Source organism: Marmoricola sp. URHB0036, assembly GCF_000426045.1.
Classification (GTDB): domain Bacteria; phylum Actinomycetota; class Actinomycetes; order Propionibacteriales; family Nocardioidaceae; genus Marmoricola.
The window spans coordinates 111,966-224,390 of the sequence record NZ_AUEP01000009.1 but is presented as its reverse complement, the minus strand read 5'-3'; the positions used below and the strand labels follow the sequence as shown (position 1 = coordinate 224,390).

Annotated in this window: 111 protein-coding genes, 7 tRNA genes and 1 pseudogene (2 of these 119 running past the window's edge); 63 read left to right on the top strand and 56 right to left on the bottom strand. The window is 69.0% G+C overall.

Annotated elements, in window-relative coordinates:
• Positions 1-79: the 5' portion of a hypothetical protein gene (locus tag H976_RS30905; RefSeq protein ID WP_255337311.1), read on the bottom strand. The gene continues 56 nt to the left of window position 1, outside the view; the window shows 79 of its 135 coding nt (coding positions 1-79); its start codon is at positions 77-79; the stop codon falls past the left edge of the window.
• A gap of 170 nt (positions 80-249) precedes the next feature.
• Here H976_RS30905 and H976_RS0111975 point away from each other — a divergent pair, with 170 nt between their 5' ends.
• Entirely contained in the window at positions 250-1,173 is a 924-nt protein-coding gene (locus H976_RS0111975) for a helix-turn-helix domain-containing protein (RefSeq protein ID WP_081682846.1), read from the top strand.
• 58 nt (positions 1,174-1,231) lie between these two features.
• Here the strand turns inward: H976_RS0111975 and H976_RS0111970 are convergent, their stop codons facing one another.
• Positions 1,232-1,468 (bottom strand): helix-turn-helix domain-containing protein, encoded by a 237-nt coding sequence (locus tag H976_RS0111970; protein WP_027861738.1) that lies wholly within the window; start codon positions 1,466-1,468, stop codon positions 1,232-1,234.
• A gap of 412 nt (positions 1,469-1,880) precedes the next feature.
• Here H976_RS0111970 and H976_RS0111965 point away from each other — a divergent pair, with 412 nt between their 5' ends.
• From H976_RS0111965 to H976_RS0111950, 4 genes are read left to right on the top strand one after another with little or no spacing between them, the layout of a single operon-like run.
• The gene (locus tag H976_RS0111965; RefSeq protein WP_027861737.1) at positions 1,881-3,449 is read left to right on the top strand and encodes a type I restriction-modification system subunit M; all 1,569 of its coding nucleotides are present in this window, start codon (positions 1,881-1,883) and stop codon (positions 3,447-3,449) included.
• A complete protein-coding gene (locus H976_RS28790) occupies positions 3,446-4,693 on the top strand; it encodes a restriction endonuclease subunit S (protein ID WP_051276726.1) in 1,248 nt (415 codons plus the stop codon). The genes H976_RS0111965 and H976_RS28790 overlap by 4 nt, the downstream gene beginning before the upstream one ends.
• The gene (locus tag H976_RS0111955) at positions 4,690-7,788 is read left to right on the top strand and encodes a type I restriction endonuclease subunit R (RefSeq protein WP_027861736.1); all 3,099 of its coding nucleotides are present in this window, start codon (positions 4,690-4,692) and stop codon (positions 7,786-7,788) included. The genes H976_RS28790 and H976_RS0111955 overlap by 4 nt, the downstream gene beginning before the upstream one ends.
• The gene (locus H976_RS0111950; RefSeq protein ID WP_081682845.1) at positions 7,789-9,690 is read left to right on the top strand and encodes an ATP-dependent helicase; all 1,902 of its coding nucleotides are present in this window, start codon (positions 7,789-7,791) and stop codon (positions 9,688-9,690) included.
• 167 nt (positions 9,691-9,857) lie between these two features.
• On the opposite strand, the gene dcd is transcribed toward H976_RS0111950, so the two are convergent.
• Together dcd and H976_RS29970 are read right to left on the bottom strand one after the other, a co-directional pair.
• Positions 9,858-10,907, bottom strand: coding sequence for a dCTP deaminase (gene dcd, locus H976_RS28785; RefSeq protein ID WP_196804045.1), 1,050 nt, complete (start codon positions 10,905-10,907; stop codon positions 9,858-9,860).
• Positions 10,867-11,151, bottom strand: a complete 285-nt coding sequence (locus tag H976_RS29970) for a hypothetical protein (protein WP_155918188.1) — start codon at positions 11,149-11,151, stop codon at positions 10,867-10,869. The genes dcd and H976_RS29970 overlap by 41 nt, the downstream gene beginning before the upstream one ends.
• 824 nt (positions 11,152-11,975) lie before the next feature.
• On the opposite strand from H976_RS29970, the gene H976_RS30660 reads away from it, so the two are divergent.
• From H976_RS30660 to H976_RS0111920, 4 genes are all read left to right on the top strand, one after another.
• On the top strand, positions 11,976-12,101 hold the full coding sequence (locus H976_RS30660; RefSeq protein ID WP_231388879.1) for a DLW-39 family protein: 126 nt from the start codon (positions 11,976-11,978) through the stop codon (positions 12,099-12,101).
• A 9-nt stretch (positions 12,102-12,110) separates the two neighbouring features.
• Positions 12,111-12,183, top strand: a tRNA-Ala gene (locus tag H976_RS0111925).
• Positions 12,184-12,205: 22 nt separating this feature from the next.
• Positions 12,206-12,287, top strand: a tRNA-OTHER gene (locus H976_RS29965).
• Positions 12,288-12,361: 74 nt separating this feature from the next.
• Positions 12,362-12,853 carry a metallophosphoesterase gene (locus H976_RS0111920; protein WP_027861733.1) on the top strand — a complete coding sequence of 164 codons (492 nt, stop codon included), beginning with the start codon at positions 12,362-12,364 and terminating at the stop codon, positions 12,851-12,853.
• Here H976_RS0111920 and H976_RS25940 read toward each other — a convergent pair.
• Positions 12,827-13,531, bottom strand: a complete 705-nt coding sequence (locus H976_RS25940) for a hypothetical protein (RefSeq protein WP_196804044.1) — start codon at positions 13,529-13,531, stop codon at positions 12,827-12,829. The two genes, H976_RS0111920 and H976_RS25940, sit on opposite strands and share 27 nt — an antisense overlap.
• A 53-nt stretch (positions 13,532-13,584) precedes the next feature.
• On the opposite strand from H976_RS25940, the gene H976_RS0111910 reads away from it, so the two are divergent.
• Genes H976_RS0111910 through H976_RS0111890 form a run of 5 tightly spaced genes read left to right on the top strand, consistent with a single transcriptional unit; the run spans position 13,585 to position 17,052 of the window.
• Positions 13,585-14,061, top strand: coding sequence for a GNAT family N-acetyltransferase (locus tag H976_RS0111910; protein ID WP_027861732.1), 477 nt, complete (start codon positions 13,585-13,587; stop codon positions 14,059-14,061).
• 9 nt (positions 14,062-14,070) lie between these two features.
• On the top strand, positions 14,071-14,802 hold the full coding sequence (locus H976_RS0111905; RefSeq protein WP_027861731.1) for an SURF1 family protein: 732 nt from the start codon (positions 14,071-14,073) through the stop codon (positions 14,800-14,802).
• A 9-nt stretch (positions 14,803-14,811) separates the two neighbouring features.
• Positions 14,812-15,159, top strand: a complete 348-nt coding sequence (locus H976_RS0111900) for a DUF3817 domain-containing protein (RefSeq protein WP_027861730.1) — start codon at positions 14,812-14,814, stop codon at positions 15,157-15,159.
• A 19-nt stretch (positions 15,160-15,178) separates the two neighbouring features.
• Positions 15,179-16,003, top strand: a complete 825-nt coding sequence (locus H976_RS0111895) for a patatin-like phospholipase family protein (RefSeq protein ID WP_027861729.1) — start codon at positions 15,179-15,181, stop codon at positions 16,001-16,003.
• Positions 16,003-17,052: a 1-acyl-sn-glycerol-3-phosphate acyltransferase gene (locus H976_RS0111890; RefSeq protein ID WP_036225978.1), complete on the top strand. Its 1,050-nt coding sequence runs from the start codon at positions 16,003-16,005 to the stop codon at positions 17,050-17,052. Before H976_RS0111895 ends, H976_RS0111890 begins: the two co-directional genes overlap by 1 nt.
• Positions 17,053-17,071: 19 nt before the next feature.
• Here the strand turns inward: H976_RS0111890 and H976_RS28775 are convergent, their stop codons facing one another.
• Positions 17,072-17,800, bottom strand: a complete 729-nt coding sequence (locus H976_RS28775; protein WP_027861727.1) for a hypothetical protein — start codon at positions 17,798-17,800, stop codon at positions 17,072-17,074.
• 187 nt (positions 17,801-17,987) lie between these two features.
• Between H976_RS28775 and H976_RS0111880 the strand changes: the two genes are divergently transcribed.
• Positions 17,988-18,503, top strand: coding sequence for a peptidylprolyl isomerase (locus tag H976_RS0111880; protein ID WP_051276723.1), 516 nt, complete (start codon positions 17,988-17,990; stop codon positions 18,501-18,503).
• Complete coding sequence (locus tag H976_RS0111875) at positions 18,500-19,393, top strand: rhomboid family intramembrane serine protease (protein ID WP_027861725.1); 894 nt, start codon at positions 18,500-18,502, stop codon at positions 19,391-19,393. Before H976_RS0111880 ends, H976_RS0111875 begins: the two co-directional genes overlap by 4 nt.
• A 68-nt stretch (positions 19,394-19,461) precedes the next feature.
• Here the strand turns inward: H976_RS0111875 and H976_RS0111870 are convergent, their stop codons facing one another.
• Positions 19,462-19,929, bottom strand: a complete 468-nt coding sequence (locus H976_RS0111870; protein ID WP_231388877.1) for a cell division protein CrgA — start codon at positions 19,927-19,929, stop codon at positions 19,462-19,464.
• 80 nt (positions 19,930-20,009) lie between these two features.
• Here H976_RS0111870 and H976_RS25930 point away from each other — a divergent pair, with 80 nt between their 5' ends.
• The gene (locus H976_RS25930; protein WP_051276722.1) at positions 20,010-20,825 is read left to right on the top strand and encodes a DUF881 domain-containing protein; all 816 of its coding nucleotides are present in this window, start codon (positions 20,010-20,012) and stop codon (positions 20,823-20,825) included.
• A 13-nt stretch (positions 20,826-20,838) separates the two neighbouring features.
• Here the strand turns inward: H976_RS25930 and pknB are convergent, their stop codons facing one another.
• Genes pknB through H976_RS0111830 form a run of 7 tightly spaced genes read right to left on the bottom strand, consistent with a single transcriptional unit; the run spans position 20,839 to position 29,611 of the window.
• Positions 20,839-22,539, bottom strand: a complete 1,701-nt coding sequence (gene pknB / locus H976_RS25925) for a Stk1 family PASTA domain-containing Ser/Thr kinase (RefSeq protein ID WP_036225975.1) — start codon at positions 22,537-22,539, stop codon at positions 20,839-20,841.
• A 7-nt stretch (positions 22,540-22,546) separates the two neighbouring features.
• Positions 22,547-24,094: a protein kinase gene (locus H976_RS25920; RefSeq protein WP_051276721.1), complete on the bottom strand. Its 1,548-nt coding sequence runs from the start codon at positions 24,092-24,094 to the stop codon at positions 22,547-22,549.
• Complete coding sequence (locus H976_RS0111850; protein ID WP_027861723.1) at positions 24,091-25,581, bottom strand: penicillin-binding protein 2; 1,491 nt, start codon at positions 25,579-25,581, stop codon at positions 24,091-24,093. The genes H976_RS25920 and H976_RS0111850 overlap by 4 nt, the downstream gene beginning before the upstream one ends.
• Positions 25,578-26,993 (bottom strand): FtsW/RodA/SpoVE family cell cycle protein, encoded by a 1,416-nt coding sequence (locus tag H976_RS0111845; RefSeq protein ID WP_081682857.1) that lies wholly within the window; start codon positions 26,991-26,993, stop codon positions 25,578-25,580. The genes H976_RS0111850 and H976_RS0111845 overlap by 4 nt, the downstream gene beginning before the upstream one ends.
• Complete coding sequence (locus H976_RS25915) at positions 26,990-28,402, bottom strand: PP2C family serine/threonine-protein phosphatase (protein ID WP_036225973.1); 1,413 nt, start codon at positions 28,400-28,402, stop codon at positions 26,990-26,992. The genes H976_RS0111845 and H976_RS25915 overlap by 4 nt, the downstream gene beginning before the upstream one ends.
• A complete protein-coding gene (locus H976_RS0111835; protein ID WP_027861721.1) occupies positions 28,399-28,884 on the bottom strand; it encodes an FHA domain-containing protein in 486 nt (161 codons plus the stop codon). Before H976_RS0111835 ends, H976_RS25915 begins: the two co-directional genes overlap by 4 nt.
• Positions 28,885-28,891: 7 nt before the next feature.
• Complete coding sequence (locus H976_RS0111830) at positions 28,892-29,611, bottom strand: DUF3662 and FHA domain-containing protein (protein WP_027861720.1); 720 nt, start codon at positions 29,609-29,611, stop codon at positions 28,892-28,894.
• A 143-nt stretch (positions 29,612-29,754) separates the two neighbouring features.
• Here H976_RS0111830 and H976_RS0111825 point away from each other — a divergent pair.
• Positions 29,755-29,838, top strand: a tRNA-Leu gene (locus tag H976_RS0111825).
• 218 nt (positions 29,839-30,056) lie between these two features.
• Complete coding sequence (locus tag H976_RS0111820; protein WP_027861719.1) at positions 30,057-30,944, top strand: endonuclease/exonuclease/phosphatase family protein; 888 nt, start codon at positions 30,057-30,059, stop codon at positions 30,942-30,944.
• A 15-nt stretch (positions 30,945-30,959) separates the two neighbouring features.
• Here H976_RS0111820 and H976_RS0111815 read toward each other — a convergent pair whose 3' ends face one another.
• Complete coding sequence (locus H976_RS0111815) at positions 30,960-31,892, bottom strand: LpqB family beta-propeller domain-containing protein (protein WP_027861718.1); 933 nt, start codon at positions 31,890-31,892, stop codon at positions 30,960-30,962.
• A 143-nt stretch (positions 31,893-32,035) separates the two neighbouring features.
• Positions 32,036-32,401 (bottom strand): hypothetical protein, encoded by a 366-nt coding sequence (locus H976_RS0111810; RefSeq protein ID WP_027861717.1) that lies wholly within the window; start codon positions 32,399-32,401, stop codon positions 32,036-32,038.
• 294 nt (positions 32,402-32,695) lie between these two features.
• On the opposite strand from H976_RS0111810, the gene H976_RS25910 reads away from it, so the two are divergent.
• Positions 32,696-34,771: an acyltransferase family protein gene (locus tag H976_RS25910; RefSeq protein ID WP_051276719.1), complete on the top strand. Its 2,076-nt coding sequence runs from the start codon at positions 32,696-32,698 to the stop codon at positions 34,769-34,771.
• Here H976_RS25910 and H976_RS0111800 read toward each other — a convergent pair.
• On the bottom strand, positions 34,761-35,684 hold the full coding sequence (locus H976_RS0111800; RefSeq protein WP_081682842.1) for an oxidoreductase: 924 nt from the start codon (positions 35,682-35,684) through the stop codon (positions 34,761-34,763). The two genes, H976_RS25910 and H976_RS0111800, sit on opposite strands and share 11 nt — an antisense overlap.
• 51 nt (positions 35,685-35,735) lie before the next feature.
• Entirely contained in the window at positions 35,736-36,917 is a 1,182-nt protein-coding gene (locus H976_RS0111795; RefSeq protein ID WP_027861715.1) for an acyl-CoA dehydrogenase family protein, read from the bottom strand.
• A gap of 34 nt (positions 36,918-36,951) precedes the next feature.
• Here H976_RS0111795 and mgrA point away from each other — a divergent pair, with 34 nt between their 5' ends.
• Entirely contained in the window at positions 36,952-37,986 is a 1,035-nt protein-coding gene (gene mgrA, locus H976_RS0111790) for an L-glyceraldehyde 3-phosphate reductase (protein ID WP_027861714.1), read from the top strand.
• Positions 37,987-38,149: 163 nt separating this feature from the next.
• Here the strand turns inward: mgrA and ppgK are convergent, their stop codons facing one another.
• Entirely contained in the window at positions 38,150-38,902 is a 753-nt protein-coding gene (gene ppgK / locus H976_RS0111785) for a polyphosphate--glucose phosphotransferase (RefSeq protein ID WP_027861713.1), read from the bottom strand.
• Between the two features lie 142 nt (positions 38,903-39,044).
• Between ppgK and H976_RS25905 the strand changes: the two genes are divergently transcribed.
• The 11 genes from H976_RS25905 (at position 39,045) to H976_RS0111730 (ending at position 50,559) form a co-directional block, all read left to right on the top strand.
• Entirely contained in the window at positions 39,045-41,822 is a 2,778-nt protein-coding gene (locus H976_RS25905; protein WP_196804043.1) for an ExeM/NucH family extracellular endonuclease, read from the top strand.
• 93 nt (positions 41,823-41,915) lie between these two features.
• A complete protein-coding gene (locus tag H976_RS0111775; RefSeq protein ID WP_027861712.1) occupies positions 41,916-42,704 on the top strand; it encodes a hypothetical protein in 789 nt (262 codons plus the stop codon).
• Positions 42,705-42,794: 90 nt separating this feature from the next.
• Positions 42,795-44,258 carry a fatty acid desaturase gene (locus H976_RS31005; RefSeq protein ID WP_027861711.1) on the top strand — a complete coding sequence of 488 codons (1,464 nt, stop codon included), beginning with the start codon at positions 42,795-42,797 and terminating at the stop codon, positions 44,256-44,258.
• On the top strand, positions 44,255-44,446 hold the full coding sequence (locus H976_RS0111765) for a ferredoxin (protein ID WP_027861710.1): 192 nt from the start codon (positions 44,255-44,257) through the stop codon (positions 44,444-44,446). The genes H976_RS31005 and H976_RS0111765 overlap by 4 nt, the downstream gene beginning before the upstream one ends.
• 47 nt (positions 44,447-44,493) lie before the next feature.
• Positions 44,494-45,102, top strand: coding sequence for a TetR/AcrR family transcriptional regulator (locus tag H976_RS0111760; RefSeq protein ID WP_036225968.1), 609 nt, complete (start codon positions 44,494-44,496; stop codon positions 45,100-45,102).
• Between the two features lie 22 nt (positions 45,103-45,124).
• Complete coding sequence (locus H976_RS0111755; protein WP_027861708.1) at positions 45,125-45,763, top strand: PadR family transcriptional regulator; 639 nt, start codon at positions 45,125-45,127, stop codon at positions 45,761-45,763.
• Between the two features lie 134 nt (positions 45,764-45,897).
• Complete coding sequence (locus H976_RS0111750) at positions 45,898-46,923, top strand: daunorubicin resistance protein DrrA family ABC transporter ATP-binding protein (protein ID WP_027861707.1); 1,026 nt, start codon at positions 45,898-45,900, stop codon at positions 46,921-46,923.
• On the top strand, positions 46,920-47,681 hold the full coding sequence (locus tag H976_RS0111745; RefSeq protein ID WP_027861706.1) for an ABC transporter permease: 762 nt from the start codon (positions 46,920-46,922) through the stop codon (positions 47,679-47,681). Before H976_RS0111750 ends, H976_RS0111745 begins: the two co-directional genes overlap by 4 nt.
• Positions 47,682-47,772: 91 nt before the next feature.
• A complete protein-coding gene (locus tag H976_RS25900; RefSeq protein ID WP_051276717.1) occupies positions 47,773-49,017 on the top strand; it encodes a M15 family metallopeptidase in 1,245 nt (414 codons plus the stop codon).
• Positions 49,018-49,045: 28 nt separating this feature from the next.
• A complete protein-coding gene (locus H976_RS0111735) occupies positions 49,046-50,023 on the top strand; it encodes an NADPH:quinone oxidoreductase family protein (RefSeq protein WP_027861705.1) in 978 nt (325 codons plus the stop codon).
• A gap of 8 nt (positions 50,024-50,031) precedes the next feature.
• Positions 50,032-50,559, top strand: a complete 528-nt coding sequence (locus H976_RS0111730) for a GNAT family N-acetyltransferase (protein WP_027861704.1) — start codon at positions 50,032-50,034, stop codon at positions 50,557-50,559.
• A 97-nt stretch (positions 50,560-50,656) separates the two neighbouring features.
• Here the strand turns inward: H976_RS0111730 and H976_RS0111725 are convergent, their stop codons facing one another.
• The 5 genes from H976_RS0111725 to H976_RS0111705 all read right to left on the bottom strand — a co-directional run bounded on the left by H976_RS0111725 (position 50,657) and on the right by H976_RS0111705 (position 55,203).
• Positions 50,657-52,282 (bottom strand): heme peroxidase family protein, encoded by a 1,626-nt coding sequence (locus tag H976_RS0111725; protein WP_196804042.1) that lies wholly within the window; start codon positions 52,280-52,282, stop codon positions 50,657-50,659.
• Between the two features lie 156 nt (positions 52,283-52,438).
• Entirely contained in the window at positions 52,439-52,852 is a 414-nt protein-coding gene (locus H976_RS25895; RefSeq protein WP_036225965.1) for a nuclear transport factor 2 family protein, read from the bottom strand.
• Between the two features lie 42 nt (positions 52,853-52,894).
• Positions 52,895-54,502: an amidohydrolase gene (locus H976_RS0111715; protein ID WP_027861702.1), complete on the bottom strand. Its 1,608-nt coding sequence runs from the start codon at positions 54,500-54,502 to the stop codon at positions 52,895-52,897.
• A 17-nt stretch (positions 54,503-54,519) separates the two neighbouring features.
• Positions 54,520-54,717 carry a hypothetical protein gene (locus tag H976_RS0111710; protein ID WP_027861701.1) on the bottom strand — a complete coding sequence of 66 codons (198 nt, stop codon included), beginning with the start codon at positions 54,715-54,717 and terminating at the stop codon, positions 54,520-54,522.
• Between the two features lie 102 nt (positions 54,718-54,819).
• Entirely contained in the window at positions 54,820-55,203 is a 384-nt protein-coding gene (locus tag H976_RS0111705; protein WP_051276742.1) for a phage holin family protein, read from the bottom strand.
• A 129-nt stretch (positions 55,204-55,332) separates the two neighbouring features.
• Between H976_RS0111705 and H976_RS0111700 the strand changes: the two genes are divergently transcribed.
• Both H976_RS0111700 and H976_RS0111695 read left to right on the top strand, forming a co-directional pair.
• The gene (locus H976_RS0111700) at positions 55,333-55,563 is read left to right on the top strand and encodes a hypothetical protein (protein WP_027861699.1); all 231 of its coding nucleotides are present in this window, start codon (positions 55,333-55,335) and stop codon (positions 55,561-55,563) included.
• A 79-nt stretch (positions 55,564-55,642) separates the two neighbouring features.
• Positions 55,643-58,246: a LuxR C-terminal-related transcriptional regulator gene (locus H976_RS0111695; protein ID WP_155918186.1), complete on the top strand. Its 2,604-nt coding sequence runs from the start codon at positions 55,643-55,645 to the stop codon at positions 58,244-58,246.
• Between the two features lie 3 nt (positions 58,247-58,249).
• Here the strand turns inward: H976_RS0111695 and aqpZ are convergent, their stop codons facing one another.
• Positions 58,250-58,969, bottom strand: coding sequence for an aquaporin Z (aqpZ, locus tag H976_RS25890; RefSeq protein ID WP_051276716.1), 720 nt, complete (start codon positions 58,967-58,969; stop codon positions 58,250-58,252).
• Between the two features lie 168 nt (positions 58,970-59,137).
• Between aqpZ and H976_RS25885 the strand changes: the two genes are divergently transcribed.
• The 9 genes from H976_RS25885 (at position 59,138) to H976_RS0111645 (ending at position 67,341) form a co-directional block, all read left to right on the top strand.
• Complete coding sequence (locus H976_RS25885) at positions 59,138-60,025, top strand: pyruvate, water dikinase regulatory protein (protein ID WP_051276715.1); 888 nt, start codon at positions 59,138-59,140, stop codon at positions 60,023-60,025.
• Positions 60,022-62,391, top strand: coding sequence for a phosphoenolpyruvate synthase (gene ppsA / locus H976_RS0111680; RefSeq protein ID WP_027861697.1), 2,370 nt, complete (start codon positions 60,022-60,024; stop codon positions 62,389-62,391). The genes H976_RS25885 and ppsA overlap by 4 nt, the downstream gene beginning before the upstream one ends.
• Positions 62,388-64,121 (top strand): alpha-glucosidase, encoded by a 1,734-nt coding sequence (locus H976_RS0111675; RefSeq protein ID WP_027861696.1) that lies wholly within the window; start codon positions 62,388-62,390, stop codon positions 64,119-64,121. Before ppsA ends, H976_RS0111675 begins: the two co-directional genes overlap by 4 nt.
• Positions 64,122-64,204: 83 nt before the next feature.
• Complete coding sequence (locus tag H976_RS0111670) at positions 64,205-64,834, top strand: dihydrofolate reductase family protein (protein ID WP_027861695.1); 630 nt, start codon at positions 64,205-64,207, stop codon at positions 64,832-64,834.
• Complete coding sequence (locus tag H976_RS0111665) at positions 64,831-65,259, top strand: VOC family protein (RefSeq protein WP_027861694.1); 429 nt, start codon at positions 64,831-64,833, stop codon at positions 65,257-65,259. Before H976_RS0111670 ends, H976_RS0111665 begins: the two co-directional genes overlap by 4 nt.
• Positions 65,256-65,675: an ester cyclase gene (locus H976_RS25880; RefSeq protein WP_036225961.1), complete on the top strand. Its 420-nt coding sequence runs from the start codon at positions 65,256-65,258 to the stop codon at positions 65,673-65,675. The genes H976_RS0111665 and H976_RS25880 overlap by 4 nt, the downstream gene beginning before the upstream one ends.
• Positions 65,672-66,436: a hypothetical protein gene (locus H976_RS28770; protein ID WP_051276714.1), complete on the top strand. Its 765-nt coding sequence runs from the start codon at positions 65,672-65,674 to the stop codon at positions 66,434-66,436. The genes H976_RS25880 and H976_RS28770 overlap by 4 nt, the downstream gene beginning before the upstream one ends.
• Before the next feature lie 57 nt (positions 66,437-66,493).
• A complete protein-coding gene (locus H976_RS0111650; RefSeq protein ID WP_036225959.1) occupies positions 66,494-67,054 on the top strand; it encodes a hypothetical protein in 561 nt (186 codons plus the stop codon).
• Positions 67,054-67,341, top strand: a complete 288-nt coding sequence (locus H976_RS0111645; protein ID WP_027861692.1) for a transcriptional regulator — start codon at positions 67,054-67,056, stop codon at positions 67,339-67,341. Before H976_RS0111650 ends, H976_RS0111645 begins: the two co-directional genes overlap by 1 nt.
• Positions 67,342-67,353: 12 nt before the next feature.
• Here the strand turns inward: H976_RS0111645 and H976_RS0111640 are convergent, their stop codons facing one another.
• Positions 67,354-68,286 (bottom strand): NAD(P)-dependent oxidoreductase, encoded by a 933-nt coding sequence (locus tag H976_RS0111640; RefSeq protein WP_027861691.1) that lies wholly within the window; start codon positions 68,284-68,286, stop codon positions 67,354-67,356.
• 347 nt (positions 68,287-68,633) lie between these two features.
• On the opposite strand from H976_RS0111640, the gene H976_RS25870 reads away from it, so the two are divergent.
• Positions 68,634-69,167 (top strand): globin domain-containing protein, encoded by a 534-nt coding sequence (locus tag H976_RS25870; protein WP_081682855.1) that lies wholly within the window; start codon positions 68,634-68,636, stop codon positions 69,165-69,167.
• Between the two features lie 298 nt (positions 69,168-69,465).
• Here the strand turns inward: H976_RS25870 and H976_RS0111625 are convergent, their stop codons facing one another.
• The 3 genes from H976_RS0111625 to H976_RS0111615 form a co-directional block, all read right to left on the bottom strand.
• Entirely contained in the window at positions 69,466-70,860 is a 1,395-nt protein-coding gene (locus tag H976_RS0111625; protein ID WP_027861690.1) for a response regulator, read from the bottom strand.
• Between the two features lie 249 nt (positions 70,861-71,109).
• Positions 71,110-72,237, bottom strand: coding sequence for an FAD-dependent oxidoreductase (locus tag H976_RS0111620; protein WP_027861689.1), 1,128 nt, complete (start codon positions 72,235-72,237; stop codon positions 71,110-71,112).
• Positions 72,234-73,112, bottom strand: coding sequence for a DUF1295 domain-containing protein (locus H976_RS0111615; RefSeq protein ID WP_027861688.1), 879 nt, complete (start codon positions 73,110-73,112; stop codon positions 72,234-72,236). The genes H976_RS0111620 and H976_RS0111615 overlap by 4 nt, the downstream gene beginning before the upstream one ends.
• Before the next feature lie 118 nt (positions 73,113-73,230).
• Between H976_RS0111615 and H976_RS0111610 the strand changes: the two genes are divergently transcribed.
• Positions 73,231-74,094 (top strand): SGNH/GDSL hydrolase family protein, encoded by an 864-nt coding sequence (locus H976_RS0111610; RefSeq protein ID WP_081682839.1) that lies wholly within the window; start codon positions 73,231-73,233, stop codon positions 74,092-74,094.
• Positions 74,095-74,105: 11 nt separating this feature from the next.
• Here the strand turns inward: H976_RS0111610 and paaZ are convergent, their stop codons facing one another.
• Positions 74,106-76,157 (bottom strand): phenylacetic acid degradation bifunctional protein PaaZ, encoded by a 2,052-nt coding sequence (gene paaZ, locus H976_RS0111605; RefSeq protein WP_036225956.1) that lies wholly within the window; start codon positions 76,155-76,157, stop codon positions 74,106-74,108.
• A gap of 56 nt (positions 76,158-76,213) precedes the next feature.
• On the opposite strand from paaZ, the gene paaA reads away from it, so the two are divergent.
• From paaA to paaI, 6 genes are all read left to right on the top strand, one after another.
• Positions 76,214-77,146, top strand: a complete 933-nt coding sequence (gene paaA, locus H976_RS0111600; protein ID WP_027861685.1) for a 1,2-phenylacetyl-CoA epoxidase subunit PaaA — start codon at positions 76,214-76,216, stop codon at positions 77,144-77,146.
• Complete coding sequence (paaB, locus tag H976_RS0111595; RefSeq protein WP_027861684.1) at positions 77,143-77,448, top strand: 1,2-phenylacetyl-CoA epoxidase subunit PaaB; 306 nt, start codon at positions 77,143-77,145, stop codon at positions 77,446-77,448. The genes paaA and paaB overlap by 4 nt, the downstream gene beginning before the upstream one ends.
• Before the next feature lie 85 nt (positions 77,449-77,533).
• Positions 77,534-78,463 (top strand): 1,2-phenylacetyl-CoA epoxidase subunit PaaC, encoded by a 930-nt coding sequence (gene paaC / locus H976_RS0111590; RefSeq protein ID WP_036225954.1) that lies wholly within the window; start codon positions 77,534-77,536, stop codon positions 78,461-78,463.
• Positions 78,460-78,939: a 1,2-phenylacetyl-CoA epoxidase subunit PaaD gene (paaD, locus tag H976_RS0111585; protein ID WP_027861682.1), complete on the top strand. Its 480-nt coding sequence runs from the start codon at positions 78,460-78,462 to the stop codon at positions 78,937-78,939. Before paaC ends, paaD begins: the two co-directional genes overlap by 4 nt.
• Complete coding sequence (gene paaE / locus H976_RS0111580; RefSeq protein ID WP_036225951.1) at positions 78,939-80,006, top strand: 1,2-phenylacetyl-CoA epoxidase subunit PaaE; 1,068 nt, start codon at positions 78,939-78,941, stop codon at positions 80,004-80,006. The genes paaD and paaE overlap by 1 nt, the downstream gene beginning before the upstream one ends.
• On the top strand, positions 80,003-80,431 hold the full coding sequence (gene paaI / locus H976_RS0111575) for a hydroxyphenylacetyl-CoA thioesterase PaaI (protein WP_027861680.1): 429 nt from the start codon (positions 80,003-80,005) through the stop codon (positions 80,429-80,431). The genes paaE and paaI overlap by 4 nt, the downstream gene beginning before the upstream one ends.
• Before the next feature lie 60 nt (positions 80,432-80,491).
• Here the strand turns inward: paaI and H976_RS0111570 are convergent, their stop codons facing one another.
• Together H976_RS0111570 and H976_RS0111565 are read right to left on the bottom strand one after the other, a co-directional pair.
• Positions 80,492-81,103, bottom strand: coding sequence for a TetR/AcrR family transcriptional regulator (locus tag H976_RS0111570; protein ID WP_027861679.1), 612 nt, complete (start codon positions 81,101-81,103; stop codon positions 80,492-80,494).
• Entirely contained in the window at positions 81,096-82,217 is a 1,122-nt protein-coding gene (locus H976_RS0111565) for a phosphatase PAP2 family protein (RefSeq protein ID WP_027861678.1), read from the bottom strand. Before H976_RS0111565 ends, H976_RS0111570 begins: the two co-directional genes overlap by 8 nt.
• Positions 82,218-82,414: 197 nt before the next feature.
• On the opposite strand from H976_RS0111565, the gene H976_RS30350 reads away from it, so the two are divergent.
• Positions 82,415-83,668 (top strand): lytic transglycosylase domain-containing protein, encoded by a 1,254-nt coding sequence (locus tag H976_RS30350; RefSeq protein WP_081682837.1) that lies wholly within the window; start codon positions 82,415-82,417, stop codon positions 83,666-83,668.
• A gap of 85 nt (positions 83,669-83,753) precedes the next feature.
• A pseudogene (locus H976_RS30645) lies at positions 83,754-84,488 on the top strand (SMP-30/gluconolactonase/LRE family protein); the annotation flags it as partial.
• Positions 84,489-84,512: 24 nt separating this feature from the next.
• On the opposite strand, the gene H976_RS25855 reads toward H976_RS30645, so the two are convergent.
• Positions 84,513-85,565 (bottom strand): EamA family transporter, encoded by a 1,053-nt coding sequence (locus tag H976_RS25855; protein ID WP_231388876.1) that lies wholly within the window; start codon positions 85,563-85,565, stop codon positions 84,513-84,515.
• Between the two features lie 13 nt (positions 85,566-85,578).
• Between H976_RS25855 and H976_RS0111545 the strand changes: the two genes are divergently transcribed.
• Positions 85,579-86,478 (top strand): LysR family transcriptional regulator, encoded by a 900-nt coding sequence (locus tag H976_RS0111545; RefSeq protein ID WP_027861676.1) that lies wholly within the window; start codon positions 85,579-85,581, stop codon positions 86,476-86,478.
• Here H976_RS0111545 and H976_RS0111540 read toward each other — a convergent pair.
• The 11 genes from H976_RS0111540 to H976_RS0111490 form a co-directional block, all read right to left on the bottom strand.
• A complete protein-coding gene (locus tag H976_RS0111540; protein ID WP_027861675.1) occupies positions 86,475-88,205 on the bottom strand; it encodes an MOSC and FAD-binding oxidoreductase domain-containing protein in 1,731 nt (576 codons plus the stop codon). The genes H976_RS0111545 and H976_RS0111540 overlap by 4 nt on opposite strands.
• Before the next feature lie 17 nt (positions 88,206-88,222).
• Entirely contained in the window at positions 88,223-88,963 is a 741-nt protein-coding gene (locus tag H976_RS0111535) for an SDR family oxidoreductase (protein ID WP_027861674.1), read from the bottom strand.
• Between the two features lie 12 nt (positions 88,964-88,975).
• Positions 88,976-89,809 (bottom strand): nuclear transport factor 2 family protein, encoded by an 834-nt coding sequence (locus H976_RS0111530; RefSeq protein ID WP_027861673.1) that lies wholly within the window; start codon positions 89,807-89,809, stop codon positions 88,976-88,978.
• 12 nt (positions 89,810-89,821) lie between these two features.
• Positions 89,822-90,403 carry a VOC family protein gene (locus H976_RS0111525; RefSeq protein ID WP_027861672.1) on the bottom strand — a complete coding sequence of 194 codons (582 nt, stop codon included), beginning with the start codon at positions 90,401-90,403 and terminating at the stop codon, positions 89,822-89,824.
• A gap of 110 nt (positions 90,404-90,513) precedes the next feature.
• A complete protein-coding gene (locus tag H976_RS28760; RefSeq protein WP_051276711.1) occupies positions 90,514-91,155 on the bottom strand; it encodes a hypothetical protein in 642 nt (213 codons plus the stop codon).
• 56 nt (positions 91,156-91,211) lie between these two features.
• Positions 91,212-91,284, bottom strand: a tRNA-Arg gene (locus H976_RS0111515).
• A 103-nt stretch (positions 91,285-91,387) separates the two neighbouring features.
• A complete protein-coding gene (locus H976_RS0111510; RefSeq protein WP_027861671.1) occupies positions 91,388-91,849 on the bottom strand; it encodes an SRPBCC domain-containing protein in 462 nt (153 codons plus the stop codon).
• A 9-nt stretch (positions 91,850-91,858) separates the two neighbouring features.
• Entirely contained in the window at positions 91,859-92,500 is a 642-nt protein-coding gene (locus tag H976_RS0111505; protein ID WP_027861670.1) for a dihydrofolate reductase family protein, read from the bottom strand.
• A 1-nt stretch (position 92,501) separates the two neighbouring features.
• Positions 92,502-92,840, bottom strand: coding sequence for a helix-turn-helix transcriptional regulator (locus H976_RS0111500; RefSeq protein WP_027861669.1), 339 nt, complete (start codon positions 92,838-92,840; stop codon positions 92,502-92,504).
• A gap of 77 nt (positions 92,841-92,917) precedes the next feature.
• Positions 92,918-93,907 carry an aldo/keto reductase gene (locus tag H976_RS0111495; protein WP_027861668.1) on the bottom strand — a complete coding sequence of 330 codons (990 nt, stop codon included), beginning with the start codon at positions 93,905-93,907 and terminating at the stop codon, positions 92,918-92,920.
• Positions 93,908-94,161: 254 nt separating this feature from the next.
• Positions 94,162-94,234: transfer RNA gene (locus H976_RS0111490), tRNA-Arg, on the bottom strand.
• Positions 94,235-94,632: 398 nt separating this feature from the next.
• Here H976_RS0111490 and H976_RS0111485 point away from each other — a divergent pair.
• Together H976_RS0111485 and H976_RS25845 are read left to right on the top strand one after the other, a co-directional pair.
• Positions 94,633-96,483: a phosphoenolpyruvate carboxykinase (GTP) gene (locus H976_RS0111485; protein ID WP_027861667.1), complete on the top strand. Its 1,851-nt coding sequence runs from the start codon at positions 94,633-94,635 to the stop codon at positions 96,481-96,483.
• 87 nt (positions 96,484-96,570) lie between these two features.
• On the top strand, positions 96,571-97,557 hold the full coding sequence (locus H976_RS25845; protein ID WP_051276710.1) for a hypothetical protein: 987 nt from the start codon (positions 96,571-96,573) through the stop codon (positions 97,555-97,557).
• Positions 97,558-97,583: 26 nt separating this feature from the next.
• Here the strand turns inward: H976_RS25845 and H976_RS29955 are convergent, their stop codons facing one another.
• The 3 genes from H976_RS29955 to H976_RS25840 all read right to left on the bottom strand — a co-directional run bounded on the left by H976_RS29955 (position 97,584) and on the right by H976_RS25840 (position 98,550).
• On the bottom strand, positions 97,584-97,739 hold the full coding sequence (locus tag H976_RS29955; RefSeq protein WP_155918184.1) for a hypothetical protein: 156 nt from the start codon (positions 97,737-97,739) through the stop codon (positions 97,584-97,586).
• Between the two features lie 162 nt (positions 97,740-97,901).
• A tRNA-Ser gene (locus H976_RS0111475) sits at positions 97,902-97,991 on the bottom strand.
• Between the two features lie 67 nt (positions 97,992-98,058).
• Positions 98,059-98,550 carry a hypothetical protein gene (locus H976_RS25840; protein ID WP_196804041.1) on the bottom strand — a complete coding sequence of 164 codons (492 nt, stop codon included), beginning with the start codon at positions 98,548-98,550 and terminating at the stop codon, positions 98,059-98,061.
• A gap of 119 nt (positions 98,551-98,669) precedes the next feature.
• Here H976_RS25840 and H976_RS0111465 point away from each other — a divergent pair, with 119 nt between their 5' ends.
• The gene (locus H976_RS0111465; protein ID WP_027861666.1) at positions 98,670-99,029 is read left to right on the top strand and encodes a hypothetical protein; all 360 of its coding nucleotides are present in this window, start codon (positions 98,670-98,672) and stop codon (positions 99,027-99,029) included.
• A 21-nt stretch (positions 99,030-99,050) separates the two neighbouring features.
• Here H976_RS0111465 and H976_RS0111460 read toward each other — a convergent pair.
• The 3 genes from H976_RS0111460 to H976_RS0111450 all read right to left on the bottom strand — a co-directional run bounded on the left by H976_RS0111460 (position 99,051) and on the right by H976_RS0111450 (position 101,126).
• A tRNA-Ser gene (locus H976_RS0111460) sits at positions 99,051-99,139 on the bottom strand.
• Positions 99,140-99,202: 63 nt separating this feature from the next.
• A complete protein-coding gene (locus H976_RS25835) occupies positions 99,203-100,315 on the bottom strand; it encodes a hypothetical protein (protein ID WP_155918180.1) in 1,113 nt (370 codons plus the stop codon).
• Positions 100,316-100,334: 19 nt separating this feature from the next.
• Positions 100,335-101,126, bottom strand: coding sequence for a carbon-nitrogen hydrolase family protein (locus H976_RS0111450; protein WP_027861665.1), 792 nt, complete (start codon positions 101,124-101,126; stop codon positions 100,335-100,337).
• A 76-nt stretch (positions 101,127-101,202) separates the two neighbouring features.
• On the opposite strand from H976_RS0111450, the gene H976_RS29950 reads away from it, so the two are divergent.
• The 4 genes from H976_RS29950 (at position 101,203) to H976_RS0111430 (ending at position 103,761) form a co-directional block, all read left to right on the top strand.
• On the top strand, positions 101,203-101,787 hold the full coding sequence (locus tag H976_RS29950) for a molybdenum cofactor guanylyltransferase (protein WP_027861664.1): 585 nt from the start codon (positions 101,203-101,205) through the stop codon (positions 101,785-101,787).
• Positions 101,788-101,855: 68 nt separating this feature from the next.
• Positions 101,856-102,158: a DUF6457 domain-containing protein gene (locus H976_RS29945; protein ID WP_155918176.1), complete on the top strand. Its 303-nt coding sequence runs from the start codon at positions 101,856-101,858 to the stop codon at positions 102,156-102,158.
• A gap of 36 nt (positions 102,159-102,194) precedes the next feature.
• Entirely contained in the window at positions 102,195-103,169 is a 975-nt protein-coding gene (locus H976_RS0111435) for an NAD(P)H-quinone oxidoreductase (RefSeq protein WP_027861663.1), read from the top strand.
• A gap of 10 nt (positions 103,170-103,179) precedes the next feature.
• A complete protein-coding gene (locus tag H976_RS0111430; RefSeq protein ID WP_081682836.1) occupies positions 103,180-103,761 on the top strand; it encodes a bacterial proteasome activator family protein in 582 nt (193 codons plus the stop codon).
• A 66-nt stretch (positions 103,762-103,827) separates the two neighbouring features.
• On the opposite strand, the gene H976_RS0111425 is transcribed toward H976_RS0111430, so the two are convergent.
• The 4 genes from H976_RS0111425 to H976_RS0111410 are packed head-to-tail and all read right to left on the bottom strand — an operon-like array spanning position 103,828 to position 107,464.
• Positions 103,828-104,331, bottom strand: coding sequence for a GNAT family N-acetyltransferase (locus tag H976_RS0111425; protein WP_027861661.1), 504 nt, complete (start codon positions 104,329-104,331; stop codon positions 103,828-103,830).
• Positions 104,328-105,170: an HAD family hydrolase gene (locus tag H976_RS0111420; RefSeq protein ID WP_231388875.1), complete on the bottom strand. Its 843-nt coding sequence runs from the start codon at positions 105,168-105,170 to the stop codon at positions 104,328-104,330. Before H976_RS0111420 ends, H976_RS0111425 begins: the two co-directional genes overlap by 4 nt.
• Positions 105,163-106,443, bottom strand: coding sequence for a serine--tRNA ligase (serS, locus tag H976_RS0111415; RefSeq protein WP_027861659.1), 1,281 nt, complete (start codon positions 106,441-106,443; stop codon positions 105,163-105,165). The genes H976_RS0111420 and serS overlap by 8 nt, the downstream gene beginning before the upstream one ends.
• Positions 106,444-106,486: 43 nt before the next feature.
• Positions 106,487-107,464: a hypothetical protein gene (locus tag H976_RS0111410; protein ID WP_155918174.1), complete on the bottom strand. Its 978-nt coding sequence runs from the start codon at positions 107,462-107,464 to the stop codon at positions 106,487-106,489.
• A 35-nt stretch (positions 107,465-107,499) separates the two neighbouring features.
• Between H976_RS0111410 and H976_RS0111405 the strand changes: the two genes are divergently transcribed.
• Both H976_RS0111405 and H976_RS0111400 read left to right on the top strand, forming a co-directional pair.
• Positions 107,500-109,785 carry an FdhF/YdeP family oxidoreductase gene (locus H976_RS0111405; RefSeq protein ID WP_231388873.1) on the top strand — a complete coding sequence of 762 codons (2,286 nt, stop codon included), beginning with the start codon at positions 107,500-107,502 and terminating at the stop codon, positions 109,783-109,785.
• Positions 109,782-111,365, top strand: coding sequence for a diacylglycerol kinase family protein (locus H976_RS0111400; protein WP_036225944.1), 1,584 nt, complete (start codon positions 109,782-109,784; stop codon positions 111,363-111,365). The genes H976_RS0111405 and H976_RS0111400 overlap by 4 nt, the downstream gene beginning before the upstream one ends.
• Before the next feature lie 113 nt (positions 111,366-111,478).
• Here H976_RS0111400 and H976_RS0111395 read toward each other — a convergent pair whose 3' ends face one another.
• Together H976_RS0111395 and H976_RS0111390 are read right to left on the bottom strand one after the other, a co-directional pair.
• Positions 111,479-111,967, bottom strand: coding sequence for a nitroreductase family deazaflavin-dependent oxidoreductase (locus H976_RS0111395; protein WP_027861655.1), 489 nt, complete (start codon positions 111,965-111,967; stop codon positions 111,479-111,481).
• A 72-nt stretch (positions 111,968-112,039) separates the two neighbouring features.
• Positions 112,040-112,425, bottom strand: partial view of a DUF4446 family protein gene (locus H976_RS0111390; protein WP_027861654.1) — the 3' portion only. The gene runs 16 nt beyond the window's last position; 386 of the gene's 402 nt are visible here — the last part of the coding sequence; the start codon falls outside the window, past its right edge; the stop codon is at positions 112,040-112,042.

Genomic DNA, 112,425 nt, shown 5'->3' with positions numbered 1-112,425 from the left:
TGATGTCGGCCTCGGTGGAAGGACGGGAGTCGGCGCTCCAGACCAGCCGGGGCCGTTGCTCGCTGGGCGGACGGATCACGGTGCCTCCTCACTGCGCGGCCGGGTGGGCACTAAGGTCACCACGACCGCCTTGGCGGAGGCCTAATGGCGATTTCTGAGTCACCAAAGCGGGGTGTTGTGCCTGACTTTGCCGAGCTTGGTGGTGACTGGTTGACCGCGCCTCGGTAACCACTCACACTCGACCTACGCATGGCGGTGACACGGGGTGGTGACCTAGTGAGCGGAGTCCAGCCTCCACCGCGACCTCGGGAGTCGGCAGTCGATCACGAACTACGTGGTCGGCTGCTTCGTATGTACCGGATGAAGGCGGGACTCTCTCTGCGGGAACTCGCGCGCCGTGCAGGCTGTACGCACACCATCCTCAGTCGGGTGGAGCGAGGATCGCAGCACTTGTCGCCTCGACTGCTTGACGCCTACCAGGACATCTTGGGCGTCACGATCCAGGGATCAGACGTCTACCCGAGCCAGCAGGTTGTCAAGCTACAACTAGCGCCCGCGTTTCATCACGACACGTTGCGTCAGATCCGTTTCACGTGGTCCGGGAAGACGGAGCGCAACTCCTTCCGCCCGGACCTGATTGTTGATGACGAGATCCTCTCGAAGTGGCCCGAGCCGACGCAGTTCCAGGATGCTTTCGGCTTGGTCCGCCCGGATGACGGGGACGCGGACGCGACGCGGGCCGCCCGGCTGCTGAACTTTCCCGACTCGACCACCGGGATGTACGCCCCCTTCGAGGAGATGTGGGAAGCGCGGCCGCCCATCGGCTTGTCGGCGTTCCAGTTCGCCATTCCTGCCAACACGCGGGTAGCGGAGTTTGAGATCCTCGTCAAACTGCACGGTTACAGCAGAACCATCATCTATATAAACGGCGACAGGGTCCTCCCCTTCGCTGAAGCCAGGCTGACCCGGCTGAATCTCGGCGGATTGACGTGCCAGCGTCGGTATCGCATTTCGTGGGGACGAATGAGGGAGGAGGACTTCAATCGTCCCAAGGCGCTCTTCGGAGTTTCGCGGGAACGCGAACGGTGGGCTGCCAAGAGCGGTTGGATAGAAGTTGAGGAAGGCGTGTGGGAAAGCGCAAGCGGCGAGCGCCGGCGACTTGAAGACCTATAGGCTCCCCGCGGGCCACGCGTAGAGGCGTTTGACTCCTCGTGAGACAGGTTGCGGACGGTCAGTCCTCGGCGTCAGTCCCGTCATCGGTGAACGGATGCCCGACGATCCAGCGTTCGGTTTCGTCGTACGTCCGGGCGATGTAATCCTCGAGGTCCTGCCGGGACACGCGCCAGACTCCCCGGCCGCCGATCTTCATCGCCCGCAAGTCGCCCCGCCGGATGAGTGCGTAGACCTGAGCCTTGCTGGTGGCGAGCTCCTCGGCCACCTGTTCGCGCGTGAGGAAGCGATCAGTCACGATACCGAGCGTATGCGCGTGAGCCGTCCTGCGTAACGCTCGCCTCGTAGACCTGTGGACGAGCCTGGCGGGAAGGTGTTGCAACACATTATGGTTTGGTGGCCAGCAATGATTATCCGGCCTTTAATCAGCCACCCGACGTACGGCTGAGTATCACGAACACAAAGCCGCCGGAATAGGGGCTATGCATGCGAGACTTGCGGTGGCCTATCCCCTTTAGTACGGAAATGAAATATACTCTTACTATGTTTCTTCTTTACCATCCAGCATGCGACGTGCCATCGACCTCGACGAGTTCGCGAGGCAGGACGGTCGTGAGCGCTACCCTGCACACGCCAAGCGGGCCGGGCAAGCTTGCAGGACCTGGCGCGGGCATCAAGCGCACAGTTCATGGAGACGAGGACCCTGGTCTATGACCCCAACCACGAAGGAGGGGCAGCGCGCCGAGCTGCACAAGACCATCTGGCGCATCGCCAACCAGTTGCGCGGGAGCGTTGATGGCTGGGACTTCAAGAGCTACGTGCTCGGCATGCTCTTTTATCGCTTCATCTCGGAGAACCTCACTGCCTATCTCAACAAGATGGAGCAGGACGCTGGCGACACGGACTTCGACTATACGAAACTCGCAGATAAGGATGCGGAATTCGGTCGGAAGGACACGGTCGACGAAAAGGGCTTCTACATCCTTCCCAGCGAGTTATTCACGAATGTGCGAAAGCACGCTGCTGGCGATGAAAACCTCAACGAGACGCTTGCCGCCGTGTTTAAGAACATCGAGGGTTCGGCCCTCGGCACTGACAGCGAGGACGATCTCAAGGGTCTGTTTGACGACCTCGATGTCAACAGTCAGAAGCTTGGGAGCACAGTAGCGAAGCGCAACGAGAGGCTCGTGAAGCTGCTCAATGCCATTGCGGACCTGAACCTCGGGGACTTTGCGGATAACACCATCGACGCGTTCGGCGACGCCTACGAGTACCTGATGACCATGTACGCCTCCAGTGCCGGCAAGTCCGGTGGCGAGTTCTTCACGCCGCAGGAGGTCTCGGAGCTTCTCGCCCGGCTCACCGTGGTGGGGAAGACATCCGTCAACAAGGTATACGACCCCGCTTGCGGCTCCGGGTCGCTCCTACTGAAATTCGCCATGGTGCTTGGCAAAGAGAACGTGCGGGGTGGTTTCTTCGGTCAGGAGGTCAATCTGACCACCTACAACCTGGCGCGCATCAATATGTTTCTTCACGACATCAATTACGAAAAATTTGATATCGCCCACGGCGACACGCTAATCGATCCGGCGCATTGGGACGACGAGCCGTTTGAGGCGATCGTGTCTAATCCGCCGTACTCGATCAATTGGGAGGGTGACGCCAACCCGCTGTTGATCAACGATCCCAGATACGCGCCAGCCGGGGTCCTCGCGCCGAAGTCCAAAGCCGACCTTGCCTTCACCATGCACATGTTGAGTTGGTTGGCAGTGAACGGCGTTGCGGCGATCGTCGAATTTCCTGGCGTGCTTTACCGCGCCGGCGCGGAGCAGAAGATCCGCAAGTACTTGATCGACAACAATTACATTGACGCTGTGATTCAGTTGCCGCCGGACCTCTTCTTCGGCACGACTATCGGGACGTGCATCGTCATCCTGAAGAAGTCGAAGCAGACTAATGACGTGGTATTCATCGACGCATCCGCCGAGTTCGTCCGCGGAGGCAATAAGAACAAACTCACCACGGCTAACCAGCAGCGAATCCTCGACACGTACATCGCCCGCGAGAGTATCGACCACTTCTCACAGGTTGTGCCCAATGGCGAGATCGCCGCGCGAGACTATCTTGCCTCTGTAATGTCGTACGTAGCAGTTGCTGATACGCGCGAAACTGTCGACATCACAGACCTGAATTCCGACATTGCGCGCATCGTTGCCAGGCAGGCGGAGCTCCGCGCAGTGATCGACGAAATGGTTGCGGATCTGGAGTCGGCACCGTGAGTCTCGTCGATGACCTCGTGAGCAACTTGGCTTCAGATAGCGTCCAATACAAGGATGTCGGCGAGATCGCATCGTATGTGCGCGGCGTCACCTACAGCAAAGTTGACGAGGAGGCCGGTGGGGACATCCGGGTATTGCGCGCCAATAACATCACCTTGTCGTCGAATACCCTCAACTTCGGTGACGTGAAAGAGGTGTCTGGTTCAGTGCGAGTTCGGCCTGACCAGCGACTTCAAGCCGATGACATCCTGATCAGCGTCGCAAGCGGAAGTAAGTCACACGTCGGGAAGGTCGCCTACGTGGAGAAGGATGTCGATTACTACTTCGGTGGATTCATGGCAGTACTTAGAGTCAAGAGCGGTGTCGATTCGCGTTTCCTCTTCCACGCCCTTTTGAGCACGAGGTTCTCCAGGTACTTGGAGGGCGCACTCAGTTCGACGACTATCAACAATCTAAATGCGAAGACCATGGGTGCTTTTCGGGTGCCAGTGCCACGGCTTGAGGTGCAGCGCTCGATTGTGAAGATCCTGGACCAGTTCACCGAACTGGAGGCGGAGTTGGCGGCAGAGCTTCAATTGCGGAAGAGGCAGCGTGTTGCTCTCACTCGCTCCCTTCCTTACGCGGGACAGATACGAAAGCTCAGTCCGGATGGCGTTAAGCGTGTTCGCATCGGTGACGTGGCAACGAAGTCCAGTGAGGCATTGCGTGTTCAGCCGGATGAATCGTATGTGAACTTAGGTGTGAGGTGGTACGGCGAGGGCGCCTTCGCGCGCGGATCAAAGGCGGGAAGCGCCATCAAGGGGTCCACCCTCTACCGGGTGAAGGCTGGACAGTTTATCTACAATCGGATGTTCGTTGTCGAAGGTTCTTTCGGCATCATCACACCGGATCTCGCGGGAGGTGTGGTGTCGAGCGAGTTCCCCGTCTACGACCTCGACGAAACACGTGTACTGCCGGGATGGCTCCTGCTCTACCTTCTGGACGAATACACCCTGAAGCGTGTGGCCGCCGAGGTGACCGGTGTGGAGCGCGGAACGATGAAGAGTCGTCGCCGATGGAAGGAGGAGCAGTTCGAGGCCTTCGAGATTGAATTGCCGTCTGTGGCAGCACAGCAGGAGATCCTCCGGGTGCTCGGTGCCGGTGTTGCCCTCGAGTCGGCTCTGCAAGACGAGCTCGTTGCTCGACGCAAGCAGTGCGGGCACTATCGAGACCGCTTGCTGATGTTCGACGAGGTGCCGGCATGAGTGAGTCGCAGACGACACGCTATGAGCCCATAGCCGTCTCCTCTGAGAGCACGGTTGTTGCTGAGTTCTCCCCGGATGCTTCTTCCGAAACCGCCTATCAGACAGAGGCAGACCTGGAACGACAGTTCATCAAGCTCTTGCAGTCACAAGCATGCGATTACTTGCCGATCACAAGCGAGGCGCAACTTGTTAGCAATCTCCGCAACCGAATCGAAGCCCTGAACGGCATCACCTTCACAGACACGGAGTGGAAACAGTTCTTCTCCGAGAAGATTGCAGGTGCCACCGAGGGCATCGTCGAGAAGACCGTCCGCATCCAAGAGGATCATGTGCAGGTCCTTCAGCGCGACGACGGCTCGATCAAGAACGTCATGCTGATCGACAAGAAGAACATCCACAACAACAGCCTTCAGGTGATCAATCAGTACGAGATCGGCCAGGGCGACGGTGGAGCAGCGCGGTCTAACCGCTACGACGTGACCGTCCTAGTCAACGGGCTGCCCCTAGTGCACGTCGAACTGAAGCGGCGTGGCGTTGATATCCGCGAGGCGTTCAATCAGATCGACCGCTACCAGCGCGACAGCTTCTGGGCCGGCTCGGGCTTGTTCGAGTACGTGCAGCTCTTCGTGATCAGCAACGGCACGCTGACGAAGTACTACTCCAACACCACGCGCCGTCAGCACCTCAGCGAGAACGTGGCCGCGAAGAAGGGCCGCAAGACTTCTAACTCATTCGAGTTCACCTCATGGTGGGCCGACGCCACCAACAAGCCAATCCAGGACCTGACCGGTTTCACCAAGACCTTCTTTGCAAAGCATGCGCTGCTGAACATCCTGACCCGGTACTGCGTGCTTACAGCTGACCGGATGCTCCTGGTCATGCGTCCGTACCAAATCGTGGCGACTGAGCGCATCCTGCAGAAGATCGAGATCTCCACCAACTACAAGCAGCTCGGTACGGTCGCGGCTGGTGGCTATGTCTGGCATACGACCGGCTCCGGTAAGACGCTGACTAGTTTCAAGTCGGCGCAGCTGGTCTCCAATCTCCCGGCCGTCGACAAGGTGCTGTTCGTCGTCGACCGCAAGGACCTCGACTACCAGACCATGCGCGAGTACGACCGCTTCGAGAAAGGGGCAGCAAACTCCAACACCTCCACGGCGGTGCTCAAGAAGCAGTTGGAGGACTCGAGCGCCAGGATCATCATCACCACGATCCAGAAGCTCTCGACGTTCATTGCCGCCAACAAGGGGCACGAGATCTACGACGGCCACGTCGTGCTTATCTTCGACGAGTGCCACCGGTCCCAATTTGGTGACATGCACACCGCGATCGCCAAGGCATTCAAGCGCTACAACCTCATCGGCTTCACGGGCACGCCAATCTTCTCGGTCAACGCCGGCGGTGGCGGAAATCCAAACTTGCGGACAACCGCGCAGGCTTTCGGCTGCTTCTTACATGGCGATCCGAGGAAGTGCCCGCCCGACCAGCACCAGATGGCGATCCATGCCTACACGATTGTCGACGCCATCAGTGACAAGAACGTCCTTCCGTTCCGAATCGACTACGTCAACACGATCAAGTTGCCGGAGGGACTCACCGACAAGCAGGTCTCGGCCATCGACACCGAGAGGGCACTGCTCGCACCGGAGCGGCTGGGCCAGGTCACGGCTTACACACGAGAGCACTTCGACCAGAAGACCAGGCGCGCTCAGCACTATTCGTTGGCAGGTAAGCGAGTCCACGGTTTCAACGCCCTGTTCGCGACGGCATCGATCGACGCCGCGAAGCGCTACTACGCAGAGTTCAAGGAGCAACAGAAGGACTCGACGCCGGACCAGCGGCTGAAGGTCGGCATCATCTACTCGTACGCCGCCAATGAAGATGTAGGTGACGACTACCTCGACGACGAGGGGTTCGAGACCAGCTCACTCGACCAGTCCTCGCGCGATTTCCTCGACGAGGCGATCGCGGACTACAACGCGATGTTCGGCACCAGCTTCGACACCTCCGCGGACAAGTTTCAGAACTACTACAAGGATCTGTCACTGCGGTTGAAGAGCCGCGAAATCGACTTGGTCATCGTCGTCAACATGTTCCTGACCGGGTTTGACGCGACGACGCTGAACACTTTGTTCGTCGACAAGCGCCTGGTCAACCACGGCTTGATCCAGGCCTACTCACGCACCAACCGCATCCTGAACTCGGTCAAGACCTACGGCAACATCGTGTCCTTCCGCGACTTGGAGGACGAGACCAACGACGCCATCGCCTTGTTCGGCAACAAGGAGGCGCGGGGGATCGTACTGCTCAAGCCGTACAACGACTATTTCGCCGAGTACGCATCGCGCGTAGGTGAGTTGCTCGACAGGTTCCCCCTCGGTGCGCCGATCCTCGGCGAGTCGGCTCAGAAGGAGTTCATCGCGCTCTTTGGCACAATCCTCCGGCTGCAGAACATCTTGACCTCGTTCGACGAGTTCGCCGGCAACGAAGTCCTCACCGAGCGAGAGAGTCAGGACTACCGGAGCGTCTACCTCAATCTGTACGCCGATTTCCGCACGGGGACTGAGAGCGACAAGGAGTCGATCAACGACGATGTCTTGTTCGAGATCGAGCTCATCAAGCAAGTCGAGATCAACGTCGACTACATCCTGATGCTCGTCCAGGAGTGGCGCGCGGCCCGGGGTAATGGCGAGGACAAGGAGATAGAGGCGGTCGTGAACATCGAACGAGCCGTTGACTCCAGCCTGACGCTGAGGAACAAGAAGGACCTCATCATGGACTTCGTCGACCGTGTCTCGGCCACCGGCGAGATCGACGACGAGTGGAAGGCGTTCATCAGCGCCAAGCGCGCGGCCGAGTTGGACGCACTCATCGACGACGAGGGCCTTAAGCCGGAGGAGACCAAGGCATTCGTTGAGCACGCCTTCCGAGACGGTGCTATCCCGACCACCGGCACGGCTGTTACCAAGATCCTTCCGCCCGCATCTCGGTTCGCACCAGACGGTGGCCACGGCGTAAAGAAGCAACGCGTCCTTGAACGTCTGGGATCGTTCTTCGAGCGTTTCTTCGACCTGGGCGCAGACGAGGCTAAGTAGATGCCTGACTCGATGGAGTACTCACCTGAACAGCAGGCATTCCTCGCTCATAGCCCAACTGACAGTGCGCGAGTCTTGGCTGGTCCCGGGACCGGGAAGAGTTTCACGAGCGTGGCCTATCTCGAGCGAGCCATCGCTGCGAATCCCGACCTCCGTGTGGGCTATGTGACGTTCACGCGGGCAGCCACCGCGGAGTTTGCCAAGAAGCTTGAGGACGCTGAGCTGAGCGCATTGGGTGATCGCCGACCCAGCACGGTACATGGCTTTGCATTGGGAGTTCTCATGCGTCAACGGTCTGCAAGGCTGCCTTACCCGCTCCGTATACCTGATCAATGGGAAATTCGGGAGCTGATCGAGCCTGACCTCAAGGCCCGGCTACTGGCGCGCGGGTCGAACGTCAACATCCGTACGATCCGGGAACTGTTGCAGGAACTCGCGGCCGGATTCCAGACGCTGAGTACAACGCGCTCAAAACTGGCTCAGGAGCAGCCTGACCTGGTCTCGGCATTCCAGGGAGTCTGGCGCGTTCACCGGCAACTGTATGGCTACACGCTGTTGAGTGAACTGCCAATGCAGGCCGGAGGGGTGCTCCAAGACATGGACGAGGCGGGAGTAGACCTCGACTTGCTGATCGTTGACGAGTACCAGGATCTGAACGCTGCCGACCAACGCCTCCTCGAAGAAGTCGCGCACAGGAGCGTCGCGATCATCGCTATCGGCGATGACGACCAGTCGATCTACAGCTGGCGCAACGCGGCGCCCGATGGCATCAGGACTTTCCTGTCCACCTTCAACGCATCTGCTGACTACCCTCTGACGCTCTCGCAGCGCTGTGGGGGGCGGGCCCTCGAGGTCGCGGCTTCCCTGATCGAGCAGGATTCTGGCCGTGCGCCGAAACCCCGGCTGACTCCGTCCGACCGCGCCAACCCCACAGAATTCGGCTATCTCCGATACCGCAGCAACACGGCGGAGGCTAGGGGCGTAGCAGACATCATCGCGCGGAGGCTCGCCAGCGGCGTTGCCCCCGAAGAGATCGCCGTTCTCGTTCGGTCGAGTGCAAACACTTGGAAGCGCGAACTGGCCGATCACCTGGCTGAACGGGAGATTCCAGTCCAGGACACCACCGACGTGGACGCCACCTTTGCGGAAACCGGGTTTCGCCGCATCCTGGCCATCGCCCATCTCATGGTCAATCGGGACGATTCCTTGGCCTGGCGCAGTCTGCTTCATCTAACGGCGGGGATCGGCCCGGCGTTCATCCGATTGGTAGAGGCCGACACTGGATCCCCAATCTTTGCCGGCCGATTGCGAAACCTCATCCGCGATGATGCGCAGAACAGTTCAGCCGCCCGAAAGGCTCGTGAGGTTGTGCTAGAGCTCGAAGCCTGGCTCGACGAGCACTCGTTGGAGGCTGTGGAGCTTGGTGACGATGGCTGGGGACGGTGGCTGACCGACTACGTTCAGGCTGGCGAACTCACCCAGGCGGCCATGGACCTGCTGATCAGCGCGGATGACCTCTTGCAGGGGGTGAGTCTGGAGCGCTTTCTGGCCGAGCTGCAGCCGACGGCGAGAGACCAGGCTGTCACCGCGACCGGCGGCGTGAGGATCATGAGCATGTCCCAATCGAAGGGTTTGACGGTCAATACTGCGATCGTCATGGGGGTAGAGGCACAGAACATCCCGCGGCCCGGTTGCGATATCGATGAGGAGCGCCGCCTCCTCTATGTCGCCTTTACGCGGGCAACTCACCTGACAGTCGCGACGTTTGCCAGTCGCCGAACTGGTGGGACCGCCCGGGTTGGTGAGCCTCGGGTGGCTCAACAGCGGGAACGCAGCCCCTTCTTGAGTGACCTCGACCTCACACCCTCGGATGGAACGGCCTATATACCCCCTGAGACCTGACGGCCAATACGATCCTGACTCGAAATGGCTCCGCGAAGTTGCTTCGGGCTTCGGGCCAGGCGCGTTAGCGCTGGCGACCAGAGTCGAAACGGCTCTTCCCTTAAAGTAGCTAGCCTTGGTGATCAAGAGATCGAGCCACTAGAGGGTTTCTTTCGTGCGGCCAAGCGTCACGTCTGCCTGGATCGACGCTGCTTAGCTAGATTGAGGTCACTCAGCACTGCCTTGGTCAGGTAGAAGGGGATCCGTCGAGTCGCTCCCCAGACAAGCGCGATGAGGCTCGCACCCATCAGGACACTAGCCACAATCCAGAGCCATAGCGCAACGTGTGCAACGAAGAACAGACTGCTGAAGAATGGAATTGTGACGGTCCATGCCCCGCGTGCCACAACGAACGTGGTGGCCATGGTGGCCTTGCGGCGCCCTTCATGACTCGCGAAGTCGCGGAGAAGTTCGTCCGCGTTTCCGAAACTGCGGTTGCCTTGCGTCGCCAAGAAGTTCTCGAGGCGCACCAGCACCCCCTCGTCGGGGGTGTCGATCAGGAGCTCTTCGAGCTCCTCAAAGGCGCGCGCGTCAAGATGCACCGAAGCAAATCGCTCACGGATGTCCTTCATAACGCTGTCGCGCCACCAAAGTGAAGGACCGCCCTGATCGTTCAGGTACTTGCGATCGCCGAGTGCTGCGTAGTCCGATTCCACGCGCTCCGTCAGAGGCACGACCAGTAGCTGGCACAACGGAGTCCCCACCGGAATGCGCAAAGTGACGGGGCTGTGGTTGAACAAGGTCAAAGGCATGTGACCCTTCCACCCGGGGTTTATGAATCCGCCCGCGGTGTGTACCGACAGGCCGAGGCGGGCGTAGCTGCTCCTACCCTCGATGGCGCCGGCACAGTCAGGTGGCATCACGAAGCGCTCGGCAACGCGGCAAAGGACCATCTGTCCTGGGCGGATGGTGATCTTGTCTTGCCAACCGACGCGGTGATGCTGCCACCCGCGGTTCGGTGACAGCTCCATCACGCGAGAGCGCTCGAGATCGACTACTCGGCGGCGTCCAAAGGGGGCCTGGCGGGCTCGATGTGGAGTCCAGTAAGTCCCCGACAACCGCAGGTCGATTGAGCATGGGCCGATCTGCGACGTCTCGTCAAAGGGGTGGTCGCTGCTTTCCGAGGTGAACTGAAACTCAGAAAGGCGAGATCGAAGTTGAGCGTCCGTCAGGTACACCCGAGTGATTATGCGCGGAAATCAGCTTGACTTGCTCCAAAGCGAAACAACGGACGTGCCCGTGTTCTACGTCGAAGGCGTCGAGCAGCCATTGGGGTTCGGGGAACCAGTCGGTGCGGCCGAACCAGATGCGGTCCGGAACAACATGGCGAGTTAACTCTCGCCCCTGGCTGTCGAGGTACAGCAGTTCAACAACTTGGTCCTCCGGCACCTGCCTTGTATACCGCAGCGCCTGCTGAGCCACTAGAGTCACCTCCTGAGTATCTACAGACTAGGACCTAGAAACTAGTTTCTGATGGACCCTCGTTGGCGTGGCGACAAAAAGCAGACGGCGAAGGAGCTCTTCGGTCGTCCTCTGCGCCTTGCCTTGGCCGCTTGGATCCTGCAGCGCGCGGGGGAGCCCTTCTATCTTCAGGAGGCCCAGGACGCGATGCGCAAATTGGGGGAGGCGGCCAGTGGAGTCGCCGACGAACTCCGCCGGTTCGAGTCCCACGGTATGTTGAACTCCCTGGAAAGCGGGCGCCGTAGGTACTACAACGAAGTCTCTAGTCCCTACTGGCCGGTCTTTAGGTCGGCGGCCGAGGCACTCGAGTTGACGTCCTCCGAGCGTGCATAAGTCCTCGTCCGCTACCGCGGCATGATTCGTTCTGTCCGAAGGGTCAAGACACTGGCCGCCATCCAGTGATCGCGCATCCGGACCGGGGCATCACGGGGTCGATCGCCGGGGCGGCACACCTGCCCGGCAGTGTGACGAAGATCCGGCTGACTAGTGATGATGCGGTGGGCGGATCTCAACGCCGCTGGCACGCAGCAATCGGATGACCGTGTTCCGACCAATGCCGTACCGAGCAGCCAGGACTCGGGCGCTGGCGCCGGCTTCGTAGACGGCGATCAGCTCCTCAACTGCGGGCTGCCCGAGTCGGTCAGCGGCTGACCAGCGGGCTGGCAGCACGGTTGATGGCGGTGATCTGTACGATTCTGACTCGAAGACGCTCAGGGCTTGAGCCAAACCCGTTTTCAAGGTGTGACCACTTAGGCCCACTCTCGAGACGCTGGAGGAACACCGAGATGAAGAAGATCCTGCTCGTCACCATCGCTGTCGCCGGCGCAGTCTTCGCGAAGAAGAAGATGGACCAGGGCAAGCAGGAGCAGGCCCTGTGGCAGCAGGCCACCGACAACGTCGAGAAGGCCTGAGCTTCCTTCGGGGCCTTGGCGCAATTGGTAGCGCACCTGCTTTGCAAGCAGGGGGTTAGGGGTTCGAGTCCCCTAGGCTCCACTGATTTCTTCCGCGCCGTGGTGGGGCGCAATTGGTAGCGGCTGTGCCTGCTTCTGGGCTTGGCAAGCAGGGGGTTAGGGGTTCGAGTCCCCTAGGCCCCGCCACCTCCCGACTGTGTGGTTGATCGCGCCCACCAGGTGCACGGGATCGACCACACACGACGCGACACACTGGCTGCATGCGCATCGCCGTGCTCGCCGACACCCACTCGCCGCGCTTCTGGAAGCGGTGTCCACCGGCGGTGGCCGGTGCGCTCGAGGGCGTCGACCTGATCCTGCACGCCGGTGACGTGTGCCTGCGCGAGACCCTCGAGGAGCTCGAGCAGTTCGCGCCGGTGCGGGCCGTCCGGGGGAACAACGACGGGCCGGACGTCGCGGCGTGGGGAGCGCCCGAGACGCTGCTGCTCGACCTGGACGGGTTGCGGGTGGGGATGGTGCACGACAGCGGGGCGCGCACCGGGCGAGGTCCGCGGCTGAAGCGGCTGTTCCCGGAGGCCGACCTCGTGGTCTTCGGGCACTCGCACATCCCCTGGGACGAGACGTACGCCGGCCAGCGGGCCTTCAATCCCGGTTCGCCGACCGACAAGCGCCGTCAGCCGCAGGGCACGATGGGCGAGCTGGTGGTCGAGGACGGCATCCTGCGCTCAGCGCGGATCTTCCCGGTGACCTGACCGGCCGGTGCTCACCGTCACCTGGGGATGCTGGGTCTCCCGGGCGGTGCGGTACGCCGGCTCGCGGAGCCGCTTGACCCAGGCGGGGAAGGCCAACCCCGGAAGCGGGTGCAGCACCGGGTCGAACCGGATCGGCTGGTCGAGCGGAGGCCCGGCCGACTCGCGCAGCTCGGCGAACTCGCGCCAGGGGCCGAGAGGAGTGGCGACGTACAGCCTCGTCACGTCCTCACCCGGGCGAGCGCCGAGGAGCAGCGCGCCCTCAGGAGTCGTGTAAGGCAGCAGCGTGGTCATCGCCCGGTGGGCGGAGATCCCCGGAACGAGCACCAAGCGCAGCGGGCCGACCCACCCGGTCGTCGCGAACAGTACGTCGCCGAAGCCGTCCGCCCGCTCGACACGGACGGCGAGGCCGTGGATGTCCGGCACCGGTGACGGTAGCCCGACTGCTCGCGACCAGCGCAGCACCACGTCGTCCTCGCCTTGCTCATCCAGCCAGGCCACACCGGTCGGCAGGTCGAGGCCGTGCCGTCGCAGGGTGCCGCGGACGACGATGCCACGAGGGTGCAGGGGTTTTGCGTCGACGCGGAGCGCGGAGACGCCGCGGATGAGCGAGGCCAGGGCGCCTCCTCCGGCGCGGGCCAGGGACAGCAGGACGGGGTCTCGGGGATCAGGGGAGGGCATGGCTGGCCCGTACCCGGAGCAGCGCCGCTCATGAACGCCGCGATACTGGCGCCATGACAGCCGGAGCCGATCTCGAGTGGTCCGAGGTCGAGGGCGATGAGCTCGACGCCGCCACGTTGTACGACGTCCTCGCGCTGCGCTCGGCGGTGTTCGTGGTCGAGCAGGAGTGTGTCTACCAGGACATCGACGGGCTCGACCTCGCCACCGGGACGGTGCACCTCGTCGGGAGATTCGGGAGAGCAGGCGCCATCGCGGCGTACGCCCGGGTGCTCGCGCCCGACGACCAGCACCTGGCCCCCCGGATCGGGCGGGTGATCGTGGCGCCGGAGGCGCGCGGGCAGCAGCTGGCCCGCCCGTTGATGCACCGGGCGCTGGCCACCTGCGCGTACCGCTGGCCGGGGGAGCCGGTCGACCTCGGGGCGCAGGCACACCTGGCCGGGTTCTACGGCAGCCTCGGCTTCGCTGCCATCAGCGAGCCGTACGACGAGGACGGGATCCCGCACGTCTGGATGCGACGACCCCGACCGTAGGCTTTCGGGGTGCCCCTCCTGCTGCGTCCCCGCTACTGGGGCGCGCACCTGCTGATGCTGGTGGCGCTGGCGGCGGCGATCGGTCTCGGGATCTGGCAGCTGCACGCGTGGCAGGCCGGTCGGGACGCCGACGCCCGCGACCTCTCCACGGCCGCAGCCCTGCCGTTGAGCAAGGTGATGAGCGGGGACGACCCGTTCCCGGGTCAGTACCTCGGCCAGCCGGTGACCTTCGAGGGGACCTGGCTGCCCAAGGGCACGCTGTACGTCGCCGATCGGGACCTGCACGGGAAGCGCGGCTACTGGGTGATGACCCCCGTCCTGGTCGGGGACAGCGCCATGCCCGTCGTACGCGGCTGGTCACCCCGGCCCGAGGCCCCGCAGTCGAGCGGGTCGGTCGCCGTGCGCGGCTACCTGCAGGCCTCCGAGGGCACCGGAGCCACCGACGACGACCCGGAGGACGACGTGATCCCGGAGATGCGGATCGCCAGTGTGGTCGAGCACGTCGACGCCGACCTGTACTCGGGGTACGTCGTGGCCAAGGACGCCGGAAGCGGCACGACCGGGCTGGCGAAGGTCTCGCCCGAGTCGGTTCCGGAGGTCTCCACCACCTCGCACCTGCGCAACCTGCTCTATGCGTTCCAGTGGTGGATCTTCGGCGGTTTCGCGATCTACATCTGGCAGCGCTGGTGCCGCGACCAGCTGGAGGCGGCCGCCGAGCCCGCGCAGCCGGTCGCCGGATAAGTTGAGCGGGTGCGCAACCTCTTCACCACCTACCGTGTGCTGGCGATGATCGTCGGCGTGCTGCTCACGGTCCTCGTCTTCGTGGCGGTGCCGCTGAAGTACCTCCCCGCCGACGGCACCTCGCTGCAGACGACCGGCGACAACCTCACCTCGCTCGTCGGAGTCGCGCACGGCTGGATCTACATGGTCTACCTCGTGGTGTCCTTCACCCTCGCGCGGCGGCTGAGGTGGTCGTGGTCGTTCACCGGCCTGGTGCTGCTGGCCGGGCTGATCCCGATCCTGATCTTCTGGGTCGAGCACCGCGCCACCCAGAAGGTGCGGGCCGAACACCCCGAGCTCGCGGCCGCAGGCGTCTGACCGAGAGACTGGCCGGGTCATGAGCGAGCGCACCGCCTTCGTGCTCGGCGGAGGCGGCTTGCTCGGGGCGGTCGAGGTCGGCATGCTCCGCGCCCTGTTCGAGTACGACGTGCGCCCCGACCTGATCGTCGGCACCTCGGTCGGCGCCCTGAACGGCCTGGTGGTCGCCACCGACCCGACTCCGGGCGTGGTCGACCGCCTGCTCGACCTGTGGGAGTCGGTCTCGGCCAGCAACGACGTCTACGGCGACACCCCGTGGCGCCAGGTCACCCGCGCCGTCCGCACCGGCACGCACCTCCACTCCGCCGAGCCGCTGCGCGAACGACTCGACGACGAGTTCGGCGACCTCACCTTCGAGCAGCTCGCGGTGCAGTTCCAGTGCTGTGCGGCCAGTATCGAGCGATCGGCGGAGACCTGGTTCAGCGAAGGACCGGTGGTGCCGGCCGTCGTCGCCAGCGCCGCTGTCCCCGGCCTGCTGCCTCCGGCCAAGGTCGGCAAGGAGCACTACCTCGACGGCGGCATCGTGAACTCGATCCCCCTGGGGCGCGCGGTCGAGCTCGGCGCCACGCGCATCTTCGTGCTCCAGGTCGGGCGGGTCGACCGACCGCTGAAGGCGCCACGCAAGCCCTGGGAGGTGGCCCGGGTCTCCTTCGAGATCGCGCGTCGGCATCGCTTCGTGCGCGAGATGGCCGAGCTGCCCGAGGGCGTCACGGCACACGTGCTGCCGGCGGGCGGCACGGCCAAGGACGACTCGCCCTGGGTCTACCGGGACACCTCACGGGTCGAAGGGCGCATCGAGGCGGCGTACGACGGCAGCAGGGCCTACCTCGCGGAGCATCTCTGATGCGTCACGTGATCACGGTCGTCCTGCAACGGGCCGTGGTCGCGCCCCTGTTCATCGTGGTGACCGTGCTGCTGTGGACGACGCTCCCGCTGTGGCTGGTGGGCGGCTACATCGTCTCGCCCTTCGTCCCCGGCTGGCTGCGACCGGTGCGCCTGCTGTGGCTGGGCGTCGTGCACCTCACCCTCGAGAGCATCATCCTGGTCGAGCTGTTCGGCCTCTGGATCGCCTCCGGCTTCGGCGTCTTCATCCGCAACCCGTTCTTCGAGCGGATCCACTACGACCTGGTGCAGGGCTACCTCGTGGTGTTCTTCAGTGAGGCGCGGCGGGTGCTGCGCCTGAAGATCGAGACCGTCGGGCCCTCTCCGGACGCCTATCCCGGCGAGCCGCTGCTGGTGTTCTGTCGACACGCCGGACCCGGTGACTCCTTCACCCTGATGTACGCACTGATGCACTGGTACGACCGCGAGCCGCGGGTGGTGCTCAAGGAGATGCTGGCCTGGGACCCGGCACTCGGGGTGCTGCTCACCCGGCTGCCGAGCCGGTTCATCTCCGCCCACCCCGCGAAGGGCCGCGACCTCGAGGCCGAGGTGGGCGACCTGGCGCGCAACCTCGACGAGAACGACGCGTTCGTGATCTTCCCCGAGGGCGGCAACTTCACCCCGGAGCGGCGCGAGCGGGCCATCAACCGGTTGAACCGGCTCGGGCTGCACGGCATGGCCGACCGGGCCGCCGAGATGATCAACGTCCTCGCACCTCGGCCCGGTGGGGTGCTGGCGGCGCTCGAGGCGGCCCCGGAGGCCGACGTACTCCTCGTCGCGCACACCGGGCTCGACCACGTCGTCACCATCGCCGACGTCTGGCACTCGCTGCCGATGGACAAGCTGCTGCTGATGGGCTGGTGGCGGATCCCACGCGAGGACATCCCCACCGACCGGGAGGGCCGCATCGAGTGGCTCTACGAGTGGTGGGCCCGTGTCGACCACTGGGTCGACGAGCACCGCCCGGTCGACCTGCCCCGGACACGGAAGAAGTCGCCCCACCAGCGGTGAGGCGACTTCTCCGAGACGATCAGGACTTGTCGGGGTCCTGGACGTCGGTGACGTCCTCGGCCGGGGCGTCCGGCGTGGTGACGGGGTGCGGCTCCTCCGTCGCGTCCGCGAGCGCCTCGCCGGGGTTGGCCCCGGTGGCGTCACCGGCGCTGGTGGAGGCGCTGTCGACCGCGGTGTCGGCGGCGTGGCTGCCGGCCATCGGTGCGGACGGGCTCGGCGGGGCCGGGGGTGCGGCCGGCGCCGGCTTGGGGGCGTACGACGTCTGCCAGTTGGCCGACTCGTCCCCACTGCGCAGCTTCTTGAACACGAAGGCGCCGGCACCGGCGAGCGCGGCGAAGAAGAACCACTTCTTCTTCCCACCCTTCTTGGCCGGCGGCTCACCCTTGATGGCGTCGGCGGCCAGCGAGCTGCGACGCTTGGCCTCCTCGACCACCGGGGCAGCCTGGTCCTTGGCGTCGCTGACGGCCTGCTGCACCGCCGGCACGACCTCGTTGACGAACCGATCGCGGGCGGTCTCGACGTACGGCGCCGCCTGGTCGCGGGCCTCGGCGATCTTGGGCGCGATCTGGTCCTTGGCGTCCGCGATCCTGGGGGCGATCTGGTCCTTGGCGTCCGCGAGGCGCGGGCCGAGCTCGTCCTTGGCCCTCTCGACGTGGGGGGCGATGGCCTCGGAGATGTCGTTGACCAGGTCTTGTGCCTGCTCCACGAGCGTGTCCTTGCGGCTCTTCTTCAACATGGGTCCGGTCATCCCTCTTTCATCGTCACTGGCTGCTGTGGCCTCCCCGTCATCCTGCCCGTCCCGGGTCGGTAAATAAACCCGTGTCAGCCTGTGGGCGGTGGGTAGCGGCCTGCCGGGGGCACACGGGAGCCGCTGTGGGGCTGCGTGCGAGGATCGGAGCCGACGATCGTTCATCGCACGCTCCCGAAAGGCAGTCATGTCCGACCTCAAGGCCACGCTGAAGACCAACCGTGGCGACATCGTGATCAACCTGTTCCCCGACCACGCGCCCAAGACGGTGGAGAACTTCACCGGTCTCGCGGAGGGGACCAAGGAGTACAAGGACGACGCCGGCCGGTCCGGTGAGCGTTACTACGACGGGCTCGGCTTCCACCGCGTCATCGACAACTTCATGATCCAGGGCGGCTGCCCGCTGGGCACCGGCACCGGTGGGCCCGGCTACACCTTCAAGGACGAGTTCCACCCCGAGCTGCAGTTCGACAAGCCCTACCTGCTGGCGATGGCGAATGCCGGCCCGGGCACCAACGGCTCGCAGTTCTTCCTCACCACCGCGGCCACCCCGTGGCTGAACAACAAGCACACCATCTTCGGCGAGGTGGCCGACCAGGCCAGCCGCGACGTCGTCGACGCGATCGGCACGACCGCCACGGGTCCCGGCGACCGCCCGGTGGAGCCCGTGATCATCGAGACGGTGGAGATCGAGCGAGGGTGACCACCCCCGGGGCCGGGAGCGTCCCGGACGCACCACCTGTCTGCTACCGCCACACCGATCGCGAGACGTGGATCAGGTGCCAGCGGTGCTCCCGGCCGATCTGCCCCGACTGCATGCGCTCGGCCGCGGTCGGTTTCCAGTGCCCCACCTGCGTCAAGGAGGGGGCGCGATCGACCCGGCAGACGCGCACGCCGTACGGCGGACAGCGGGTCAGCGACCCTCGCCTGACCACCTTCGTGCTGATCGGGCTGAACGTCCTGGTCTGGCTGGGCATCCAGGCGACCGGGGGTTCCGACAGCCGCCTGCTCGACAAGCTGGCGCTGCTGCCCGACTCGGCCCTGACCCGCTACTCCGACGGCACCGTCGCGCTCGTCCGCGGAGTCTCCGACGGCGCCTGGTGGCAGCCGATGACCTCGGCGTTCACCCATGTCGAGCTCCTGCACATCGGGCTGAACATGCTCACGCTCTACTTCCTCGGCCCGGTGCTCGAGAACGTCCTCGGCCGCTCGCGGTTCCTCGCCCTCTACCTGGTCTCGGCGCTGGCCGGTTCGGCCGCGGTGATGCTGTTCGCCAACCCGCACGCCCAGACGCTGGGCGCCTCGGGTGCGATCTTCGGGCTGATGGGCGGGCTGGCCGTGGTGGCGGTCAAGGCGCGCGGTCAGGTCCAGACCCTGCTCGCCCTGATCGCGATCAACCTGGTCTTCACCTTCACCGCCAGTGGCATCTCCTGGCAGGCCCACATCGGCGGCCTGGTCGGCGGGGCCGTCATCGGGACGGCGATGGTCTACGCGCCGCGGAGCAACCGTCCGCTGGTGCAGTGGGGGGTCACCGGAGCGGTGCTGGTGGCCTCGGTGCTGCTCATCGCGGCGAAGGCCACCGCCCTCGCCTGACCCGGGAAAGTTGTCCACAGCTGGGGACAACCCTGTGGAGAACTACACGCGTGTAACTCGGAACGGGACTACTCCCACTTGGTGGCGAAGGTGAAGCCGACGGCCATGAAGCCGATGCCGACCAACAGGTTGTACTGGCCGAGGTCGTTCATCACCGGCACCGAGCTGTCCGAGCCGATGAAGTAGAACAGCACGATCCAGAGCAGGCCGAGCCCGAAGCAGCCGAGCATCCCGATCACCACGCCGCGGCCGCGGCCCATCGGGGTCAGCTTGTGCGCGGAGACGGCGAGTCCGAGGAAGATCAGCACGAACCCGATCAGGTAGTTCCACTTCTCGAGGTCGGCCATGAACGGCAGCGGGTTGCTCGGCTTCTTGGCGCCGGGCAGGGCGAGGGCGGCATCGCGCGCCACCGTGTAGTAGACGGCCATCCAGGCGATGCCCAGCACGACGAGCACCACGGCGACCACGCAGCGCGGGATCGACGTCTCGTACCCGCTGGTGACCACGGTCGGCTTGCGGGCAGACGGCTTGGACACGGTTGCTTCTCCTCGGATCGGGCTCTGGGCTCGTCGGCTAGCGTAGTCAAGCGATGTCCACCCCACCGAAGGCGCCCCGTGTGAGCGACTCCCCGAGCGACTCCCCGAGCGACCCGTCGGGCACGACCCCCCGTCGCCGGCGCCTCCAGCGGCGGCACACCTGGCGGATCGCCGCGGTCATGGTGTTCGTGGTGGCCGGTGGACTCTTCGTCACCAGCGGGCTCGACGCCGGTGGGCTCGACCTCCGGGCCTCCAGCGTGACCGACCTCGACACCGTCGTACGCCAGCAGCGGGAGCGGACCGACACCCAGCAGCAGCAGGTCGCCGCCCTGACCAAGCAGGTGGACCGCCTCGGCAAGAACGTCGACGACGCCCAGGTCAGCAACCTCCAGCAGCAGGTCGACGAGCTGCGCGGTCCGGCCGGGTTCGAGTCGGTGCACGGTCCGGCGATCACGGTGGTGCTCAGCGACGCGCCGAAGGAGGAGATCGACCGCGCCGTGGAGAAGGGCGAGGTCACCCCGGACGAGCTGGTGGTGCACCAGCAGGACATCCAGGCGGTGGTCAACGCGCTGTGGAGCGGCGGCGCCGAGGCGATGACGCTGCAGAAGCAGCGGGTGGTCAGCACGACCGGCATCAAGTGCGTCGGCAACACCGTCGTGCTCCACGGCGTCCCCTACGCCCCGCCGTACGAGATCACCGCCATCGGCGACCTCGACGCGCTGCAGACCGCGCTCGACTCCAGCGACTACATCGCGGGTTACAAGACCTACGTCGACACCCACCACCTCGGCTACCGGGTGACCACCGACGACGACGTCACCATGCCGGGGTACGTCGGCAGCAGCGACCTGCGCTACGCCACCGCCGAGCCGCCGAGCAGCGTCGACCGCGACTGACCCCGGCGAGCGGCTACGGCAACGTCGAGGGTGAGGTCGAGGGCGACGGCGGTGCCGAGGGGGCGACGTACGCCGAGACCACGATCGTCACGGTGCTGCCCTTGTCGAGGGTCTGGCCCTTCGACGGGCTCTGCTGCAGCACGGTGCCCTTCTTGGCCTCGGTCGTGGAGTCGGTCACCCGGCTCACCTTGAACCCGGCGTCCTCGATCAGCTGGGTGGCCTCGGCCTCGGTCTTGCCGATGACGTCGGGCACCTCCTCGGGCCCGTCGGACCAGAACAGCGTGACCTTCGAGCCGTCGGAGACCTCGGTGCCACCGGGCGGTTGCATCTCGACGACCTGGTCCTTCGGGTCGTCGGCGTCGCGCTCGGTGAGCACCACCCGCAACCCGAGGCTGCGCAACTGGTCGGCGGCGTCGTCCTTGTTCTGGCCCACCACGTCGGGCAGGGGTACGGCGGGTTTGCCGGTGGAGACGACGAAGTCGATCTTGCTGTCGGGATCGACCTGGTCACCTGCCTCCGGGGTCTGGGAGATGACGCGACCCTCGGCCACCTCCTTGCTGGCGGCCGAGGTCACCTCGCCCACGCTCAGGCCGCTGTCCTGGACGGTGCGCTCGGCCTGGGCCCGGGTGAGGCCGGTGATGGTGGGCACCTGCTGCTTCTCGGGGGCCGCATGGAACAGCTTCGGCCCGAGGACCAAGGCCGCCACGATCAGGGCGACCAGCAGGATGAGCAGCAGGATGAGCGGGCCGCGTCGCTTCTTCTCCGGCTCGTCGTCAGGCTCCTGGACCTGGGTGTACTGCGTGGCCGTGTCCGGCGGGATGAAGCCGGTGGCCGGGACCGGCACGACGGCCGGAGCCTGCACCGGCTTGCCGGCGAGGTAGCGGTCGATGTCGGCCTTCATCGCGGCGGCGCTGGGGTAGCGGTCGCTGACGTTCTTGGCGAGGGACTTCATCACGATGGCGTCGAGCTCGGGGGTGAGGTCCTCGTCGAGGCTGGAGGGAGGCGGTGCCTGCTCGCGCACGTGCTGGTAGGCCACCGACACCGGGCTGTCGCCGACGAACGGCGGCCGGCCGGTGAGCAGCTCGTAGAGCAGGCAGCCGGTGGAGTAGACGTCGGAGCGGGAGTCGACGTTCTCGCCGCGGGCCTGTTCCGGGGAGAGGTACTGCGCGGTGCCGACGACCGCCGCGGTCTGGGTCATGGTGCTCGAGGCGTCGGAGACCGCGCGGGCGATGCCGAAGTCCATCACCTTGACGTCGCCCGACGGGGTCAACATCACGTTGCCGGGCTTGATGTCGCGGTGGATGATGCCGGCCCGGTGGCTGTAGTCGAGGGCGGCGAGCACGCCGGAGGTGATCTCGAGCGCGCGCTCCGGCAGGATCTTGCGACCTTCGCGGAGGATGTCGCGCAGGGTTCGCCCGGCGACGTACTCCATCACGATGTAGGGCTGCGCGACGTTGCTGCCGTCGGTCGACATCTCCTCGCCGGTGTCGTAGACGGAGACGATGGCGGGGTGGTTGAGCGAGGCGGCCGACTGCGCCTCCCGGCGGAACCGGGCCTGGAAGGTGGCGTCGCTGGCGAGGTCGGTACGCAGCCGCTTGATCGCGACCGTGCGTCCGAGCCGCACGTCGGTGCCCTTGCGGACCTCGGCCATGCCGCCGCGCCCGAGGAGTTCGCCCACCTCGTAGCGTCCACCGATCCGTTGCGGTTCCGTCATCGCAGGTTCAGTCTCCCTTCGTGCCCGGGCTGGGCTGGGCATTGCTCGAGTCGCGTCCACCTGGTGCCGCACCCTGGGTCTGGCCGCCGCCGTCCCCGGTGCCGCCGCCGTTCCCGCCGCCGTTCCCGCCGCCGGTCCCGGGGTTGCTGCTCTGGTCAGGCGTCTCGGGGGTCGCGGGCGTGCTCGGCTCGGGCTTGGGCGACTTGGTCTTGTCGGGGCCCTTGGTCTTGTCCGGGCCCTTGGTCTTGTCCGGGCCTTTGGTCTTGTCCGGCTTGCCGGGCGCCTGGCCCCAGACGTCGAGGGTGATGGTGCTGCCGGCCGCCACCTTGCCGGTGGGGCGCAGGTCGGCGACCGTGTCGGCGTCGTGGTCCCCGGAGTTGTCGACCTCGTGGGTCTTGGTCTTCAGGCCCTTGGCGGCCAGCGCGTCCTCGACCTGCGCGACTGGGTCGCCGATGTAGTCGGAGGCCCGGACCTGCACCGTGTCGTTGCCGGTCGAGCCGTCGTCGGAGGACGTGGTGGTCCACGGGTGCCAGATCAGGAGGGCGGCCAGGACGAGCAGCACGACCGCCGCGGCGGCGTACAACGGCCAGCGGTTGTGCTCCTCGGTGGTGGTCACGCGGGCCGGCGGCTCGGGGACCGCTGCCGTCTCGCGGGTGTCGGGCGCGGCTGCGGCGGCGGGTACGGCGGCCGGGATGACCTGCGTGGGAGCAGGAGGGGGCACCGGTGCGGCACCCGGGTCGCCGGCCTCGCGCAGGGCGGCGGCGAAGGCGGCTCCGTCGGCGTAGCGGTCGGCCGGGTCCTTCGCCAGCGCCCGTCGTACGACGGCGGCCAGGGCTGGTGGGACGTGGTCGGGGAGCGGCGGGACCTCGTCACGGATGTGGGCCAGCGCGGTCGCGATCGGGCTGTCGGCCACGAAGGGACGGGTGCCGTTGAGGCACTCGAAGAGCACCACGCCCAGCGCGTAGACGTCGCTGGCCGCCGTCGCCGTCTCGCCGCGCGCCTGCTCGGGGGAGAGGTAGTGCGGAGTGCCGACGATCTGCCCGGTCTGGGTGTACGGCACCGAGTCGGTGGCGCGGGCGATGCCGAAGTCGGTGATCTTGACCCGGCCGTCGGGCGTGACCAGCAGGTTGGCCGGCTTCACGTCGCGGTGCACGACACCGGCCTGGTGGGCGACGGCCAGGCTCTCGGCCACCTGGAGGGCGAGCAGCCGCGCCTGTTCGGGGTCGATCGGGCGGTCACCGGCGATCAGCTCCGACAGCGGTCGGCCGTCGACCAGCTCCATCACGAGGTACGGCGCCTCGCCCTCGACGGCGCCGTAGTCGAACACCGACGCGATGCCCGGGTGGTGCAGGCCGGCGGCATGGCGTGCCTCGGCAGCAAAGCGGGCGCGGAAGGTCGGGTCGTCGGCGTACTCCTGCTTGAGCACCTTGACCGCGACCTCGCGACCGAGCAGGGTGTCGCGGGCACGCCACACCTCGCCCATGCCACCGGTCGCGATGCGTTCGGTGCGCTCGTAGCGGTCGGCCCCGCCCATCGCCTGGGTGTCGTCGCTCACTTGCCGATCACCGCCTCCATCACGGCCTTCGCGATCGGGGCCGCGAGTCCGCTGCCGGAGATCTGGTCGCGCGCGACACCGGCGTCCTGGACGAGCACGGCGACCGCGACAGCCGGGGTGTCGGCGGGGGCGAACGACACGAACCAGGCGTACGGAGGACGGTCGGGCGCGCTCTGCGCCGTGCCGGTCTTGCCGGCGACGTCCACGCCCGGGATCTGTGCCGTCTTGCCGGTGCCGTTCTCGACGACGTTGACCATCATCTCGCGGAGGTCGCGTGACGCGGCCGAGCTCATCGCCGGCTGGTCGGGCATCGGGTCGGGATCGGTACGGCGGATGGTCTCCAGCTTGGGCGACTTGATCTCGTCGACCAGGTAGGGCTTCATCACCACGCCGTCGTTGGCGATGCCGGCCGCGACCATGGCCATCTGGAGCGGGGTGGCGGCGACGTCGAACTGGCCGATCGCGGACAACGCGGTCTGTGGGGCGTCGGGGTCCTCCGGGAAGCGGCTGATCGCCTGCCGGGTGAGGGAGTCGTCGAGGTCGGTGAAGGTGCGGGTGCCCCAGCCGAACTTCTCGGCCTGGTCGCGCAGCGCGTCGTCGCCGAGCTTGAGGCCCACCGACCCGAAGGACACGTTGCAGGAGACGGCGAGCGCCTGCGTCAGCGTGATCTCGTCGCCGCCGCAGCCGCCACGGTTCTCGTTGACGAGGTCCTTGGTGGTCTGCGGCAGGTCGAGGGTGGCGGTGCCCGGAACCTTGGTGTCGGGGGTGTACTTGCCGGACATCAGGGCGGCTGCCGAGGTGACCAGCTTGAACGTCGAGCCCGGGGGGAGGGTCTCCTCGATGGCGGTGTTGTCCAGGGGGCTCGGCTTGGCGTTCTCGAGCCGCTGCTTGGCCTTGCCGGCGGCCGTGAAGTCGTGGCTGGCGATCCGGTTGGGGTTGTAGGTCGGGCTGGAGACCATCGCCAGGATCTTGCCGGTGCGCGGTTCGATGGCCACGACGGCACCGCGGACGTTGTTGCCGAGGGCCCGCAGGCCGTCGTACGCCGCCTTCTGCGCGTCGGGGTCCACGGTCAGGGTGACGCTGCCGCCCTTGGGGGCCTGGTTGTCGACGAGGTCGATGACCCGGTTGACGAACAGTGACGAGTCGCTGCCCGAGAGGATCGAGTTCTGCGTCGACTCGACGGCACCGAGCCCCCAGTCGCGGGAGAAGTAGCCGGTCAGATGGGCGTACTCCGGACCCTGCGGGTAGACGCGCTGGAACTTGTAGTCGTCGTCGGACTTGTTGCTCTCCGCGACCGCCTTGCCGTGCACCAGGATCGCGCCCCGCTCGCGGGAGAACTCGGCGTCGCGGACGCGCTTGTTGTCGGGGTGCTCGGTCAATGAGGTGAGGCTGTCGGCCTGCCAGTACTGCACGTAGGTCGCGTTGATCAGCAGGGCGACGAACAGCAGCATGCAGGCCACTGCGACGTTGCGGATGGGCTTGTTCATCTGATCTTCACCACCTGGGTGGCGTCGGCGTCGTAGTCCTCGTCGGGCTCGACCAGCTCGGGCGGTGGGCGGCGCGCGTGGTCGGAGATGCGGATCAGCAACGCGATGATCACCCAGTTGGCGACCAGGCTGGACCCGCCCTGGGAGAGGAACGGCGTGGTCAGGCCGGTCAGCGGGATCAGCCGGGTGACGCCGCCGATCACCACGAAGACCTGGAGCGCGAGCACGGTGGCCAGACCGGTGGCCATCAGCTTGCCGAAGTTGTCACGGCAGATCAGGGCGGTGCGCAGTCCGCGCTCCACCAGGATCCCGTAGAGCAGGATGATCGCCATCACGCCGGTGAGCCCGAGCTCCTCGCCCAGCGAGGGCAGGATGAAGTCGGACCAGGCGAGCGGGGTCACCTGCGGTTGGCCCTGACCGAGCCCGCGACCGACCAGGCCGCCCCAGCCCATGCCGTAGAGCCCCTGCACGAGCTGGAAGGAGTTCACGTCAGGGCTGAACGGGTGCAGCCAGGCCTCGACGCGAGCATGCACGTGGCCCAGCGCGACGAAGCCGGCGTAGGCGCCCGCCGCGAACATGACACCGCCGACGACCAGCCAGCCGGGGCGCTCGGTCGCGACGTAGAGCATCACCAGGAACAGGCCGAAGAACAGCAGCGAGGAGCCGAGGTCGCGCTGGAAGACCAGGATCCCCAGCGAGACCAGCCACATGGCGAGGATCGGCCCGAGGTCGCGGCCGCGGGGGAGGTCGACGAACAGGAACCGACGGCCGGCCAGCGCGAGGGCGTCGCGGTGCAGCACGAGGTAGCCCGCGAACGCGATCACGAGGAGCACCTTGGCGACCTCGCCGGGCTGGAAGCTCATCGGCCCGAGGTTGATCCAGATGCGCGAGCCGTTGATGGTCCGACCGATGCCGGGCAGGAGCGGCAGGAGCAGCAGCACGATGGCCGCGAGCCCGAAGGTGTAGGTGAAGGACTGCAGCCGACGGTGGTCGCGGACGATGATCAACACCGCGACGAACAGGATGGCGCCCAGCGTCATCCAGACCAGCTGGGCGTCCGCGAAGCCGTTGGAGCTGGGTCGGCTGGCCTGGCGCGCGAGGTCTATGCGGTGGATCATCGCCAGCCCGATGCCGTTGAGGGCCGAGACGATCGGCAGCAGGATCGGGTCGGCGTACGCCGCGAAGATGCGGATCACCACGTGACAGGCGATCACCAGGCCGGCCAGCCAGGCGCCGTAGGTGAACAGGTTGACCGGGAGCGTTCCGTCGACGCCGAGACCCACGGCGGCGTACGCCCCGATGCCGACGACCAGGCTGAGGATGAGCAGCACCAGCTCGGCACCGCGTCGACGACGGTGCACGAAGCCCATCAGGCCCTGGGGTGCGGGCGGGCCGGCCTGTCCGGTGCTCATGGCGTCTCGGCGCACAGGCCGGAGCCGGAGGAGGGCGACGGGCTCGTGCTCGGTCGGGGAGTGGAGCTGGCGGCGGGGGTGCGGCTCTGCCTCGGCCTGGCCGTCTTGCTCGGCAGGTTCTTCTTCCTCAGGCTCGGGCTGGCGCTCGGACTGGGCGTCGGCTCCGGGCACGGGACCAGGCGCTGCAACCGGCTGACGATGCCACGGGCGTCCTCGAGGCTGCTGGCACTGATGCCGTCGCGCACCTGGCGGGCGTTGTAGTCCGGGAGGTCGTCGAGCTTGAGGTCGCTGGCTTCCTCGACGTGGTGGGTGTTGATGCCCGGGACGGTGGCCTCGACGCCCTGGAAGATCGCCACGTCGTCACCGTCGTTGGCCACGTAGTACTGGGTCTGGCTCCACTTCCACCCGGCGAAGCCGATGATCGCGGCCAGCAGCGCGATCACTGCGACGACGGCGATCCGTCGCGCCCAGGTGAAGCGTCGTGGTGGGCGCGGGGCATAGCGCATCTCCTCGGGGTCGACGTCGCCGTCGTACCCCACCGGATCCTCGATCGGCTCGAGCTCCCCGGTGTCCGCGGCCCGCGTGGCGCGTCCGGCCGTGCCCCGTCGGCGGGGAGCCTCGGCGGCGGCGCCCACGAGCATCGGACCGGTGACGGCCGACGCGTTGGTGTCGGTGTCGTCCACGGCGTCGTCGTCGACGACGTCGGCCACCACGACGGTGACGTTGTCGGAGCTGCCCGCCTCGAGCGAGGCACTGACCAGGGAGACCGCGACGTGGTCGGGGGTCCCGTCGGCCAGGAAACGCGCGAGGTCGTCGTCGGAGAGGACGCCGGAGCAGCCGTCGGAGCAGAGCAGGATCCGGTCGCCGGCGGCGACCTCGAGGGTGAACACGTCCGGCTCGGGCTCGTGCACCCCGTCGACGGCCCGCAGGATCAGGTTGCGGTGCGGGTGCACCCGCGCCTCGTCCTCGGTGATGCGGCCCTCGTCGATCAGGCTCTGCACGAAGGTGTGGTCAGTGGTCAGCTGGGAGAGGGCGCCGTCGCGGAGCAGGTAGCCGCGGCTGTCGCCGACGTGGCCGACGCCGATCTGGGTGCCGTCGAAGATGACGGCAGTGACGGTGGTGCTGGTGCCCTCGATCTCGGGGTTCTCCGCGACCAGGCCGGCGATGCGGTCGTGGCTGCGGTGGATCGCACCGGCGAGGCCTCCGAGCATGTCTCCCTGGAGGTCCTGGCCCGGCGGCTCGTCGAGCTTGCGGAGCACGTCGACCGTCGCGGCGCTGGCGATGTCACCTCGGGCGGACCCACCGACGCCGTCGGCGATGACGAGGAGGTTGGGACCGGCGTACCCGGAGTCCTGGTTGTCGCGCCGGACCCGGCCGACGTCGGAGAGCGCGGCGTACCGGAGCTTCACTTGCGCAGCTCCAGGATCGTCTTCCCGATGCGGATCTGGGTGCCGAGCTGGAGGGCGGTGGCCTGGGAGATGCGGCTGGTGCCGACGTAGGTGCCGTTGGTGGAGCCGAGGTCCTCGACGAACCACTGCTCACCGGAGCTGGCGATGCGGGCGTGTCGGGTGGAGACGTAGTCGTCGTCGAGACGGATGGCGGCGTCGTTGCCGCGCCCGATGAGCAGGGGTGCGTGCTCCAGCGAGACGGCCTCACCCTTGTTGCCGCCCTCGACGATCACCACCTGGGTGGGTACGCCGCGGCGCGGCTTGGAGCTCTTCTGCTGCTTGGAGCGCGCCTTGCGTTCGGCGCGGGACGGGCCGCCTGCCTCCTGGCGGGCCACCCGGGCGCCGAACATGTCGGACCGGATCACCGAGATGCAGGAGAGGACGAAGATCCACAGGATCGCCAGGTAGGCGAAGCGGATCAGGACCAGGGTCAGCTCGGACAAGTCGGGGTCACCCTCGTTTGAGGTGCAGGGTCATGGTCGTGTTGCCGATCCTGATCGTTGCACCATCGGCGAGCGTGGCCTTGTCGACCCGCTTGCCGTTGACCGACATGCCGTTGGTGGAGCCGAGGTCGTGGACGGTGATCCGTGGCTCGGCGGCGAGCTCGTCGGGCTCCTCCACGCGGATCTCGATGTGCTTGCGGGACACCCCCGGGTCGTCGATCCGCAGGTCGGCGTCGTTACCGCGGCCGATGACGATGCCCGGCGGGGCGAGCGGGAGTCGTTCGCCGTTGAGCTCGAGGGTCGCCGTGGCCCGTCGTACCTGGGTGTCGCTGGGGTCACCGCCGGCCAGGCTGGAGCTCGCGATCGCCTTGCTGCGGACCCGGAAGCGCCCGGTCGTCAGGTCGTCACTCACCTCGAGGGAGATGCTGACCGGACCGGTGAAGACATAGGACTGCTCGGCGGCGTGCTCGCGCAGCATCTCGGTCAGCTCGCGGGGCAGCTGGGGGCCGAGGCCCTCGAGCCGCTGGTGATCGGCCTCGGAGAGCTCGACGTGGAAGTTGTTGGGCACCAGGCGCCGGTCGCGGCTGAGGATCTGCGCGGAGTTGTCGACCTCGCGGTTGAGGGCCGAGGCGATCTCGACCGGCTGTACGGCGCTGCGGAAGGTGCGCGCGAAGACACCGGAGATCATCTGCTCCAGCCGGTTCTCGAATCGTTGCAGCGCGCTCACGGTGCCTCCTCTCGGGTCTCGTCCCGGCACAGGTGGCATCCCGCCGAACCGGACGTTCTCGCGATGGTATCGGGCGGAGTTGTGCCGTCACCGGCCGGTTTGGGAGCCTGAGACGACGTGGGATAGCCTTACGTCCGCTTCAGGCGCGAGTGGCGGAATAGGCAGACGCGCACGGTTCAGGTCCGTGTGCCCGAAAGGGCGTGGGGGTTCAACTCCCCCCTCGCGCACCCTGGGGTGGGGAGTCCCCCATCGGCGACAACGGCGTGATTCCGAGAACCAGGAGTCACGCCGTTCGTGCGTCTCCGGTGACCCCGGTGGTCTCGCCGTCCGGATCCCGGAACCGAGCGTGTGGGGCCGGTCACATCCCCGCGGGAGCGGGATGCGAGCCAGCCGGTGATGTGCGTAGGTTCGATGGCTCTTGTCCCCGAACCAACAGGACACACTTGTGAAGAAGTTCGCAATTCGCCTCGTGGCGCCTGCCCTCGTCGCCGCCGTCAGCCTCGCTCCCGCCGCGGCCGGGGCCTCCGTCGTTCCGGGCGGCCCCCTCACTCCCAGTGCCCCGCAGCAGCCGCGCCCCGCCACGCCCGTCTCCGTGTCGTTCAACGTCGCCACCTTCAACGTGGTCGGAAACAGCCACAGCCGTGGACGTGGGGGCTACCGCTCCGGCGCCGCCCGGATGAAGACGCAGGTCGGCTACCTGCGCAAGCACAAGGTGCAGCTGGTCGGCTTCCAGGAGCTCGAGGGCACGCAGGCCTCCTCGTTCCTGAGGCGCACGAAGGGCAAGTGGGCCCTCGTCGGTGCGCGTTCGCGCAGCGGCAAGACCGTCGACACCCGCAACGCCGTCGCGTTCCGGAAGCACGACTTCTCGCTGGTGAAGAGGTCCTCGGTGCCGATCACCTACTTCTACGGCAAGCGCGTCAACATCCCGCTGGTGCAGCTGAGGGCCAGGTCGAACGGCAAGACCTTCTGGATCCTGAACACCCACAACCCCGCTGACACGCACGGCAACGCCGGCCGGTGGCGCGCCGAGTCCGTACGACGGGAGCTCAAGCGGATCCGCAAGCTGCGCTCCGGCGGTGCGACGGTGCTGTTCACCGGCGACATGAACGCCAAGCAGGACTTCTTCTGCCGGGCCACCCGGTCGGGCGTGCTGCACTCCGCCTCGGGCGGCTCGTCCGGCAAGAAGTGCCGCTACCCGAGCGCCAACGGCATCGACTGGGTGCTCGGCACGCGCGACGTCAGGTTCAGCTCCTGGCAGGCCGACACGACGACGCGCACCCGAGGAGTCTCCGACCACCCGATCGTGGTGGCGCGGGCCACCGTGCGTCGCTGACCCACGTGACCCCGGTCAGGCGACCGGTTGCCAGTCGGGGCTGTAACCCGCCAGCACGTTGGTGCGGTGGGTGCCGTCGGCGTTCGCGATGTAGATGCGCGACCAGTGGCTGAACACCAGCTTCGCGCCCGTGGGCGAGTAGTCGGGATCGCTGTCGCCCGCGACGGCCGGGAACGACGGCAGCGGGGTGCCGGTCATGCTGGCGAACTCCAGGTGCACCGCGGACGGCGGGTCCTGGATCGGGTAGCGCACGACGCTGTAGGCGATGGTCTTGCTGTTGGTCGTCCAGGTCGGGTCGGCGAAGTGCCCTTCACCGCAGCACGAGCCACCGACCTCGTCGACCATCTCGACCTCCTTGGTCGCGAGCGTGTAGACGAGCAGGTAGTCGTCGGGCGACGCCGGGAAGGTGAAGCTGACGAAGGCGATCCTGGTGCCGTCGGGCGACCACGCCAGCGACCCGGCGACGCGAGCGTCGTTGTCGCCGGTCGGCAGCACCACCGGGTCGCCGTACGGCGCGGTCGAGCGGATCTTGCGCAGCGTGTAGTCGCGACCCGAGTCGTACGGCGGAGTGCCGTCCGCCCCGAACGCGAGCCACTTCCCGTCGGGAGACCACGACGGCTCGGTGGTGTCACCCAGATGGGTGACCTGCTTCTTGCCGGTGCCGTCACCCTTCATCATCCAGATGTCGCGGTGACCCGCCGGCGCCTCGTGGACGTAGGCGATGCGGGTGCCGTCCGGTGACCAGTGCGGCCGGTAGTTCTTGCCCGACGTGGTCAGCTGCGTGACCGAGGCGCCGGCCGTCGTGGCGGTGTAGATCTGGTTGGCCCGGACGAAGGCGAGCTTCCCGGTGTCCTTCGCCGCCGAGGCCGGCGCGGCGACCAGGGCGAGAGTGGCCGCGAGGAGTGTGGCCAGCAACGCGGCGAGCAGGCGAGCGTGACGGTGAGTCATGAGTTCCCCCCTCAACGAGACCAGTTGCGGCGCAGCCCCCGAGGGACCTCCCGACACCGACGTCGGCTCTGCCTCGCACTCTGTGACGGTCCCACCCCGTCGGTCAAGGACGAGTACGTCCGCTGGACCGGTGGTCCATACCGTCAGGCGAAGGTGAGCCAGGCTCCGACCAGTCCGGGCACCAGCCCCAGCAGCAGCCACCAGCTCAGCGGCCGCTTGCCGTGGATGAGAAGAGCGGCCGCCACGGCGAGCACGCCGATGACGGCCGAGATGATGTTCAGCCCGATGCGGGCGTCGAGGCGGCTGTCGTCGACGAAGATCGCGACCAGGGCGACCCCGCCGGCCAGGTGCAGGATCGTGGTCACCGCCAGCACCGAGATCACCCAGCGCTGCACCGTGGTCAGCGACTCCGACGTGCCCTGCGAGCGCTGGTGGCTGCGCTGCAGATCGTTGGGGTCCAGCAGGTGCCGAGGTCGGCGTACCGGCGGGACGGGGTCGGTCGGGGTCACACCCTGAGCGTAGGCGTGTGCCCCGCAGCCGCGGCGTGAGGGTTGCGGCCGACCTCTCCGGCCTAGATGCGCAAGTCCAAGGGGGAGCACGCTGCGCCCCGCTCATCACGCACGCTGGACTGCGTTGTCGTCAGTCGCCGTGGCTCCGCCACGGCTCCCTCCTCCGCCAAGGCACCACCCCACGGAATCACTCGCTGCGCTCCCGATTCCGCGGGGACCCCGGAAGAGCCAGCGCACGCACTGAGCGGCGCTCGCTTGCACACCCCCTTGGACTTACCCATCTAGTCTCGAACGGTGCGTCGCGAGATCCAGGGGCTGCGGGCGGTGGCCGTGCTCCTGGTGGTGCTGTTCCACCTGTGGCCCGGCCGCGTGCCCGGCGGCTACGTCGGGGTCGACGTCTTCTTCGTGATCAGCGGGTTCCTGATCACCTCACTGCTGCTGCGCGAGGTCGACCGTGACGGGTCGGTGAGCCTGGGCCAGTTCTGGGCGCGCCGGTTGCGGCGGTTGCTGCCGGCGTCGTACCTCGTCCTCGCGGTGTCGGCGATCGGCACACTGCTGTTCGTCCCGCGACTGGTGTGGGAGCAGTTCTTCGGCGAGATCCTCGGGGCCGGGCTGTACGTCGAGAACTGGGTGCTGGCCGTGAACTCGGTCGACTACCTGGCAGCAGAGAACACGCCCTCGCCGGCCCAGCACTACTGGACGTTGTCCGCGGAGGAGCAGTTCTACCTCGTCTGGCCGCTGCTGGTGCTGCTCGGCATCTGGCTCGCCCGACGAGCGACCCGCAGGTCTGGTGCCCCGGCCGTCCCGAGACGGGCTGTCTTCGTCGTGCTGACGGTCGCCGTGATCGCGTCGCTGGCGTACTCGCTCTGGGTGAGCGCGACCAACCCGGCATGGGCCTACTTCGTCACCCCGGCGCGTGCGTGGGAGTTCGGCGCCGGCGCGCTGCTGGCGTTCGCGCCACCCGTCGCCCGACGGGTCCCGGTCCTGGCGCGCGCCCTGCTGGGTTGGGGCGCCCTCGTGGTGCTCCTGGTCTGCGCGCTGGTCCTCGACGCCGGCACGACGATGCCCGGGACCGCGGCGATCTGGGTGGTCGTCGCCTCCGCGGCGCTCATCTGGGTCGAGGCACCCGGGCTCGCCTGGTCGAGCGACCGCCTGCTCGCGGTCCGGCCGGCGCAGTTCCTCGGTGACGTGTCCTACTCGGTTTACCTCTGGCACTGGCCGCTGATCATCCTGCTGCCCTACGTCACCGACCACGCCCTGACCGGGCTCGACCGGGTCTCCATCCTGCTGGCGACCATCGGGCTCGCGGCACTGACCAAGCGCTGGGTCGAGGACCCGGTCCGTTCCACACGTTCCTTCGGCCTGCGCCGGCCCCTTGTCACGTTCGGGTACGCCGCCACCGCGGCGGTGCTGCTCACCGTCCTGTGCGTCGTCCCGCGACAGGACGTCGCCCGACAGGTCGAGCACACCGAGCAGGTGGCGGCGGCGCTCGCCGGCAAGGCCCCGCGGTGCTTCGGGGCGCAGGCCCGGGACCCGCGGATGCACAACTGCCCGAACCCCGTCCTGGCCAACACCGTGGTGCCGTCACCGGAGGCCGCCCTCGCCGACTTCCCGGACGACAGCCGGTGCCAGGCGCCGTTGACAGCCGACCCGATGCGGCCGTGCCGCTTCGGCACCCCGCGCCCGGGAGTGCCTCACCTCGCCGTCATCGGCGACTCGCATGCCCGGTTGCTGATGACGATGGTCGGGCAGTTGGTCGACGCCGGTGTGGTGACGGCCGACGCCTACCTCGCGAGCGGTTGCCCCTGGTCGACGGCGCCGCCCAACCCGGCCAGTCCCTACCTCGCCGCCTGTGCGGAGTTCCGGCGCAAGTTCTACCCGCGGCTGGACGAGCACGCCACCGACTACGACGCGATCCTCACCACCGGCCGGGTGACGGTGATGGTCGGCGACCACGACACGGTGGTCTCAGGCCTGGCGCAGGCCTGGCGCCGGGTCACCCGACAGGGGGTGCCGGTGCTGGTGCTGCGCGACAACCCGCAGGACGTCGTCGGGGGCGAGAACCCGCAGTTCTGCCTGGCCGAGGTGCCGGCCTCCGAGGCGAACGCGAAGTGCGCGCTCGACCGGCACGACAAGCTGGATCGCTGGTTCGACCCGTTGACGCTGGCCGCCCGCCGTACGACGGGGGCGAAGGTGCTCGACCTGACGCCGTACTACTGCGACCAGGACACCTGCCCGGTCGTCATCGGCGGCGTCAACGTCTACCGCGACGACAACCACCTCACGGTGACCTACGCGAAGACGCTCGCGCCGTACCTCTACCGCGCGATCGTGGCGAGCGGGGTGCTCCCGCGCAACCTCACCGGCTGAGGTCGAAGGTCACGCCCGTCTTCGCCTCGGAGATGTCCCACAGCTGGCGAGCCAGGTCGGCGTTGCTGGCGTGCCGGCTGAGGTTGGCCTGGCCCAGCGGACCGCGGCTCTCCATCAGCCACGTCGGTCCGACGTAGGAGCCGGGCTCGCCGTACGTCGCGGCCCACAGCGTCGGGTTCGCGCCCGCCTTGGAGGACTGGAAGATCACCGGCATGAAGAACGGCGCGGTCCGGCGGATGATCGGGTTGGCGCCCATCCCCTCCGGGGAGGCGACCAGGTTGGTGGCCGAGACGCCTGGGTGGGCGGCGGTGGAGACGAGCTTGGAGCCCGCGGCCTCCGAACGGCGGTGCAGCTCGAAGGCGAAGAGCAGGTTGGCCAGCTTGCTGTTGCCGTAGGTGCGCTGCGGCTCGTAGGTCGCCTCGGGGTTGCCCTCGAGCACCGACTCGTCGCCGCGGTGGTGCGCGACGGAGGCGACCGTGACCACGCGCGGGGTCTCCGACTTCAGCAGCGCCGGGAGCAGCAGGCCGGTCAGCGCGAAGTGACCGAGGTGGTTGGTGCCGAACTGGAGCTCGTGGCCCTCGCGGGTGGTGCGGTACTTCGGTGGTGTCATCACGCCGGCGTTGTTGATCAGCAGGTCCAGCGCGCCGTCGTACCGCTCGACGAAGGAGTGGATCGAGGTCTGCGAGGCCAGGTCGAGCTCCTCGACGCTGCACACGCCCTTGAACTTCTTGGCCGCCTCGCGACCGGCCTCGGTGTTGCGGCAGGCCAGCACCACCTCTGCGCCGTGGTCGACCAGGGCGGCGGCGGTGTGGAAGCCGATGCCGGAGTTGGCGCCGGTCACCACGGCCCTGGTGCCGGTCAGGTCGGGCAGGTCCTTCGGCTTGAAGTGGGCCAGCTCAGCGGTCTCGGACATCGTTCTCCTCGTCTCGGGTGCTCCCGTACAACCAGCGTGCCCCGGCTGTGGTTACGCGGATGCGCCGGGGTCGGTGATGATCGCGCCGCTGCTGTCCTTGCCGAGCGAGCGGCCGATCACCATCCGCTGGATCTGGTTGGTGCCCTCGAAGATCTGGGTCACCTTGGCCTCGCGCATGAAGCGTTCGACCGGGAAGTCGCGGGTGTAGCCGTAGCCGCCGAGCACCTGCACGGCGTCGGTGGTCACCTTCATCGCCATGTCGGTGGCGGTCAGCTTGGCGATCGAGGCCTCGCGCGAGAACGGCAGGCCGCGGTCCTTGAGGCGCGCGGCGTGCAGCGTCATGGCGCGCGCGGACTGCACCGCGGCCTCCATGTCGGCGAGCAGGAAGCTCAGCCCCTGGAAGTCGATGATCGGCTGGCCGAACTGCTGGCGCTCCTTGGCGTAGGCGACCGCGTGGTCGAGGGCGGCCTGGCCGAGCCCGATCGCCACCGAGGCGATGCCGAGCCGTCCGGAGTCGAGCCCGGCCAGCGCGATCTTGAGGCCGTCGCCCTCCGCGCCCAGCAGCCGCTCCGCGGGGATGCGTACGTCGTCGAGCCGCATCGTCGCGGTCGCCGAACCGGTGAGCCCCATCTTGCGCTCGGGCGGGTCGGCGGTCAGCCCCTCGGTGTCGGCGGGGACGAGGAAGCAGGAGATGCCGTTGCGTTCGTCCGACGTACGCGCCATCACCTTGTAGAAGTCGGCATGACCGCCGTGCGTCGTCCACGCCTTGGCGCCGTTGAGGACGTACTCGTCGCCGTCGCGGCGAGCCCGGGTCTTCATCGCCGACGGGTCGGACCCGGCATGGGGCTCGGAGAGGCAGTAGGCGCCGAGCAGCTCGCCGCCCAGCATGTCGGGCAGCCACGCCTTCTTCTGCTCCTCGGTGCCCCTGGTGACCAGGCCGAAGCAGGAGAGCGCGTGCACCGACGTACCGACACCGACACTGGCCCAGACGCTCGCGATCTCCTCGACGACCTGGAGGTAGACCTCGTAGGGCTGGCCCCCACCGCCGTACTCCTCGGGGTAGGGCAGGCCCAGCAGGCCGGCGCGGCCGAGGGTGCGGAACACCTCGCGAGGGAAGGTCTCGGTCGCCTCGGCCTCGGCGACCTTGGGCAGCAGCTCGCGGGTCGCGATGTCGCGGGTGAGCTCGAGGAGCGCGGTGGCCTCCTCGGTGGGAAGGACGCGGGTGGCCGGCATGGTCCCGACGTTAGTCCTCCGCTTGGATGGATCCATGGGTGACTACCGACCTGCCGACGACCGCTACGACTCGACCGACTACCGCTACTGCGGCCGCAGCGGGCTGAAGCTGCCGCCGCTCTCGCTCGGGCTGTGGCAGAACTTCGGCACCGACCGGCCCGCGGAGACGCAGCGCGCGATCCTGCGTCGGGCCTTCGACCGTGGCGTCACGCACTTCGACCTCGCCAACAACTACGGACCGCCGTACGGCCGGGCCGAGGAGAACTTCGGGGAGTTTCTGCGCACGGACTTCGCCGGTCTGCGCGACGAGCTGGTGATCTCGACCAAGGCGGGCTACGACATGTGGCCGGGTCCCTACGGCCAGGGCGGCGGCTCGCGGAAGTACGTGCTGTCCTCGCTCGACCAGTCGCTGGCCCGGCTCGGGCTCGACTACGTGGACATCTTCTACAGCCACCGGTTCGACCCGGAGACGCCGATCGAGGAGACGATGCAGGCGCTCGACACGGCGGTGCGTTCGGGGCGGGCGCTGTACGCCGGCATCTCGTCGTACTCGCCGGCCAAGACCCGGGAGGCGGCCACCATCGCCCGAGGCCTGGGCACTCCGTTGCTGATCCACCAGCCGTCGTACTCGATGCTGAACCGGTGGATCGAGCGTGGCCTTCTCGACGAGCTCGAGGCCCAGGGGATGGGCTGCATCGTGTTCTCCGCCCTGGCGCAGGGCCTGCTGACCGACCGCTACCTCGACGGCATCCCGGAGGACTCGCGGGCGGCGCGCAGCGACAGCACGATCGGCGACGACCACCTCGACCAGGCGACGATCAAGCACGTCCGCGCGCTCAACGAGATCGCGAAGGCCCGCGGCCAGAAGCTGGCCCAGCTCGCGCTGCAGTGGGCGCTGCGCGACAGCCGGGTCACCTCGGCCGTCATCGGCGCCTCGTCGGTCGAGCAGCTCGACACCAACCTCGACGCCCTCGACGGCCCCCCGATCACCGACGACGAGCTCGCCGCCATCGACCAGGACGCCGTCGACGCGGGCATCAACCTGTGGGCGGAAGCCACCGAGGAGTAGTCATCCGCGTCCCGATCGCGCAAACCGGGCGGGGCTGGCGGGCAGTTCTGGAGCCGGGGGGCCGAAGTATCGCCCATCCGGTGGCAGTTTCCCCGGGCGCCCGGGGAATCCGCCGCGCCCCCAGTTTCCCCGGACGTCCGGGGAAACCACGGCCCCGAACCGCTCAAGCGTCCTGCTTGTCCACGGCCAGGGCGGCGGCGCCGACGATGCCGGCGGTGTTGCGGAGGGTGGCGGAGATGATCTCGGTCTCGATGTCGATGAGCGGGATGAACTCGTTGCCGTTCTTGCTGACCCCGCCGCCGACCACGAAGAGGTCGGGGGAGAACAGCTTCTCCAGGGTGCGGTAGTACGTCGTGAGCCGCTTGGCCCACCTCTCCCACGACAGCTCCTCGTTCTTGCGCGCGGAGTTGGCGGCGCGGGACTCCGCGTCGTGGCCCTCGATCTCGAGGTGGCCGAGCTCGGTGTTGGGCACCAGCGTTCCGTCGTACAGCAGTGCCGAGCCGATGCCGGTGCCGAGCGTGGTCACGATGACCAGGCCGTCGCGGCCGCGGGCCACGCCGTACCTCGCCTCGGCCAGCCCCGCCGCGTCGGCGTCGTTGATGACGTGCACCTCGCGGCCGAGCTCCTCGCTGAGCAGGTCGTCGGCGTCGGTGCCGATCCAGCCCTTGTCGATGTTGGCCGCTGAGGCCACCACCCCGTTCTTGCGTACGACGCCCGGGATCGTCACGCCGACGGCCGAGTGACTGTCCTCGAACCGCTCGAGGAGCGTGGCCATCACCTTGGCCACCGCCTTCGGGTTGGACTCCTCGGGCGTGTCGATCCGCTCGCGCTCTGCGGAGAAGTCGCCGGTGGACAGGTCGACCGGTGCGGCCTTGATGCCGCTCCCGCCGAAGTCGATGCCGATGGGATCTGCCATCCCGTCAACCTAGTCGCGGACCCTCACGAGTGCACCTGAAGACGACGGTTGCCGAACTGTTAACCGGCAGGTCTCCCCATCGCGGCGGATCCGGGATAGGAAGTAGGCCGGCTGTGTCATTGCACGTTCTCGAGGAGCCATGATGTCCGTTCGTCCTGCCCTGCCCATAGTCGTGGCACTCGCCACGGCGGCCGCCCCGATCGCGGTGGCCGCACCCTCGCAGGCGGCCACCGACGCCTCGAAGGTCGTCATCTCCGAGGTGTACGGCGGAGGCGGTGCGGCCGCCTCGACCTGGTCCCGCGACTACGTCGAGCTGTACAACCCGACCGACCAGGCGGTGGACCTCTCGGGCACCTCGGTGCAGTACCGCTCTGCGTCCGGCACTGCCAACCCCAGCGGGGTGACCGCCCTGAGCGGCTCGATCCCGGCCAAGGGGTACTTCCTCGTGGGCGAGGGCACCGGCACGACGGGGGCGCCGGTTCCCTCGCCCGCGGTCAGCGGGTCGATCCAGCTGAGCGGCTCGGCCGGCACGGTCTTCCTGGCCAACCAGCCGACCGCGCTGACCGCTCCGCCGACCGGTTCGCTGACCGGCAACCCGACGGTGCTCGACGTCGTCGGCTACGGCACCAGCAACACCTTCGAAAAGGCTCCCGCGTCGGCCACGTCGGCCTCGACGGCGGTGGAGCGGGTCGCCGCGGGCACCGACACCGACAACAACTCCTCCGACTTCTCGACGAGCGCCGGCACTCCGGGGACTGCTCCTACGAGCGGACCCACGGACCCGCCGGACGACCCGCCCACGACCCAGACCATCGAGGAGATCCAGGGCACCGGCGACACCAGCCCCTTCGCCGGCAAGGCGGTGACCACCGACGGCGTGGTGACGGCGGCCTACCCGACCGGTGGGTTCAACGGCTTCTACCTCCAGACGGCCGGCACCGGCGAAAACGTCGACCCGGCCACGCACCAGGCCTCCGACGCGGTCTTCGTGTTCGGCTCCGCGGCGTCGAAGGCCGTGCACATCGGTGACCACGTGCAGGTGACCGGCAAGGTCAGCGAGTTCCAGGGCACGACCGAGATCACGCCGGCCGTCGCCGACGTGAAGGTGCTCCCTGATCCCGCGTCGGTGCAGCCCGCGTCCGTCGTACTCCCGCGGACGGAGGCCGGCCGCGAGTCCTTCGAGGGCATGCTGCTGGCGCCGGCCGGGCCCTACACGGTGGCCGACAACTACGCGCTCAACCAGTACGGCGAGATCGGGCTCGCCGCCGGCAGCACGCCGCTGTTCACGCCGACCGAGGTGGCCGACCCGCACGATGCCGCCGCGATCAAGGCGGTCCAGGACGACAACGCCGCCCGGGCGGTCGTCCTCGACGACGCGGCCACCGCCAACTTCCTGACCACGGCCAAGGACACGCCGTTGCCGTGGCTGACCCAGGACCACCAGATCCGCGTCGGCGCCCCGGTCACCTTCGACCGGCCGGTGATCCTGGAGTGGCGCTTCGATGCGTGGCGCTTCCAGCCGACCGCCCAGCTGACGGCCTCCGACCCACTGCCCGCGACCTTCGGCCACACCCGCACGACCGCCCCGGCAGCCACCGGCGGCAACATGCACATCGCCTCGATGAACGTGCTCAACTACTTCCCGACCACCGGCGCCGACTTCGTGGCCTCCGGCGGAAAGTGCAGCTGGTACGACGACCGCGCCGGCAACCACGTCACCGTGAACACCTGCACCGGACCCAACGGCGAGCTAGGCCCTCGTGGTGCGGCGGACGCCGAGGACCTCGCGCGGCAGCAGGCGAAGATCGTCGCCGGGATCAACGGGCTCGGCGCCGACGTCGTCTCGCTCGAGGAGATCGAGAACTCCGCGAAGTTCGGCGCCGACCGCGACGCCGCCGTCTCGACGCTGGTGGACGCCCTGAACGCCGAGGCCGGCGCCGGCACCTGGAAGTTCGTCCCAACACCGGCGACCGCCGGCGACCAGGCCGAAGAGGACGTGATCCGCACCGCGTTCATCTACCGCGCCGCGCAGGTGCGGCCGGTGGGCGACTCGGTGATCGACGACGTCCCGGTCTTCGACGTCGCGCGCGACCCGCTGGCGCAGGTCTTCGAGCCGGTCGGCGGCACGTCGTACTCCCGGTTCCTGGTGATCGTGAACCACTTCAAGTCCAAGGGTTCAGGACCCGACGACGGCACCGGGCAGGGCAACTCCAACCCGCAGCGCATCGCGCAGGCCGAAGAGCTGGTGCGCTTCGCCGACACCATGAAGCAACAGGCAGGCACCGACAAGGTGTTCCTCTCCGGCGACTTCAACTCCTACACGCGTGAGGACCCGCTGCAGCGGTTGTACGACGCCGGCTACACCGACATCGGGTCGCACGAGTCGCCGGCCGAGCACACCTACCTCTTCGACGGCACCGTCGGCTCGCTCGACCACGTGCTCGGCAACGCCGCCGCCATGGGTGTCGTCACCGGTGCCCACGTCTGGAACCTGAGCTCGGTCGAGTCGGTGGCGCTGGAGTACAGCCGCTACAACTACAACGCCACCGACTTCTACGAGCCCGGTCCCTACCGTGCCTCCGACCACGACCCGCTCGTCGTCGGCCTCGACCTGCCGGTCGGTCCGGTGGCCACCACGACCACGGCGTCGGTCGCCTCGCCGGTGCGCTGGCTCGACCGTCCGGTCGTGCACGTACGGGTGGCCTCGAAGCTCGGCACGGTCACCGCCGGCACCGTCGAGGTCCGCGAGTACGGACTGCTGCTCGGCCGCGGCACGGTGCAGAACGGTGCGGTCGATGTGACCCTGCCCCGCTACGTGATCCCGGGTCGGCACACCCTGACCGTGCGCTACCTGGGCACCGACGAAACGAAGCCGTCGCAGACCACGACCACCTTCTCGGTGACGCTGCCACGACGCTGAGGAACGGATAGTCCAGAACGTTTGGCCGCTCTCCGAGGGTCCGGGAGCGGCTTTTCGTTCTGGACTATCCGGTCTCGCCGCTAGCCTGCGCAGGTGCGACGGGTCCTGGTGCTGCTGTTCGCGGTGTTCCTGGTGAACCTGCCGTTCGTGCACGAGACCTGGACCGACCGGCAGATCGACCGGAACGGGACCGAGGTGCAGGCCACGGTGATCGACTCCCAGGTCACCGGCGGCCACTACCTGCTCGACTACCGGTTGCCGCGCTCCGTCGACCCGAAGCAGACCCGCTTCTCCGCACGCGTCGACCGGGCGACCTACGAGCGTGCCCAGGAGACCAAGGCCCTGCTGGTCAGGGTCGTGCCGGGCAAGCCGTCGGCCAACGAGCCCGTGGGCGCAGTCACCAGTCATCTGTTCGGTGTGGTCGCGCTGCTCGGCGACCTGGTGCTGGTGCTCGTGGGCCTGGCCCTCTACCGCCGGTGGCGGCAGCGCTCGCAGCACGTGGTGGTCGAGGTGCGCGGTGACGACGTCGTCCTCGAGTCGGCGGCGGGGCAGGTCACGGTGGTCGGTCCCGACGGCTGGGCCCAGCGCGTCCGGGCCGGCCAGCGGGTCACCGGAGGGCTGCACCTCGTGACCGACGCGGAGGTCGTCACCGGTTCGGTGGTGGGCGGGCTCGAGCAGGTCCGGGGCGCGTCGTACGTCGCGCGGGGGCGGGTCGTCGACGCCCGGGCCGGGCAGCTGACCCTCGAGCTCTACGACCGCACCCGCCTCCGCGTCGAGACCGGCCGGCACCGCATCCGGGCCGACATCCGCGACCCGGCCGAGATCCACGGCACGCTCTGCTTCACGCCGGCCGGCTTTGCCCGCGGACCGCGCGGGGACTGATCGCTTTACATTCGCCGACCTCTTGTCAAACGCCGCCCGGTGCCCTAGCGTGCTTTACATCTGGTCCACAGATGTAAAGAGGAGAGATCGATGACGAGCTCGACCCCGAACTCGACGCTGCCGGCCGGTTCCACCGAGCAGTGGCGGGACAACAAGCGCCACCTCTGGCTGATCGGCCTGGTGGTGCCCTCGCTGGCGTTCATCGCCTTCGGGATGTTCCAGCTGACCGGGTGGAGCGTCTGGGTCTGGATCGGGCCCATCATCATCCTCGGCGTCGTACCCGCCATCGACCTGGTCGCCGGCCTCGACCGCTCGAACCCGCCGGACGACGTCATCGAGCGGCTCGAGCAGGACAAGTACTACCGCTGGATCACCTACGTCTTCCTGCCGATCCAGTACATCGGCTTCCTCGGCGCCTTCATCTGGATCGCCAAGCCCGAGTGGCTCGGGGTGGCCGAGCTGTCCACGCTCGACAAGATCGGCATCGCGGTCTCGATCGGGGCCATCGGCGGCATCGGCATCAACACCGCCCACGAGCTCGGCCACAAGAAGGAGAGCCACGAGCGCTGGCTGTCCAAGATCGCGCTGGCGCAGAGCTTCTACGGCCACTTCTACATCGAGCACAACCGCGGTCACCACGTCCGCGTCGCGACTCCGGAGGACCCGGCGAGCAGCCGGCTGGGCGAGAACTTCTACCAGTTCTGGTTCCGCACGGTCTCGGGCTCGCTGAAGAGCGCGTGGCGGCTGGAGAAGAAGCGCTACGCCCGCAAGGGCAAGCATCCCTTCCGCATCGGCAACGACGTGCTGAACGCCTGGCTGATGTCGACGGTGCTCTGGGGCGCCCTGATGGCCGTGCTCGGCTGGCAGATCCTCCCGCTTCTGGTGATCCAGGCGATCGTCGGCTTCTCCCTGCTCGAGGTCGTCAACTACATGGAGCACTACGGGATGCTGCGCCAGAAGGTCGGCGTCGGCGACCGCCAGCGCTACGAGCGCGTCGACCCCAGCCACAGCTGGAACTCCAACAACATCGCGACCAACGTGCTGCTCTACCACCTGCAGCGGCACAGCGACCACCACGCCAACCCGACCCGGCGCTACCAGACCCTGCGCGACTTCGAGGAGTCCCCGGTGCTGCCGACGGGGTACGCCGGCATGATCGTGCTCGCCATCGTCCCGGCCGTCTGGCGACGGGTGATGGATCCCCGCGTGCTGGCCCACTTCGGTGGCGACATCACACTGGCCAACATCAGCCCCCGCAAGCGCGACCGGATCATCGCCAAGTACTCGACCGCGGCCGAGCTCCCCTCGGTGGTTGAGGAGCGAGCGTCAGCGAGCGTCTCGAAACCACTGGACCAGCACGGCGAGTCGACCGAGGTGATGGCCGCCCGGTGCCCCGGCTGCGGCTACACCTACGAGGTCGCCCGCGGAGACGAGCACGAGGGCTTCGCCGCCGGCACTGCCTGGGCCGACGTACCCGACTCCTGGTGCTGCCCCGACTGCGGCGTGCGCGAGAAGGTCGACTTCGTCGCAGTCGAAAGCGAGCTCGCGTCATGAGGATCGACGTCGACCGCGACAAGTGCGAGGGCCTCGGGATGTGCGAGGCGATGGCGCACGAGTACTTCGAGCTCGACGACGACGACACCATGACGGTGCTCGACGACTCGCCGCCGGAGGTCGACCGGTCGAAGGTGCACGCCGCGGTCGAGGCCTGTCCGGTGATGGCGCTCAGCCTGGCCGGCTGAGTCCGCCGATGCCTGCCCTGGTGGGGGCTCTCACTAGGCTGTCCGCCATGAGCAGCGCAGCCGCCACCGAGTCTTCCCAGGGGTCGGTCACCCACCGTGACCGACTGCTGGAGGCTGCTGCCCGCTTCACGGCGGAGCACGGCTGGGGCGCGCTGACCATGGGCAAGCTGGCCGATCTCGTGGGGGTCAGTCGGCAGACGGTCTACAACGAGCTCGGCGGGAAGCCGCAGCTGGCCGAGGCCATGGTGATGCGTGAGCTCGACCTGTTCCTCGGTCACGTCGACTCCGCCTTCCTCGAGCACCCCGACGACCTGGTCGCGGCGATCGAGGCTGCTGCCTACCGGGTGCTCGACCTCGCCCGCACCGACCCGCTGCTGCACGCGATCCTGAGCAGCAGCCAGGGCGCGGACAGCGAGCTGCTGCCGCTGTTGACGACCAACTCCGAGGGCCTGCTCGAGGCCGCCGGGCAGATGATCCGCTCGCACGTCTCGCGCTACGACGTACCGCTGGAGGAGAACCGCCTCGAGGTGCTCATCGACATGGTGGTGCGACTGGTGCTGAGCCACGTGATGCAGCCGACCGGTGATCCCGCCGAGACCGCCGAGACCGTCGCCTGGATCGCTGCCCGTGTCCTCGCGGTGGCACCACGCTCCTGAGCGGATCCCTAGAATCGGCCGCATGGCCACGACCGAGACCCGGATGTTGCTGCTGGGTGCGGTGGCCATCTTCGAGCCGGTCAACGGCTACCAGATCCGGCGCGAGCTGTTGACCTGGGGCGTGGAGGACTGGGCCAACATCCGGCCGGGCTCGATCTACAACGGCCTCGCGACGCTGGCCCAGCGGGGAGAGCTGGTCCGGCACGACCTGCGCGACGGTGGCCGGGAGGTGGCGGTCTACGAGCTCAGTGACACCGGGCGGGAGGAGTTCCGACGGCTGTTCGAGGAGGCCCTCACCGCCGTACGTCCCACGGCGCCGCTGGCCTTCCAGACCGCCCTGTCGATGCTGCCGCTGGTCTCGCGCGACGATGCCAAGCGCCTGCTCAAGCAACGACTGGCCAACCTCGACGAGGCGGCGCAGGGGTACGACGAGAAGTCGGTCGACGTGGAGCACGTCCCACCGCACGTGCTCGCGGTGATGGACTACTGGGACCGCGTCGGCAGGGTCGAGCGGGAGTGGCTGCTGCGCCTGTTGTTCCGCATCGAGGACGGCGAGCTGGACTTCCTCGGTGAGCCGATGGGCTGGACCCCGGCTGCCGACGACCCGGGCCACCAGATGAGTGCCGACCGGGAGCGCTACCTCGCCATGCTCAAGCACTGACCCGTTTGTTGCGGGCCGATGAGTTTGTCGGTGTTCGCTGGTCTACTCGCAGCACGGGTTGACAGACCCATGTTCAAACTTGAACACTGTCGAATATTCAACCTTGAACACCCGTCCGGAGAAAGGGACACACGATGATTCACGCGCGAGGGTTGGTCCAGACCTTCAAGACCCGCCAGGGGCGCGAGAAGGTCGAGGTGCGCGCCGTCGACGGCGTCGACCTCGACGTCGAGGAGGGCGAGGTCGTCGGGTTCCTCGGGCCCAACGGCGCCGGCAAGACCACCACCCTGCGGATGCTCACCACCCTGCTGCGGCCCACGGAAGGGACCGCGACGGTGGCCGGCTACGACGTGGTCAAGCAGTCCCAGGACGTACGCCGCAGCATCGGCTACGTCTCCCAGGCGGGAGGGGCCTACTCCTACGCCCGAGCAGGTGACGAGGTCGTCGACCACGGGATGCTCTACGGCATCAGCAAGAAGCAGGCGACCGAGCGCGGCCACCAGCTCTTCGAGCAGCTCGACCTGCCCGGGCTGTGGAAGCGCACCCCCAAGCAGATGTCCGGGGGCCAGAAGCGCCGCCTCGACATCGTGATGGGGCTGATCCACGACCCGACGCTGGTCTTCCTCGACGAGCCGACCACCGGGCTGGACCCGCAGGCGCGCGCCAACCTCTGGGAGCACATCGCCGACCTTCGTCGTGAGCGGGGAGCGACGGTCTTCCTGACCACGCACTACCTCGACGAGGCCGACGTGCTCAGCGACCGGATCATGATCATCGACCAGGGCCGGATCATCGCGAGCGACACCTCCGAGAACCTCAAGGCCGCCATCTCGGGCGACCAGGTCGACCTCGAGGTGGCCGACTACAGCCGCGTCACCGACGCCGCGGCCGCGCTGAACTCGATCGCCGACTCCCTCGAGGTCGAGGGTCACCACGTGCGAGGTCGCGTGCCGCGTGCCGGCCGCGCCGTACCCGGTCTGCTGCGTGAGCTCGACCGCACCGGCATCACGCTGGAGTCGATCGAGGTGCACCGCCCGACCCTCGACGACGTCTTCCTGACCCTGACCGGCCGGTCGCTGCGCGACGCGGAGGCCGGGGCCGAGTCGGGCCAGCCCGAGTCGACCGAACAGCAGCCCGAGACAGTGGGAGCAGACCAGTGAGCTTCGTACGAGAGTCGACCATCGTGTTCAACCGCCAGGTGCGGATGAACCTGCGCAACCCGGCCTGGGTCTTCATCGGCGTGATGCAGCCGGTCCTCTACCTGGTGCTGTTCGGTCCGCTGCTCAAGCCGATCGTGGACAGCTTCCCGGGCGGCTCGGACAACGCCTACACGTTCCTGGTGCCCGGCCTGCTCGTCCAGCTGGGCATGTTCGGCGCCTTCTTCGCCGGCTTCGGCCTGATCGGGGAGTGGCGCGAGGGTGTCATCGAAGCCGAGCGGGTGACCCCCGCCAACCGCACGGCCCTGCTCGTGGGTCGACTGATGCGTGACGTGGCCCAGCTCTTCGTGCAGGCGGTGATCCTCGTCGTGCTCGGCTGGGCCATGGGCATGCGGGCGTCGGTCGAGGGCGTCGTCATCGGCATCGCGCTGACCCTCCTGGTCGGTGGCGCCTGCGCTGCGGCGTCCAACGCGCTCGCCCTGACCACCAAGAGCGAGGACGTGATGGCGCCGGTCATCAACATGGTGATGATGCCGATCCTGCTGCTCTCGGGGATCCTGCTGCCGATGACGCTCGGCCCCGAGTGGCTGCAGAACGTCAGCGACTTCATGCCGTTCCGCTGGATCGTCGACGGGGTGCGCGACACCTTCAGCGGCGACTTCAACACCAGTGGGCTGATGTGGGGCACCACCTGGGCGGTGGTGCTCTTCGGGCTCGCCGTGTGGTGGGGGACCTCAGTGTTCCGCAAAGAGGACGCCTGACGCCCCTCGGGATTCTCGACCGGGGGCTTCCGGGCCACGGCTAGCATCGTGCAGGGGGCCGCGACGGAGCCGCGGCGGGAATCGAGAGCTGATGCGTACGTCGTCGAGAGTCAAGCTGTGGTCGGCCTGTGCCGTGCTGCTGGCCTGCTCGCCGGCCGTCAGCGCGTGCGGCGCGCTCCAGGCGCAGTCCGACCAACCGCCGAAGACCTCGAGCACGGGCACCGACGGCGCCCCGGCCAACCCCGGCAAGACCGTCCCGGCCAGCGACGTCGCCATGGACCCGCCGCCGAAGCTGGATGCGCCGCTGCTCTCCTCCGACGTGCTCGTCTACAGCCAGGACACGTTGTCACCCGAGGTCATCAACTCGATCCGCAACATCAAGACCGACAAGGGCGCGAAGGCGATCAGCAGCGTCGAGACGTTCTCGATGGGCTCGTTCTGGGTCGACGAGCAGCAGGTCACCTACGCCGCGGTCAACCCGGCCACCTTCCGCCGCCTGACCCCGCAGGGCACGGCACAGACCCAGGGAGTCTGGGACCGGGTGGCCGACGGCGAGATCGCGGTCAGCCCGGCGATCGCCAAGAAGCTCGCCACCAAGGACGGCTTCCTCAAGCTCGGCAACGAGACCGACTCCCCGACCGTGCACATCGGGGCCTACGCCCAGATCCTGTATCCGACGTACGCCCACCAGATCGACGCCGTGGTCAACTCCAAGTGGGTCAAGCCGCTGAGGATGACCAAGGACAACGCGATGATCGTCTCGATGGGCTCGACCTCGCCCCAGAGCATCCGCAAGCAGCTCCAGCAGGACACCCACGGCCGGGCCAGTGTGCAGATCCTCGGCCCCGACTTCGACCTGAGCGTCCAGACGGTGGTGCCCACGGGTGGCTCGGTCGCCCAGGCGGTCGGGTCGTTCAGCTACACCCCGCACGCCGACGGCACGGTCACGCCTGACCCGAAGTGGGTCGCCGCCAGCATCCGCACCGAGGAGATGCCGATCATCGGCCGGGTCACCGGCAACAAGGTGATGCTGCCCCAGCTGCGCGGGGCGTTGAACGAGGTGGTCGCCGCCGGGTTGTCGAAGGCGATCTACCAGTACGGCGGGTGCTACGTGCCGCGCTACATCGCCGGCAGCCACACCCTGTCGTTCCACAGCTTCGGCACCGCCATCGACCTCAACGTGGCCGACAACCAACGCGGCACCGTCGGCAAGATGGACCGCGGGGTCGTCGCGATCTTCAACCGGTGGGGCTTCGCCTGGGGCGGCACCTGGCACTACACCGACCCGATGCACTTCGAGCTGGAACGGCTCGTGAAATCGGGTGCCGAGGGCTGAGGCAGGACCACCCTCTAGCCTCGTGCCTATGCGCGCAGTCCAGGTGTCCCGGCCCGACGGTCCGTCCGCAGTCACGGTCGAGGAGGTGCCCGAGCCCACGGCCGAGGGCCCCTTCGGCCCGCAGGTGCTGGTGGAGACCCATGCCGTCGGGATCTCCTTCCCCGACCTGCTGCTGAGCAAGGGGCAGTACCAGCTCAAGCCGGAGCTCCCGTTCACCCTCGGAGTCGACTTCGCGGGCGTCGTACGCTCCGCGCCCGAGGGTTCCGGCCTGGCCGAGGGCGACCGCGTCGCGGCGGTCCTGGGGCACGGCGGCGCCGCCGACCTGGTCGGGCTGGGACCGGACAGCGTGTTCCCGCTCCCCGATGCTCTCAGCTTCGAGCAGGGCGCGGCGATCCCGATGAACTACCTCACCGCCCACTTCGCGCTGTCCGAGCGCGGCTCGCTCAAGGAGGGCGAGACCGTGCTGGTGCACGGCGCGGCGGGGGGCGTCGGCACGGCCACCCTCCAGGTCGCCAAGGGCTACGGCGCCCGCACCATCGCCGTCGTCTCCACCGACGAGAAGGCCGAGGTCGCGAGGAAGGCCGGTGCCGACGAGGTCGTCCGGATCGAGGGGTTCCGCGAGGCCGTCAAGGAGCTGACCGGGGGCGAAGGGGTCGACGTGGTCATGGACGTCGTCGGCGGCGACCTGATGACCGACTCGCTGCGCTCGCTCGGCACCCAGGGGCGCCTCCTGGTGGTCGGCTTCACGGCCGGCGCCATCCCCGAGGTCAAGGTCAACCGGCTGCTGCTCAACAACGTCGACGTCCGCGGCGTCGGCTGGGGCGCGTACGCGATGGTGCGACCCGGCTACATGCGCCAGCAGTGGAACGAGCTGCTGCCGATGATGGAGTCCGGCGTGATCGACCCGCCCATCGGCGCGACGTACCCCCTCGAGCAGTTCGGCCAGGCCCTCCAGGACATGGAGGACCGCAAGACCCTCGGCAAGTCGGTCGTCACCCTGAGGTAGGCGCAGGGATGTGGCCTCGAGCTGAGTCGATCCGGACCGGACGCCTGGTCCTCGAGCCGCTCGACGTCGCGCACGCCGTCGAGATGGTCGAGGTCCTCGCGAGCCCGACGCTCTACGAGTGGACCGGTGGCGAGCCTCCGGCGCTCGCCGACCTCGAGGCTCGCTACCGGGTGCAGTCGTTGGGGCAGTCCCGCGACGGAACGGAAGGTTGGCTGAACTGGATCCTCCGGATCGCTGAGTCGGGCGAGACTGCGGGATACGTCCAGGCCACCCTGACCCCAGCCGACGAGGCGACAGGGGCGACGGAGGCGGACGTGGCCTGGGTTGTGGGAGTCGAGCACCAGGGCCACGGTCTCGCCTGCGAGGCGGCGCAGGTGATGGTGTCCTGGCTCGAGGATCAGGGTGTGCTGACCGTGCACGCGCTCATCCATCCGGGCAACGCCGCTTCGGCCGCCGTGGCGCGCCGGCTCGGGATGTCGGCCACCCCGACGATGATCGACGGAGAGGTCCGCTGGACCCGGCGTACGCATTCCTGAGCTGCCTCCGGACAGACCAAGGGCCCCGGGGAATCCCCGGAGCCCTTGGCTTCCCCCCTCCTCCCGTCCCCCGGTTGCGGGAGGCTGTCGGGCGGCCTCAGCCGGCAGGTGCCAGCTCGGCCTTGTTGCCGAACGCGAAGAACAGCAGGTCGGTCATCTCGAAGATGCCCTTGGCCTTGCGCGGACCGAGGGTCGGCCTGAACTCCGGGTTGCGTACGACGGAGAACCGGCTCGCCTGCATGGCCCGGTGGAAGGTCTCGACCACGATCCGTGCACCCACACCCGTGAGCCGGCCGTTGTTCAGCTCGGCCTCGCGCAGGATGTAGAACCAGAGCGGCGTCCGGTTCGCGAGTGCCGTCTTCTCGGCCGCCGTCAGGTGGTCGAGCTTGGCGCCGCCGTTGCCGTTCAGGATCTGTGCCCTGGTGAGCGGCGTGACCGCGATGCCGAGGCTCTTCATCTTCGTGACCATCTGTTGGCCGCTGGCCAGCGAGACCATGTTGGCCCGGGTGAGGTTGCGGAAGGCCAGGTTGCGCGGCAGCGTGCCCACGTTGTCGTCGCCACCGAACGTGCTCGGCGGCAGCGAGGCGAGGGGGTCGGTGAGGCGGGTGTCGATGCGCATCGCCATGTTCACGCCGCTGGCCGGCGCGGCCAGCCCGGGCTTGCCGGCGGCCGGGAAGTCGTACATCCGGCGCCAGTCCGCGATCCAGCTGCCGAGCAGCCGCTTCTCTCCGGCCAGTCCGCCGCCCATGCCGGAGAACAGGAACATGTAGTCCAGGGTGCCGTCGGTGCCGGGGAAGTGGCTGTTCCAGTTGTACTCGGCGCGGACCATGCTGTGCCCGAGCCGGAAGGCAGCCACCGAGAACTCGATCGGCATCGTCGGGGTGGCGGTCGGGATGGCGTCGGGCTGGATCAGCTTGCGGCCGTTGGTGAACACGTCGTTCACCACGGCCGGCTGGCAGATGCGCTGCAGGTAGTCGTGACGCAGCAGCCACTGGTAGTGCAGCGTCACCCGCTTGCGGGCCACGGTGAACTTCTGGGCGGCCGGCATGCTGGCCGGCAGTCGGTCGACGACCTTGTTGTGGAAGCTGATCATCGCGGTGTGGGTCTGCGCGACGATGAGGTTCTCGTCGTTGCGGGGATCGGGGATGAGCGCCTTCTGCGCAGCGGTCACGCCGCCGGTGCCCACGCGGGGGAGGTCGTGGCGTGGGGCGGGCTTGACCCCCTCGGCACGGATCGTCGTGCCGGTCTTGAGGTGCAGCCCGTCGGCGGCGTAGAACTTCGCCGACGCCGGGTCGGCGGGTCCGGCGCCGTAGAGGGAGTCGAGGTCGAGCCGTGGTGAACGTCCCTGCACGAGGTCCTCGGGGGTGACGTCCTCACCGAGCATCACGTCGGTGCGGTCCATGGTCAGGTCGTGGTCGACGAACTGGCCGAGGTAGGTGTAGCCGGCGGGCACCTGGCCCGGTCCGCCGCCGCCGACGGTCATCGCCTTGGCGAGCTTGCGGGTGATCGTCGCGTTCAGCGGGGTGCCCTTCGGCCCGACGCGTGAGAAGTGGAACGGGGCCGGCACCGCCTTCGGAAGCGCCTTGGGCTTGCCGGCCTTCGGGTTCTCGGAGGTGGAGACGGGATCCGCCTCGTCACCGGTGCGGCCACCGAGCTGGGTGGTGAGTACTCCTTCGCCCTCGATGAAGAAGGTCTCCGAGCCGTGCTTCATCCCCTGCGACATGAATACGCCTTTCCGTCCCGATTGTCGTGGCGCTGCTCCCCCCAAGAGCAGGACGGGGTCGGCCAGATACATCTCTGGTCGGCGAAATCCCCAACGACCCACCGTGGCACTCCGGCGGCCCGACGAACAGGCCCCACTCCGACCGGTCTAAGCCGTTCAGTCGGCGGTGGAGGAGTCGGTGGTGGAGGAGTCGGCGAAGGAGTGGTGCTCGTGGGTGACCACCCACCGCTCGGCGCGCCGGACCAGTCCGACCGTCAGGCGCAGCCGCTGGTCGGGGTGCCGAGCCAGCGCTTCGGGGGTGTTGCACCGCAGCAGTGCCCACGCGAACGCCACGTCGGCACCAGCCGTCACGTCGAGCTCGACGATCTCGAAGAACGCCCCCGACGCCTGCCACTCGAAGAAGCCGGGCCACGTATCGCGGTACTCCGCCAACCCGCGTACGCCGTCCTCGGGTGGTGGCACGTCGAACATCACGATGTCCTCGCCGTGGTCGGCCAGGACGGTGTCGAGGTCGCCACGGTGCACGGCGTCGGCCCAGCGCGCGATCAGGTCGCGGATCTCCTGCTCCATGGGGATAGGGACTCCCGTCGTCAGCTCAACTCATCGGCCCGCTCAGGACTCGTGGACAGCGACGCCGTCGATCCAGGTGGAGACGACCTGGGTGGCGCCGATCTCGGCCGGGTCGCCGACGAACGGGTCGCGGTCGAGTACGACGAGGTCGGCGACCGAGCCCGCAGCGAGGGTGCCGGCGTCGTCGCGATGGTTCACCCACGCCGATCCGCTGGTGTACGCCGCGAACGCGGTCTCCAGGTCGAGCCCCTGCTCGGGCAGGAAGGGTTCGTTGCCCTCACGACCCTCGGCGCCGTGGGCCCACCGGTTGACCGCGACGTGGATCGCCGCGAGCGGGTGGGGCGTGCTCACCGGCCAGTCGCTGCCGGCGACCAGCCGGGCGCCCGCGCGGTGCAGCGACCCGAACGGGTACTGCCAGGTGGCGCGCTCGGTGCCGATGAACGGGATCGTCAGGTCGACCATCTGGTCGTCCAGACAGGCCCAGAGCGCCTGGATGTTGGCGGCCACCCCGAGCTCGCCGAAGCGGCGTACGTCGTCGGGATGCACCAGCTGGAGATGCGCGATGTGGTGCCGGCGCTCCGGGTCCGTCCCGACGAAGGCGTCCAGCGCCTCGCGCACGCCCCGGTCGCCGATGCCGTGGACATGCACCTGGAAGCCCTCGGCATCGAGGAGTGCAACGGCCTGCCGCAACGCGGTCGGCTCGACGAAGGAGTGCCCGCCGTTCGCGGTCGGCTGCCCGCCCGCGTCGAGGTACGGCGCGGTCAGCGCGGCCGTGCCGTTCTCCATCACGCCGTCCTGCATCACCTTCACGCTCGTTGCCCGGAAGCGGCCGTGGCTGAACTCGGCCCGCCGCTCCACCAGTGAAGACACCTGCTCCTCGCCGCGCTCGCGGTCCCACCACAACGCCCCGACGACGTGTGCGGTCAGGTCTCCGCGCTGCGCGGCCCGGAGGTACGTCGGTCCCGGGTCGTCCATGCCGGCGTAGTCGCCGACGATCGCGTCCTGCCAGCCGGTGACGCCCACCGCGTGCAGGTAGGCCTGTCCCGCGAGCAGACCCTCGTAGTAGGCATCGGCCGTGGTCGCCGGCGCGTGCTGCGAGACGACCTCCATGGCCCCTTCGTGCAGGGTGCCGGTCGGCTGACCGTCGGCGTCGCGCTCGTAGCGTCCGTGCGGCGGCTCGGGCGAGTCCCGGGTGATGCCGGCCAGCTCGAGGGCCCGGGTGTTCACCAAGGCTCCGTGGTGGTCGCGGTTGGGCAGGAACACCGGCCGGTCGGGGACCACCGCATCGAGGTCGGCCGCGACCGGCGTACCTCCGGGGAAGGCGGCCATCGCCCAACCGCCGCCGAGGATCCACGGCACGTCGGGGTGGGACTCGGCGTACGCCTTGACTGCCGCGAGGTACTCCTCGCGCGTCGAGGCCTCGGACAGGTCGCAGCGGGTGCGTTCGAGCCCGCCCTGCACGGCGTGCACGTGGGCGTCGACGAAACCCGGGCCGACCAGCCCACCTGCCACATCGACGACTCGGGCGCCCTCGGGTACGTCGAGGTCGCCGACCGCCACGACCCGTGCGTCCTCGACGAGGAGGGTCGCGGCCCCGAGATGGTGGTGGCCGTCGAAGACGGCGCCGTTCACGAACGCAGTGGTGCTCACCCGGCGATTGTGCCGTCTCAGGCGGCGTGCCGCGTCGGAGCGGACGTCACCTCGTCGAGGTACGGGCTGGGGGCCGGGGCGGCGGGGGCCGCAACCGGTCGCCGCAGGTCGCGGATGCCGACCGCGAGCGCCAGGAAGGCGAACGCCACGGAGACGGCAGCGACGATGAGGAAGACGTTGATCCAGAACTGCAGGGTGTCGGGGTTGTTGATCATGGTGTGCTCCTGGTGCGGGGGGGATCTTCTCTGTCCCCCTGAGCGTGGAGCACCCCTCTTGCAGCCCTCTTGCAGTGCGCTTGTGCGCCGCTGGGGCCGACCTCAGCGCCGGCCGGTGCCGAGCACCCAGCCGAGCAGGGTGGAGACCACGGTGATGACCAGCGCTGCCAGCACGGTCGGGAAGAAGCCTCCGACGTCGAGGTTGTCGCTGAGCCCGGCCGCCACGAACAGCAGGATCGCGTTGACGACCAGGGTGAACAGGCCGAGCGTGATCAACGTCAGGGGGAGGGTCAGGAGCCGCAGGATCGGCCCCAGGATCGCGTCCACCAGACCGAAGAGCAGGGACGCACCCAGCAGCCCGAACACGCCGCCCGAGACCTCGACGCTGTCCAGCAGCCCGGCGACCACGGCGAGTGCGACCGCGAGCACCAGCCAGTGCGTGACCAGTCGTGCCAGCACACCGTCTCCTCCCGTCGTGGTCGTCATGTTGCTGCCCCCAGCAGCCCGGGGGGTCACCCGCGACGGGTGAGGAAGCACCCGTCGGGCTGGCTCATGCTGGCTGTGCGGAGAGGGGTCCGCGCAATGCACAGCCCACGAGGTGCCGGTGGAGCAGCCATGACCGAACGCGCAGAGCAGGGATCAACGGTCCGCTACGAGTTCCTGGTGCACGGGGTCGTGTCCGAGACCGTGCTGTCGGCGTTCCCCGAGCTCACCGCGGCCAAGGGGCCGGCGGGAGGTACCGCGCTGTTCGGGGCGGTGTACGACGACGCGCACCTGCACGGGCTGCTGGCCCGGTTCCAGATGTTCGGCCTCACCCTGCTCGAGATGAGGCGGTTGCCGGACTGATCCACCGCCTCGCCCGGGTCGTCCCCAGGGATGGACAGGGCCCCGCTCGTCGTACTGTGGGGCGCGGGAAGGGAAACTTGTGGCAACGACCCGCACGTCGGTGCAGCTGCGCGCCAAGTTGCAGGTCCCGATCGCCGCCGGGGATCTGATCGACCGGGCGCGGCTCCGTGAGCGTCTGGACACCTTGGTCGGACCCGGCGAGGGGGCCTGCGTCCTGGCCGTGTGCGCACCCGCCGGCTTCGGCAAGACGACCGCAGTCTCGGTATGGGCGCGCGGCCTCGATCCTGCGCGCGTCAAGGTCGCCTGGTGCTCGCTCGACGCCACCGAGTCGCACACCTTCCGCTTCTGGTCGCTGGTGCTCCAGGCCGTCACCTCCGCCCGTCCCGAGCTGGCAGGGGCTGGGCTGGCTGCGCCGCACCGTGCCGGTGCCATGGCCTTCCTCAACGAGCTGGCCGAGGCGCTCGCCGACCGCCAGCTGGTGCTCGTCCTGGAGAACCTCCACGAGCTCGTCGACCCGAAGGTCCTGGCTGACCTCGACCAGTTCGTGGGGCTGCTCCCCGCCTCGGTGAAGCTGGTGCTGACCAGCCGCTCCGACCCGCCGCTGACCGCCCTCCAGGGCCTGCACCTGCGCGGTGAGCTCATCCGGCTGCGGGTCCGAGACCTGGCCTTCACCATCGACGAGCTTAGACAGCTCGCCCCCGGGCTCGACGAGGAGAAGCGACAGCTCATCTGGGAGCGCACGGACGGGTGGCCCGCCCTCGTCTCGTTGATGCTGCTCTCCCTGCGCACCGACGCCGACCTGCCGCTGGCGCCGGTCGAGGACGACTACGTGATGGCGGAGTACCTCTTCCGGGAGCTGTTGCGACGCCAGGACCCGAGGGTGCAGTCGTTGATGCTCGTGGCCGGCGTACCCGACCTGCTGCCGCTCGACCTCGCCGTGCAGCTGTCCGGTATGACGGACGCCGGCCGGGTGCTCGAGGGCCTGGTCGCCTCCTCGGGACTGGTCACCCGCTCACCCGCGACGCCGGACGGCCAGCCGTGGTACCGCTTCCACCCGCTGCTGCGCTCCTACCTGCGGGCCGAGCTGGCGCGTTCGGACCGCCAGCGCGAGCACCGGCTGCACACGCGTGCCGCGGACTGGTTCCTGGACGCGGGGCTCCCGCTGGAGGCGGTCCGTCACGCCCGCGCCAGCGAGAACACCGCCGTGGTCGAGCGGGTGGTGGCCGCCGTGGGCATGGGCCTGGTCAACGCGGGCGAGGCCAGCCTGCTGCTCGACTCACTGGCTGGGTCGTCCGGACGGCCGTCCCCGTCGGGACCGTGGACCCATGTCGTCGCCGCCGCCGCGCTCACCGACCTCGGTCGGGCCAGCGACGCGCGAGGGGAGCTGGCGCTCGCCCGGGCGGGGTCAAGCGAGACCGAGATCGACTCCGACCTCGAGGAGACCTGGCGCGGGGTCGACCGGCACCTGCGCCGACGCCGGGGCCTCCCCGTCGAGCTCGACGAGCAGGAGGGGCCACTGGCGACCTCGCCGGACGTCCAGGTCTACGCGGCCGTGGAGCGGGGCGGGGCCATGCTTGCCACCGGCGACTCGACCGCGGCAACCCTGGTGCTGGACGCAGCGGCCGACCTCGCGGAGGGCCTGGGCCGTCCCGCGGCCCTGGTCGACACCTTGGGCCTGCTGGCCCTGGCCCGCGCAGCCTGCTCCGACTACCGCGGAGTGGGCCCCTACCTCGACCGCGCCTTCGCCATCGCCCGCGAGCACGGCTGGGGAGCCTCGCCGCGGCTCGCCAACGCCCACCTGCTGCGGGCCTGGTGCGCCAGGCTCCGGATGGAGGACGGCGTCGCCCGCTGGCACGCGTCCCGGGCCCGGACACTGCTGGACGGGTCGTCCGACCCGGGCGTGGCAGCCGCGGTCCTGCTCCTCGACCAGGTGATCGCCTTCGAGGCCGACCCCCGGGCCTTCACCTCGGCGGGCGAGGTGCACGACGTGTGGGCGGGCGCCGAGACACGTCGTACTCCAGCCCTGGTGGTCCACGCGGCGCTGGTCGACGCCAGGATCAGCCTGATGCTCCACCGGGTCGACCGGGTCCAGGAGACCGCGGAGGCCGTCCGCCGCAGCGTGGGCGAGTGCGGCGAGGTCCGGCTGATCGATGCGATGGTCGACGGTGCCACGGGTCGGCGTCGCCAGGCCCTCGACGCTGTCCGGCAGGTCAGCGGCGGGCAGGTCCAGGTCGTGACCCCGGTGAGCCGGCTGATCGCGGCCTCGCTCGAGACGCGGCTCGCGATGCTGGAGGAGGACACCTTCGGGGCGACCCGGGCCGCGCGACAGGCACTCGAGCTGGCCGACCAGTTCGATGCCCCGCGGGCGATCGTGGACTTCGGCGGCGAGGAGATGCTGACCCTGCTCCAGCAGGAGCGGGGCCGCTGGGGCACCCACGAGGTGCTCGCCGAGCGGATCGCGGGCTCACCGCGACCCACGGACACCTCCCCGGAGGTGCTCACGGCTCGCGAGCTCGAGGTGCTGGTCGAGCTGCCGACCCTGCGCACGGTGGAGGAGATCGCCCACTCGATGTTCGTCTCGGTGAACACCTTGAAGACGCACCTGCGCAGCGTCTACCGCAAGCTCGGCGTCTCCTCGCGGCGAGACGCCGTCACCGCCGCCAGGGTGCGCGGACTGCTCTGAGCCTCAGCCCTCGGTGGCTTCTTCCAGGGGTGCGACCAGGCCGCCCCCGAACAGCCCGGCGTACGACGCCCCGGCGATCAGCCCGCCGACGACCGGTGCGACCAGGAACACCCACAGCTGGGTGAGCGCGTCGCCACCGGCGAAGACGGCCGGCCCGATCGAACGCGCCGGGTTGACCGAGGTGTTGCTGACCGGGATGGAGATCAGGTGGATCAGGGTCAGCGCCAGGCCGATGGCGAGCGGGGCGAACCCCTTCGGGGCCGGTGTGTCGGTCACGCCGAGGATGACGTAGAGGAAGAACGCCGTCAGCACGACCTCGGCCACGATCACCGCGAGCAGCGAGTAGCCGCCCGGCGAGTGGTCGCCGTACCCGTTGGTGGCGAAACCGTTGTCGATGTCGAAGCCGTCGGTGCCGTTGGCGATGACGAGCAGCACACCTGCGGCGACGATGGCGCCGACGACCTGGGTCACGACGTACGCCGGGACCTCGCGCCAGTCGAACCGCTTGCCGGCGGCGAGACCGATGGTGATGGCCGGGTTGAAGTGACCACCGGAGATGTGGCCCACGGCGTAGGCCATGGTGACGACGGTCAAGCCGAACGCCAGGGCCACCCCTTCGTTCTTGACGATCGACCCGGCCAGCACGGCGGTGCCGCACCCTCCGAGGACCAACCAGAACGTGCCGAACAGCTCGGCTGCCAGTCGCTGTCGCATGGAGTACATGGGCACCACCTCTGCTGGGGAGTGGAACAACGCTAGCCGTCACCGCGGCTGCCGGCAGCATGCGAGGCCGTGGCGCGACACCCATTCACCCGTTCTGGGTGAGCGGGCATGATGGACCGACCACGGTGCCGGTGCCCGGAGCCGGTGACCCGCCCGCGAGGAGGTCGAGTGAGCGACAGCGGCCAAGCAGCGACCGGGGGTGCACCCGACGTCGTGCCGGTCTTCTTCCTGTCCGACAGCACCGGCATCAGCGCAGAGACGATGGGCAACGCCCTGCTGATCCAGTTCCCGGACGTGCGCTTCGAGCGCACCCTCATCCCGTTCATCTCCTCGATCGAGGAGGCCCGCGAGGTGGTGGCGCGTCTCGACGCGGTGCTGGAGACCAGTCCGCGCACCCCGCTCGTCTTCGCGACCGCCGCCAGCGACGAGGTGCGCCTCGAGCTGGTCAAGACGCGCTGCCCCGTCATCGACTTCTTCGGCCTGCACATGGACCGGGTCGAGTCGATCCTGGAGACACACGGCGTGCACGCCGCCGCCCGGCTGCACGGTGTCGGTGACATCAAGCGTTACAACAGCCGGATGCAGGCGGTGGAGTACACCATCGAGCACGACGACGGCCAGAGCGTGCGGGGCCTGGAGAAGGCCGACGTGATCCTGGTGGCGCCGTCGCGCTGCGGCAAGACGCCGACCGCGATGTACCTCGCGCTCCAGCACGGCCTGTTCGTGGCCAACTACCCGATCGTCGAGGAGGACCTCGACACCCACGAGCTGCCGCGCCCGGTCCGGCAGCTGGCTGATCGGTGCTTCGGGTTGATGACCACGCCCCAGCGGCTCTCCGCCGTACGCCAGGAGCGACGGCCCAGCTCGCGCTACGCCTCGCTCGAGCAGTGCACCTTCGAGCTGCGCCGCACCGAGCAGATCTTCAAGACCCACCACCTGCCGGTCGTCGACTCCTCCACCAAGTCGGTCGAGGAGATCTCGACGATCATCCTGCAGAGCCTGAAGGGCCCCAGGAGCCAGGACACATCCAGCCCGAAGAGCAGGAGCACCTCATGAGCAAGCCCGTCAACGTGCGGCCGTTCGCCGAGCTCGGACTCGCCGACCTCGAGGAGGTGGGCGGCAAGAACTCCTCGCTCGGGGAGATGGTCAGCAACCTCTCGTCCCTCGGGGTCCGCGTGCCCGACGGCTTCGCCACGACGGCCGACGCCTTCCGTCGCTTCATCGGTGACACCGGCCTGGCCGAGGAGATCTCGGAGAAGCTGAAGGGCCTCGACACCGACGACACCCGCCAGCTGGCCGAGGTCGGCAAGGCGATCCGGCAGTCGGTGGTCAACCAGGAGTTCCCCGACGACCTCGAGGCCGACATCCGGGCGGCCTACGAGACCTTGGTGGACGGGCGCGACGACGTGTCCTTCGCCGTACGTTCGAGCGCGACGGCCGAGGACCTCCCGGACGCGTCGTTCGCCGGGCAGCAGGAGACCTTCCTCAACATCACGGGCATCGAGGGGGTGCTGCAGGCGATCCGGGAGGTGTTCGCCTCGCTCTACAACGACCGGGCGATCGCCTACCGCGTGCACCACGACTTCGACCACGACGCCGTCGCCCTGTCGGCCGGCGTGCAGCAGATGGTCCGCTCCGACATCGGTGCCTCCGGCGTGATCTTCACGATGGACACCGAGTCGGGCTTCAAGGACGCGGTGTTCGTGACGTCGTCGTACGGCCTGGGCGAGGCGGTGGTGCAGGGCGCCGTCAACCCCGACGAGTTCTACGTCTACAAGCCCGCGCTGCGCGCCGGCCGGCCGGCGGTGCTCAAGCGCGGCGTCGGCACCAAGGCCACCAAGATGATCTACACCGATGACCCGGCGGTCGGGAAGACGACCGAGTTCGTCGACACCGACGAGGCCGAGCGCCGGCTGCTCAGCCTCACCGACGACGAGGTCGAGGAGCTCGCCCGCCACGCGCTCACCATCGAGGAGCACTACGGCCGGCCGATGGACATCGAGTGGGGCAAGGACGGCCTCGACGGTGAGCTCTATGTCCTGCAGGCACGACCCGAGACGGTGATGTCCCGGGTCGGCGTCAAGCAGCGCTTCCGCATGGAGGAGCAGGGCGAGGTCGTCGTCGAGGGACGGGCGATCGGCCAGAAGATCGGCGCCGGCGGCGTGCGGATGATGAGGTCGATCGACGAGATGCATGACTTCGTCGAGGGGGAGGTGCTCGTCGCGGACATGACCGACCCCGACTGGGAGCCGATCATGAAGCGCGCCTCGGCGATCGTCACCAACCGTGGCGGCCGCACCTGCCACGCAGCGATCATCGCCCGCGAGCTCGGCATCCCCGCAGTGGTCGGGACCGGCGACGCGACCCGGACGCTGGAGGACGGTCGTGAGGTCACCGTCTCGTGCGCCGAGGGCGACACCGGCTACATCTACGACGGAAAGCTGGAGTTCACCGTCGAGGAGACCGAGCTCGAGGAGATGCCGGAGATCGGCACCAAGATCATGATGAACGTCGGTACGCCGGAGCAGGCGTTCTCGTTCGCCATGCTGCCCAACGCCGGCGTCGGCCTGGCCCGGCTGGAGTTCATCATCAACCGGCAGATCGGGATCCACCCCAAGGCACTGCTCGGTCTCGACGACCTCGAGCAGCCGTTGAAGTCACAGATCGAGGAGTCCATCGCGGCGTACGCCGGGCCTAGGGAGTTCTTCGTGCAGCGGGTGGCCGAGGGTGTCTCGACCATCGCGGCTGCGTTCGCGCCCCACCCGGTGATCGTGCGGATGAGCGACTTCAAGTCCAACGAGTACGCCAACTTGGTCGGCGGCGAGCTGTTCGAGCCCGACGAGGAGAACCCGATGATCGGCTACCGCGGCGCCTCGCGGTATCTCTCCGCCGAGTTCGCCGACTGCTTCGCGATGGAAGCCGAGGCGCTGAAGTACGTGCGCGACGAGATGGGCCTGACCAACGTCAAGATCATGATCCCGTTCGTGCGCACGGTGGCCGAGGGCAAGGGCGTGATCGACCTGCTCGGCAAGCACGGGCTGGTCCGTGGCGAGAACGACCTCCAGGTCGTGATGATGTGCGAGGTGCCCTCCAACGCCGTACTCGCCGAGGAGTTCCTGGAGCACTTCGACGGCTTCTCGATCGGGTCCAACGACATGACCCAGCTGACCCTCGGCCTCGACCGCGACTCCTCGCTCGTGGCGGCGTCCTTCGACGAGCGCGACCCCGCGGTGAAGTTCATGCTGGAGCGCGCGATCAAGGCCTGCCGCGAGAAGGGCAAGTACGTCGGCATCTGTGGCCAGGGACCCAGCGACCACCCCGACATGGCCGAGTGGCTGCTCGGGCTCGGCATCGAGTCGATCTCGCTGAACCCCGACACCGTCGTGGACACCTGGCTGCGGCTGGCCAAGGTCTCCCAGTGACGGGAGCTCCTCGCGACCAGGACTGGTGGAAGTCGGCGGTCGTCTACCAGATCTACCCGAAGAGCTTCGCCGACAGCGACGGTGACGGGATCGGTGACCTCGGCGGCATCATCGACCGGCTCGACCACCTCGAGCGCCTCGGTGCGGACGTCGTCTGGCTGAGCCCGGTCTATCGCTCGCCGCTCGTCGACAACGGTTACGACATCAGCGACTACCAGGACGTCGAGCCGCTCTTCGGGACGCTCGACCAGATGGACCGGCTCATCGCCGCGGCGCACGACCGTGGCATCGCGGTGGTGATGGACCTGGTGGTGAACCACACCAGCGACCAGCATCGGTGGTTCGACGAGGCCCGGTCCTCGAAGGACAGTGAGCTGCGCGACTTCTACTGGTGGCGACCGCCCCGCGAGGGCTTCGTCGGCGGCGAGCCAGGAGCCGAGCCGACGAACTGGCGGTCGTTCTTCTCCGGACCCGCGTGGACGTGGGAGGAGAAGACCGGCGAGTACTACCTGCACATCTTCGCCGCTGAGCAGCCCGAGCTGAACTGGGAGAACCCGCGGCTGCGGCAGGCGGTCTACTCGATGATGCGCTGGTGGCTCGACCGAGGCGTCGACGGCTTCCGGATGGACGTCATCAACTTCATCTCCAAGCGGATGGTGCCGGGCTCACCGGGACTGATCGACTCGCCGGCGTCGGCCGACGGGCTCGGCGACCCCTCGCCGCACATCCTCAACGGGCCGCGGATCCACGAGTTCCTCCAGGAGATGCATCGCGAGGTGTTCGCCGGTCGACCGTCCACGCTGCTCAACGTCGGCGAGATGCCGGGTGCCACGCTCGAGGAGGCGCGGCTCTACACCGACCCGGCCCGCGGCGAGCTCGACATGGTGTTCCAGTTCGAGCACGTCGACCTCGACTCCGGTCCGGGCGGCAAGTGGGACGTCGTACCCCTGCCCCTGCCGCGGCTCAAGGCCGCCATGCAGAAGTGGCAGGACGGGCTGGCCGACGTGGGCTGGAACAGTCTCTACTGGAGCAACCACGACCAGCCCCGGGCCGTCAGTCGCTTCGGCAGCGACGATCCGCGCCACCGGGTCCGGTCGGCCAAGGCCCTCGGCACGGTGCTGCACCTGCATCGCGGGACGCCGTACGTCTATCAGGGCGAGGAGCTCGGCATGACCAACGCTCCTTTCGCCGCGGTCGAGGACTTCCGCGACATCGAGTCGGTCAACCACTTCCGCGCGGCCACGGCTCAAGGTGAACCGGCCGAGCAGGTGCTCGCCGCGCTGCGCCGCAAGAGCCGTGACAACGCGCGTACGCCGATGCAGTGGGACTCCTCACCGCACGCCGGCTTCACGACCGGTGAGCCGTGGCTGGCGGTCAACCCGAACCACTCCGAGATCAACGCCGCCGCCCAGGTCGACGACCCCGACTCGGTGTTCCACCACTACCGCCGCCTGATCGAGCTGCGGCACGACGAGCCGACGGTCGCGCACGGCGACTTCACGATGCTGGTGCCGGACCACGAGCAGCTCTACGCCTTCACCCGCACGCTCGGCGACGTGCGACTGACGGTGGTGGCCAACCTCTCGGACCGGGACGGGTTGGTGCCGGCGGACGAGGGGATCGAGGTCCCCGACGGTGCCGAGGTGGTGCTCACCAACGAGGGCTCCGGCATCGCTCCCGACGCCCCACTCGGTCCCTGGGCCGCACGGGTGCTGCGCAGGCGGACCTGACCTGGACATGGTGTCCGTGCGATGACTTCGGGCCGCCGCACTGGTCGGTACACCGAACCCGATCTCGGTTGAAGGAGCACATCATGGGCAAGGTCATCGCCAATGCGTCGATGTCGCTGGACGGTTACATCGCCAAGGACGACAACACGATCGGCCGTCTCTTCGACTGGCTGCAGAACGGCGAGGTCGAGGTCCGCACCGTCGACGACCGCATCACCTTGCACATGAGCCCGCCGAGCGCCGAGCACTGGCGCACGTGGGTCGACGGGCTGGGTGCCCTGGTGTGTGGTCGCACCTTGTTCGACTTCACAGGCGGATGGGACGGAATGCACACGATCGGAGTGCCAGTGGTCGTCGTGACGCATCAGGTGCCGACGGACTGGGTGGAGGCCCACCCGGACGCCCCGTTCCACTTCGTCACCGACGGTGTGGAGGCTGCTGTTGCGAAGGCACAGGAGGTCGCCGGCGAGCGCACCGTGGCCGTGACGGCCGGCACGATCGCGCGGCAGTGCCTCGAGCTCGGCCTCCTCGATGCTGTGGCCGTCGACCTCGTGCCTGTGGTCATGGGCCAGGGCCGTCCCTTCTTCGGGGAGATGATGACCGACGACGCGCCCCTGGGCGACCCGATCGAGTGCGTCCAGGGGGACCGCGTCACCCACCTCGTCTTCCCGGTGACGGAGTCAGCGGTGGAGTCATCGGAGGGGCAGGGATGAGGACGCTGCACATCGGCCTGCGCGTGGAGGACCTCGAGCGTTCACTCGCGTTCTACGCGCACCTCGGGTACGACGTCGTCGGCACCGTGCCCGAGACGGACCTGGGCAGTCTGACGATGCTGGCGCTTCCCGGCGACGAGTTCGTGGCCCTGGAGCTCGTGCACGACCCCACCCACGGCACGGTCGAGCCAAGCGGTCTGAGCCACGTCGTCGTCCAGGTCGACGACATGCACGCGACGGTGGCGCAGCTGGCCGCACGCGGAGTCGAGGCGGAAGGGCCCGCGTCGCCCGACGGCTCCGCAGACTTCTGGACCGCATGGGTCACCGACCCGGACGGATACCGCATCGAGCTCGTCCAGTGGCCCGCCGGGCACCCTGCCGGGATGACGCGGTCCGACCTGACGCATCCGGGACAGACCCGATGACCGGGTCCCACGCGCGCGGCGCACGAGAGGTGGTCGAGGAGCTGTTCCGACGCCAGAGGGAGGCCGATGAATCCGTGCTGGACGACCTCGTGGCCACCGACATGGTCAACCACGCTGCCGGACCCCAGGGTCGCGAGGGTCTGAGAGCGATCCTGCGGACCATCGAGGTCGACCTCGGCCCGACCGAGCTCGAGCAGCACCACCTCATCGGGGACGGAGACCTGGTCGTCCAGCACGTGACGCTGCACGGGACCCATCGGGCATCCACGATGCCGCTGCTCGCCGGTGTGCCGGCTGCCGGTCGATCGGCAGCCTGGGCCTTCATCCACATCTGGCGCGTCGCCGACGGGATGCTCGTCGAGCACTGGGCCTGTCGTGACGACCTGGGCCTGCTCGAGCAGCTCCGGCCGTCGTGACCGGGGATCGGCTGACCGTCGGCGTCATCACGCCGCACGTGGCGGCGGGACCTGAGGTCGAGCTGCCCGCCGTGACTGGCGGACGCATCGCCACGATCGTGTCCCGGACAGGGTCGCCACCGGAAGCGCCGCAGGCCCCGTACCGGAGGGGCCCGTCCGGTCACACCGAGCTGCGTGCCTCGACCGAGAGCACCGCGCTCGAACGCGCTGCGGCGACCTTCGCGGGCGGGAAGCTCGCCGCTGTCGTGCACGCGTCGACCACCACCGGCTATGTCATCGGCCAGCGCGAGGAGGCTGTCCTCGTCGAACGCCTCTCACTGCGGTTCGCGGTCCCTGCCGTCGTCAGCTGCGCGGCCGCTGCGTCAGCGCTGCGAACTCATGGAGTCGTGCGGGTTCAGCTGGTGCACCCGCCCTGGTTCGACGATGAGTTCGACGAGCTCGGCGCGGCGTACTTCCGCGACCAGGGGTTCGACGTCGTGGTGACCAAGGCGGCAGGTCTCCCCGACGATCCGGCCCGCGTGGGACCGCAGGTCGTGATCGACTGGGTCGAGCGGCACGTCGAGGACAGGACCGAGGCCGTCTTCCTCGCTGGCAACGGGTTCCGTGTCGCAGGAGCGGTCGAGGAGCTGGAGCGGCGCACGGGTCGACTCGTTGTCGAGGCCAATCAGGCACTGGCGTGGGGAATTCTCGCCGCGACAGGGGCGGCGCGGGAGGTTCCCGGCCACGGCCGGCTTCTCCGGGCCAGCCCCCCGACCCCGTAGACCCTGGGGACCTACCGCTACTTGCCAATGTGGAAAGTAGCGACCATACTTTCCATCATGGAAAGTAACCCGTTGCAGAACTCCGACGAGGCCCGCTCCGAGCTCGCCGTGGCGGACCAGGCGCGTCAGCGGCTGGCCGCCGGCCTGCGGCTGCCGACCAGTCTGCTCCCGGCGCTGGCGGCGGCGGTCACGATCCAGGTGGGCACCGCCGCCTACGGGATCGCCGCTCAGACGGTCGCCGGGCTCGCGGTGGCGCTGGCCGGAGTGGCGGTCTTCCTCGGGACAGCCGCGATCACGCTGCACCAGTTCCGGCGGATGAACGGCGTCAGGGTCGATGGTCTGGGGAGCCAGATCCTCCTGGGGACCGGGACCATCGCGACATCGGCCTACGTGGGCGCGCTCGGGGTGGCGACCTGGGCAGCCTTCGAGTCGCACTCGTGGCTCGTTGCTGCGGCAGCCGTGATCGGTGGGGTCGGCTATGCGTTCGCCACCCTCCGGTGGTGGCATGCCTACCGGCGCGACCCCGCCGCCCACGCAGGTGGCGCTTCGCCGCAGGTGCTCGCCGCACTCGCCGTGCTTGCCTGCGTGGGACTCGTTGCTCTGGTGGTAGCCGGCTGATGCCCGAGCTCGACCCGCTGATCCACGCCCCGGCCAGGCTCCAGGTGGTCACGACGCTGTCTGCGGTCTCCGAAGCGGAGTTCGCCACGCTGAGGGCGGCTCTCGAGGTCAGTGACTCGGTGCTGTCCAAGCACATCTCGGCGCTGGCCGACGCCGGCTACGTGCGCAGCCGCAAAGGTGTCCAGGCGGGGCGACGTACGACATGGATCGCCCTGACCAGCACCGGTCGGAAGGCCCTGCGCGAGCACGTCGCGGCACTGCGCCAGCTGATCGACGTGGTCGACTGACGCAGCGTCGGTTCACGTCCGGTTCGTCGTGACCCAGGCGTCGATGGACTCCAGGACGGTGTCGGTGACGCTGTGCCGGGGGACGAAGCCGAGCAGGTCGCGGGCCTTGTCCATCGGGAAGAGCGGAGCCCGCCCGATGTGGTCGATCGTCGTGGCGGCCTCGTGGGGGTCCACCCGGGCCGCGAACTCCGCCCACGGCACGAGCTCCAGCTTCGGCTCGTGACCGAAGTGCCGGGCGACGAGCTCGGCGTACCCGCGGAGGGTCAGTGCCTGGCTGCACACGCTGTTGAAGCTCTCGCCGGCCGCTGTGTCGGGCTGCTCGAGGCAGGCGTGGTGCAGACCCGCGACGTCGTCGGCGTGCACGTGGTGGATGGTCTCGCCGCCGCGGTCGGGGAGCAGGCACGAGCCGTCTGCGCGCAGCGCGTCGATCACGGCGGGGTCGAGGTTGCCGGCTGGTCCGATCGGCATCCAGCCCGGGCCGCTGATGTGTCCGGGGTGCACCACCGTGGCGCGGACTCGGTCCTGGCCCATCAGGTACCGCTCGATCGCGAGCTTGTTGACGCCGTACTCGCCGTAGGGGTGCTTGGGTGCGTCCTCGGTGGTCGGGACCAGGGTGCTGGGTCCGTAGGACCACACGCTGCCGGTGTGCACGACGTGCTGCCCGTCCAGCGCCTCGACCAGCTGCTGGGCCTGGGCCGGGGTGAAGCACATCAGGTCCACCACTGCATCGGGCCGCAGCCCGGCCACCAGCGAACCAAACGTGCCGTCCCGCTCCGCGACCGGTCGGTCACAGGTCACCAGCTCGACCTCGCCCCACGCCGGGTCGCCCCGGTACGCGCGACGGGGCCCTCGACTGATCACCGCGACGTCGTGCCCCGCCCTGACCAGACCCGGAACCAGGTAGGTGCCGATGTGACCAGTACCCCCGATCACCACCACGCGCATGGCCCCACGATACGGGCGAGGCAGAAGGGGAGCCGGTGCCTACCGGACCGACCAGGCCGCGTCATCCCGCCCCCAGCCGGACGTGTCGGTTCACCGGACATGCCTGCGGGTTCAGGCGGTCAACCCGGCCGGCAGACATCCCGGCCACACCGTTCGTCTTGCAGCAGCGCTGCCACCGACCCGGGACAGATGATGTGTACGCGGGGTGCCGAGCGAGGATACGGTTTCCCATGGCCCAAGGTCCGACGTGGACTGCGCGTCTCGCAGCCGGTCCTCTTGACGGTGCGACCGTCCGGCTCGACATCGACGGCGATGATCTGCCCGATGCGGTCGTGATGAACTTTGGCATGGGAGCACGCTCCACGGAGCTGGCCTGGCACAGCTACGTCCTGGACCGATCCCGCTCGGTGTTCCGCTACCTCGGCGAGAACCGCCTCGAGGACGAGGACGGGTCGGGGTCCGGGTCTTGGCCCGATGCCACGAGCGACGCCACGAGCGACGCCGCGGTCGAGACCGCCCGGGGGGATGACTTGACCCGTCGTTTCTATGAGCTGTTGTTCGAGCGTCACCCCGGCGTGCGTTCGATGTTCCACGCGGACATCGGGCCGCAGGCTGTCACGTTGCGACGAGCCATGGTCGAGGTGCTCGACCACCTCGACGACCCAGACTGGTTGGTGACCACGCTGGGTTCGCTGGGCGCTCGGCACGCGAAGCTGGGCGTGTCCGAGTCGATGTACACCGCCTTCGTGGACTGCATGCTCACCGCGATGGCGGAGGGCGCAGGCACGCAGTGGACTCCCGCGCTCGAGCACGGTTGGCGCAACACCCTCGAGGACATCGCCGAGCTCATGCGGGCCGCCGGCACCTCGCCGCGCGCCTGAGTCGGCGCTTCCGCGTTATGACAGCGACGGATGGGGGTCCAGCACGTTACCCCGGGCTACATCGACCGTCGAGGGCAGCTGACGGTGCCCTAGACAGCCCGCCGGTCCCCGATCGGGCGCCCTGTTATCTTGCGCGTGAAGAGGCCGCCTGGGTCCTGCACGGGGGAGGGACCTGGGCGGCGTCGCTGCGTCTGCCGTTATCGGGCAGCAACGGAAGTCCACGATCGCCAGTCGCTCTCGATGCCTGCGGAGATCTCGACGTTGACGCTCCGACCCACCATCGGTGCCGGCGGCTGTGTCACCGACCGGTGTCGAAGGCGGCGGGCAACAGCAGCGTGAACACCGATCCGTTCGGCTCCCGTGGGGTGTAGGCGACGCTTCCACCTCCAGCGGCTGCCAGTGCACGCACGACGAACAGCCCAAGGCCGGTACCGCGCGCGCTCGTCCCGGGAGCGCGCGCGTACTCCTCGAACAGCCTGGGACGGAAATCTGGTGGCACACCGGGTCCGTTGTCCTCGACGTCGATGCGCACGTGCACACCGGAGGCGCTGAGCCGCACCAGCAAGGGTGGTGCACCGTACTTGGCGGCGTTGCTCAACAGGTTGCCCAGCATCTGCTGGACGTGCAGTGGGTCAACCACCATCGCCGGGATGCGGTCCTCCGACACCTGGAGCTCGACATCGGCAGGGACGAGGGCGCCGACCAGGTCGACTGCGTCGACTTCGCGCACGTCGGGGGTCACCGTTCCGTGCTGTGCCTGGGCGGCGGTGAGCAGGTCTGCGGTGATGTGCTCGAGCAGGCGCACTTGACGACCCATGACTTCCATCAAGTGTGTGCGGTCAGTCTGGGCGAGCGGCTCCTCTTGCGCGGTCACCGTCTCGATGGCAGCCATCAGCACTCCGATCGGTCCGCGCAGCTCGTGGGCGGTGGTGGCGATGGCCCGGCGCAGCAGTTCGGCTCCGCTGCCGGCGTCTGCGTGGAGGTAGACCAGCCGGTCGTTGCCGCTGCGTCGCACCTTGACCTGCACCTGGCGTGGGGGGTCACCCATCGTCAGCGTGGCTGACCCCTCGAGGTCAGGGTGGGCGGCGAGGTGGGCCGCGAGCGCGGGTGAGACGTCGGCGAGCGCCGCGCCTGAGGCGATGAAGTCTCCGATCATGCGGGTGGCCTCCCGGTTGGCGAGAACGACGCTGCTACCCCTGACGTGGACCAGACCGAATGGTGCCTGGTCCAGGTAGTTGTAGCTGTGCGGTTCGACCTGGCCAGGAACACTTGGCGCCAGGTGCGCGGCTCCCTCTCCCATCCGCTTGGCCACGAGCAGCTGCATCTGGGCGAGGAGCTCGGACAGCGGCCGACCTTTCTGCACATAGCCGTCGGCGCCGGCGGTGAGCGCACGCAGAGTCATCTGCGCGGACCCCAGGCTCGAGAGCATCACGATCACGGTCTCCGGGCACCTGGAGCGGATCTGCGACAGCGCTTCGAGCCCGTCCATGTCGGGCATCATGATGTCCAACAGGGCCACATCTGGACGTTGAGCGGCGACGAGGTCAGCTCCTTCGCGCCCGTTCCCGGCTTCGCCGACGACGGCGAAGGTGCCGGCGCGTTCGAGTGTCATCCGCAGCACCTCGCGCAGGTCTGCAGAGTCGTCGATGATGACCACGCGCAACGTCGTCTGGAGCCGTTCGGTGAGCGACACGACTGCTCACGCCTCGGATGCCGGCTCTGGTCGTGGCCTCGCGACTGAGCCCTGTTGGCACCGCGGCGTCAACAGTCTCGACAGGGCGCAGCGACCGTGCAACTGGCGCCCTGGGCAGGATCTGCACGGCATCTCGAGGCTCCCTTCCCCGAGACAGGCAATGCGGCCGGCACGCCGACCTGACTGTAGTACCAAAACGTGCTTTTCGGGACTCCCCAAAACAACTGAATCAGGGTCCTAGACGGCGACTCAACGAGCGCCGCCGTCATCCGGGCGGATGCCGCCGTAGATGCCTCGCCGCACGATCCACGGCTGCAGGACCGTCTGGATCGACCAGGCCGGGAACCGGAAGGAACGCCCGGACGGGGTGAACACGCGGAGCCCGTCGGGCTGGAACCCGAGGACCGAGCCCCAGCGTCTGCGGCGGGGGCGGTAGGTGCGTAGCGGCTGTCCGGACAGGTGGCGGCGGACGTTGTCGGCGAGCAGTCGGTCGGCCCGGTTGCGGGCGGAGCCGCGGAGCGGGTCCGTGGCCGCGACGTCGCCGATGGCGAACACCCCGGATGCGCCGGCTACGGCCAGGTCCGGTGTGACCTGGACGAAGCCCGCCTCGTCGAGCAGCGACTCGGGCATCCAGCCGGTGTTGGGCCGGACGCGGCCGATCGCCCACAGGGTCGCGTCGGCGTCGGCGTCGGGCTGCCCGGTGCTGAATGCGACCGGTCCGGTGGTGATGTGGTCGAGTTCGAAACCCGGTGGGACCGTGGCGCGATGTCCCGGGTGCAGCGAGACCCCACGCCGCGTGAGGATCCCGCTGACCGTGCCCCACGCCCGCGGGTGGTGCTGCGGGAGCGCCCGATCGCCCGGGTAGTAGAGGGCGACCCGGGTCTCGGGCCAGGCGAGGGCGAGGTTGGCCGCGGCATTGACCGCAGCGGCCCCACCGCCGATGACGTTGATCGAACCGGCGGCGGCCAATTGTTCGTGTGCCGCTCGAAGAGCCGTGGCGACCTCTCGCGGGGACTGGAGGTCCGGCCGGCGCCAGAACCCGTTGGTCACACCGGTGGCGATGACCAGCACGTCGTACGGCTCGGTCTGGCTGGTGCCGTCCGGGAGCCGGACGCTGACCACGCGGTCGGCGAGCGAGAGCCCGTCGAGCGTGCCCTGGACCGTGCGTACGCCGTCCAGCTTGCGGTAGCGGTCGAACCCGATGAGGTACTCGCGGGCCCACTCGTCGGGCCGCGCCAGGCGCATGCCCAGCTCCTGCCCGCTCACCAGGGCGGCCTTGGTCGAGATGCCGACGACGTCGACGTGCCGGGAGAGGTGCCGCGCCGTGAGCAGGCCGGTGTCGCCGAGCCCCGCCACCACCACCCGCGGTCGGGTCACCGCCTGGTCCGCGGGGGACGCGGGACGAGCCGAGGCACCCGCTCGATGACGTCCTGGTACGCCGGACGCCGCTTGAGGCTGCGCTTCTCCATCATCGGGATGCTCGCGCCCAGGAAGAGCGCGGCCATCGCGATGGTGCCGAGGAAGACCCACCACCAGTCCGAGGGCGATGCCGCGAGACCGAAGAGGCCGAGGGCGAACCAGAAGCTGATCTCGCCGAAGTAGTTGGGGTGCCGCGACCAGCTCCACAGTCCCTGGTCCGTGCACTGCCCGGGCTGCTTGGTGCGGGCGAAGCGGTACATCTGGGTGTCGGCCACCAGCTCGAGGACTGCCGCGCCGAGCCCGATCACCACGGCCGTGGCGTCGATCCACCCGACGTCCCGGTCAGGATGGGTGACCGCCAGGTAGACCGGAGTCAGGCCGAGGAACACCTGCCAGGTCGGCACCAGGTGGATCCCGAAGAGGTCGACGAGCGGCTCCAGGGCGCCCTTGCCCTCCCGCAGCAACGGGTAGCGCCAGTCCTCGTGCGGAAACCCGGGGAAGGCGTAGACCCAGTTGCCGGTCAACCGCACCGCCCAGACCAGGATCACCCCGACGACCAGCCAGCACCGGAGGTCGTCGGACCCGAGTGGTCCGGCCGCCCACCAGTAGACGGCCAGCAGGGGTGGCAGCACGCTCCACCACGCGTCGTAGAAGCTGGAGTTGTGGTGCGCCCGGCTGAACCCGAAGATCTCCAGGGTCGCGAGGCTGTCGGCGATCAGCCCGTCCAGCCAGAGGTGCGAGGTGTCCGGACCCCGCCACAGCCAGGCAGCACCCACCGCGACCGCCACGAGGTAGGCGAGACCCACGCGCAGCAGCGAGGCGCTCTTGGTCATGAGCAGACCGTAGTCGAAACGACTAGAACACGTTCTCGTCTTGGCAGGCGAGCCAGAGTCGTAACCGGATGGCGGCACGACTCGTTGGACCGACAACCCCCCGATCCCTGGAGCTCACGTGCGCGCACGTCTTGTCGTCGTCCTGGTCGCCCTCGCCACCGCCCTGACCGGCCTCGCTCTGCTGGCCGCTCCCTCGACCGCGAAGACCCCACTGCGCTACGTCGCGCTGGGCGACTCCTACAGCGCCGCCTCCGGCGTGCTGCCGCTCGACGCGAGCGCGAGTGCGGTGACGTGCCTGCGATCGAGCCGCAACTACCCGCACGTGCTCGCGACCCGGATCGGCGCCCAGCTCACCGACGTCACCTGCGGGGCGGCCGAGACCAAGGACTTCTTCACGGCGCAGCACCCGGACGTCTCGCCGCAGCTCGACGCGGTGAAGTCCGACACGCAGCTGGTCACGATGACGATCGGCGGCAACGACAGCGGCGTGTTCATCAACTCGATCCTGGAGTGCGGTGCTGCGGGGCTGACCACAGCGGGACAGGGCAGTCCCTGCAAGGACAAGTACGGCTCCTCCTTCGAGGACACCATCAAGAACACGACGTACCCGTCGCTGGTGAAGGCGCTGAAGGCGGTCCGCGCCAAGGCGCCCAAGGCCAGGGTCGCGATCCTCAGCTACCCGTGGATCCTGCCCGCCACCAAGGGTTGCTACCCGCAGATGCCGGTGGCCACCGGCGACGTGCCCTACCTGCGCCACGAGCAGGCGACCCTCAACGATGCCGTACGACGAGCGGCGGCTGCCACCGGTGCGACGTACGTCGACCTCAACGTCGTCTCGAACGGCCACGATGCCTGCCAGCCGATCGGCACGCGTTGGGTCGAGCCCGTGCTGGCCGGTACCAACCCGGTGATCGTGCACCCCAACGCCCTCGGCGAGCAGAAGATGGCCGAGCAGGTGCGGACGGTGCTGCACCTGCCGTGATCGGGGGCGGGTCAGTCCTCGGGTGGCCAGGTCTTCGCGACCAGCGTCAGCACGTCGTACGTCGCGACGGGGTTGCCCTCGCCGTTGGTGACGAGCGCATCCCACCGCACCTCGCCGTAGGCGGCGCTCGTGCGCGGGGTGATCTGCTTGACCGTCAGCGTCACCGAGATCGAGTCGCCGGCCTTGACCGGGGTCAGGAAGCGCAGGTTGTCGACGCCGAAGTTCGCGAGCACCGGACCCGGGCTCGGCTCCACGAACAGGCCGGCTGCGATCGAGACGACGAGGTAGCCGTGGGCGACGATGCCCCCGAACAGCGGGTTCTTGGCTGCGGCCTCGGGGTCGGTGTGGGCGTAGAAGGTGTCGCCGGTGAACTCCGCGAAGTGCTCGATGTCGTCGAGCCCGATGGTGCGTGACTCCGAGCTGATGGTGTCGCCGATGGCGAGGTCGGCCAGGCTCTTGCGGAACGGGTGCACGTCGGTCTCGGTGCGGTGCGAGCCGGTCGTCCACTGGCCGGTGATTGCGGTGAGCATGTCGGGCGAGGCCTGCAGGGCTGTGCGCTGCATGTGGTGCAGCACCCCGCGGATGCCGCCGAGCTCCTCGCCCCCACCGGCGCGCCCGGGACCTCCGTGGACGAGCATCGGCAGCGGTGAGCCGTGACCGGTGGACTCGGCCGCATCGTCGCGGTCGAGCACCAGGATCCGGCCGTGCCAGGGGGCCAGTCCGAGCACGACGGTGCGCGCGACGGCTGGGTCGTGGGTGACGACCGAGCCGACGAGGCTGCCGGACCCGCGGGCGGCCAGGTTGACCGCCTCGGCGAGGTCGCCGTAGCTGAGCACCGTCGAGACCGGCCCGAAGGGCTCGACGTCGTGCGGCTCGCTGGCGCCCGCGGTCGCGCGCAGCAGCACCGGCGACATGAACGCACCGCGCTCGGCGTCGGCGTCGACCACGTCGACCGAGTCGGGGTCGCCGAAGACGAGGTCGGCGGAGCTGCGCAGCGCCTGGACCGCCTTGCGCACCTCCTCGCGCTGGTCGAGGCTCGCCAGTGCGCCCATCCGGACGTCGTCGTCGGCGGGGTTGCCGACGGTGATCTTGGCCAGCCGAGCCGCGATCGCGTCGGTCACGTCGTCCGCGATGCCGGCCGGCACGATGACCCGCCGGATCGCGGTGCACTTCTGCCCGGCCTTGACCGTCATCTCGGTGACGACGCCCTTGACGAACAGGTCGAACTCGGGGTCGTCGGTGGTGACGTCGGGCCCGAGCACCGAGCAGTTCAGCGAGTCGGCCTCGATGCCCAGCTGCACCCCGCCGTGCAGCACGGCCGGGTGCTGGCGCAGGTGGGCGCCGGTCGCGGCGGAGCCGGTGAAGGCGATGGAGTCCTGGGCGCCGAGCTCCTCGATCAGGCCGGCGGGACTCCCGCAGAGCAGCTGGAGGGTGCCCTCCGGGAGCAGGCCGGACTCGATGATCCGTCGTACGACCAGCTCGGTGAGGTACGCCGTCTGGCTGGCCGGCTTGACGATGGTCGGCAGGCCGGCCAGGAACGCCGGTGCCAGCTTCTCCAGGAAGCCCCACACCGGGAAGTTGAAGGCGTTGATCTGTACGGCGACCCCGGGACGCGAGGTGTAGACGTGCCGACCGAGGAAGGTGCCGTGCCGACCCAGCTGCTCGGCCGGACCGTCGAGGACGACCGTGTCGTTGGGCAGCTCGCGGGTGCCCTTCGAGGCGAAGGAGAAGACGGTGCCGATCCCGCCGTCGATGTCGACCGCGGAGTCGCGCCGGGTCGCGCCCGTGCGCGTGGACAGCTCGTAGAACTCCTCCTTGAGCTCGGTGAGGTGCTTGGCCGTCGCCTTGAGCACTCCGGCGCGCTCGTGGAAGGTCAGCGCGCGCAGCGCCGGCCCCCCGACGCTTCGGGCGTGGTCGGTCATGGCGGCGAGGTCGATGCCGGTCGAGGAGATCCGGGCCACCTCCTCGCCGGTCGCGGCGTCGACGAGAGGAGCACCCTCGTCGGTGGCGCGGAACCAGGTGCCGGCGGTGTAGCTCTCGAGCAGTGGAGCGGAGTCGGTCATGTGTGGCAGACTAATACCAGACCGATCGGTCAGTAAACATTCGTGGAGGAGCCGCCATGACGGCCACCGAGTCACTCGAGAAGCAGTTCGACGAGACCATCGCGCGCAACGACCGGATCGAGCCGCGCGACTGGATGCCGGAGAAGTACCGCAAGACGCTCATCCGCCAGGTCGCCCAGCACGCCCACTCCGAGATCATCGGCATGCAGCCGGAGGGCAACTGGATCACCCGGGCGCCCTCGCTGCGCCGCAAGGCCATCTTGCTGGCGAAGGTGCAGGACGAGGCCGGCCATGGGCTCTACCTCTACTCCGCGTGCGAGACGCTCGGCGTCTCCCGGCGCGAGCTGACCGAGCTGCTCATCGAGGGCCAGCAGAAGTACTCCTCGATCTTCAACTACCCGACCCTGTCGTACGCCGACGTCGGCACCATCGGCTGGTTGGTCGACGGAGCGGCGATCTGCAACCAGGTGCCGTTGTGTCGCACGTCGTACGGCCCCTATGGGCGCTCGATGATCCGGATCTGCAAGGAGGAGTCCTTCCACCAGCGGCAGGGCTTCGAGCTGCTGGCCACGATGATGCGCGGCACCGACGAGCAGCGGGCGATGGTGCAGGAGTCGGTCGACCGGTTCTGGTGGCCGGCGCTGATGATGTTCGGCCCGCCCGACGCCGACTCGCCCAACACCGAGCAGTCGATGGCGTGGGGGATCAAGCGCGACACCAACGACGAGCTGCGTCAGAAGTTCGTGGACATGACCGTGCCGCAGGCCGAGGCGCTCGGCGTCACCTTGCCCGACCCGTCGCTCGTCTGGAACGAGGAGCGTGGTCACCACGACTTCGGCCAGCCCGACTGGGACGAGTTCATGCGCGTGGTCAAGGGCGGCGGCCCCTGCAACGCCCAGCGGATCGCCCACCGCCGCCATGCCCACGAGGACGGCGCCTGGGTCCGCGAAGCCGCTACCGCGTTCGCAGCGAAGGGGGCATCGGCATGAGCGAGGTCCCCGAGATGGTCCAGGACGACTGGCCGCTCTACGAGATCTTCGTGCGCGGCAAGCGCGGCCTCAACCACGTGCACGTCGGCTCGCTGCACGCTGCCGACGACGAGATGGCGCTGCGGCACGCCCGCGACGTCTACACCCGTCGCAACGAGGGCGTCAGCATCTGGGCCGTCCGCTCCGACGCGATCGCCGCCTCGTCCCCCGACGAGAAGGACCCGCTGTTCGCGCCGGCCAACGACAAGGTCTACCGGCACCCGACGTTCTACTCCATTCCCGACGACGTTCCTCACATGTGATTTCACCCCACGAAGTTCTTCGCCTCCCCCGCTTCGCTCCTCGGACGAACAACTCCGCGGGGACCCCGAAAGGATTCCAACGATCGTGACTACCGAAAGCGGATTTCACGACTCCGTATACGACGAGGACCTCCTCGGTGGAGACGCGTCCCACTGGGCGTTCGGCACCTCATTCGAGGACCCGCTGGCCGGCGTCGACACCACCATTCCCGACGGAGTGGACCCCGAGGAGCTGGCGGCGTACTGCCTGATGCTCGGCGACGACGCGTTGATCTACTCCCACCGCCTCTCGGAGTGGTGCAGCCGCGCGCCCGACCTCGAGGAGGACATCGCGCTGGCCAACATCGCGCTCGACCTGCTCGGCCAGGCCCGGCTGCTGCTCGCCCGGGCCGCGGCGGCTTCGCCGGCCGTGGTCCCGGCCATGCCCGAGGGTTCACCGGTGCCGCCCGAGGACGCGCTGGCGTTCTTCCGGCCCGACGCCCAGTTCCGCAGCACGCGGCTGGTCGAGCCGGACAACGGCGACTTCGCCGTGACCATCGTGCGGCTGCTGCTGTTCTCGACCTGGCGGCTGGCGTTGCTGGAGCGGCTCGCTTCCTCGCGTGACCAGGTGCTGGCAGCGATCGCCGCCAAGGGCGTCAAGGAGGTCACCTACCACCGCGACTACGCCGGTCGGTGGTTCCTCACCCTGGCCCAGGGGACCGACGAGTCCCGGTCCCGGCTGCTGGCTGCACTGCCGCCCGTGTTCGCCTTCCACGAGGAGCTGTTCACCGACCACCCGGTCGAGACCTCGGTCGCCGCGGCGGGAGTCGGCGTCGCGCCGTCGGACGTGGCCGCCGAGGTCGCGGTGATCCTCGAGCAGGTGTTCTCGGTGAGCGGCGTCGAGCGGCACGACGTGCCCCAGATCGGTCCCGTCGCCGGCGGCACCGGCCGGGACGGTCGGCACACCGAGGCGCTCTCGCACCTGCTGGCCGAGATGCAGTCCGTGGCTCGCGCACACCCGCTGGGGGTCTGGTGAGTACGCCGGCCGCGGTCGCCGCGTCGGTGACGGATCCGGAGATGCCGATGCTCACCCTGGAGGACCTCGGGGTGCTCCGCTCGGTGGAGGAGTACGACGACCGCGTGGTCGTGACGATCACGCCGACGTACTCCGGCTGTCCGGCGATGGCCACCATGCGCGACGACCTCGTGCACCGGCTCGCCGACGCCGGCTTCGAGGCCGAGGTGCGCGTCAGCCTGAGCCCGGCCTGGTCGAGTGACTGGATCACCCCGGCCGGCCGCGAGTCGCTGGCCCGTCACGGCATCTCCCCACCCGGGGCTGCCCCCACCGGGCCGGTCGGGCTGTCGTTGCTGCCGACCCGGCGCGTGCTGGGCTGCCCCCGCTGCGGCTCGAGCGAGGTCGAGCTGACCTCGGAGTTCGGGCCGACGGCGTGCAAGGCGATGTACCGCTGCACGGCTTGCCTCGAGCCGTTCGAGCACGTGAAGGAGATCTGATGACCCAGACGCGCGTGCGGGGCGACTTCCACACCCTCACCGTCGCCTCGGTCGAGCGCCTCTGCGACGACGCGGTGGCGGTCACCTTCGACGTGCCCGAAGACCTGCGTGCGTCGTACGACTTCGAGGCCGGGCAGTCGCTCACCCTGCGCCGGGTCATCGACGGCGAGGACCACCGACGCGACTACTCGATCTGCGCGCAGGTCGGGGACCGTCCGCGCGTCGGCGTACGCCTGATCCCCGGTGGTCGGTTCTCGGAGTGGCTGGTCAACGAGGTCCGGCCGGGCGACGAGGTCGAGGTGCAGACCCCGAAGGGCAGCTTCCGCGCCCAGGCCGACGGCGGTCGCCACCTGTGCATCGCTGCCGGGTCCGGGATCACGCCGATGATGTCGATCGCCTCGACCGTGCTGAGCCACCCGGACTCGCGACTCACCTTGCTCTACGGCAACCGGACCACGTCGTCGGTGATGTTCGCCGAGGAGCTGGCCGACCTGAAGAACAGGTACGGCGCCCGCCTCGATCTCGTGCACGTCCTCTCCCGCGAACCTCGCGACGTGGAGCTGTTCTCGGGCCGGCTCGAGGGGGAGCGGCTGCGCAGGCTGCTGACCACGCTGGTCCCGCTCGCCGGCGTCGACCACGTCTGGCTGTGTGGGCCGTTCGCGATGATCGCCGACTGCCGCGCGGCTCTCGAGGAGCTCGGGGTCGCGCGCGACAAGGTCCACTTCGAGCTGTTCTACGTCGACGAGCCGCCCCCGGAGCTGCACCGGCCGGAGGCCGTTCTCACCGGCGAGACCAGCACCGTGACCGTCGTACTCGACGGGCGGAGCGCGACCGCCCCGATGCCGAAGGACCAGACCATCCTCGACGCGGCCCAGAAGGTGCGCGCCGACCTGCCGTTCGCCTGCAAGGGCGGCGTCTGCGGCACCTGTCGCGCGCACCTGGTCTCGGGCGAGGCCGAGATGCGTCGCAACTACGCCCTCGACGACGACGAGGTGGAGCGCGGCTTCGTGCTCACCTGCCAGACCCACCCGGTCTCCGACGAGGTCACCGTGGACTACGACGCATGACCACGCCCGACGAGCTGGCCCGCGCCAGCGCCGAGGCGATGTGGTCCGGCGACGCCGCCTCGAAGGCACTCGGCATGCGGCTCGTCTCGGTCGGTCCCGGCACCGCGTCCCTGTCCATGACGGTGCGCGAGGACATGATCAACGGCTGGGACCTCTGCCACGGCGGGCTGATCGCGTCCCTGGCCGACAGCGCCTTCGCCTTCGCCTGCAACTCCCACGGCACCGTCACCGTCGCCTCGGGGTTCGACGTCACCCTCCTGGAGTCGGCCCGCCTCGGCGACGAGCTCCTCGCCGTAGCAGTCGAACGCGCCCGCCGCGGCCGCTCCGGTCTGTACGACGTCACCGTGACCCGCTCCTCCGACGACACCGTGATCGCCGAGTTCCGCGGCCGCAGCCGATCCACCGGCGACCCCATTCCCGGATAGTCCAGAGCGAGATGCCGCTCGGTACGGCGTCGGAAGCGGCCAAGCGTTCTGGACTATCTGTTACGCGCGGAGTCCCTCGAAGGCCAGGTCGACGATGGCGGTGGAGAGGTCGTGTACGGCGACGGGGCCGTCGGGGCGGTACCACTCGACCAGGGAGTTCACCATCCCGAACAGCAGCCGGCTGATCAGCTCGGGGGCGATGTCGGCGCGGAGCGAGCCCTCGTCGACGGCGGCCTGGACGAGGCCGGCGAGCTTGTCGTCGATCACCCGCCGGCGCTTGAGCGCGGCCAGCTCGACCTCGCTGTTGCCGCGCACGCGCAGGAGCAACGTCACCGCGGGGAGGTGGTCGCCGAGGATCTCCACCGACTGGCGTACGGCGTCGCGGAGCCGCTCGTAGGCACTCACCTCGCCGGTCGCGCGCCCGGCGGCGTCGATCGCCGCGGAGAGCCCGTCGAGAGCCTCGTCGAGCGCAGCGGCCAGCAGCGCCTCCTTGCTCGGAACGTGGTGGTAGATCGCGGACTTGGTCAGCCCGAGCTCGCGCGCGAGGTCGCCGATGCTGGTGGCGTCGTACCCCTGCCGGTTGAACACCTCGATGGCGCGTCGCAGCACCGTCTCCTGGTCGTAGCCGGGTCGTCCCCGACGGGCCGGAGTAGGTGGTGCTACGTCACTCACGCTCCACGGCTCCGACGGGTTCGTCCGTCCGTGCGGAGAACCGCGGAGGGCGCTGCCCGGTGGCGAACGCGCCGAGCCAGGCCGCCAGGGCGCCGACCGCGGCACCGCCGAGCACGTCCATGAAGAAGTGCCAGCCGAGGTAGAGGGTGGCGAGCACGGTGAGCACCAGCATCGTCCAGCTCAGCAGCCGGGGCAGGAGACGGCGAGTGTTCCAGTGCACGAGCAGGCAGATGGTGACCATCATCCCGACGTGCAGCGACGGGAAGGCGGCGATGGTCTGCAGAGTGTCGGTCGTCCGGGCACCGCCGAGCACCTGGAACCGGTCGGTCATCATGCTCGACTGCAACGTCTGGCTCGACTGGGGCAGCGAGAGGAAGTCCACCGGCCGCGAGTAGATCGGGCCCAGGGTCGGCAGCGCGTAGTAACCGGCCACGCCGAGCACCCAGTCGAAGGCGAGCGCGGTGATGTACCACGCCGCCAGCGCGTGGTTGCGCGTCCACGTCAGCGCCCAGGCCAGGCTGGCGGGGATGAGGCCGATCCAGAGCAGGTAGACGCCGGTCAGGAAGGTGGCGGCCCAGCCGACGCCGAGGAGGTCGTGCAGCACCGGGGCCGGGTCGTGGCCGAGCCAGATGAGGTGGTCGAGGTCGGCGAGCTGGGCGTCCCAGAGCCGGTCGTTGACGAACGGCACCGCGCTCTTGAGATTGCGGAAGGCGCTGTAGGTGAGGTACCAGCTGGCCAGCCCGATGAGGGTGAACCGGATCTGCTCGTGCGGCCAGCGCTCGGCCAGCACTCGCTGGATGGAGGCGTAGCCACCCGTGCCGGCACGGTGACGCAGCGCCACGCGGGGCACCACGTCGATGAGCACGGCGAGGAGCAGGATCAGGGGCAGCCGGATCCAGGAGGGACCGAGCGCGTCGTCGGGGTCACGGACGGGCAGGTTCTGGGACTGGGCGACCAGCACGGTCGCCACGCACATGACGGCGGCGAGGACCACGAGGACCTGCAACCGCCGCGGCACCCACCGGTCGAGCGTGCGCGTACGACGCCCCCCGTGGACCGCCTTCGCGGGACGCTCGGGTGGCGTCGCAGTCAGGTCCCGCGGGCGCGACTCCACAGGGACACGATAGGCAGTCGGACCGACAATGCGGGAATCCAACTCGACACCCCGAGGCGCGGATGTGAGGGAGCGCTCATCGCCGTTGAGACGTGGCTCACGCGCCGCGGACTGAGACAGCATGGGCATTTGGTGCAGATCGTGATCTAGCCTCACACGGTTACCCCCATCGGCGTACGCCGCAGCGAAAGGCAGTGATGACCCACCGACTGAGTGCTCGTCAGAAGTCGATGGTGCTCCTGCCACTGGCGCTGCTCTCGGGCGCCTGGACGGCCAGCCTGGTCAGCTCGAGTGCCGCCGCGAGCAGTGCGGACGCCAAGCACAGCTCCCTGCCTGATGGCACGAAGGTGCCGGCGAAGGCGATCGAGGCGCCGGCCAGTGTGCCGGTGCCGGGTGAGATCGCTCCGGCGGTGCCGCAGGGTTCGGCTGACTCGGTGGTCTCGGGTGCTTCGTCCAACGGGATCCCGGCTCCGGCGTTGGCGGCCTACCAGCGGGGTGCGCAGATCATCAACTCCGCGGACAAGTCCTGCAACATCCCCTGGGAGCTGATCGCGGCGATCGGGCGGGTGGAGTCTGACCACGGCCGTTACGGCGGGAACACCCTGACCCAGGACGGGGTCTCCAAGCCCGGTATCTACGGCATCGAGCTGAACGGCAAGAACGGCACCGCCGCCATCGCCGACACCGACGGTGGCCAGCTCGACAAGGACCCCGTCTATGACCGTGCCGTGGGTGCGATGCAGTTCATCCCCTCGACCTGGCAGGTCGTCAAGGTCGATGCCGATGGCGATGGCCAGCGCAACCCCCAGGACATGGACGACGCGGCGTTGGGCACCGCGGTCTACCTGTGCTCCGGCAAGGACAACCTGTCCAACCGCTCCGGGCAGGAAGCAGCGGTGTTCCGCTACAACCACTCCCAGGACTACGTGAACCTGGTGCTGCGGATCATGGAGGCCTACTCCTCCGGTGACTACACCGCGGTCCCCTCGGGCACCTACGGCGGCGCGTCCTACTCCTCCTCGGCCTCCTCCTACTCCACCGCGATCACCAAGGCCCACCACCAGGCCAAGGTCCGCCAGGCCAAGCAGAAGAAGCTCGCGCAGCAGCAGGCTGCCAACGGCGCCTCCGGTTCGGGCAGCGGCTCCTCCGGTTCCAGCGGCGGTGTCCTGCCGGGCACCCCGGGTCAAGCGGGCGGTTCCGACGGGGGCGGCGGCAACGCGGTCTCCAACCTCGGCGACGCCGTCGGCGGCGCCGTCGGCGACATCACCGGCACCGGCGGTTCGGGCAGCGGCTCGGGTGGCGCCACCCAGGCACCTGACCCGGTCGAGCACCTCACCAAGGCGGTGGCCAGCACCACCTGCCTGGCCGAGGTCGGCGTCTCGACGCTGGCGGCCCTGCTCGGCGGCAAGCTTACGCAGTACCACGCCTGCATGGCGCGCTACGGCTACTGAGCGAAGCCTGCGTCAGTAGCCCGGGTCCACCGCCCCATCCACAGGACGCTGCCACGTCAGGTCCGTGGCAGGTAGCGTCCGGGAGATGGCACGCGAACTGAGGACCGTCGTCGAGGACCTGCACTTCTCGGAGTGCCCACGCTGGCACGACGACCGGCTGTACTTCTCCGACTTCTACCTCCAGCAGGTGCTCTCCGTCGCGTACGACGGGAGCGACCTGCGCCGCGAGGCAGAGGTGCCCGGCCAGCCGTCCGGACTGGGCTGGCTTCCCGACGGGCGGCTGCTGATCGTCTCCCAGCACGACACCCGACTGCTGCGCCGCGAGACCGACGGCTCCCTGGTGACGCACGCCGACCTGGCCGACTTCGTCACCGGCGACCCCAACGACATGGTCGTCGACTCCGAGGGCCGGGCCTGGCTGGGCAACTTCGGCTTCGACCTGATGGGAGGCGCCGAGCTCAGCACCGCCACCCTGACCCGGGTCGACCCGGACGGCACCACCGCCACGGTCGCGGAGGACCTCCACTTCCCCAACGGCAGCGTCATCCTCGACGGCACCCTGATCGTCGACGAGACCTTCGGCAACCGGACGACCGCGTTCGACATCGCCGAGGACGGCACCTTGACCAACCGACGGGTGTGGGCGGAGTTCGGCGCCGTACCCACCGCGACGGACGTCGGCGAGGCCATTGCCCAGCTCGACGTCGCCCCCGACGGCTGCTGCATCGACGCCGAGGGGCTCATGTGGATCGCGGACGCCGACGGCGAACGCGCGATCCGGGTGCGCGAGGGCGGGGAGATCGTCGACCAGGTCGACACCGGCACCGGCACCTACGCGTGCATGCTAGGTGGCCCGGACGGCCGCACCCTGTTCCTGTGCTGCGCCCCCGACTTCCTGGCCCACAACCGGCGAGCCGCCAAGGAAGGGCGCATCCTCGCCACCGAGGTCGAGGTCGCCCACGGCGGCCTGCCGTGACGGTGCGCCGCGCGAACGGCGCATCGCGACCAGCACTCCGATGACCAGCACGGCGCCGCCCACCAGCTCGCCGGTCGTCGGACGCTGACCCAGCAGCGCCCAGGCCGAGGCCATGGCGACGACCGGGGCCAGCAGCACCCACGGCACCACCGCGGAGGACGGGTTCCGGCTGAGCAGGCCGTTGAAGAGCGCGTAACCGACGAGCGACGCGAGACCCGCGGTGTAGGCCGTGGACACGATCGCCTGCCAGGAGAGGGAGGCGAGCGCGGTGCCAACGGTGGCGGGTCCGTCCAGCACCAGCGAGAGCGCGAACAACGGGACCGGCACCACGGCCGCCGACCAGACGGTCAGCGACAGCCCGCCCGTGACACCCGAGGCCCGCGAGACCACGTTGCCGATCCCCCACGAGAGGGCGGCGAGCAGGCAGAGCACGAGGGCGCCGAGCGGGACGTGCCCGCCGCGCCCGACGGCCACGACGACGAGCCCGATCGAGCCGAGGGCGACTCCCACGGCCTGCGGTCGCGTCGGACGTTCGCGCAGCGCGCCGGCGGCGATGACGACGGTGAAGATGACCTGGGCCTGGAGCACCAGGGCGGCCAGGCCGGGCGGCATGCCGGCGTCCATCGAGACGTAGAGCAGCCCGAACTGGCCGAGCGACATGAACGCTCCCACCGCTGCGACGGTGCGCCACCGGGCCGCCGGTCGGCGTACCAGCAGGACGGCCGGGAAGACGACGAGCGTGAACCGGATCGCGGCGAACAGCAGCGGAGGGACGTCCTTCATCCCCCAGTCGATGACCACGAAGTTGAAGCCCCAGACGGTGGCCACAAGTGCGGCCAGCAGGGAGTCGCGCCTGTTCACGGAGTCAAGACTGACGGGTACGACGATGAAGCACCAGCGAATGATGATGGGCCAATCCATGTAGCATCCCTACATGATCGATCTGGGTGCCCTGACCGCTTTGCGGGCCGTCGACACGCACGGGTCCGTGGTGGCAGCAGCGGACGCCCTCGGCTTCACCCCGAGCGCCGTGTCCCAACAGGTGAAGCGGCTCGAGCGACAGACCAACGTGGTGCTGCTCGAGCGCGTCGGTCGGGGCGTGATGCTCACGCGCGAGGGCAGGCACCTCGTCGACGCCGCCGACCGGCTGCTCGCCGACCTGGAGAGCATCGAGTCCGGGCTGCACCGCCAGTCCGCCACGGTCGCCGGCCACCTGCGCGTGGCCGCGTTCTCCACCGCCATGCGGGGTCTGGTGGCCCCCCGCGTCCGAGAGCTCGCCTCGGCCCACCCCGAGCTGACGCTGACCCTCGCCGAGCGAGAGCCGTGGGACACCATCGACCTGGTGTCCTCGGGCCAGGCCGACGTCGGCGTCGCCCACAGCTGGGGCGACGTGTCCCTCGTCATCCCCGACCACCTGGTCACCACGGCAGTGGCCGACGACGTGGCCGACGTGATCGTGCACGCAAGCCACCCGCTCGCGAGTCGTGCCCGGGTCTCTCCGCACGACCTCGTCGACGAGAGCTGGATCGCCACCCCCGCCGGCACCATCTGTCGCGAGTGGCTGTCCCGGATGTACCAGGGCACCGGCCGCCAGCCCCTGATCGCCCACGTGTCCATGGAGTTCCAGTCACACCTGGCGTTGGTGCGAGCCGGCCTCGGCATCGCCCTCGTCCCGCGCCTAGGTCGCGAGGCCCTCACCGACGACCTGGTCGCTGTCCGTGCCCACGACCCCGTCCCGACCCGCAACATCGTCGCCGTGCACCGCCGCAGCATGGCCGACTCGCCCGCGGTGCAGGCGGTCGTCGACGCACTCGCGGCTCCTCACCCCGCCTAGAGGTCCAGCACCAGGTCGGTGGTCGGTCGGGCCGAGCAGATGAGCAGCTCGCCGTCGCCGGGCGGCTCGAGCGGCGGCACGTCGTACGACGCCTCGCCGGAGAGCACCGCGGTGACGCACGTGTGGCAGACGCCGGTGCGGCACGACCACTGGGTCGGTACGTCGCAGGCCTCGGCCAGCTCCAGCACGGAGGCATAGCTCGGCGACCACGAGGTCGTCAGCCCGGAGCGGGCGAAGGTCATCGCCGGGCCGGTGCCCGGAGGGCCAGGCGGCTGATGGGGTGGGGGTGCGTCCGTCTCGACGACGCCGGGGTTGATCCGCGCGCGCGAGCCGAACCGTTCGGTGTGGATGCGAGCAGGCTGGAGACCGACGCGCCCCAGTGCGGCGACGACGTCGTCCATGAACACCTCGGGCCCGCAGACGTACGCCGTCGCGTCGACCGGGAGGTCCAGGCCGGCGATCACCTCTCCGGTCACCCGGCCGGCTTTCACGGCAGAGTCAGGCCCGAGAGGCTCGACCGGTGTCGTGTAGTAGACGAGGGAGCGCGCCGCCGGCAGCTCGCTGACCAGGTCGGCGGCCTCGGTGGCCAGCGCGTGGCTGTGCTCGTCGTGCGTGGTGTGGATCCACCACACCTCGCGGGTCGCACGCTCGTCGACGAGCCGGTGCAGCATGCCCAGCACCGGCGTCAGCCCGATGCCCGCCGAGATCAGCAGCACCGGCGTACTCCCGGGCTCGAGCACGAAGCCGCCGCGCGGGGCCGCGGCCTCGATCTGGTCGCCGCGCTGCACGTGGTCGTGCAGCTGCGCACTGCCTGCGCCGTGCGACTCGCGCTTCACGCTGATGCGGTAGCGGCCGTCGTCCGGGTCGCCGGACAGCGAGTAGGTGCGCACCAGCGACGGTTCCCCCGGCAGGCGGAGGGTGACGTACTGGCCGGCGGCGTACGACGGCAGCGGCTCGTCGGCCGCGAGCCGGAAGGACCTCACGGTCGGGGTCTCGTCGACGATGTCGGTGACCGTGAGAGCACGGAACCCCGACCAGGCGGGTGGTGGCGCCACCGGGACGCCGGCCGGCGCCGCAGCTCCTGCCTCGCTCTCGAGCATGCTGCGGAACGACTGCTGCCAGCCCGGGCTCAGGGCCGGGATGTCGAGAGCGGCTTCCAGGGCGGCCGCGTCGTGCCCGGGCAGGTAGAGCAGGGCGTCCACGTCGGCCACGCTCAACGCGTGCGGACCGCGCTGCGTCCGGACGATCTCGTCGCCGGCGGCGACGTGACCCTCGGTGATCACGCGCAGGTAGAACCCCGGCCGGTGGTGGGCCACCAGCAGCGACGGCAGCTGAGGCTCTCCCATCCGCATCCCGACGCGGAAGCAGGTGACGCGCGGCTGGGTGACCTCGAACTCGGCCTCGCCGATGCGGTACCGGTCCCCGATGCAGACCTCGTCGTCAGCGAGGCCCTCGACGGTGAAGTTCTCCCCGAAGGAGCCGTGCTCGAGCTCGTCGCGTCCGAAGTACTCCTGCCAGTGCCGGTAGGACTCGACCTGGTAGACCAGCACGGCTCGCTGCTCTCCGCCGTGGCCGGCGAGGTCGCCCTGCCCGTCTCCGTCGATGTTGAGACGACCGACCATGCGCGCGCCGACGACCGGTCGCTTCCAGACCCCGGTGTGCACAGTGCGTCCGCGCCACGGCACGTCCGCAGGCAGTCCGACGTTGACCGCCAGCAGCGTTGCCATCAGAGCTCCTGCTCTCCCTAGGCGGGGAGCAGCTGCTGCCCACCGTCGATGTCGTAGGTCGCACCGGTCAGCGCCGTGTTGGTCATCAGGTGGACGGCGAGCGCGGCGACGTCCTCCGGCGTGACCACCCGCCTGATCGGCAGCGTCTCACGCAGCTCCTGGCGCCGCTGGTCGAGCCCGTCACCCAGCAGGGACGCCGACAGGGGAGTGTCGACGAAGCCGGCGGCGACGAGGTTGATGCGCACCGGTGCGATCTCGAGGGCGAGGCTGGCCGTCAACGCCGGGAGCGCCACCGTCATGGCCGACATCAGGCCGACACCCCGGGCGGGATTGCGGGCGCCCGTGCCACCCATGAACACCAGCCCGCCTCCCGGACGGATCAGGTCCCGGGCGTGCTTCGCCACCCCGACCATCAGCATCGGGTGCTCCTGGAGGGCGCGCCGCGCCTCGTCGAAGTCCATGTCGGCGAGGCGGGAGTAGTACGGACCGCCGGCCGTGACCATCACGTGGTCGACGGGACCGTCCAGCTCCTCGAAGAACGACTGCAAGGCCCTCGAGTCGTTGGCGTCGAAGATGGCGGTACGGGACACGCCCAGCGTGGCCGCTGCCTTCTCGAGCCGCTCCTCGTTGCGTCCGGTGAGGACGACGTCCGCACCCTCGGCCTTCGCCCGCCGAGCCGTCTCGAACCCGATACCGGCACTGCCTCCGACGACAACCACCGTCTGGCCCAGCAGGTCGGGTCGGCGTTCCGTTTCCATCTTGCTACCTCCTCAGGCCCACGTCACCGGGGGATCGACGTCGTCGTAGATGCGCACCGCCTCCAGGCCGTGGCGGCCGCGGACATGAATGGCGACCCCCGCCTGCGGAGCGAGCTCGGTGCGGCCCCAGCGGACGGTGTTGTACTCCAGGGCCGAGGTGTGACCGTCGTCGACGAGCCCGCAGTGCTCCATCACGATGCCGCCGTCGTTGGCGAACAGCTGCCCGTAGAAGCGGCGCAGCTCGTCGGCTCCCCGGTGCTGGTGGGCACCTCCTGCCGGCTCGCGTGCGTACCCGCCCGTGCTGAACGCGGAGACCACGGCCTCGACATCTCCTCGCGCCAGGGCCTGCTGGTAGTCGCCCACCACGCCCGGCAGGCGCAGCTCCGGATCGGACTGCAGCAGTGGCGGGCGGATCACGTGCTGACCGGTCAGCGGCCAGTTGCTCGAGTAGACCCGGAGCTCGGTGAGCCGGTTGTCGGAGGTGTGGTCCGCGACGACGGCGACTGGGAGGTCGACCGGGCCGGTCGAGGCCTGCCCGTGCAGCACCACCTCCTCGAAGCCGCCCTCGTCGAGGATGACGTGGCCGACGTCCTCGACCGTGACGTGGTCACGGGCCAGCCACGCCCGCGTCTCGGCCACGAACGCCGTGAACGCCTCGACGCCCCTGATCCGGCCCCGCACGGGGTCGTGCAGCTCGGGTTCACCGGCGAACGACTCGATGAGGGCATCGAGCTCGCCGGCCAGCAGCCCGTCGAAGTACGGCACCGCGACCATGGCGTCGCGTCGGCGCCGATCGAGGATCTGTTGCAGGACCGGTGCGCTGAACACCTCGGGGACCCATGGCATGACGTCCGGTCCTCAGGTCGGCAGCTCGGTCCCGGCAGCCTCACTCGCCATGTACTCGGCGTACCAGTCGGGCCACTGCTCGTCGAACACGCCGCCTTCTCGCTTCTCGTGCTCCCCGTGAGCCGCCGCGGCCCGGCGCAGGGCACCGGCCAGGTCGCTGGCCGACCCGAACGAGGTCTCGGTGGCCTCGACGCGACCGGGCAGCCGGGTGGTGACCTCCTGCAGCGTCCAGCGGTTGCCGTCGGGATCCGTGATGGTGGCGAGCGAGGAGTACGTCGCGTGCCCCGGAGCCGGCCCACTCACCGGACCGTCGTCGCCGAGGTGGAAGACCTCGCTGACGACGATGCCTCGCTCGACCAGGTCGCCGTGGGTGGCCTCGATGTCGGACACGATCAGGTAGTTGTTCTCCGAGGAGCCCGGTGGGGCCGACGTACGGTTCGGGCCGAAGTGGATCGAGCACTGTGAACCGGGTGGGGTGAACTGGACGACCCAGTCGGGCGTCTCGTCCAACCTCCATCCGAGCTTCAGATAGAACGCCTTCGCCCGCTCCACGTCCGAGACGGGGATGGTGACCACCTCGAGCTTCATGTCCATGTCTGCTGCTCCCGTTCGTGCTCGACTCTCGCCGCTGTCCCTCCGATTCCTCCCGATGGGGCGCGCCAGCACTTCACCCGTGTCGGGTGAACCTCAGGTCGCGGGACCGATCAGTCGCAGTAGTCGCAGATCCCGGAGGCCGGCACCTGGGTGAAGCAACGGGGGCAGAGCTGGACCGGCTTGGTCGGGGTCGCCTCTGCCGCTGCCGTGGGGCGTCCGGTCATCTTGCGCGGACTCGATGGGCGGGTGGCGGCGGGCTTGCGTGCGGCTGCCTTGCGAGCAGGGGCCTTGCGCGCCGGAGTGAAGTGGGCGGTCCGCAGCGGCGTACCTCCGTCCCGGGGCAGTCCGTCGGCCTCCCAGTGGCGGTAGCAGCTGAGCCGTTCGTCCGCGGCATGCCCGTCGGGGTCGTCGGGGCGGGTGCCACGGGCGCGCTCGACCGCGTCGGCGTACGCCTGACCGACACTGCCCTGGACGCTGATGCACAGCGAGGAGAGCAACGGCTCGCCTCGTGACTGGCACTCGTCGGTGACCCGACCGAGCACGTCGCCGATCCACTGGTGCATCGGCACGGTGGTGGTGATCCCGGAAGCCTCCTGCACGGCCGCGGCCAGCTGCTTGAGGGTCACCGTCGCCCGGTAGCGACCGGCCGCCTCGACGAGCACCGGACGCGCGGCCTCTGCCCAGGCAGCCCGTGCGACGGACGAACCGACCTCTGAGGAGTCACGGGTTTCCGGAGTGGGATCGACAGTCACGGTGTCATGTGTACTCGACCACCCACGCGGACGTCACGCCCGGGCCAGAAGATGTGCGCGCCTGGAGGGATTCGAACCCCCAACCTTCTGATCCGTAGTCAGATGCTCTATCCGTTGAGCTACAGGCGCCGGGGCGTGCACTGGCGCCACCAGTGTGTCCTATCGAGGTGGATCGGGGCACATCGAGGCTGAGAGCCGAGGTCGCACCACGTGGCCCGCCGTACAACGTGCCTCAGGCGAGGTAGGTGCCCAAGGAGTCCAGCAGGCCACGGGTTCCGTGCTCCCGGTTCGGCCCGTCGGCCCAGAACTGGTCGAAGAAGACGCCGTGCTCGACGTGCGTGAACCGGGTGCCTTTTTCGATCGGCTCGAACTCGAGCGACGCCACCGACGTCGACATGTGCAGCCCGTCGAGCCACATGTCGTACGTCGTGACGATGCGGACGTGCTCGACGAGGTCGGTGTAGGTGGCCTCGTAGCGTGTGACGGGACCGTCGTGAAACTTCCCTTCGGCCACGTCGCGTCCGCCGACGCGGAATTCGAAGACCCACTCGCCGGGCTCGATGGCGTCGCCGGCGCCCCACCACGCCAGCTTCTGCTCTTCCTCGGCGAACGCGTCCCAGACCCGATCGACGGCAGCGGGGTAGTCGCGGGTCAGGGTGAAGTCGGCACGGGCGAGTCGGCGTTCGATCGTCATGTGTGGGGCCTATCGCGTGAAGGTGACGTGGATCGTGCCGCTCCCGGCCACTTCCGACGTCACCTTGTGGGTGAGCTCGAGACCGCGCAGGTCGTCCCAGAACCGGTGGCCGCGGCCCAGCACGATCGGGGCGATCGCGACGTGCAGGTGGTCGACGAGACCGGCCCGCAGGTAGTCGCGCGCGCTGCTGACGCCGCCGCCGACACGCACGTCCAGGCCACCGGCCGCGGTCGTGGCCTCGGCGAGCACCTCCTCGATCCCGGCGTTCCGGAAGTGGAACGTCGTGGCCCCCTGCTGGATCGACGGTCGCGGTGCCGTGTGGGTGAGGACGTAGACCGGCATCCCGAACGGAGGCTCGTCACCCCACCAGCCCTTCCAGTCCGGATCGTCGGGGAAGGCGTGCAGGCCGAACTTCCCGGCACCCATGATCTCAGCGCCGACGCCCTCGAAGTGCGCCGCCGCGTAGGCGTCGTCGAGACCGGTCGTGCCGGCGCCCGTCGTGTCACCGAACACCTGCCGCTGCATGGTGCGGGTCGCGGTGTAGGACGCCATCAGAGGTCCCCAGTCCTCGCCCATCGGGTTCTCCGGGCCTTGGCCGGCCGAGGTGTAGCCGTCCAGCGAGATGTTCAGGTCGAGGCGTACGCGGGTCATGTCAGGTTCCCTTCGGGGTGGTGCGGGTGAGGTGCAGGCCGAGCCGGTCGGCCTGATGTTCGGCAGGCGTTCGTTGCTCGCCGAGCCACAGGTGTACGACGTCGAGTCCGCCCGGCCGCAGGCTGACGGTGCGGACGCGTCCGTGCTTGTGCGAGGTGACCAGTCCGGCCTCTTCGAGGACGCGCAGGTGCTGCATGAGCGACGGCAGGGCCATCTCGAAGGGCGCCGCGAGCTCGGAGACGACAGCCGGGGACTTCGCCAACCGTTCCACGACGGCCCGACGCGTCGGGTCCGCGATGGCGCGGAGCACCTCGGTCAGCTCGTCGTGATACTTAGGCACACACCTAACTATTGAGTGACAGGCACCCGTCCGTCAAGCGACTCGCGCCAGAAGCCGCCGCGGTCGCCGGTGATGAGTCAGCGGTCGATCATCTTCTGCATGGCTTCTGGGTAGCGGTCGCCCTGCACCTGCACGCTGGCTGATGCGCGGTCGAGCTCGGCGAGGTCCTCGGGGGTGAGTTCGAGGTCGGCCGCCCCCAGGTTCTCCTCGAGGCGGCCGAGCCGCCTGGTTCCGGGGATCGGGACGATCCACGGCTTCTGCGCGAGCAACCAGGCGAGGGCGACCCGGCCGACGGTGGCCTCCTTGCGATCGGCGACCCGGGTGATGAGCTCGACGAGCGCGAGGTTGGCCTCGAGCGCCTCGCGCTCGAAGCGGGGGAGGGTGGCGCGGATGTCGCCTTCTCCGAACTCGGTCTGGGCCGTGACCTGACCGGTCAGGAAGCCGCGACCAAGAGGGCTGAAGGGCACGAAGCCGATGCCGAGCTCCTCCAGAGCGGGCAGGATCTCGTCCTCGGGCTCGCGCCAGAACAGGGAGTACTCGCTCTGCAGGGCCGTGACCGGCTGCACCGCATGGGCCCGCCGGATCGTCTGTACGCCGGCCTCCGACATCCCGAAGTGGTGGACCTTGCCGGCCGCGATGAGCTCCTTGACGGTGCCGGCGACGTCCTCGATGGGGACCTCGGGGTCGACACGGTGCTGGTAGAGCAGGTCGATCGCGTCGGTCCGGAGTCGACGCAGGGAACCGTCCACGGCGGCACGGATGCTGTCCGGCCTGCTGCTGACCCCGGTCTGCTTGCCGTCCTCGTCGAAGGCGAACCCGAACTTGGTGGCGATGACGACGTCGTCGCGCACCGGTTCGAGTGCGTCGCCCACGAGCTCCTCGTTGTGGAAGGGGCCGTAGACCTCCGCGGTGTCGAAGAGGGTCACGCCGCTGTCCACCGCGGCGCGGAGGAAGGTGATCATCTCCTCGCGCGGGGGTCGCGGACCGAACGACTGGCTCATCCCCATGCAGCCGAGACCGAGGGCGGATACCTGGAGTCCGGTGGTGCCGAGCGTGCGTGTGTCCATGTGTTCCACGCTACGGCGCTGCTGGCTGTGGCCCGGGCCTCGCTGCGCGCCTGTGCCTCGCCGCGCAACCGTGCCTCGCCAACGCAGCCGTGCCTCGCTGCGCGCCTGTGCTCCTCGCTGTGGCCCGGGCCTTGCTGCGCGCCTGTGCTCCTCGCTGCGCTCGTCGACAGGCGCTTGCTCGGCGCACAACAAGAAGACCCCCATGAGCGGCGCTTCGCGCATCGCTTGGGGGTCTTCTTGTTGTGGCCTCGCTGCGCGCCTGTAGGGATTCGAACCCCAAACCTTCTGATCCGTAGTCAGATGCTCTATCCGTTGAGCTACAGGCGCCGGGTCCCGGACTGCTCCGAGGACTGCGAAACTCTAGCCGACGATCCGGGCGCGGTCGAAATCGGACGGCGCTGCGCAGGTACGACGGGTTTTCGGGCCCCGCGCATTCGACCGCGCTTCGCACAACAAATTCGTTTTCGACGTGAGCCCGCCCACACTCATCCCGCCGGTCAGACCGCTGGATCGATCCAATAGGCGTCAGCGTCTCGGGAACGTAGATTCCCCTTCATCCTCAGCTACTCCCCGCACATTCGGGGGACTAACTTGAGGGATACAAATCGGGTGATGCAACGGCGCGGCACCCGGGTACTGAAACTCAAGGACACACTCCGCCGATTCGTTCGGCGGCCGGTCGTTCCCAGCACGGGTCCACCGGAAATGCTCGAGAGGGAACAGGCATGACCGCCGACACGTCGAACGAGACCACCGCCACCCACGACAGCGCGCCGACATCCCACGCAGGCATCCTCGCCTTCGTCAACGAGGTCGCCGAGCTCACCACCCCCGACCGCGTCTACTGGTGCACCGGATCGGACGAGGAGTGGGTCGAGTTGACCGACGCCCTGGTGGCGACCGGCACCTTCACCCGTCTCGACCCCGAGAAGAAGCCGAACTCCTTCCACGCGGCCTCCGACCCCACCGACGTTGCGCGCGTCGAGGACCGCACCTACATCTGCTCGGTCGACGAGAAGGACTGCGGGCCCACCAACAACTGGATGGACCCCGGCGAGATGAAGGCCATCATGCGCAAGCTCTACGCGGGCTGCATGAAGGGCCGGACGATGTACGTCATCCCGTTCGTGATGGGACACCTCGAGGCCGAGCACCCGATGTTCGGCGTCGAGCTCACCGACTCGGCGTACGTCACCGCCTCGATGCGCGTGATGGCCCGCATGGGCACCAACGTGCTGCGCAAGATGGAGGAGCTCGACGCGGCCGGTGAGGAGTTCCACTGGGTCCCCGCGCTGCACTCCGTCGGCATGCCGCTCGACGAGGGCCAGGAGGACGTCGCCTGGCCGTGCAACGACACCAAGTACATCGTGCAGTTCCCCGAGGAGCGCACCATCTGGTCCTTCGGGTCGGGTTACGGCGGCAACGCCCTGCTCGGCAAGAAGTGCTACGCCCTCCGCATCGCCAGCGCGATGGCGCGCGACGAGGGCTGGATGGCCGAGCACATGCTGATCCTGAAGCTGACCAGCCCCGAGGGCGTGACGAAGTACGTCGCGGCCGCCTTCCCGAGTGCCTGTGGCAAGACCAACCTCGCCATGCTCGAGCCGACCATCCCGGGCTGGAAGGTCGAGGCCATCGGTGACGACATCGCCTGGATGCGCGTGGGCGACGACGGCCGGCTGTGGGCGGTCAACCCGGAGTACGGCTTCTTCGGCGTCGCGCCCGGCACCAACGAGCACACCAACCCCAACGCGATGAAGACCATCAACAAGGGCAACTCGGTCTTCACCAACGTCGCGCTCACCGAGGACGGCGACGTCTGGTGGGAGGGCCTGGAGAACCCGCCGGCCCACGCCACCTCCTGGAAGGGCGAGCCCTGGACGCCCGACTCCGAGGAGCTCTCCAGCCACCCGAACAGCCGCTACTGCACCCCGATCAAGCAGTGCGACATGCTCGCCCCGGAGTACGACGACCCGCGTGGTGTCCCGATCGACGCCATCCTCTTCGGCGGCCGACGCAAGACGACCATCCCGCTCGTCACCGAGGCCCGCGACTGGGTCCACGGCACGTTCATGGGCGCGACCCTCTCCTCGGAGACGACCGCTGCCGCGACCGGTCAGGTCGGTGTGGTCCGCCGCGACCCGATGGCGATGCTGCCGTTCATCGGCTACAACGCCGGCGACTACTTCAGCCACTGGATCAACATGGGCAAGGACAACGACGCCGCCAAGATGCCCCGCATCTTCTACGTCAACTGGTTCCGCCGCGACGACGAGGGCGGCTTCCTGTGGCCCGGGTTCGGTGAGAACAGCCGCGTGCTGAAGTGGATCATCGAGCGCATCGACGGCCAGGCCGCGGCGGTCGAGACGCCGATCGGCCACGTCCCCGCGCCGGGCTCCCTCGACATCGACGGTCTCGACGTGACCGAGGACGACCTGCGCCGGGCGCTCGACGTGGACGTCGAGGAGTGGAAGCAGGAGATCCCCCAGATCACCGAGTGGTTCGAGAAGTTCGGCGACCAGCTCCCCGCGGTGCTGTGGACCGAGCTCGACGGCCTCAAGGCGCGACTCGGCGCCTGAGAGTGCCCTGACCGCCTGTCTCGCTGACCGACCAGGACCCGCGCCCCCAGGGTGCGGGTCCTGTCATTTCAGGGCATGCTGCGTTGCATGAACATGCAGCAGGGTCCGCAGCGACGCGCACTGCTGGAGGGGACGGCCGGGACGATCTTCCGTGAGGTCGTGGCCAAGGGGGTGCTCCCCGAGAGCGACCCCCGGCTCAGGCCCGGCCACAGCGACCACCCGGCCGTGCGCGTGCTGGTCGACCTGGGCCTGCTGCGCCAGGCCGAGTCGGGTGGGTGGGTCGCGTCCGATCCGGCGGCGGCGCAGTCCGGCGTGGTGGCCCCGATGGGCCGGCAGGTGGCCGAGCTGCTCGCGGAGTCCGCGGCGTGGGCCGACACCTTCGCCCAGCTGTCGCAGGCCTATCGGCGTACGCCGACCGGCAGCCCGATCGACGAGATCCGCGGCCTGGCCAACATCAACCGCTTCCTTGAGTCGACCGTCGACGATGCCGAGACAGAGCTGTTGACTGCGCAGCCGGCTGGGGCTCGGCGGGCCGTCATCCTGCAGCAGGCGGTGGACCGCGACCTGCGCACGATCGAACGTGGCGTGCACATGCGCACGCTCTACCAGCACACAGCTCGGCGCTCGAAGGCCACCCGCGACTACGTGAACCTGATGCTCGCCCACGGCGCCCAGGTGCGCACGCTCGACGAGTTCTTCAACCGGCTGATCGTGATCGACCGTCGGTTGGCGATCATCCCGGGCGAGGCTCCCGACGTGGCTCTCGCCATCCACGACAAGAACCTGGTCTCCTACCTCGCGGACATCTTCGACCGCTCCTGGGAGCGGGCTCGCGAGTACAACGAGCGGGGCAGCGCCTCCGACAGCGACATCGCCGCGGAGGTGCGACAGCTGACCGTGCGGATGCTCACGGAGGGCCACAGCGACCCTGCGAGTGCCAAACGTGTGGGCGTCAGCACGCGCACCTATGCCTCCTACGTCGCCGCCCTCAAGGAGGAGTACGGCGTGGAGACGAGGTTCCAGCTGGGCTACGCGATGGGGAGCCGGGACTCGGAGTCAGCCCCCGACAACTGACCGACTCAGAGCTCAGCTTGCCGCGCCTACTTGGCCGTGTAACCCCATCCGGTGTCGGCCGTGCTCGCGCCTGTCGAGGCCTTCTTGAGGATGGCTGCGTCGGCGGGAGCGGCAATGCTGACCGTGGACAGACCGACCGCCAGAAGGCCGGCCGCAATTACCTTGGAAATTCGTGAATTCATGGAGCAATTCCTTCTCATCTCGGGGCAAGTGCCATCGTGCCCGCGCGTTTCGCGCCAGTAACAGTTCTGGTGTCCACATGACTGTGCATTGCACGATCACGCAGGTTTTCAGGGCATGACCAGGACCGCCCCGGACCCATGAGGGTCCGGGGCGGTCAACCGCGGAGGTGGCGGGATTTGAACCCGCGAGAGGGGATTACCCTCAACCCGCTTAGCAGGCGGGCGCCATAAACCGGGCTAGGCGACACCTCCAGGAACAGCAGGCCACAGGGTACCCACCTGCCGGGTCGGCGAAAAATCCGGTACGCCGGGTCGGTGCTCACCGCAGGCGGCGGTATCCGTGTCCCCGATCGAGGTGGGTGGTCAGCGCCTCGGTCAGGGCGACCGGATCTCCCTCGATCGCGTCGACCGGGAGCGCCGTCGTACGTCCGTCGCGCAGGCGGAGCACCAGGCAACGGGTGCCCGACACCGTCGCGGTCTGGAGGTCGAGCACGTCGGTCCACCGGGCCGACCGGGCCTCGGCCGTTCGCAGCACCCGCACTCGGTAGCCGGTCTCGTCGAGCCGCAGCACCCAGCGACGCAGACCGACCAGCAGCCCCAGCGCGATCACGCCCGCGGCCCCCAGCACGACGAGACCGGAGACGAACGCCGACGGGAGGTCCACGACCCAGGCGACCAGCACGCCGAGTGCGACGACCAGCCCGATCGCGACCAGCCCGCTGCCGAGGAGGCGGAGGCGCAACGCCGGGGCCAGCGCGAAGTCGACGGGGCCGGCGGAGCTGGGCGGAGGCGGGGAAACCGGGTCTGGCACCGGGCGATTACACCCGCGCAGTGGGCCGCCCACCAAATCCACTCTTGTCGAGTGGGATGACCTGAGTCACACTCAGATTCCCACTGTGCACGAAACGGACTCGTGGAGGTGGTTCGGGAATGGCTCCTCTCGAAACCGCGGTCAACGAACTTCGTCAGATCCTCGCGGCCGACAGCACCGCGCCCGAGTGGCGCTGGAACGTGCGACGTCGGCTCTCGGAGGTGAAGGACGCCCTCTCCGGCCCCCAGGCGCGGCAGGCCGATGCGTGGCTCGCGGCACGGGCCTCGTCCTCCAACCGGGTGCGTCACCAGCTGCACGCGCGTGCCACCACCCTGGCCAGCGGCGTCCTGGACAAGCTCGACGCCGAGAGCATCCTGCAGGAGACGCGACGGCTGCTCACCGACCTCGAGCACCACGTGCAGCGCCTGCACGACCTCGTCTACGACTCGGTGTCGCTGGAGCTCGGCGGGTCGGAGTAGCAGCGCTCCTCGAGATCTCGGCAGAGGGGGCGGGATTCGAACCCGCGGCTGACATCACTGCCAGCGACCGCTTTCAAGGCGGTTCCGATCGGCCACTCCGGCACCCCTCCAGGTCCCTGCGGGACCGGGCCCGAGTGTAGTGCTGTGCCTGGCTCAGGCCAGTCTCAGGACCACTAGTGCAGTGGCTGGAGCCGTGGGGGTTCGGGGCGGTGCCCGGTGTCCTCGACGGTGGCGGCGCGACGGCCGGGCTTCCCGCGCAGCAGGCGTACGACGCGGATGACGACGTACCCCAGGACCAGCCCGAGCACGATGCTGTACGCCGCACCCAGCGCGGTGTGCACGGTCCAGGTGTCCTCGCCGACCAGTCGGGTGGCGGCCGAGGCGGTGGCCGTCGTACCGAAGGCGCACACCCACCAGCCCTGGCGGCGCCGGTCACGCATCGTGACTCCCCAGACGAGGGCCGGCACCCCGAGCAGCACCTCGATGGGATGGGGTACGGCGCCGAGGTGGTCGTGCAGCCAGAGCTTGCCCGAGTCGACGTCGTGACGCAGCCCGGGCGACCCCCAGTGCGTCAACGCGGCGGTGTAGGCGACGCCGACCACCAGCAGCACCATCGCGGCGACGACCAGGACCACACCGCTGCGGCCGAGACCGTGCAGGCCACCGCCGAGCCGGTAGACCAGGGCCACGGTGGTCGCCATGGCCAGGGCCAGGACGGTGTACTCGAAGCGATCCGCGTCGATGCCGACGCGGAAACCGGCGACTCCGAGTGCGCCAGCGCTGGCGACGGCCTCGGCCACGAGCACCTCGACGACCGCACGGCCGTACGACGACGCCGGTGTCGTGCCGAGGACCGCCAGGCACGCTGCGAGCACGCCCGTGCCGACAGCGGCGCCGGCGAGCAGGGTGGGCGACTGGGTCGCGACGGCGGCCGCTCCGACGAGGACGGCGAGCGCGACCGCTGGGAATGGACGTCCGCCGCTGCGCACCGACAGCCCGAGGGCCATCAGCACACCGAGCGCTGCCGCCACCGACTGCTCGACGACGATGTCCACGTCCACGTAGCGCACGGCCACGAGCGCGCCGGAGGCGGCGACCAGGCCGAGCAGCCACAGCGTCCGAGAGGCAGTCGCCACCCGGGCACCGTGGCGCGAGGGTGGTGGCTGCACGTCACCCGGGTGGGCGCCGATGCGTGGTGGGCGGGCACGGGCAGGAAGCTCTGGGGCCCGGTCGAGTCGCTGCAGCACCGCCTTGCGGCGGCCCGGCACCCTCTCGACCCTCGGCACGCCCGGGAGGATACCGCCGCTACATCCGCCGGTTGGCCAGCGACGGGTTGGTACGACGCACGGCGCTCACGGCCTCGCGGTCGATCACCGTGTCCAGCGCGACTGCGTCGTCGTCACCCGCTTCGACCACCACATCGCCGTCGGGCGCGACCACCATCGAGTGTCCGGAGTAGCGGGGGCCGGGCTGCCCCACCCCGATCACCCACACGGTGTTCTCGATCGCGCGTGCCCTCAGGAGGGTGCGCCAGTGCTCGACCTTGCGCTCCCCGGCCACCCAGGCGGCAGGGACGACCAAAGCCTCCGCGCCCTGCTCGACGAGAGTGCGCGCGAGCTCGGGGAAGCGCAGGTCGTAGCAGGTCATCAGCCCGAGGGGGAACCCGGCGAGGTCGACGCGGCACGGCGCGATCGGACCGGCGCTGATGGTCGAGGACTCCTTGTAGCCGAAGGAGTCGTAGAGGTGGATCTTCCGGTACGCCGTCAGCCGGCCGTCGTCGGCGAGCACGAGCGTGTTCACCGGGTGAGCCGGGTCGTCGGCGACCTCGAACATGCCGGCCAGCCAGGCCGTCCCGGTGCCCGTGCTCAGCTCGCGCAGGCGGGTGGCGAACGGCCCGTCCAGCGGCTCGGCGTACGGCGCGAGGTCGGAGCCCGGCTCGCCGAAGTCACGCGCGAACGCCTCGGGGAGCACCACCAGGTCCGTCCCCTCGGCCAGCGGGGCGAGCTCGTCGAGCACGGCACGGTTCTCGGCCGGGTCGAGTCCGGAGGCGCGCTGGACGAGGCGGACGTTGAGCTTGTCGGCGGGTTGGTCTGCCATGTCTCCACCCTGCCAGCCGTGCGGCCCGTCACCCAAGGGCTCGGCGCCAGGGTTCGGCAGGTGCCAGACTGCGGGCGTGGACGGAGGCGAAGCGGCCGAGCTCGGAGCCATCGTGCTCACCGGTGGCAGCGCCGTCCGTTTCCAGGGTGCCGACAAGGCCTCGATCGAGATCGCCGGTGTCACCATGCTCGAGCACGTCCTGGGCGCGCTCGCCGAGGTGCCCGAGGTGGTCGTGGTCGGTGACGAGGTGCTCACCAGCCGGCCGGTCAGCTTCGTCCGTGAAGAGCCGCCGGGAGGTGGCCCCGCCGCCGGCCTGCTCGCCGGTCTGGCCGGCTTCCCCCGGCCGCCGCGACTCGTGGTCGTGCTCGCGGTCGACATGCCGCTGGTCACGACGGCGACGGTCAGCCGGCTGATGCTCTCCGCCGCGGAGGACGGTGCACTGCTGGTGGACGAGGACGGCCGGCGCCAGTACCTCTGCGCCGTCTACCGTGCCGCCGCCCTGGTCGAGGCAGCCCCGACGCTCGAGGAGCACCACGGACTGCCGATGCGCAGGTTGGTCGCGGGTCTGCGGTTGACCGAGGTGCCGGCACTGCCCTGGGAGGCGCGCGACGTGGACACCTGGGACGACCTGACAGAGCTGCGTGAGCGTCTCGGCGGCTGAGCGGCGACGGGTAAAGACATGTGGGATACCTGTTGCGTCCCACCGGCTCCCGCTCAAGACTGTGAACCGTGAACCTGCACGACTGGATCGACGAGCTGTGCGACGTCCTCGACATCGAGGTGGAGGTGGACGAGGCCCTGATCCTCGACCTCGCCCGGGACGCGGCACACCAGGTCGAGCGGCCCGCCGCACCGATCTCCACGTTCCTGCTGGGGTACGCCGCCGCCGGTTTCGACGGCGATCCCGCCCAGGTGGAACGGCTGGCGGCACTGGCGCTCGCGCTGGCTGCGCGCTGGGACAAGTCTCCTGACGAGCTGGAGCACGAGCTGGACGACGAGGAGATCGAGGCCGTGATCGAGGTCGAGGTCTGACCGACCCGCACTGACACCCCTCGTAGGGTGGCGGTCATGCGTGCCGTCACCGCACCCGAACCGGGTGGTCCCGAGGCCCTGACCGTCACCGATCTGCCCGACCCGGAGCCTGCTCCCGGCGAGGTCGTCATCGACATCGTGGCCAGCGCGGTCAACCGGGCGGACACCCTGCAGCGGCAGGGGTTCTACCCGCCGCCACCCGGTGCCTCCGACATCCTCGGCATGGAGTGCTCGGGCCGCATCAGCGCCGTCGGCGAGGGGGTCGAGGCCCACCAGATCGGCGACGAGGTCTGTGCGCTCCTCTCCGCCGGTGGGTACGCCGAGAAGGTGGCCGTCCCGGCCGGGCAGGTGATGCCGGTCCCCTCGGGCGTCGACCTCGTCACGGCGGCCGCTCTGCCCGAGGTCGCCTGCACGGTGTGGTCCAACGTGTTCATGATCGCCGGTCTGCAGCAGGACGAGACGCTGCTCGTGCACGGAGGCGCGGGCGGCATCGGCACCATGGCGATCCAGCTGGCGAAGGCGCTCGGTTCCCGGGTCTTCGCCACAGCGGGCTCGCCGGAGAAGCTGGAGCTGTGCGAGTCGCTGGGGGCGGACCGCGCGATCAGCTACCGCGACGAGGACTTCGTCGAGGTGCTCTCGGAGGCGGGAGGCGCCGACGTGATCCTCGACAACATGGGCGCCAAGTACCTCGAGCGCAACGTCTCCGCGCTCGCGACCGAGGGTCGTCTCGTGGTGATCGGCATGCAGGGCGGCACCAAGGGAGAGCTCGACCTCAGCGCCCTGCTGCGCAAGCGCGGTGCGGTGATCGCGACCACGCTCAGGGCTCGTCCGACCGAGGAGAAGTCGGCGATCTGCGCCTCGGTGGTCGAGCACGTGTGGCCACTGGTGGCCGAGGGCAAGGTGCGTGCCGTCGTACACGACCGGGTGCCGCTGGAGGAGGTCGCCCGCGCCCACGAGCTGATGGAGTCGGGCTCGCACAGCGGCAAGATCCTGTTGACGACGGGTCGGTAGGGTCGAGGTCATGTCGACTCCTCAGGAACAGCAGCCAGAGGCCGACCACATCATGGTGATCGGCCCGGACGGACAGCCGGTGGCGGTCCCCACCGAGGCGGTGGCCGACGAGGAGGGTGGCGAGGGCGGCGGCGACAACGCCGAGCGCCTGACCGGTCTGGTCGAGCAGCCCGCCAAGGTGATGCGCATCGGCCGGATGGTGCAGCAGCTGCTCGAAGAGGTGAAGTCGGCGCCCCTCGACGAGTCCGGGCGCAAGCGACTGGCCACGGTGCTGCACACCTCGATCCAGGAGCTCAAGGACGGCTTGGCGCCCGAGCTCGACGAGGAGCTCGACCGGTTGATCCAGCCCTTCGACGAGACCACCCCGACCGAGTCCGAGCTGCGCATCGCGCAGGCTCAGCTGGTCGGGTGGCTCGAGGGGCTGTTCCACGGCATCCAGACCGCCATCTACGCCCAGCAGATGGCCGCCCGTTCCCAGTTGGAGCAGATGCGCCGCGCCCTTCCTCCGGGTGCCATCCCGGGCATGCACGGCAACCCGCAGCAGGACGACGACGGTCCCGAGCCCGGGTCCCAGGGCGGCATGTACCTCTGAGCAGTCGTTGCGTCATACGAATCGTGGCTTCCAAGCACCAATTCGTATGACGCAAGCGGGCCGCGGTCAGGCAGTCGAGGGGAGTGGCCGCACCATCACCAGCTCGCCGTCCTCGGTCGAGCCGCGCAGCTGGGTGAAGCCGCACTTCGCGAGCACCCGCAGGCTGGCGCGGTTCTCGGGCTGCACGCTCGCCCGGATGCGTACGCCGGCCCGGTCGGTGTGCTCGAGCAGGGCGGTCAGCGCCTCGGTGACGGCACCGTGGCCACGTGCGTCCTCGACCAGTCCGAACCCGACCTCGGTCTCGTCGACGTCGTCGACCGCGACCGGGGCACCGAAGAAGCCGATCGAGCCGACCACCATCCCGTCGCCGTGGCGCACGATGTGCCGCGGTCCCCACCCGGCCTGGGGATCGCCGGCCTTGACCATGGACGCCGCATCGCGGTCGTCGCGTCGCGGGTAGTCGGGGTGCCAGGAGACCCTTCGGCGGCCCGCGAGCATGCCTTCTGCGTCCTCGGGAGAGATCAGCCGCAGGGTCACCCGTTCGCAGACCACGTCGTCGGGCAGGGTCACGGGAAGTACTTCCTGAGCTCTAGTGCCGCGCCGTCGTCGTAGACCGTCTCGGTGGTCGCGTCGGCGGCGTCGTGGACTTCCTCGACGGCCTGACCCATGGCGACGCCGCGGCCGGCCCAGCGGAGCATCTCGATGTCGTTGCGGCCGTCGCCGATGGCCAGGGTGTCCTCGGCGGAGAGACCGAGGTGGCGGGCGACGTACTGCAGCCCAGAGGCCTTGGACACCCCGACCGGGGAGAGGTCGAGCCAGGCCGTCCAGCCCACGACGTAGTCGGTGCCGTGCAGGCCGAGCCGGGCCGCCATGGCCACGAAGTCGTCGGCGGAGGCGGTGGGGTCGCGGATGATCACGCGGCTGACAGGTTGGCCGAGGATCTCGTGCAGCTCGGTCTCGATCATGTCGCCGGAGAGCTCACCCTCGGGGAAGGGGCGGTTGACGCGGTAGCCGACGCCCCGCTCCTCGACCGCCACCAGGGCGTCGGGGTGCTGCTCGAGGACCTGGCGCACGGCCTCGCTCGCGTCGAAGGTCTCCTCGTGGACCACCTCGAGCGGCGGGTAGCGGAAGATGACGGCGCCGTTGGAGGCCACCACCCAGAGGCGGTCCTGGCCCTCGCGCGGCAGGTCGAGCAGGTCGGCGATGTTGGTCATGCCGTGCGGGGAGCGGCCGCTGGCCAGCACGACGTGGGCCCCCGCGTCGACGACGGCCTGGATGGCGTCGTAGAGCACCGGGGAGATGACCTCGTAGTTCTGTCCGGTGCCCTCGACCCACTTCAGCAGCGTGCCGTCGATGTCGAGCGCGACCATCCCGGGCTGCCAGTCGGCAGCCGACAGGCTCTCAGCCACCGGTCACCGGCTCGAGCACCTCGCGACCCTGGAGGTAGGGCTGCAGTGCCTTCGGGACGCGCACGGAGCCGTCGGCCTGCTGGTGGGTCTCGAGGATGGCCACGATGGTGCGTGGAATGGCGACCAGGGTGCCGTTGAGGGTGGCGATCGGCTTCACCTCGCCGTCGAACCGACCGCGGATGTCGAGCCGGCGGGTCTGGAAGTCGGTGCAGTTGGAGGTCGAGGTGAGCTCGCGGTAGCGACCCTGCGTGGGCACCCAGGCCTCGCAGTCGAACTTGCGCTGGGCCGAGAGCCCGAGGTCACCGGCCGCCACGTCGATGACGCGGTAGGCGAGCTCGAGCTTGTCGAGCCACTCAGTCTCCCAGCCGAGCAGGCGGTCGTGCTCGGCTGCGGCCTCCTCGAGCGTGGTGTAGGAGAACATCTCGACCTTGTCGAACCAGTGCACGCGGATGATCCCGCGCGTGTCCTTGCCGTGGGAGCCCGCCTCCTTGCGGAAACAGGGGCTGAACGCGACGTAGCGGCGGGGCAGCGTCTCGCCGTCGAGGATCTCGTCGGAGTGGTACGCCGCCAGCGGCACCTCCGAGGTGCCCACGAGGTAGGTGTCCTGGCCCTCGATCCGGTAGACGTCGTCGGCTGCCTGGCCGAGGAAGCCGGTGCCCTCCATGGCCCGTGGCTTGACCAGGGTCGGCGGCACCATCGTGGTGAAGCCGGCCGCCCGGGCCTGGTCCATCGCCATGTTGACCAGGGCGAACTCCAGGTCGGCGCCGGCACCGGTCAGGTAGTAGAAGCGCGAGCCGGACACCTTGGCACCACGTTCGACGTCGATGGCTCCCAGGATGCGGCCCAGCTCGACGTGGTCGCGCGGCTCGAAGCCCTCGGCGGCGAAGTCGCGTGGGGTGCCGTGCTCGGAGAGCACGACGTAGTCGTCCTCGCCGCCCGCCGGCGACTGCTCGGCGGCCGGGTTGGGGATGGCGTAGATCGCGTCGCGCCAGTCGCTCTCGGCCTCGCCCTGTGCCGCCTCGGCCGTCTTCACGTCGGCGGCCAGCGCCTTGGTCCGGGCCAGCAGCTCGGCCTTCTCCTCGCCCTGCGCCTTCGGGATCAGCTTGCCGAGCTGCTTCTGCTCACCGCGCAGCCGTTCGAAGTCGGCGATGGCGGCGCGGCGGGCGGCGTCGGCCTCGAGAGCGCGGTCGACCACCTCGGGAGACAGCCCCCGCTTCTCCTGGGCGGCACGCAGCGAGTCAGGGTCGTCGCGGAGCAGTCGTGGGTCGATCACCTCGCGAGGATATCGAGGGGACGCGACAGGTTTGCTGCGCGGGTTATGCGGCGGGTGGCAGGACCAGCGGGAACGCCGCTGCGACGGGATCCACCGGGCTGCTCGGCTTGCCGTAGGCGGTCCACTGCGTGCCGTCCTTGGGCAGGTAGTACGTCGTCAGCGTGGGCTTGTCGGCGCAGAAGGTCCACGTCACCCCGTCGGCATCGACGAAGGCCGCGCCCAGTCGGCACGGGCTGGCGGGCAGCTTGGCCAGCGCGTCCGAGTCGTCGGCGAGGACGGTGCCGCCGGCACGGGTCACCGGGGAGGTGTCCGCCGGGCCGTTGCCGGCCGGCTTGGTGGCGTCGCTGTCGATGCTCTCCATGTAGGGCTCACCGGTGTTGTGGTTGAACCCGTTGGTGAACACCCAGGGGCCCTTGGCGAGGGTGCCCTCCTGGGTCGCCTTGCCGCCCGCCACGTTGACCACCCAGATGCGGTTGGCGGTGTCGACGACCCGCAGGGTGTCGGCACGCTCGGGGTCGAAGGCCCAGCCGATGGCGCGCAGGCTGTTGTCGCCGGAGGCCTTGCGGATGTCGATGACCTTGGTGGCGTTGGAGGTCAGCGAGTAGACGGTGAGCTTGCCGCTGTTCTCCTCGCTGTTGGAGATGCCGGTGTCGGGGATCGCCCACTGGCGGTCGGCGCTGACGAGCAAGGGAGCCAGCTCGGAGGAGGCGCTGGCGGCAGTGACGCCGGGCATGGAGCGGGCCTTCGCCTGCCCCGTGGACGGGTTGTAGGTGACGTAGACCGTGGTGCTCTTCTCACCGTCGTTGCCACCGGCCGTCTGCAGGCCGAGCAGCCAGTCACCCTCGGCCGCGCTGGTGTCGACGTCGGCGCTGGGGTCCGGTGAGGCGGTCGAGTCCTTGTCTGAGTCGCCCTTCGAGGAGTCAGAAGTGACCTTCACGTCGCCGCACGCAGCAGTCAGCAGCAGCGCGGTCACGGCGGCGGCGACCGGGGCTGCGGACCGCAGCACATGTGTAGGACGCATGTGGGCCCCCTCGAAGTGAGCGGCCATGGGTTTGAATGGGGAACATGGCCAGGAAAGCTCCTCGAAATGATCCCACAGAAGACAACCTCGAGGTAGGACATCGCCAGCACCATGCCGCGGGTGTCCCTGCCGTGCTCAAGGCCATGAAGATGTCCCAGGAGCAGATGGGCGTGCGGCGTACGGCGCTGACGCTGCTGCGCGTGAACCAGCCCACCGGCTTCGACTGCCCCGGCTGCGCCTGGCCGGACCCCGGCCACACCCACACCGCGGAGTTCTGCGAGAACGGCGCCAAGGCCGTGGCCGAGGAAGCCACCCTGCGTCGGGTGGACCGTGACTTCTTCGCCCGGCACTCACTCGACGACCTGTCCGGGCGCACCGACTACTGGCTGGGGCAGCAGGGCCGGCTGGCCGAGCCGATGTACAAGCCGGCCGGGGGCACGCACTACGAGCCGATCGAATGGGAAGGTGCCTTCTCCCTCGTGGCCGAGCGGTTGCGCTCCCTGCCGACCCCGGACGCCGCGGCGTTCTACACCTCGGGCCGCACCTCCAACGAGGCGGCGTTCCTCTACCAGCTGATGGTGCGGCGCTTCGGCACCAACAACCTGCCCGACTGCTCCAACATGTGCCACGAGTCGAGCGGCGCCGCCCTCGCCCACTCGATCGGGATCGGCAAGGGATCGGTGCTGCTCGAGGACATCTACGCCGCGGACCTGATCATGGTGGTCGGGCAGAACCCCGGCACCAACCACCCGCGGATGCTGTCTGCGCTGGAGGAGGCGAAGAGGAACGGCGCCTACATCGTCAACATCAACCCGCTCGACGAGGCCGGGCTCCGTCGGTTCCACAACCCGCAGACCCCGAAGGGGCTGACCAAGGGGCAGGACCTCACCGACGACTTCCTCCAGGTGCGGCTCTCCGGCGACCAGGCCCTGTTCGCGGCGATGGCGAAGCTGACGGTGGAGGCCGGTGCTGTCGACGAGGACTTCGTGGCCACCTACTGCTCGGAGTACGACGAGTACCTGAGGTTCCTCGACAAGCTCGACTGGGACGACGTACTCACCGCGACCGGGCTGACCCGCGCCGAGATCGAGAGAGTCGCGAAGAAGTACCGGGAGTCCGAGCGGGTCATCGTGTGCTGGGCGATGGGACTGACCCAGCACAAGGGCGCCGTGGCGACCATCCAGGAGATCGTCAACCTGTTGCTGCTGCGCGGCAACATCGGCAAGCTCGGCGCCGGTGTGTGCCCGGTGCGCGGTCACTCCAACGTGCAGGGCGACCGCACCATGGGGATCTGGGAGAAGGCCCACGACTCGCTGCTCGACGGCCTGCGTGACGAGTTCGGCTTCGAGCCCAACCGGGAGCACGGCCTCGACTCGGTCGACACGCTGCGGGCCATGCACGCCGGCACGGTCAAGGCGTTCTTCGCCGTGGGTGGCAACTTCGTCGCAGCCACGCCGGACACGACGCGCACGGAAGAGGCGATGCGCAGCCTCGACCTGACCGTGCACGTCTCCACCAAGCTCAACCGCTCGCACGCCGTGGCCGGGCGCGAGGCCCTGATCCTGCCCTGCCTGGGTCGCACCGAGCGCGACACCAAGGTCACGGGCGAGCAGGTGGTCACGGTCGAGGACTCGATGGGCATGGTGCACGCCTCCCGCGGCAGGCTCGAGCCCGCGTCCCCGCAGCTGCTCTCCGAGGTCGCCATCGTCACCCGCCTCGCCGAAGCGCTGTGGCCCGACGGCACCTCGGGCATCCCGTGGGGCGAGTTCCGCGACAACTACTCCGTGATCCGTGACCGGATCGAGCGCGTGATCCCGGGCTTCGAGCGGTTCAACGAGCGCATCGAGGAGCCGGGCGGGTTCCCGCTGCCGCACCCGGCCCGCGATCGCCGGGAGTTCAAGACCAAGACGGGCAAGGCACGCTTCACCGCCAACGACCTCGAGACGCTGGAGGTGCCCGAGGGACACCTGCTGCTCCAGACGGTGCGCAGCCACGACCAGTTCAACACCACCATCTACGGTCTCGACGACCGCTACCGCGGCATCAAGCAGGGCCGCCGCGTGGTGTTCGTGAACGCGATGGACCGGCAGGAGCTCGGCTTCGCCGAGGGAGAGCACGTCGACCTCGTCAGCATCGCCGCCGACGGCGAACGCCGGGCCGAGGACTTCCGGGTGGTGTCGTACGCGACGGCCAGGGGCTGCGCGGCGGCATACTTTCCCGAGACCAACGTCCTCGTCGCCCTGGACTCGGTCGCCCGGGTCTCCAACACACCGGTATCGAAGAGCATCGTGGTCCGCCTCGAGCACAGGACGGGAATGTGACGGAAGCCGACAAGCGCCCCACCCGACTGGGATGGAGCGCGCTGTGCTTCGCGCTCTTCGCGCTGCTCGCGATCCTCGTCGTCAGGGACTGGTCGGCGCTGCTGGACCTCGACTCCGACCTCGGCCGCGGCCCGGAGTCGTTCACCAGCCACCACCACGGCCTGTTCGAGGTCTGGCGCGCGATCTCGGTCGCGACGTCGACCCTTCCCGAGGCGGTGCTCACCGCGGTCGTCGCGGCGGTCCTGGCGACCAAGGGCTACCGCCGGGCTGCGATCTGGACGGTCGGCGTGATGGCGAGCATCGGCATCCTGGTCGCGCTGTTCAAGCTGCTCATCGGTCGCGACCGTCCGGTCTTCGACCAGCCCTTGATGGTCTACAACAGCTACTCCTTCCCGTCCGGCCACGCGGCGGGGATCGCCGGCGCCATCGGTGTGACGCTCGTGCTCACCGGGATGCTGGTGCGCCGCCGCGGCGTACGACGCCTGGTGCTGGTGCTCTCCCTCGCGATCGGGCTGCTCGTCGGGCTGGACCGGATCTTCCTCGGCGTGCACAACGTCTCCGACGTGATCGCGGGCTACCTCCTCGGCGCCGGAGTCGTGCTCGCCTGGCTGGCGTTCTACGACCCGACCCCGCGCTCGATCGCGCTGGTCAGTCCGCCGCTGACCGAGGCGGTGCCCAACCAGCGCAAGAAGCTGGCCGTCATCCTGAACCCCTCCAAGATCGACGAGGCCGACCGCTTCCGGGTGCTGGTCGAGGCGCTCGCCACCGAGTCGGGCTACCCCACGGTCGTGTGGTGGGAGACCAGCGTCGAGGACACCGGCTACGGGATGGCGCACGAGGCCGCGGTCAGCGGTGCCGACCTGGTGCTGGCGATCGGCGGTGACGGCACCATCCGCGCCGTGTGCGAGGAGCTGGCCGGTACCGGCATCCCGGTGGGCATCGTGCCTGCGGGCACCGGCAACCTGCTGGCCCGCAACCTCGACATCCCGCTCTACCTGCGCTCGGCGGTCGACGTCGCCCTGAACGGGCAGGACCGCGCCATCGACATGGTCGAGGTGAGCGGCGACAAGATGGAGGACGCCACCTTCCTGGTGATGGCCGGGATGGGCTTCGACGCCGCGATCATGGAGGGCGTCAACGAGGACATCAAGGCCAAGGTGGGCTGGCTGGCCTATGTCTGGTCGGCGCTGAAGTCGCTGATGTTCCCGGCCATCCGGATCGACGTCTCCGTCGACGGAGGCGAGTTCACCCGGCACCGCGCCCGCACGATGGTGATCGGCAACGTCGGCTTCCTGCAGGCCGGGATGCCGTTGATCCCCGACGCCGCCATCGACGACGGCCGCCTCGACGTGGTGCTGCTCTACCCCCGGCGGTTCCTGTCCTGGCTACCCCTGGCGATCAGGGTGATGACTCGGAGCAAGCGCACCGACGAGCTGATCGCCCGGATGAGCGGTCGGGAGGTCGTCGTACGCGCCAACGTCGACGCCCCCCGCCAGCTCGACGGCGACCTGATCGCCCCGGGCAAGGAGATACGGGCCCGGTGCATCCACGGGCGGTTGTTGGTGCGGGTGCCTCGGTAGGGGTGCAGGTGGCGGATTCCCCGGGCGCCCGGGGAAACTGCCACCGGGAGGGCGATACTGCGCCCCCCCGCCTCCAGAATTGCCCGCCAGCCCTGTCCGTTTCCGGGAAGCGGCTACGTCACCGGGTCGAGGAAGAACACCGGGATGGTCCGGTCGGTGCGGGCGGCGTACCTCGCGTAGTTCGGCCACGTCTGCACCATGACCTCCCACAGCTGCTCGCGCTCGGCGCCGGTGATCTCGCGGGGCGTGGCCTGGTGGGTGCTGCCGTCCTGGGCGACGCCGACGAGCTCGCCCTTCTCGATGGCGGCGCGGATGTTGACCACCCAGACCGGCGGCTTGAGCTGGCCGAAGTTCGACCCGGCGATCAGGTTGCCGCCCTCGTGGGGCACGCAGAGCAGCGGGGTCGTGCGCGGTACGCCGGACTTGCGACCCTTCACGGTCAGCATCAGGTTGGGCAGCCCGGCGAGGTCGAGGATCGTGACGCGGCCCTTGCTGACCTTCTGGACGAACTTGTCGGTCGCGGTGATCTGGGGCAGCAACTTCGGCATCCACGGGATGGCGCCGATGCGGATGGCGAGCGGGGTCATGACCGTGAGCTTCATGCCGGGAGTCTAGGTTCGCCGAGAGCCCTGGAGACCGCGACGTTCGTCACGCCGTACGCAGCGTGACCAGCATCAGGGACGCGCGTTGGTGATCGCGTCCTCTTCCTCCGGGGAGAGCTGCGTCTCGCTGGCCCAGCCGGCGACGTTCTTGGCGTAGGTGCGCGACTCGTTGCGGCCCTGGATCGAGGTGAGCACGACCCCGCTGCCGCTGTCGTCGAGCAGCGCCAGCGACCAGGACAGCTGGCCGCCGGTGTCGGTGAAGGCGTCGTACCGTACGACGGCCACGTTGCGGAGGGCCTGGGCGCTCTCGGCCTTGAGGGCCGCGACTTCCTGGCGCAGGGCGCGCGGGTCCTCGGGAAGGCCGCTGGAGTCGGCCTTGCTGCGTGCGCGGTTCGTCGTACGCCGACCCGCCACTGCGATCACGAGGGCGACCAGCGCCACCAGGAGGGCGAGGATCC

Bases quoted from the DNA above. Each gene is read 5' to 3' on its own strand.
- H976_RS0111975 (WP_081682846.1), top strand. From the start codon at position 250: ATGGCGGTGACACGGGGTGGTGACCTAGTGAGCGGAGTCCAGCCTCCA.
- H976_RS0111965 (WP_027861737.1), top strand. From the start codon at position 1,881: ATGACCCCAACCACGAAGGAGGGGCAGCGCGCCGAGCTGCACAAGACC.
- H976_RS0111955 (WP_027861736.1), top strand. From the start codon at position 4,690: ATGAGTGAGTCGCAGACGACACGCTATGAGCCCATAGCCGTCTCCTCT.
- H976_RS0111950 (WP_081682845.1), top strand. From the start codon at position 7,789: ATGCCTGACTCGATGGAGTACTCACCTGAACAGCAGGCATTCCTCGCT.
- H976_RS30660 (WP_231388879.1), top strand. From the start codon at position 11,976: ATGAAGAAGATCCTGCTCGTCACCATCGCTGTCGCCGGCGCAGTCTTC.
- H976_RS0111920 (WP_027861733.1), top strand. From the start codon at position 12,362: ATGCGCATCGCCGTGCTCGCCGACACCCACTCGCCGCGCTTCTGGAAG.
- H976_RS25940 (WP_196804044.1), bottom strand. From the start codon at position 13,531: ATGCCCTCCCCTGATCCCCGAGACCCCGTCCTGCTGTCCCTGGCCCGC.
- H976_RS0111910 (WP_027861732.1), top strand. From the start codon at position 13,585: ATGACAGCCGGAGCCGATCTCGAGTGGTCCGAGGTCGAGGGCGATGAG.
- H976_RS0111895 (WP_027861729.1), top strand. From the start codon at position 15,179: ATGAGCGAGCGCACCGCCTTCGTGCTCGGCGGAGGCGGCTTGCTCGGG.
- H976_RS0111890 (WP_036225978.1), top strand. From the start codon at position 16,003: ATGCGTCACGTGATCACGGTCGTCCTGCAACGGGCCGTGGTCGCGCCC.
- H976_RS28775 (WP_027861727.1), bottom strand. From the start codon at position 17,800: ATGACCGGACCCATGTTGAAGAAGAGCCGCAAGGACACGCTCGTGGAG.
- H976_RS0111880 (WP_051276723.1), top strand. From the start codon at position 17,988: ATGTCCGACCTCAAGGCCACGCTGAAGACCAACCGTGGCGACATCGTG.
- pknB (WP_036225975.1), bottom strand. From the start codon at position 22,539: ATGACGGAACCGCAACGGATCGGTGGACGCTACGAGGTGGGCGAACTC.
- H976_RS0111850 (WP_027861723.1), bottom strand. From the start codon at position 25,581: ATGAACAAGCCCATCCGCAACGTCGCAGTGGCCTGCATGCTGCTGTTC.
- H976_RS0111845 (WP_081682857.1), bottom strand. From the start codon at position 26,993: ATGAGCACCGGACAGGCCGGCCCGCCCGCACCCCAGGGCCTGATGGGC.
- H976_RS0111815 (WP_027861718.1), bottom strand. From the start codon at position 31,892: ATGACTCACCGTCACGCTCGCCTGCTCGCCGCGTTGCTGGCCACACTC.
- H976_RS0111800 (WP_081682842.1), bottom strand. From the start codon at position 35,684: ATGTCCGAGACCGCTGAGCTGGCCCACTTCAAGCCGAAGGACCTGCCC.
- H976_RS0111795 (WP_027861715.1), bottom strand. From the start codon at position 36,917: ATGCCGGCCACCCGCGTCCTTCCCACCGAGGAGGCCACCGCGCTCCTC.
- mgrA (WP_027861714.1), top strand. From the start codon at position 36,952: ATGGGTGACTACCGACCTGCCGACGACCGCTACGACTCGACCGACTAC.
- ppgK (WP_027861713.1), bottom strand. From the start codon at position 38,902: ATGGCAGATCCCATCGGCATCGACTTCGGCGGGAGCGGCATCAAGGCC.
- H976_RS25905 (WP_196804043.1), top strand. From the start codon at position 39,045: ATGTCCGTTCGTCCTGCCCTGCCCATAGTCGTGGCACTCGCCACGGCG.
- H976_RS31005 (WP_027861711.1), top strand. From the start codon at position 42,795: ATGACGAGCTCGACCCCGAACTCGACGCTGCCGGCCGGTTCCACCGAG.
- H976_RS0111765 (WP_027861710.1), top strand. From the start codon at position 44,255: ATGAGGATCGACGTCGACCGCGACAAGTGCGAGGGCCTCGGGATGTGC.
- H976_RS0111760 (WP_036225968.1), top strand. From the start codon at position 44,494: ATGAGCAGCGCAGCCGCCACCGAGTCTTCCCAGGGGTCGGTCACCCAC.
- H976_RS0111755 (WP_027861708.1), top strand. From the start codon at position 45,125: ATGGCCACGACCGAGACCCGGATGTTGCTGCTGGGTGCGGTGGCCATC.
- H976_RS0111750 (WP_027861707.1), top strand. From the start codon at position 45,898: ATGATTCACGCGCGAGGGTTGGTCCAGACCTTCAAGACCCGCCAGGGG.
- H976_RS25900 (WP_051276717.1), top strand. From the start codon at position 47,773: ATGCGTACGTCGTCGAGAGTCAAGCTGTGGTCGGCCTGTGCCGTGCTG.
- H976_RS0111735 (WP_027861705.1), top strand. From the start codon at position 49,046: ATGCGCGCAGTCCAGGTGTCCCGGCCCGACGGTCCGTCCGCAGTCACG.
- H976_RS0111730 (WP_027861704.1), top strand. From the start codon at position 50,032: ATGTGGCCTCGAGCTGAGTCGATCCGGACCGGACGCCTGGTCCTCGAG.
- H976_RS0111725 (WP_196804042.1), bottom strand. From the start codon at position 52,282: ATGTCGCAGGGGATGAAGCACGGCTCGGAGACCTTCTTCATCGAGGGC.
- H976_RS25895 (WP_036225965.1), bottom strand. From the start codon at position 52,852: ATGGAGCAGGAGATCCGCGACCTGATCGCGCGCTGGGCCGACGCCGTG.
- H976_RS0111710 (WP_027861701.1), bottom strand. From the start codon at position 54,717: ATGATCAACAACCCCGACACCCTGCAGTTCTGGATCAACGTCTTCCTC.
- H976_RS0111705 (WP_051276742.1), bottom strand. From the start codon at position 55,203: ATGACGACCACGACGGGAGGAGACGGTGTGCTGGCACGACTGGTCACG.
- H976_RS0111700 (WP_027861699.1), top strand. From the start codon at position 55,333: ATGACCGAACGCGCAGAGCAGGGATCAACGGTCCGCTACGAGTTCCTG.
- aqpZ (WP_051276716.1), bottom strand. From the start codon at position 58,969: ATGTACTCCATGCGACAGCGACTGGCAGCCGAGCTGTTCGGCACGTTC.
- ppsA (WP_027861697.1), top strand. From the start codon at position 60,022: ATGAGCAAGCCCGTCAACGTGCGGCCGTTCGCCGAGCTCGGACTCGCC.
- H976_RS0111670 (WP_027861695.1), top strand. From the start codon at position 64,205: ATGGGCAAGGTCATCGCCAATGCGTCGATGTCGCTGGACGGTTACATC.
- H976_RS0111665 (WP_027861694.1), top strand. From the start codon at position 64,831: ATGAGGACGCTGCACATCGGCCTGCGCGTGGAGGACCTCGAGCGTTCA.
- H976_RS25880 (WP_036225961.1), top strand. From the start codon at position 65,256: ATGACCGGGTCCCACGCGCGCGGCGCACGAGAGGTGGTCGAGGAGCTG.
- H976_RS0111650 (WP_036225959.1), top strand. From the start codon at position 66,494: ATGGAAAGTAACCCGTTGCAGAACTCCGACGAGGCCCGCTCCGAGCTC.
- H976_RS0111645 (WP_027861692.1), top strand. From the start codon at position 67,054: ATGCCCGAGCTCGACCCGCTGATCCACGCCCCGGCCAGGCTCCAGGTG.
- H976_RS0111640 (WP_027861691.1), bottom strand. From the start codon at position 68,286: ATGCGCGTGGTGGTGATCGGGGGTACTGGTCACATCGGCACCTACCTG.
- H976_RS25870 (WP_081682855.1), top strand. From the start codon at position 68,634: ATGGGAGCACGCTCCACGGAGCTGGCCTGGCACAGCTACGTCCTGGAC.
- H976_RS0111615 (WP_027861688.1), bottom strand. From the start codon at position 73,112: ATGACCAAGAGCGCCTCGCTGCTGCGCGTGGGTCTCGCCTACCTCGTG.
- paaZ (WP_036225956.1), bottom strand. From the start codon at position 76,157: ATGACCGACTCCGCTCCACTGCTCGAGAGCTACACCGCCGGCACCTGG.
- paaA (WP_027861685.1), top strand. From the start codon at position 76,214: ATGACGGCCACCGAGTCACTCGAGAAGCAGTTCGACGAGACCATCGCG.
- paaB (WP_027861684.1), top strand. From the start codon at position 77,143: ATGAGCGAGGTCCCCGAGATGGTCCAGGACGACTGGCCGCTCTACGAG.
- paaE (WP_036225951.1), top strand. From the start codon at position 78,939: ATGACCCAGACGCGCGTGCGGGGCGACTTCCACACCCTCACCGTCGCC.
- paaI (WP_027861680.1), top strand. From the start codon at position 80,003: ATGACCACGCCCGACGAGCTGGCCCGCGCCAGCGCCGAGGCGATGTGG.
- H976_RS30350 (WP_081682837.1), top strand. From the start codon at position 82,415: ATGACCCACCGACTGAGTGCTCGTCAGAAGTCGATGGTGCTCCTGCCA.
- H976_RS25855 (WP_231388876.1), bottom strand. From the start codon at position 85,565: ATGGATTGGCCCATCATCATTCGCTGGTGCTTCATCGTCGTACCCGTC.
- H976_RS0111545 (WP_027861676.1), top strand. From the start codon at position 85,579: ATGATCGATCTGGGTGCCCTGACCGCTTTGCGGGCCGTCGACACGCAC.
- H976_RS0111540 (WP_027861675.1), bottom strand. From the start codon at position 88,205: ATGGCAACGCTGCTGGCGGTCAACGTCGGACTGCCTGCGGACGTGCCG.
- H976_RS0111535 (WP_027861674.1), bottom strand. From the start codon at position 88,963: ATGGAAACGGAACGCCGACCCGACCTGCTGGGCCAGACGGTGGTTGTC.
- H976_RS0111530 (WP_027861673.1), bottom strand. From the start codon at position 89,809: ATGCCATGGGTCCCCGAGGTGTTCAGCGCACCGGTCCTGCAACAGATC.
- H976_RS0111525 (WP_027861672.1), bottom strand. From the start codon at position 90,403: ATGGACATGAAGCTCGAGGTGGTCACCATCCCCGTCTCGGACGTGGAG.
- H976_RS0111510 (WP_027861671.1), bottom strand. From the start codon at position 91,849: ATGACGATCGAACGCCGACTCGCCCGTGCCGACTTCACCCTGACCCGC.
- H976_RS0111505 (WP_027861670.1), bottom strand. From the start codon at position 92,500: ATGACCCGCGTACGCCTCGACCTGAACATCTCGCTGGACGGCTACACC.
- H976_RS0111495 (WP_027861668.1), bottom strand. From the start codon at position 93,907: ATGGACACACGCACGCTCGGCACCACCGGACTCCAGGTATCCGCCCTC.
- H976_RS0111485 (WP_027861667.1), top strand. From the start codon at position 94,633: ATGACCGCCGACACGTCGAACGAGACCACCGCCACCCACGACAGCGCG.
- H976_RS25845 (WP_051276710.1), top strand. From the start codon at position 96,571: ATGAACATGCAGCAGGGTCCGCAGCGACGCGCACTGCTGGAGGGGACG.
- H976_RS29955 (WP_155918184.1), bottom strand. From the start codon at position 97,739: ATGAATTCACGAATTTCCAAGGTAATTGCGGCCGGCCTTCTGGCGGTC.
- H976_RS0111465 (WP_027861666.1), top strand. From the start codon at position 98,670: ATGGCTCCTCTCGAAACCGCGGTCAACGAACTTCGTCAGATCCTCGCG.
- H976_RS0111450 (WP_027861665.1), bottom strand. From the start codon at position 101,126: ATGGCAGACCAACCCGCCGACAAGCTCAACGTCCGCCTCGTCCAGCGC.
- H976_RS0111435 (WP_027861663.1), top strand. From the start codon at position 102,195: ATGCGTGCCGTCACCGCACCCGAACCGGGTGGTCCCGAGGCCCTGACC.
- H976_RS0111430 (WP_081682836.1), top strand. From the start codon at position 103,180: ATGTCGACTCCTCAGGAACAGCAGCCAGAGGCCGACCACATCATGGTG.
- H976_RS0111410 (WP_155918174.1), bottom strand. From the start codon at position 107,464: ATGCGTCCTACACATGTGCTGCGGTCCGCAGCCCCGGTCGCCGCCGCC.
- H976_RS0111405 (WP_231388873.1), top strand. From the start codon at position 107,500: ATGGGGAACATGGCCAGGAAAGCTCCTCGAAATGATCCCACAGAAGAC.
- H976_RS0111395 (WP_027861655.1), bottom strand. From the start codon at position 111,967: ATGAAGCTCACGGTCATGACCCCGCTCGCCATCCGCATCGGCGCCATC.